This window comes from Sphingopyxis sp. MWB1 (assembly GCF_000763945.1).
Classification (GTDB): domain Bacteria; phylum Pseudomonadota; class Alphaproteobacteria; order Sphingomonadales; family Sphingomonadaceae; genus Sphingopyxis.
This window is the reverse complement of the sequence record NZ_JQFJ01000005.1, coordinates 112,051-224,861: the sequence shown is the minus strand read 5'-3', so window position 1 is coordinate 224,861 and position 112,811 is coordinate 112,051. Positions and strand designations below refer to the sequence as shown.

The 112,811-nt window shown below is 62.9% G+C and carries 100 protein-coding genes, 1 tRNA gene and 1 pseudogene (2 of these 102 only partly in view); 42 read left to right on the top strand and 60 right to left on the bottom strand.

Annotation, left to right across the window (positions count from 1 at the left end; translation table 11 throughout):
- Window positions 1-480: the 5' end (the start) of a Holliday junction branch migration DNA helicase RuvB gene (gene ruvB, locus JV18_RS0114190; protein ID WP_033075589.1), read on the bottom strand. Its footprint begins 552 nt before the window's first position; 480 of the gene's 1,032 nt are visible here — the first part of the coding sequence; it begins with the start codon at window positions 478-480; the stop codon falls past the left edge of the window.
- Between the two features lie 121 nt (window positions 481-601).
- Window positions 602-1,201, bottom strand: a complete 600-nt coding sequence (gene ruvA / locus JV18_RS0114185; RefSeq protein ID WP_033075588.1) for a Holliday junction branch migration protein RuvA — start codon at window positions 1,199-1,201, stop codon at window positions 602-604.
- 226 nt (window positions 1,202-1,427) lie between these two features.
- Between ruvA and JV18_RS0114180 the strand changes: the two genes are divergently transcribed.
- Window positions 1,428-1,913, top strand: coding sequence for a DUF305 domain-containing protein (locus JV18_RS0114180; RefSeq protein WP_033075587.1), 486 nt, complete (start codon window positions 1,428-1,430; stop codon window positions 1,911-1,913).
- Window positions 1,914-1,971: 58 nt separating this feature from the next.
- Here JV18_RS0114180 and ruvC read toward each other — a convergent pair whose 3' ends face one another.
- The 5 genes from ruvC to JV18_RS0114155 all read right to left on the bottom strand — a co-directional run bounded on the left by ruvC (window position 1,972) and on the right by JV18_RS0114155 (window position 4,510).
- The gene (ruvC, locus tag JV18_RS0114175; RefSeq protein ID WP_033075586.1) at window positions 1,972-2,445 is read right to left on the bottom strand and encodes a crossover junction endodeoxyribonuclease RuvC; all 474 of its coding nucleotides are present in this window, start codon (window positions 2,443-2,445) and stop codon (window positions 1,972-1,974) included.
- Window positions 2,446-2,592: 147 nt separating this feature from the next.
- On the bottom strand, window positions 2,593-3,339 hold the full coding sequence (locus tag JV18_RS0114170; RefSeq protein WP_033075585.1) for a YebC/PmpR family DNA-binding transcriptional regulator: 747 nt from the start codon (window positions 3,337-3,339) through the stop codon (window positions 2,593-2,595).
- Window positions 3,340-3,536: 197 nt separating this feature from the next.
- Window positions 3,537-3,854 carry a YbjQ family protein gene (locus JV18_RS0114165; protein WP_033075584.1) on the bottom strand — a complete coding sequence of 106 codons (318 nt, stop codon included), beginning with the start codon at window positions 3,852-3,854 and terminating at the stop codon, window positions 3,537-3,539.
- Window positions 3,855-3,880: 26 nt separating this feature from the next.
- The gene (locus tag JV18_RS0114160; protein ID WP_033075583.1) at window positions 3,881-4,123 is read right to left on the bottom strand and encodes a DUF2312 domain-containing protein; all 243 of its coding nucleotides are present in this window, start codon (window positions 4,121-4,123) and stop codon (window positions 3,881-3,883) included.
- A 66-nt stretch (window positions 4,124-4,189) separates the two neighbouring features.
- Window positions 4,190-4,510, bottom strand: coding sequence for a DUF1244 domain-containing protein (locus JV18_RS0114155; protein WP_235303511.1), 321 nt, complete (start codon window positions 4,508-4,510; stop codon window positions 4,190-4,192).
- Window positions 4,511-4,621: 111 nt separating this feature from the next.
- Here JV18_RS0114155 and pyk point away from each other — a divergent pair, with 111 nt between their 5' ends.
- Complete coding sequence (gene pyk / locus JV18_RS0114150; RefSeq protein WP_033075679.1) at window positions 4,622-6,076, top strand: pyruvate kinase; 1,455 nt, start codon at window positions 4,622-4,624, stop codon at window positions 6,074-6,076.
- A 452-nt stretch (window positions 6,077-6,528) separates the two neighbouring features.
- Window positions 6,529-7,308 carry an arginyltransferase gene (locus tag JV18_RS0114145; protein WP_033075582.1) on the top strand — a complete coding sequence of 260 codons (780 nt, stop codon included), beginning with the start codon at window positions 6,529-6,531 and terminating at the stop codon, window positions 7,306-7,308.
- A 27-nt stretch (window positions 7,309-7,335) separates the two neighbouring features.
- Here the strand turns inward: JV18_RS0114145 and JV18_RS0114140 are convergent, their stop codons facing one another.
- The 8 genes and pseudogenes from JV18_RS0114140 to cysS form a co-directional block, all read right to left on the bottom strand.
- Window positions 7,336-7,944 carry a DNA-3-methyladenine glycosylase I gene (locus JV18_RS0114140; protein WP_033075581.1) on the bottom strand — a complete coding sequence of 203 codons (609 nt, stop codon included), beginning with the start codon at window positions 7,942-7,944 and terminating at the stop codon, window positions 7,336-7,338.
- The gene (locus tag JV18_RS0114135) at window positions 7,941-8,234 is read right to left on the bottom strand and encodes a YciI family protein (RefSeq protein ID WP_033075580.1); all 294 of its coding nucleotides are present in this window, start codon (window positions 8,232-8,234) and stop codon (window positions 7,941-7,943) included. The genes JV18_RS0114140 and JV18_RS0114135 overlap by 4 nt, the downstream gene beginning before the upstream one ends.
- 3 nt (window positions 8,235-8,237) lie before the next feature.
- Window positions 8,238-8,834, bottom strand: a complete 597-nt coding sequence (locus tag JV18_RS0114130; RefSeq protein WP_033075678.1) for a TetR/AcrR family transcriptional regulator — start codon at window positions 8,832-8,834, stop codon at window positions 8,238-8,240.
- Window positions 8,835-8,998: 164 nt separating this feature from the next.
- A complete protein-coding gene (locus tag JV18_RS15460; RefSeq protein WP_160174203.1) occupies window positions 8,999-9,136 on the bottom strand; it encodes a hypothetical protein in 138 nt (45 codons plus the stop codon).
- Window positions 9,137-9,145: 9 nt separating this feature from the next.
- Complete coding sequence (locus JV18_RS0114125) at window positions 9,146-10,408, bottom strand: RNA polymerase sigma factor (protein ID WP_033075579.1); 1,263 nt, start codon at window positions 10,406-10,408, stop codon at window positions 9,146-9,148.
- A 126-nt stretch (window positions 10,409-10,534) separates the two neighbouring features.
- A pseudogene (locus tag JV18_RS0114120) lies at window positions 10,535-10,885 on the bottom strand (YciI family protein); the annotation flags it as partial.
- A gap of 105 nt (window positions 10,886-10,990) precedes the next feature.
- Window positions 10,991-11,935 (bottom strand): D-2-hydroxyacid dehydrogenase, encoded by a 945-nt coding sequence (locus tag JV18_RS0114115; RefSeq protein ID WP_033075578.1) that lies wholly within the window; start codon window positions 11,933-11,935, stop codon window positions 10,991-10,993.
- 108 nt (window positions 11,936-12,043) lie between these two features.
- Window positions 12,044-13,495 (bottom strand): cysteine--tRNA ligase, encoded by a 1,452-nt coding sequence (cysS, locus tag JV18_RS0114110; protein WP_033075676.1) that lies wholly within the window; start codon window positions 13,493-13,495, stop codon window positions 12,044-12,046.
- A 108-nt stretch (window positions 13,496-13,603) separates the two neighbouring features.
- On the opposite strand from cysS, the gene JV18_RS0114105 reads away from it, so the two are divergent.
- The 3 genes from JV18_RS0114105 to grxD are packed head-to-tail and all read left to right on the top strand — an operon-like array spanning window position 13,604 to window position 14,565.
- Window positions 13,604-13,933 (top strand): DUF1476 domain-containing protein, encoded by a 330-nt coding sequence (locus tag JV18_RS0114105; protein ID WP_033075675.1) that lies wholly within the window; start codon window positions 13,604-13,606, stop codon window positions 13,931-13,933.
- 13 nt (window positions 13,934-13,946) lie between these two features.
- Window positions 13,947-14,180 (top strand): BolA/IbaG family iron-sulfur metabolism protein, encoded by a 234-nt coding sequence (locus JV18_RS0114100; protein ID WP_033075577.1) that lies wholly within the window; start codon window positions 13,947-13,949, stop codon window positions 14,178-14,180.
- A gap of 52 nt (window positions 14,181-14,232) precedes the next feature.
- Window positions 14,233-14,565, top strand: a complete 333-nt coding sequence (grxD, locus tag JV18_RS0114095) for a Grx4 family monothiol glutaredoxin (protein ID WP_033075576.1) — start codon at window positions 14,233-14,235, stop codon at window positions 14,563-14,565.
- Between the two features lie 15 nt (window positions 14,566-14,580).
- On the opposite strand, the gene JV18_RS0114090 is transcribed toward grxD, so the two are convergent.
- Window positions 14,581-15,324 carry a metallophosphoesterase family protein gene (locus JV18_RS0114090; protein ID WP_033075575.1) on the bottom strand — a complete coding sequence of 248 codons (744 nt, stop codon included), beginning with the start codon at window positions 15,322-15,324 and terminating at the stop codon, window positions 14,581-14,583.
- A gap of 131 nt (window positions 15,325-15,455) precedes the next feature.
- Between JV18_RS0114090 and JV18_RS0114085 the strand changes: the two genes are divergently transcribed.
- From JV18_RS0114085 to JV18_RS0114035, 11 genes are all read left to right on the top strand, one after another.
- The gene (locus JV18_RS0114085; RefSeq protein WP_033075574.1) at window positions 15,456-16,037 is read left to right on the top strand and encodes a DJ-1/PfpI family protein; all 582 of its coding nucleotides are present in this window, start codon (window positions 15,456-15,458) and stop codon (window positions 16,035-16,037) included.
- Window positions 16,038-16,415: 378 nt separating this feature from the next.
- Window positions 16,416-16,784, top strand: a complete 369-nt coding sequence (locus tag JV18_RS0114080; RefSeq protein WP_033075573.1) for a BlaI/MecI/CopY family transcriptional regulator — start codon at window positions 16,416-16,418, stop codon at window positions 16,782-16,784.
- Complete coding sequence (locus tag JV18_RS0114075) at window positions 16,781-18,610, top strand: M56 family metallopeptidase (RefSeq protein ID WP_033075572.1); 1,830 nt, start codon at window positions 16,781-16,783, stop codon at window positions 18,608-18,610. The genes JV18_RS0114080 and JV18_RS0114075 overlap by 4 nt, the downstream gene beginning before the upstream one ends.
- A gap of 207 nt (window positions 18,611-18,817) precedes the next feature.
- A complete protein-coding gene (locus JV18_RS0114070) occupies window positions 18,818-19,738 on the top strand; it encodes an MBL fold metallo-hydrolase (RefSeq protein WP_033075571.1) in 921 nt (306 codons plus the stop codon).
- The gene (locus JV18_RS0114065; protein WP_033075570.1) at window positions 19,735-20,340 is read left to right on the top strand and encodes a DUF4230 domain-containing protein; all 606 of its coding nucleotides are present in this window, start codon (window positions 19,735-19,737) and stop codon (window positions 20,338-20,340) included. The genes JV18_RS0114070 and JV18_RS0114065 overlap by 4 nt, the downstream gene beginning before the upstream one ends.
- A gap of 104 nt (window positions 20,341-20,444) precedes the next feature.
- Window positions 20,445-21,452, top strand: coding sequence for a quinolinate synthase NadA (gene nadA, locus JV18_RS0114060; protein WP_033075569.1), 1,008 nt, complete (start codon window positions 20,445-20,447; stop codon window positions 21,450-21,452).
- Between the two features lie 834 nt (window positions 21,453-22,286).
- Window positions 22,287-22,550, top strand: a complete 264-nt coding sequence (locus JV18_RS0114055) for a GlsB/YeaQ/YmgE family stress response membrane protein (RefSeq protein ID WP_033075568.1) — start codon at window positions 22,287-22,289, stop codon at window positions 22,548-22,550.
- A 111-nt stretch (window positions 22,551-22,661) separates the two neighbouring features.
- Entirely contained in the window at window positions 22,662-22,934 is a 273-nt protein-coding gene (locus JV18_RS0114050; protein ID WP_033075567.1) for a GlsB/YeaQ/YmgE family stress response membrane protein, read from the top strand.
- Between the two features lie 288 nt (window positions 22,935-23,222).
- On the top strand, window positions 23,223-24,398 hold the full coding sequence (locus JV18_RS0114045) for an efflux RND transporter periplasmic adaptor subunit (RefSeq protein ID WP_052072293.1): 1,176 nt from the start codon (window positions 23,223-23,225) through the stop codon (window positions 24,396-24,398).
- Window positions 24,399-24,435: 37 nt separating this feature from the next.
- Complete coding sequence (locus tag JV18_RS0114040) at window positions 24,436-27,855, top strand: efflux RND transporter permease subunit (protein ID WP_033075566.1); 3,420 nt, start codon at window positions 24,436-24,438, stop codon at window positions 27,853-27,855.
- Between the two features lie 108 nt (window positions 27,856-27,963).
- The gene (locus tag JV18_RS0114035) at window positions 27,964-29,208 is read left to right on the top strand and encodes a DUF445 domain-containing protein (protein ID WP_052072329.1); all 1,245 of its coding nucleotides are present in this window, start codon (window positions 27,964-27,966) and stop codon (window positions 29,206-29,208) included.
- Window positions 29,209-29,271: 63 nt separating this feature from the next.
- Here the strand turns inward: JV18_RS0114035 and JV18_RS0114030 are convergent, their stop codons facing one another.
- The gene (locus JV18_RS0114030) at window positions 29,272-30,063 is read right to left on the bottom strand and encodes an SDR family NAD(P)-dependent oxidoreductase (protein ID WP_200879122.1); all 792 of its coding nucleotides are present in this window, start codon (window positions 30,061-30,063) and stop codon (window positions 29,272-29,274) included.
- A gap of 46 nt (window positions 30,064-30,109) precedes the next feature.
- Here JV18_RS0114030 and pepN point away from each other — a divergent pair, with 46 nt between their 5' ends.
- Complete coding sequence (gene pepN, locus JV18_RS0114025; protein WP_033075565.1) at window positions 30,110-32,704, top strand: aminopeptidase N; 2,595 nt, start codon at window positions 30,110-30,112, stop codon at window positions 32,702-32,704.
- A 43-nt stretch (window positions 32,705-32,747) separates the two neighbouring features.
- On the opposite strand, the gene JV18_RS0114020 is transcribed toward pepN, so the two are convergent.
- From JV18_RS0114020 to JV18_RS0113990, 7 genes are all read right to left on the bottom strand, one after another.
- Window positions 32,748-35,075, bottom strand: a complete 2,328-nt coding sequence (locus JV18_RS0114020) for a TonB-dependent receptor domain-containing protein (RefSeq protein WP_033075671.1) — start codon at window positions 35,073-35,075, stop codon at window positions 32,748-32,750.
- A 157-nt stretch (window positions 35,076-35,232) separates the two neighbouring features.
- Window positions 35,233-35,553: a DMT family transporter gene (locus JV18_RS0114015; protein ID WP_033075670.1), complete on the bottom strand. Its 321-nt coding sequence runs from the start codon at window positions 35,551-35,553 to the stop codon at window positions 35,233-35,235.
- A gap of 152 nt (window positions 35,554-35,705) precedes the next feature.
- On the bottom strand, window positions 35,706-36,632 hold the full coding sequence (locus JV18_RS0114010; RefSeq protein WP_235303509.1) for an alpha/beta fold hydrolase: 927 nt from the start codon (window positions 36,630-36,632) through the stop codon (window positions 35,706-35,708).
- A 91-nt stretch (window positions 36,633-36,723) separates the two neighbouring features.
- Window positions 36,724-37,323: an ABC-type transport auxiliary lipoprotein family protein gene (locus tag JV18_RS0114005; RefSeq protein WP_033075564.1), complete on the bottom strand. Its 600-nt coding sequence runs from the start codon at window positions 37,321-37,323 to the stop codon at window positions 36,724-36,726.
- A gap of 23 nt (window positions 37,324-37,346) precedes the next feature.
- A complete protein-coding gene (locus JV18_RS0114000) occupies window positions 37,347-38,288 on the bottom strand; it encodes an MlaD family protein (protein WP_033075563.1) in 942 nt (313 codons plus the stop codon).
- Window positions 38,288-39,154: an ABC transporter ATP-binding protein gene (locus JV18_RS0113995; protein ID WP_033075668.1), complete on the bottom strand. Its 867-nt coding sequence runs from the start codon at window positions 39,152-39,154 to the stop codon at window positions 38,288-38,290. Before JV18_RS0113995 ends, JV18_RS0114000 begins: the two co-directional genes overlap by 1 nt.
- Entirely contained in the window at window positions 39,154-40,260 is a 1,107-nt protein-coding gene (locus tag JV18_RS0113990) for an ABC transporter permease (protein WP_033075562.1), read from the bottom strand. Before JV18_RS0113990 ends, JV18_RS0113995 begins: the two co-directional genes overlap by 1 nt.
- An 89-nt stretch (window positions 40,261-40,349) precedes the next feature.
- On the opposite strand from JV18_RS0113990, the gene JV18_RS0113985 reads away from it, so the two are divergent.
- Complete coding sequence (locus JV18_RS0113985) at window positions 40,350-41,069, top strand: HAD family hydrolase (protein WP_235303507.1); 720 nt, start codon at window positions 40,350-40,352, stop codon at window positions 41,067-41,069.
- An 88-nt stretch (window positions 41,070-41,157) separates the two neighbouring features.
- Here JV18_RS0113985 and JV18_RS0113980 read toward each other — a convergent pair whose 3' ends face one another.
- The 6 genes from JV18_RS0113980 to lgt are packed head-to-tail and all read right to left on the bottom strand — an operon-like array spanning window position 41,158 to window position 47,175.
- Complete coding sequence (locus JV18_RS0113980) at window positions 41,158-42,483, bottom strand: cystathionine gamma-synthase family protein (RefSeq protein WP_033075561.1); 1,326 nt, start codon at window positions 42,481-42,483, stop codon at window positions 41,158-41,160.
- A gap of 58 nt (window positions 42,484-42,541) precedes the next feature.
- Window positions 42,542-43,948 carry an SLC13 family permease gene (locus tag JV18_RS0113975; RefSeq protein WP_033075560.1) on the bottom strand — a complete coding sequence of 469 codons (1,407 nt, stop codon included), beginning with the start codon at window positions 43,946-43,948 and terminating at the stop codon, window positions 42,542-42,544.
- Window positions 43,945-44,724, bottom strand: a complete 780-nt coding sequence (gene pgeF / locus JV18_RS0113970; protein ID WP_033075559.1) for a peptidoglycan editing factor PgeF — start codon at window positions 44,722-44,724, stop codon at window positions 43,945-43,947. Before pgeF ends, JV18_RS0113975 begins: the two co-directional genes overlap by 4 nt.
- Entirely contained in the window at window positions 44,721-45,239 is a 519-nt protein-coding gene (locus JV18_RS0113965; protein WP_052072291.1) for a GNAT family N-acetyltransferase, read from the bottom strand. The genes pgeF and JV18_RS0113965 overlap by 4 nt, the downstream gene beginning before the upstream one ends.
- Complete coding sequence (locus JV18_RS0113960) at window positions 45,240-46,274, bottom strand: class I SAM-dependent methyltransferase (RefSeq protein ID WP_033075558.1); 1,035 nt, start codon at window positions 46,272-46,274, stop codon at window positions 45,240-45,242. It abuts the gene before it with no gap.
- Window positions 46,275-46,299: 25 nt separating this feature from the next.
- Entirely contained in the window at window positions 46,300-47,175 is an 876-nt protein-coding gene (lgt, locus tag JV18_RS0113955; RefSeq protein ID WP_033075557.1) for a prolipoprotein diacylglyceryl transferase, read from the bottom strand.
- 76 nt (window positions 47,176-47,251) lie between these two features.
- On the opposite strand from lgt, the gene JV18_RS0113950 reads away from it, so the two are divergent.
- From JV18_RS0113950 to JV18_RS0113940, 3 genes are all read left to right on the top strand, one after another.
- Entirely contained in the window at window positions 47,252-48,955 is a 1,704-nt protein-coding gene (locus JV18_RS0113950) for a class I adenylate-forming enzyme family protein (RefSeq protein ID WP_033075556.1), read from the top strand.
- 206 nt (window positions 48,956-49,161) lie between these two features.
- On the top strand, window positions 49,162-50,409 hold the full coding sequence (locus JV18_RS0113945) for an SAM-dependent methyltransferase (protein ID WP_033075555.1): 1,248 nt from the start codon (window positions 49,162-49,164) through the stop codon (window positions 50,407-50,409).
- 149 nt (window positions 50,410-50,558) lie between these two features.
- On the top strand, window positions 50,559-51,182 hold the full coding sequence (locus JV18_RS0113940) for a DJ-1/PfpI family protein (RefSeq protein ID WP_033075554.1): 624 nt from the start codon (window positions 50,559-50,561) through the stop codon (window positions 51,180-51,182).
- A 66-nt stretch (window positions 51,183-51,248) separates the two neighbouring features.
- Here JV18_RS0113940 and JV18_RS0113935 read toward each other — a convergent pair whose 3' ends face one another.
- Both JV18_RS0113935 and JV18_RS0113930 read right to left on the bottom strand, forming a co-directional pair.
- Window positions 51,249-53,318: a S46 family peptidase gene (locus tag JV18_RS0113935; protein ID WP_033075665.1), complete on the bottom strand. Its 2,070-nt coding sequence runs from the start codon at window positions 53,316-53,318 to the stop codon at window positions 51,249-51,251.
- A 124-nt stretch (window positions 53,319-53,442) separates the two neighbouring features.
- Entirely contained in the window at window positions 53,443-54,336 is an 894-nt protein-coding gene (locus JV18_RS0113930; RefSeq protein ID WP_081944881.1) for a glycoside hydrolase family 16 protein, read from the bottom strand.
- Between the two features lie 288 nt (window positions 54,337-54,624).
- On the opposite strand from JV18_RS0113930, the gene JV18_RS0113925 reads away from it, so the two are divergent.
- The 5 genes from JV18_RS0113925 (at window position 54,625) to JV18_RS0113910 (ending at window position 59,706) form a co-directional block, all read left to right on the top strand.
- Entirely contained in the window at window positions 54,625-55,842 is a 1,218-nt protein-coding gene (locus JV18_RS0113925; protein ID WP_033075553.1) for an argininosuccinate synthase, read from the top strand.
- Window positions 55,843-56,150: 308 nt separating this feature from the next.
- On the top strand, window positions 56,151-56,327 hold the full coding sequence (locus JV18_RS15455; RefSeq protein WP_160174202.1) for a hypothetical protein: 177 nt from the start codon (window positions 56,151-56,153) through the stop codon (window positions 56,325-56,327).
- 58 nt (window positions 56,328-56,385) lie between these two features.
- Window positions 56,386-57,396: a threonine aldolase family protein gene (locus JV18_RS0113920; RefSeq protein ID WP_033075552.1), complete on the top strand. Its 1,011-nt coding sequence runs from the start codon at window positions 56,386-56,388 to the stop codon at window positions 57,394-57,396.
- 13 nt (window positions 57,397-57,409) lie between these two features.
- A complete protein-coding gene (locus tag JV18_RS0113915) occupies window positions 57,410-58,369 on the top strand; it encodes a DMT family transporter (RefSeq protein ID WP_033075551.1) in 960 nt (319 codons plus the stop codon).
- 47 nt (window positions 58,370-58,416) lie between these two features.
- On the top strand, window positions 58,417-59,706 hold the full coding sequence (locus JV18_RS0113910) for an alpha/beta hydrolase family protein (protein ID WP_033075550.1): 1,290 nt from the start codon (window positions 58,417-58,419) through the stop codon (window positions 59,704-59,706).
- On the opposite strand, the gene murA is transcribed toward JV18_RS0113910, so the two are convergent.
- The gene (gene murA / locus JV18_RS0113905; protein ID WP_033075549.1) at window positions 59,693-60,976 is read right to left on the bottom strand and encodes a UDP-N-acetylglucosamine 1-carboxyvinyltransferase; all 1,284 of its coding nucleotides are present in this window, start codon (window positions 60,974-60,976) and stop codon (window positions 59,693-59,695) included. The two genes, JV18_RS0113910 and murA, sit on opposite strands and share 14 nt — an antisense overlap.
- A 112-nt stretch (window positions 60,977-61,088) precedes the next feature.
- Between murA and JV18_RS0113900 the strand changes: the two genes are divergently transcribed.
- Window positions 61,089-62,042 (top strand): DMT family transporter, encoded by a 954-nt coding sequence (locus tag JV18_RS0113900; RefSeq protein WP_033075548.1) that lies wholly within the window; start codon window positions 61,089-61,091, stop codon window positions 62,040-62,042.
- Window positions 62,043-62,086: 44 nt separating this feature from the next.
- Here JV18_RS0113900 and clpS read toward each other — a convergent pair whose 3' ends face one another.
- From clpS to JV18_RS0113885, 3 genes are all read right to left on the bottom strand, one after another.
- Entirely contained in the window at window positions 62,087-62,449 is a 363-nt protein-coding gene (clpS, locus tag JV18_RS0113895) for an ATP-dependent Clp protease adapter ClpS (RefSeq protein ID WP_443027807.1), read from the bottom strand.
- A 191-nt stretch (window positions 62,450-62,640) separates the two neighbouring features.
- Window positions 62,641-63,087 carry a phasin family protein gene (locus tag JV18_RS0113890; protein WP_235303500.1) on the bottom strand — a complete coding sequence of 149 codons (447 nt, stop codon included), beginning with the start codon at window positions 63,085-63,087 and terminating at the stop codon, window positions 62,641-62,643.
- A gap of 355 nt (window positions 63,088-63,442) precedes the next feature.
- Window positions 63,443-65,260 (bottom strand): class I poly(R)-hydroxyalkanoic acid synthase, encoded by a 1,818-nt coding sequence (locus tag JV18_RS0113885; protein WP_052072287.1) that lies wholly within the window; start codon window positions 65,258-65,260, stop codon window positions 63,443-63,445.
- Between the two features lie 124 nt (window positions 65,261-65,384).
- On the opposite strand from JV18_RS0113885, the gene JV18_RS0113880 reads away from it, so the two are divergent.
- The 3 genes from JV18_RS0113880 (at window position 65,385) to JV18_RS0113865 (ending at window position 68,822) form a co-directional block, all read left to right on the top strand.
- Entirely contained in the window at window positions 65,385-66,608 is a 1,224-nt protein-coding gene (locus JV18_RS0113880) for an LL-diaminopimelate aminotransferase (RefSeq protein ID WP_033075545.1), read from the top strand.
- Window positions 66,608-67,090, top strand: a complete 483-nt coding sequence (locus JV18_RS0113875) for a DUF2721 domain-containing protein (protein ID WP_033075544.1) — start codon at window positions 66,608-66,610, stop codon at window positions 67,088-67,090. The genes JV18_RS0113880 and JV18_RS0113875 overlap by 1 nt, the downstream gene beginning before the upstream one ends.
- A 409-nt stretch (window positions 67,091-67,499) precedes the next feature.
- Window positions 67,500-68,822: a spinster family MFS transporter gene (locus tag JV18_RS0113865; protein ID WP_081944868.1), complete on the top strand. Its 1,323-nt coding sequence runs from the start codon at window positions 67,500-67,502 to the stop codon at window positions 68,820-68,822.
- Between the two features lie 76 nt (window positions 68,823-68,898).
- Here the strand turns inward: JV18_RS0113865 and JV18_RS0113860 are convergent, their stop codons facing one another.
- Window positions 68,899-69,363, bottom strand: a complete 465-nt coding sequence (locus JV18_RS0113860; RefSeq protein WP_033075542.1) for an Lrp/AsnC family transcriptional regulator — start codon at window positions 69,361-69,363, stop codon at window positions 68,899-68,901.
- Window positions 69,364-69,471: 108 nt separating this feature from the next.
- Here JV18_RS0113860 and JV18_RS0113855 point away from each other — a divergent pair, with 108 nt between their 5' ends.
- Window positions 69,472-70,686, top strand: coding sequence for a methionine gamma-lyase (locus JV18_RS0113855; RefSeq protein WP_033075541.1), 1,215 nt, complete (start codon window positions 69,472-69,474; stop codon window positions 70,684-70,686).
- A gap of 315 nt (window positions 70,687-71,001) precedes the next feature.
- On the opposite strand, the gene JV18_RS0113850 is transcribed toward JV18_RS0113855, so the two are convergent.
- The 3 genes from JV18_RS0113850 to JV18_RS14775 all read right to left on the bottom strand — a co-directional run bounded on the left by JV18_RS0113850 (window position 71,002) and on the right by JV18_RS14775 (window position 76,261).
- Entirely contained in the window at window positions 71,002-74,037 is a 3,036-nt protein-coding gene (locus tag JV18_RS0113850) for a TonB-dependent receptor domain-containing protein (RefSeq protein WP_033075540.1), read from the bottom strand.
- A gap of 314 nt (window positions 74,038-74,351) precedes the next feature.
- On the bottom strand, window positions 74,352-75,098 hold the full coding sequence (locus tag JV18_RS0113845) for a LytR/AlgR family response regulator transcription factor (RefSeq protein ID WP_033075539.1): 747 nt from the start codon (window positions 75,096-75,098) through the stop codon (window positions 74,352-74,354).
- Window positions 75,095-76,261: a sensor histidine kinase gene (locus JV18_RS14775; RefSeq protein WP_052072286.1), complete on the bottom strand. Its 1,167-nt coding sequence runs from the start codon at window positions 76,259-76,261 to the stop codon at window positions 75,095-75,097. Before JV18_RS14775 ends, JV18_RS0113845 begins: the two co-directional genes overlap by 4 nt.
- Window positions 76,262-76,731: 470 nt before the next feature.
- Here JV18_RS14775 and JV18_RS0113835 point away from each other — a divergent pair, with 470 nt between their 5' ends.
- On the top strand, window positions 76,732-78,297 hold the full coding sequence (locus JV18_RS0113835) for a long-chain-fatty-acid--CoA ligase (RefSeq protein WP_033075538.1): 1,566 nt from the start codon (window positions 76,732-76,734) through the stop codon (window positions 78,295-78,297).
- A 74-nt stretch (window positions 78,298-78,371) separates the two neighbouring features.
- Here JV18_RS0113835 and JV18_RS0113830 read toward each other — a convergent pair whose 3' ends face one another.
- The 6 genes from JV18_RS0113830 to JV18_RS0113805 form a co-directional block, all read right to left on the bottom strand.
- The gene (locus tag JV18_RS0113830; protein ID WP_033075537.1) at window positions 78,372-78,968 is read right to left on the bottom strand and encodes a VOC family protein; all 597 of its coding nucleotides are present in this window, start codon (window positions 78,966-78,968) and stop codon (window positions 78,372-78,374) included.
- A gap of 72 nt (window positions 78,969-79,040) precedes the next feature.
- Window positions 79,041-79,688 carry a carboxymuconolactone decarboxylase family protein gene (locus JV18_RS0113825; protein WP_033075536.1) on the bottom strand — a complete coding sequence of 216 codons (648 nt, stop codon included), beginning with the start codon at window positions 79,686-79,688 and terminating at the stop codon, window positions 79,041-79,043.
- A gap of 14 nt (window positions 79,689-79,702) precedes the next feature.
- Window positions 79,703-80,104 carry a nuclear transport factor 2 family protein gene (locus JV18_RS0113820; RefSeq protein ID WP_033075535.1) on the bottom strand — a complete coding sequence of 134 codons (402 nt, stop codon included), beginning with the start codon at window positions 80,102-80,104 and terminating at the stop codon, window positions 79,703-79,705.
- Window positions 80,101-81,393, bottom strand: coding sequence for a spinster family MFS transporter (locus JV18_RS0113815; protein WP_033075534.1), 1,293 nt, complete (start codon window positions 81,391-81,393; stop codon window positions 80,101-80,103). The genes JV18_RS0113820 and JV18_RS0113815 overlap by 4 nt, the downstream gene beginning before the upstream one ends.
- A gap of 189 nt (window positions 81,394-81,582) precedes the next feature.
- Window positions 81,583-82,305 (bottom strand): glutathione S-transferase C-terminal domain-containing protein, encoded by a 723-nt coding sequence (locus JV18_RS0113810; RefSeq protein WP_033075533.1) that lies wholly within the window; start codon window positions 82,303-82,305, stop codon window positions 81,583-81,585.
- Between the two features lie 93 nt (window positions 82,306-82,398).
- A complete protein-coding gene (locus tag JV18_RS0113805) occupies window positions 82,399-84,657 on the bottom strand; it encodes a TonB-dependent receptor (RefSeq protein ID WP_033075532.1) in 2,259 nt (752 codons plus the stop codon).
- Between the two features lie 115 nt (window positions 84,658-84,772).
- On the opposite strand from JV18_RS0113805, the gene JV18_RS0113800 reads away from it, so the two are divergent.
- A complete protein-coding gene (locus tag JV18_RS0113800; RefSeq protein WP_081944863.1) occupies window positions 84,773-85,285 on the top strand; it encodes a DUF3237 domain-containing protein in 513 nt (170 codons plus the stop codon).
- A gap of 24 nt (window positions 85,286-85,309) precedes the next feature.
- On the opposite strand, the gene JV18_RS0113795 is transcribed toward JV18_RS0113800, so the two are convergent.
- Window positions 85,310-86,599 (bottom strand): adenylosuccinate synthase, encoded by a 1,290-nt coding sequence (locus tag JV18_RS0113795; RefSeq protein ID WP_033075531.1) that lies wholly within the window; start codon window positions 86,597-86,599, stop codon window positions 85,310-85,312.
- A 303-nt stretch (window positions 86,600-86,902) separates the two neighbouring features.
- Between JV18_RS0113795 and JV18_RS0113790 the strand changes: the two genes are divergently transcribed.
- Window positions 86,903-87,724, top strand: coding sequence for an alpha/beta hydrolase (locus JV18_RS0113790; RefSeq protein ID WP_443027806.1), 822 nt, complete (start codon window positions 86,903-86,905; stop codon window positions 87,722-87,724).
- Between the two features lie 409 nt (window positions 87,725-88,133).
- Here the strand turns inward: JV18_RS0113790 and JV18_RS0113785 are convergent, their stop codons facing one another.
- From JV18_RS0113785 to JV18_RS0113775, 3 genes are all read right to left on the bottom strand, one after another.
- On the bottom strand, window positions 88,134-89,249 hold the full coding sequence (locus tag JV18_RS0113785) for an ATP phosphoribosyltransferase regulatory subunit (protein WP_033075529.1): 1,116 nt from the start codon (window positions 89,247-89,249) through the stop codon (window positions 88,134-88,136).
- Between the two features lie 163 nt (window positions 89,250-89,412).
- A complete protein-coding gene (gene serA, locus JV18_RS0113780; protein ID WP_033075528.1) occupies window positions 89,413-90,999 on the bottom strand; it encodes a phosphoglycerate dehydrogenase in 1,587 nt (528 codons plus the stop codon).
- Between the two features lie 85 nt (window positions 91,000-91,084).
- Window positions 91,085-92,212, bottom strand: coding sequence for a phosphoserine transaminase (locus JV18_RS0113775; protein WP_033075527.1), 1,128 nt, complete (start codon window positions 92,210-92,212; stop codon window positions 91,085-91,087).
- Between the two features lie 171 nt (window positions 92,213-92,383).
- Between JV18_RS0113775 and JV18_RS0113770 the strand changes: the two genes are divergently transcribed.
- Window positions 92,384-93,085 (top strand): extensin family protein, encoded by a 702-nt coding sequence (locus JV18_RS0113770; RefSeq protein WP_052072282.1) that lies wholly within the window; start codon window positions 92,384-92,386, stop codon window positions 93,083-93,085.
- Between the two features lie 168 nt (window positions 93,086-93,253).
- A complete protein-coding gene (locus JV18_RS0113765; protein WP_033075526.1) occupies window positions 93,254-94,123 on the top strand; it encodes an LOG family protein in 870 nt (289 codons plus the stop codon).
- Window positions 94,124-94,158: 35 nt separating this feature from the next.
- Here the strand turns inward: JV18_RS0113765 and JV18_RS0113760 are convergent, their stop codons facing one another.
- Window positions 94,159-94,596 (bottom strand): c-type cytochrome, encoded by a 438-nt coding sequence (locus JV18_RS0113760; RefSeq protein WP_033075525.1) that lies wholly within the window; start codon window positions 94,594-94,596, stop codon window positions 94,159-94,161.
- Complete coding sequence (locus JV18_RS0113755) at window positions 94,596-95,246, bottom strand: c-type cytochrome (RefSeq protein WP_033075524.1); 651 nt, start codon at window positions 95,244-95,246, stop codon at window positions 94,596-94,598. The genes JV18_RS0113760 and JV18_RS0113755 overlap by 1 nt, the downstream gene beginning before the upstream one ends.
- Before the next feature lie 171 nt (window positions 95,247-95,417).
- Between JV18_RS0113755 and JV18_RS0113750 the strand changes: the two genes are divergently transcribed.
- Entirely contained in the window at window positions 95,418-96,308 is an 891-nt protein-coding gene (locus JV18_RS0113750; protein WP_033075523.1) for a prephenate dehydratase, read from the top strand.
- A 10-nt stretch (window positions 96,309-96,318) separates the two neighbouring features.
- On the opposite strand, the gene JV18_RS0113745 is transcribed toward JV18_RS0113750, so the two are convergent.
- From JV18_RS0113745 to JV18_RS0113715, 7 genes are all read right to left on the bottom strand, one after another.
- Window positions 96,319-97,011, bottom strand: coding sequence for a CDP-alcohol phosphatidyltransferase family protein (locus tag JV18_RS0113745; RefSeq protein ID WP_052072280.1), 693 nt, complete (start codon window positions 97,009-97,011; stop codon window positions 96,319-96,321).
- A 118-nt stretch (window positions 97,012-97,129) separates the two neighbouring features.
- Window positions 97,130-97,651, bottom strand: a complete 522-nt coding sequence (locus JV18_RS0113740; RefSeq protein WP_235303498.1) for a hypothetical protein — start codon at window positions 97,649-97,651, stop codon at window positions 97,130-97,132.
- Window positions 97,648-100,461 carry a DNA polymerase I gene (gene polA / locus JV18_RS0113735; RefSeq protein WP_033075522.1) on the bottom strand — a complete coding sequence of 938 codons (2,814 nt, stop codon included), beginning with the start codon at window positions 100,459-100,461 and terminating at the stop codon, window positions 97,648-97,650. Before polA ends, JV18_RS0113740 begins: the two co-directional genes overlap by 4 nt.
- Window positions 100,462-100,493: 32 nt before the next feature.
- Window positions 100,494-100,952: an AAC(3)-I family aminoglycoside N-acetyltransferase gene (locus JV18_RS0113730; protein ID WP_033075521.1), complete on the bottom strand. Its 459-nt coding sequence runs from the start codon at window positions 100,950-100,952 to the stop codon at window positions 100,494-100,496.
- The gene (purT, locus tag JV18_RS0113725) at window positions 100,952-102,130 is read right to left on the bottom strand and encodes a formate-dependent phosphoribosylglycinamide formyltransferase (protein WP_033075520.1); all 1,179 of its coding nucleotides are present in this window, start codon (window positions 102,128-102,130) and stop codon (window positions 100,952-100,954) included. The genes JV18_RS0113730 and purT overlap by 1 nt, the downstream gene beginning before the upstream one ends.
- Before the next feature lie 110 nt (window positions 102,131-102,240).
- Entirely contained in the window at window positions 102,241-102,726 is a 486-nt protein-coding gene (locus JV18_RS0113720; protein WP_033075519.1) for a GFA family protein, read from the bottom strand.
- A gap of 87 nt (window positions 102,727-102,813) precedes the next feature.
- Window positions 102,814-102,889: transfer RNA gene (locus JV18_RS0113715), tRNA-Thr, on the bottom strand.
- A 496-nt stretch (window positions 102,890-103,385) separates the two neighbouring features.
- On the opposite strand from JV18_RS0113715, the gene JV18_RS14510 reads away from it, so the two are divergent.
- On the top strand, window positions 103,386-110,195 hold the full coding sequence (locus tag JV18_RS14510) for an autotransporter outer membrane beta-barrel domain-containing protein (RefSeq protein ID WP_037504529.1): 6,810 nt from the start codon (window positions 103,386-103,388) through the stop codon (window positions 110,193-110,195).
- A gap of 5 nt (window positions 110,196-110,200) precedes the next feature.
- On the opposite strand, the gene JV18_RS0113705 is transcribed toward JV18_RS14510, so the two are convergent.
- Window positions 110,201-111,073 carry a hypothetical protein gene (locus JV18_RS0113705; protein WP_033075518.1) on the bottom strand — a complete coding sequence of 291 codons (873 nt, stop codon included), beginning with the start codon at window positions 111,071-111,073 and terminating at the stop codon, window positions 110,201-110,203.
- Window positions 111,074-111,134: 61 nt separating this feature from the next.
- On the opposite strand from JV18_RS0113705, the gene JV18_RS0113700 reads away from it, so the two are divergent.
- The 3 genes in view from JV18_RS0113700 to tsaB are tightly spaced (at most 22 nt apart) and all read left to right on the top strand, a layout consistent with a single transcriptional unit that may run on beyond the window.
- On the top strand, window positions 111,135-111,713 hold the full coding sequence (locus JV18_RS0113700; protein WP_033075655.1) for a NifU family protein: 579 nt from the start codon (window positions 111,135-111,137) through the stop codon (window positions 111,711-111,713).
- A gap of 22 nt (window positions 111,714-111,735) precedes the next feature.
- Window positions 111,736-112,329, top strand: a complete 594-nt coding sequence (locus JV18_RS0113695) for a malonic semialdehyde reductase (protein ID WP_033075517.1) — start codon at window positions 111,736-111,738, stop codon at window positions 112,327-112,329.
- 18 nt (window positions 112,330-112,347) lie between these two features.
- Window positions 112,348-112,811: the 5' portion of a tRNA (adenosine(37)-N6)-threonylcarbamoyltransferase complex dimerization subunit type 1 TsaB gene (tsaB, locus tag JV18_RS0113690; RefSeq protein WP_033075516.1), read on the top strand. It continues 154 nt past the right edge of the window; only the first 464 of its 618 coding nucleotides appear in the window; the start codon lies at window positions 112,348-112,350; its stop codon lies beyond the right edge, outside the window.

Here is a 112,811-nt window from a genome sequence, read left to right as displayed (position 1 = left end):
CGTCGTCGCGCCGACGAGGGTGAATTTCGGAAGGTCGATCCGCACGCTGCGCGCCGAGGGGCCTTCGCCGATCATGATGTCGAGCGCGCGATCCTCCATCGCCGGATAGAGAATTTCCTCGACTGCCGGCGACAGGCGGTGGATTTCGTCGATGAAGAGGACGTCGCCATCCTCCAAATTGGTGAGGAGCGCGGCAAGGTCGCCCGCCTTGGCAATCACCGGCCCGCTGGTCGAACGGAAACCGACGCCAAGCTCGCGCGCGACAATTTGGGCCAGCGTCGTCTTGCCCAGCCCCGGTGGCCCAAAGAAAAGCACATGGTCGAGCGCATCGCCGCGCGCCTTCGCCGCCTCGACAAAGATCCGCAGATTTTCACGCGCCGCCGCCTGGCCGACAAATTCGGCGAGCGATTGCGGACGCAGCGCGGCGTCGACATCCTCGGGCGTGCGCTGGGGTGTGGTAAGGGGCGCGGGGTCGGTCATGCTATGCCGTCCTGATGGGGGTGCCGGGGGCAAGGCTGTTGCCGCGCGAAATGCGCCAGAATGCGCCGCCCGTCACCCCGGATCAAGTCCGGGGTGACGGGCGTGGTGACGAGTGGCCTGTTCATTTCGCCGCTTTCTTGAGCGCGAGGCGCACCAGAGCGTCAAGCGTGGCGGCGGCGCCCAGTTCTTCATTGGCGGCCGCGACGGCGGCGCTGGCTTCGGCGGGTTTGAAGCCGAGGCCGCTGAGCGCGGTGACGGCGTCGGCCTGCGGCCCGGCGGCGGGGGTGGCGGCTGCGCCGGTGCCCGCGATGCCGCCGAGCGCGCCGGCCTTGTCCTTCAGTTCATTGCAAATGCGCTGGGCGAGTTTCGGGCCGACGCCATTGGCGCGCGCGACCATCGCGCTGTCGCCGCTGGCGAGCGCGCGTTGCAGATCGGCGATTTCAAGCGCCGAGAGGATAGCGAGCGCGACCTTGGCGCCGACGCCCTGCACGCTGGTGAGCAGGCGGAACCAGTCGCGTTCCTCCGCGCGGGCAAAGCCCAGAAGGCGGAGGAAATCCTCACCCACCAGCATTTCGGTGTGGATGGTCACTTCATTGCCCGCAGCGCCAAGCGTGTCGAGCGTGCGCGCCGATGCCTCGACCAGATAGCCGACGCCGCCAACGTCGATCACCGCATGGCCTGCGCCGCTGCTGTCGAGCCGTCCGGTGAGTTTTGCGATCATGGATGCGGCTTAGCGCGGCAGGAATGAAAAGTGAACAAGGAAGCGGGGGGCGGGGGACGCGGGGGAACGGACGTGCAGTGAGAAATTCCCATGTCAACCTCTCCACACGAGGCCTGCGTGAAAAGAAGGCGGGTCCCCGGTCAAACCCGGAACGACGGGGGGAGATGGTTGCCCAGGTGAACTTTTTCCGGGGCGGAGGGGTTGGCAGGGGAGGAGGAGAAGGCCCATGCGCTATACACGGTTTGCCGCAATGATCGCGACCTCGACGCTGGTGATGCTCGCGCTCATGTATGCCAACAGCTATGCCGCCGATCATCTTTTTTACAGCCAGACGCGAAGCTGGATGGCGCTGGTGATGGGCGCGGCGATGGCCCTCGTCATGCTCGCCTTCATGTGGGACATGTATGAGGGACGCCGGATCAAGCTGGCGATTGTCGCGGGCGCGCTGCTGGTTGGCGCGGGCGCCTTATGGATGGTGCGGAGCCAGACGGCGGTCGATGATGTCGATTATATGAAGGCGATGATCCCCCATCATTCGATCGCCATATTGACGAGCCGCCGCGCGGAGATTCGCGACCCGCGCGTGCGCGAATTGGCCGACGAGATTATCGCGGCGCAGGTCCGCGAGATTGACGAGATGAAGACGCTGATCGCCGAGCTGGAGGCGAATCCGGTGGGACAGGATGCGCCCCGCCTGCCGCCGGGCGAATAGGGCGGCGCGCGCGGGATTGGCGCGGGAGGGTGGTTTCCGTTGCATTGGGCTTGGCGCGTCAGAAGCGCGGGCGGTGGTTGGCGTGACAGATCGCGACCGCGAGAGCATCGGCCGCGTCGGCGCCCGCGACCTTGGTGCCGGGCAGCAGCACGCGCAGCATCGCCTGCACCTGTTCCTTTGCGGCGCCGCCGGTGCCGACAATCGCTTTTTTGACGAGGCGCGGGGCATATTCGGCGACGCTCAGCCCGGCGCGCGCGCAGGCGAGCAGCGCGACGCCGCGCGCATGGGCGAGCTTGAGCGTCGATTGGGGATTATCGTTGACGAAAATTTCCTCGACCGCCGCCTGAACGGGATCATGGTCGGCGATGACGGCGGCGAGCGCGCGGTCGATATGGGCGAGGCGGTCGGGGAGCGGCGCCTTGGCATCGGTTTTGACCTGGCCATTGGCGATATGGCTGATCCGGCTGCCCTCGGCGCGGATCAGGCCCCAGCCGGTGCAGGTGAGCGAGGGGTCGAGGCCGAGGATGATCATCAACGTCCGTTCGTGTCGAGCCCCTCGACGCCGCCAGCGGCGGCGCTCGGGGTGAGCTTCGGCCTTTTGGTCGAAGTCGGAATGCCTGTCGGTCGCGCACCCCATCGGGGTGTCTCGACTTCGCTCGACACGAACGGAATCGCGTGCTTAGCCAAGCTTTTCCATCACCGCATCGGGGATGTCATAATTGCCCCAGACGGTCTGGACGTCATCGTCATCGTCGAGCGTGTCGATGAGCTTGAAGAGGGTTTGCGCGGTCGCTTCGTCGGCGACTTCGCTCTTGATCGTCGGGCGCCAGGCGAGCTTCACGCCTTCGGCTTCGCCGAGCTTGGCCTCCAGCGCCTTGGCGACTTCGTGCAGGCTGTCGACGCTGGTCCAGATGTCATGGCCGTCGTCCGACGATTCGACATCATCGGCGCCCGCATCGAGCGCGGCTTCGAACACGGTGTCGGCGTCGCCCGCATCGACGGGATAGCTGATCAGGCCCAGTCGGTCGAAGCCGTGAGACACGCTGCCCGAGGTGCCGAGGTTGCCGCCATTTTTCGAAAAAGCGGTGCGGACATTGGTCGCGGTGCGATTGCGATTGTCGGTCAGCGCTTCGACGATCAGCGAAACGCCGCCGGGGCCATAGCCTTCGTAGCGGATTTCCTCGTAATTATCGCCTTCGCCGCCGCTCGCCTTGTCGATCGCGCGCTGGATATTATCCTTGGGCATCGACTGCGCCTTGGCCGCATTGACCGCCGCGCGCAGGCGCGCATTGGCGTCGGGGTCGGGCAGGCCCATTTTTGCCGCGACGGTGATTTCGCGGCTGAGCTTGGAAAAGAGGGCGCTGCGCTTTTTATCCTGCGCGCCCTTGCGGTGCATGATGTTCTTGAACTTGCTATGGCCGGCCACGGCCTACCTCCCTTGCTGGGCGTGACTGCAAGGAGCGAAGGTGGCGAGGACCGCCGGGCGCGCGAAGGGCGCGCAAGGGGCCGGACCGGGAAGATGGTTTCGCTTCGTTTGCAATGACGCGTTTGGCTCCCTCTAGCGGCGCTTGCCGCGCGAGACAACCGGGGCTGTGACGGGGAAGGGGAGCGGGAGGCGCTCCCTTAGAGACGGACCGCGGTGCCGCTGGCCGAGACCATCAGCATCGAGCCATTCTGCCCCAGCACCTCATAGTCGATGTCGACACCGATGACCGCGTCGCCGCCCAGCTTTTGCGCCTCTGCCTCCATTTCGGCGAGCGCCTGCTTGCGCGCGCGGGCGAGGACATCCTCATATTTGCCCGACCGGCCCCCGACGATGTCGGTGATGCTGGCGAACAGGTCGCGGAAGATGTTGGCGCCGACGATGACTTCGCCGGTGACAATGCCGAGATAATCGCGGACCGGGCGGCCCTCGACGGCGTTGGTGGTGGTGCTGAACATCTTCCGTCTCCTTGTGCGAAACGCGCTCAGGCGATGCCGAGCGCCGATTTGTAAACGTCCAGGATCGCTTCCATTTCCTTGCGGTCGTGCGGAGGCATTTTGCGAAGGCGGACGATCTGGCGCATGATCTTGGGATCATAGCCCTGTGACTTGGCTTCGAGATAGACGTCGCGAATATCGTCTGCGATGCCCTTTTTCTCTTCTTCCAGACGCTCGATGCGCTCGATGAACAGGCGCAATTGTTCGTCGGACACGGTGGCTTCGCTCATTCTGATACTCCGCTGAATAGGTGGATTGGGTGGCGCGTGAATCGCCGTGCGCCTCACCTAGCGGGGTCAGGGATTCTTGGCCATGCTTTCTTCCATGCGGAGAAGCTGTTCGGGGGTGGCGGGGGTGTGATAGCGGGCTTTCCACTCCGCCGTCGGCATGCCGTGGACGAGGGCGCGGGCGGCTTCCTTGTCCATATTACCCGCCTCGGCGACCCAGTCACCCAGGCAATTGCGGCAAAAACCGGCAAGGCCCATCAGTTCGATATTGGCGGCGTCATGCCGGTGCTGAAGCAGGCGGACGAGGCGGCGAAAGGCTGCCGCAGCGACGGCGTCGTCGAGCTGGTCGAGATCATCTTTTGTCATCGACGGGTCATCGCTGCACGACATCAGGCCTTCTCCTTGGGTTCCGTAGGGGACCGCATAGCTATACGATGGTTGCGCTGGCGCGATCAACGCGCCATGCCGCCATCAGCATCATTTCATATCAGCGGAGCAATTGTGGCCCAGCATTTCACTCCTCGCCAGCGCAAGGTTCGCATTTTGGCGACCCTTGGCCCCGCCAGCGCCTCGCCCGAGCGGATCGCCGAACTGCACCGCGCAGGCGCAGACGCCTTTCGCGTCAATATGAGCCATGGCGACCACGCCGGCCATGCCAAGGTGATCGCCGCCATTCGCGCGCTGGAAAAGGACACGGGGCGGCCGACGACCATCCTTGTCGATCTTCAGGGGCCCAAGCTGCGCGTCGGGGCGTTCAAGGATGGGCCGGTCGAACTGGAAAAGGGCGCCGCCTTCATTCTCGACAGCGACAAGGCGCCCGGCGATGCCACGCGCGTCTGCCTGCCGCATCCTGAAATTTTCGCCGCTCTGGAGGAAGGCACAAGGCTGCTGGTCGATGACGGCAAGCTGGTGCTGCGCGTCAAGGCGGTCAGCGCGGGGCGGATCGAAACCATCGTCGAGGTCGGCGGGAAGATTTCGGACCGCAAGGGGGTGAATGTCCCCGATGTTGTCGTGCCGCTCGCCGCGCTGACCGAAAAGGACCGCAAGGACCTGGCCTTTGCGCTGGAACAGCAGGTCGACTGGATCGCGCTGTCCTTTGTGCAGCGGCCCGAAGATGTCGCCGAGGCGCGGCGGCTGATCGGCGGCCAGGCGGCGCTGCTCGTCAAATTTGAAAAGCCCGCGGGCGTTGCGCGGCTCGACGAGATATTGGAACTCGCCGATGCGGCGATGGTCGCGCGCGGTGATCTGGGGGTCGAGCTTCCCCCCGAAGCGGTGCCGCCGCTGCAAAAGCGCATCGTCGCGACCGCGCGGCGCATGGGCAAGCCGGTGGTGGTCGCGACCCAGATGCTCGAATCGATGATCGTCTCGCCCTCGCCAACGCGCGCCGAAGTGTCCGACGTTGCCACCGCCGTCTATGATGGCGCCGATGCGATCATGCTGTCGGCGGAGACCGCGGCGGGCGCCTGGCCGGTCGAGGCGGTGACAATGATGGACAGCATCGCGCGCTCGGTCGAAAGCGACCCCGATTATCTGCGCCGCCTGCATTTCACCCAGACCGTTCCCGACGCGACGACCGCCGATGCGCTGGCCGAGGCGGCGGGCGGGATCATCCGCACCATCGCCGCCGATGCGATCATCTGCTTCACCGCATCGGGATCGACCGCGCGGCGCGTGGCGCGCGAGCGCCCGGCGGTGCCCCTGCTGGTGCTGACGCCGAAGAAAGAGGCGGCGCGGCGCATGGGGCTTTTGTGGGGCGCCCATGCAGTGCCGACCAAGGATATCGGGAGTTTCGAAGAGATGATCGCCAAGGGCAAGCGCATGGCGCTGCGCCACGGCATCTGCAAGCCGGGGGCCAAGCTGGTGATGACCGCCGGGGTTCCCTTTGGCACGCCGGGATCGACCAATGTGCTGCATGTCGCAACGCTGACCGGCGACGAGTTGAAGGGTTATAGCTGAGGGGGGGCGTGCGGGGGCCTGCTTTCCCGTATATCCATTCGTCATGCTGAACTTGTTTCTGCATCCATGGCGGGACGTTTACGCCTCGGCTGTCCTTTGTCGAAACGGCGGGTGATGGACCTGGTCGCGCGCTGCCGTCGGAAGACGCCCTCTTTGTAGCTTCGTGGCTTTGTGCGAAACATCATCCCCGTGCCGCGATCAGCAAGCGCATGGGGGAGGGGGAAGATGGCTTCCCCATCTTGCCTGGCTATATGGCGGACAGCCATCCAAATCCGATTCAGAACGGCACAAAGTTTAGCGGGCGATTCAGGAAAATTTTGAGCTGATTCAGTTCGGGACGGATAAAAATGGTAAACAGACTTTGCACCATTGACGGGGCGGGCCATAGTCCGGGAAGAGATGCTTCATGGTCCGCGGCGGCGGGCCTTTATCGCCCCGGAGGTTTTGCCCGCGTGTCCGCCCCTTTTCGCTTTCCCCGTTTTTACGTCACCAGCCCGGCGCCCTGCCCCTATCTGCCTGGAAAGACGGAGCGAAAAGTCTTTACCGAATTGGGCGGGCAAAATGCGGTTGAGCTGAATGATGCGCTGGGTCGCATCGGTTTTCGCCGCAGCCAGTCGGTCGCCTATCGCCCGAGCTGCAGCGATTGCACCGCCTGTGTTTCAGTGCGCGTCGCGGCGCGCGATTTCCGCCCCAGCCAGTCGCAGAAGCGCACAATCCGCCGCAACCGCGACCTTATCGCCACCCCCTGCAAGCCGTGGGCGACCGAGGAGCAATATCGCTTGCTGCGCGCCTATATCAGCGCGCGCCATCCCGATGGCGGGATGGCCGATATGGACGAGCAGGATTTCGCCGACATGGTCGAACAGACGCCGGTCGAATCCTATATGATCGAATATCGCGAGCCCGGCGTCGATGGCGAGCCGGGGCGGCTTGTCGGTTGCTGCCTGACCGACCGGCAGGGCGACGGCCTGTCGATGATCTACAGCTTTTTCGATGCCCATCACCCGCGCCGCGAGGGGCTGGGCACCTATATCATCGCCGACCATATCCGCCGCGCGGCGTCGGCGGAGCTGGATTATGTCTATCTCGGCTATTGGGTCGAAGGGTCGGCGCGCATGGCCTATAAGGCGCGCTTTCGCCCGCTGGAAAAGCTTGGCCCCGATGGCTGGGCGCCCTTTGAACCCGCGGCGGTTCCGGCGAGCAGCATCGCGGCGCAGTTCGAGCTGGTGTGACGAAGAGGCTTCCTCCTCCTATTTCCCTTATGACGGCTGGGCCAGCCACGCTTGCCTCTGCGCTTCAGCGTCGGCGCGGGTGACGCAGTCGGCGGCATGGTCGTTGACGAGGCCCATCGCCTGCATGAAGGCATAGGCGGTCGTCGGCCCGACAAAGCGCCAGCCCCTTTTGCGCAGTTCTTTCGACAGCGCGTGCGAAGCGGGGGAGGTGGAGCGGCTTTGCGGCGCGGCCTCTGCCCGGGGTTCGGCATAGCGCCAAAGGAAGGTCGAAAGCGCGCCTTCTTCCTCCACCATTTCGCATGCGCGGCGGGCATTGTTGATCACCGCCTCGATCTTGCCGCGATGGCGGACAATGCCCGCATCGCTGAGCAGCCGTTCGACGTCGCCCTCGCCAAATTCGGCGACTCGGCGGAAGTCGAAACCGGCAAAGGCGGCGCGGAAATTGTCGCGCTTGGCAAGGATGGTCCGCCAGCTCAGCCCCGACTGAAAGCTTTCGAGGCAGAGTTTTTCGAACAGGCGAATGTCGTCGGTGACGGGGAAGCCCCATTCGCGGTCGTGATAGGCGAAAAATTCGGGCGCGGCGGCGCACCAGCGGCAGCGCGGGCGTCCGTCGGGGCCGGGGATGGTCGCGCTCATGCGGCCGCCATCAGATCGGCCAGCCCGTCCTGCGTGCGCCAGACATCCATCTCCTGAATATCGGCGGCGACGACGCCATGGATGACAAAGGGGTCGGCGGCGATGCGCGCTTCAAACGCTTCGCGGCTGTCGGCGCGGCCCAAAATGGCGCCGCCCGATGCAGGGAGCAATTTGCCGACCGCAAGGAAGGCGCCCTCGGCAAAGCCCTGTTCGATCCACTGCTTATGCGCGGCGAGATGATCGGGCGCGGCGGCGCGATTGTCGGCGAAAGTCAGATAGGCAATGAACATCCATCATCCTTTGTCTGCAGGCGGAGAAGAAGGGAGGGCAATGCGCGCATCGAGCCATGCGGTGATGGCGGCAATCTCGCGGTCGATAAAATCCGTGTCGCGAAAGGCGGCGGCGAGCGTCGCCACCCCCTGCGACCAGGCGAGCAGATGCAGCGCGTGCGCGTCTGCCTCTTCGCCCGCGCCCAATGCCTGAAAGCGCGCCGCGAGCCAGTCACGGAACAGGGTGAAAATCGCCGCCGCTTCTTCCCTGGCGGGATGCCCCGCCTTGGCCAGTTCATTGGTCAGCGTGCCGACGGGGCAGCCATAATCCATGATCGCGGCGCGATTGGTGAGGAGGATGCGGATAAAGCAGAGTATCTGCCCGCGCGCGTCGCCCCCTTCGGCTTCCCAGCCCGCCAGCATCGCGCGGGTAGCGTCGGCGCGGCGCGATATGACGGCGTCGAGAATCGCATCCTTGCTTTTGAAATGATGATAGAAATTGCCGCGCGATATGCCGACTCCGCTGGCAATGGCGTGGAAGGAAGTCGCCTCGAAGCCGCCCTGATAGAAAAGGGCATCGGCCTGTTCGACGATCCGCTCGCGCGTCGATGATGATGGCATGACCAACCCTCCCATGTATCCGGGGAGCGGAATTAGGACATTTGTCCTAATCGGTCAAGCGGGCATCGGGAGGATGCGTCTATGGGCGGCGAAGCCCCTAATAACCCAGCGCCAGATCGACCTGCGGCGCCACCGGTTCACCCCGGTGCCAGCGGTCCAGATTTTTAAGGAAAGGTCTCGCCAAGCGCGGCTGTGAGCGCCGCCTGATCGACCACGCCGCCGCGCGCGATGCTGAGCCGCGTCGCGGTCGCTTTAAAAATGACGAGCGGCGGCAGCCGCTGGTCTCGCGAACTGAAGGCCAAGCGTCCGGCTTAGCCACCCTCGTCACAAGCCGCCGCACGCGCGCGAAGGAACGCCTTTTCTCCGGCATTGCGGCTCAATGCCGCCGCTGCTTCAAACTGCGCCTTGGCTTCGGCCAGCCTGCCCGCCCTGAACAGGAAGTCGCCGCGCGCCGCGGGTAAGGGGGCATAATTTTTGAGCAGCGCCACCTCGGCCAGCGCATCGACCATGGTCAATCCGGCTTCGGGGCCGAAGGCCATGCTGTGCGCCACCGCGCGGTTGAGATCGACGATCGGCGACGGCATGATGGTGCGTAGCCGATCGTACAGCGCGGCGATGCGCGGCCAGTCGGTGTCCTCGGCCTTGACGGCGCGGGCGTGACAGGCGGCGAGTGCGGCCTGCAATGCATAAGGGCCCTGGCCCCCAAGAGCTTCAGCCCGGTCCAGGGCGGCGAGGCCGCGACGGATCAACAACCGGTCCCATCGCGCGCGATCCTGTTCGGGCAGGGGCACGAGGCTTCCATCGGCGCGGGTTCGTGCCGTCAGACGCGAAGCCTGAATTTCCATCAGGGCGAGGAGTCCGAAAACCTCGGGCTCTTCGGGAGCAAGCCGGGAAAGGACGCGCCCCAGCCGCTGCGCCTCGGCGCAGAGCGATGGACGCACGGGGTCTTCGCCCGCCGTCGCCGCATAGCCTTCGTTGAAGATCAGGTAGACGACCTCGAGAACCGAGGCGAGGCGGTCCGCCCGGTCGCGGCCGTGCGGCACCTCGAATGCCAGACCGGCGTTGCCGATCGCCCTTTTCGCGCGCACGATCCGCTGCGCGACCGCCGGTTCGCTCGCCAGAAAGGCGCGCGCGATTTCGTCAGTCGTCAGCCCGCCGACCAGCCGCAGGGTCAGCGCCGCGCGCGCATCCGGCGCGATAACGGGATGGCAGGCGGTGAAGATCAGCCCCAGCAGTTCGTCGCCGATGTCATCGTCCATCGCGGCTTCCATGTCGCCAGCCTGCCGCTCGCCTTCGTCCAGCTCGCGGGCTATTTCGGCATGTTTGCGATCGCGCATTTTCGCCCGGCGGAGATCGTCGATCGCGCGGCGCTTCGCCGCCTGCGTCAGCCATGCGCCCGGATTGTGCGGAATGCCCGTCTTCGGCCATTCGGCGAGTGCCACGACCAGTGCGTCCTGCGCCAGCTCTTCGGCGCGATCGACGTCGCGCACCATCCGGGCCAGACTGCCGATCAGCCTCGCTCTTTCGATACGAAAAACCGCTTCGATCGCGCGGTGGGTTTCATCGGCCGCCATGCCTTGCCTTGTCCCGAAAACTCCGGACAAGGCAAGGCCGGAGCGGTCCTGACCCTAGCGCCCCTCCAGCTTGTCGCGAACGCTGCCGTGAATTCGCTCGGCTTCCGGGGTCATGATCTCGTCGAAATCGGACATTTCGTAGACCGGACGGATTTCGATCTCGCTCGGTCCCATCATCGGGTTCGGGCAACGCTTCACCCAGGCGACCGCCTCGTCCATATCCTTGACGTCCCACAGCCAATATCCAGCGACCAGCTCGCGGGTTTCCGCGAACGGGCCGTCGATCACCGTGCGGCCTGGGCCGTCGAACGCGACACGCTTGCCTTGTTTCGAAGGTTTCAGGCCATCACCCGCCAGCAGAATGCCGGCATCGACCAGCTCTTCGTTGAATTTGCCCATCGCTTCGAGCATTTCGCTGGGTGGCATGACGCCCTGTTCGCTGTCTTCGGTCGCTTTTACAAACACCATAACGCGCATCATCAGTCTCCTTGGTTTGCCGCGGCAATCTTTGACCACGTAACCCTGCGACGAACGAGCTTCTTCGGAATCGACACGGCGATCAGATTTTTTGCAGCGCGTTCGTCAATAACCCCGCGCGAGATCGACCTGCGGCGTCACCGGTTCCCCCCGGTGCCAGCGGTCCAGATTTTCAAGGAAGCGCGTGGCCGAACGGATGAACATCTTGTCCTGCGCGCGGCCCGACAGGTGCATGGTGATATGGGCATTGTCGAGGCTCCACAGCGGATCATCCTCGGGCAGCGGTTCGGGCGTGGTGACGTCGAGGAAGGCAGCGCCGATCCGCTGCTGGTCGAGCGCCGCGGTCAGCGCCGCCTGATCGACGACGCTGCCGCGAGCAATATTGATCAGCGTGGCGGTCGGTTTCATCGCCTCCAGCTCGGCGGCGCCGATCATCTGGTCGGTCTCCGGGGTGGCGGGGACGGCCAATATCACCCAGTCGAAATCGCTCAGCCGCGCGCGCCACTGGTCGGGGGTGAGGCTGTTCTTGCCGGGTGAACGGCGCACGACGGTGACATCGACGCCAAAGGAGGCGAGCCGTTCCTCGACCAGCTTGCCGATCGCGCCATAGCCGAGCAGCAGCGCCTTTGACCCGTAAAGCTCGACCTTGCCCGGCGAATCGATCAGCCATTCGCGCCGGTCCTGCGCGCGCACCACTTCGCGATATCCCTTGGCAATGGTGAGCATCCCCATCACCACATATTCCGCGATGGTGATCGCGTTGATCCCCGTGCCATTGGTGACCACCGTGCCGCGTTGCTGCAACAGGTGGAGCGGCATGCCATCGAACCCGGCATAGATGCTGTTCAGCCATTTCAGCTTTGTCGCGGCGGTGATGGCGGCGGCCATGTCCTCCTTGTCATACATGTCGAACCAGCCGATTTCGGCGCGCGGGGCCATCGCCATCGCCTCTTCCTTTGAGGCAAAGAAATGCGGTTCGACCCAATCGGGCAGGCGGCTTTCGACGAGCGGGCGGATCATGGCCGACAGGACGGCGGTGGTTTTGGTCATATAATCTCCCCTCCCGCCTGCGGGAGGGGCCGGGGGCGGGCCTGTCCATGCGCGGCGGGTGGGCCATTCATGCCCACCCCTGACCCCTCCCGCAAGCGGGAGGGGGAGTTAAATTTCCAACCGCCAGTCCCAGCCGAGCGGGTCGCCGTCCATCACCTCGACCCCTTGGGCGGCAAGTTCATCGCGCAGCGCGTCGGATGCGGCGAAGTCCTTGTCGGCGCGGGCCTGTTTGCGGCGCAAGAGAATGGCTTCGATTTCGGCCTCGGTGATGGTCGCCGCCCTCGGGCGGAGGCGCAGGTCGGCGCGTGCGGTTTCGAACAGGGCGAGGCCCAGCACCGCGTCCATTTCGGCGACGAGCGTGCGTTTGGCACCCGCATCGACCTTTTTCATCGCCAGCGCTTCTTCGAGTGCGGTGAGCGCGATCGGGGTGCCGAGGTCGTCGCTGATCGCGGCGTCGAATTTTTCGCGGCAGGGGGCAAGCTTCGGATGCGCGGCATCGCCGGGGGTTTCGTTTTTCAGCCGTTCGGCCGCCATCACCATGCGTTTGAGCCGCGTCAGCGCGGCGCCCAGCCCTTCCCAGCTGAATTCCAGCTCGCTGCGATAATGGGCCTGCAGGCACATCAGGCGATAGGCGAGGGGGTGATAGCCCTTGTCGATCAGCAATTGCAGGCGCAGAAAATCGCCGCTCGATTTCGACATTTTGCCCGATCGTTCGACGAGGAAATTATTGTGCATCCACAGCCGCGCGCCGCTGTCGGCGGAGCAGCTATGCGCCTGATTCTGCGCGATTTCATTCGGGTGGTGAATCTCGCGATGGTCGATGCCGCCGGTATGAATGTCAAAGGGAAAGCCGAGCAGCGCTTCGGACATCACCGAGCATTCGAGATGCCAGCCGGGGGCGCCTTTGCCCCATGGGCTGTCCCATTCCATCTGGCGTTTCTCGCCCGGCGGGGTCTTGCGCCAGATGGCAAAATCGGCGGCGTGGCGCTTGCCGTCGACGGGGTCGATACGGCTTTCGCCCTCCTCCGTGCCTGCTCGCGCCAGCCGCCCATAATCGGCGACGGTCGAGGTGTCGAAATAAAGGCCGCTGTCGAGTTCATAGCAATGCTTGTCGGCAATCGCCTTGGCGAACGCGATCATCTGCGGGACATAGTCGGTGGCGATCGACCAATGCGCTGGCTCGCGGATGTTGAGCGCCTTGATATCGGCCCAATAGGCCTCGGTATAATGGCGCGCGATGTCCCAGATCGACTGGGCCTTTTCCGCCGCAGCCTTTTCCAGCTTGTCCTCGCCCGCATCGGCGTCGTCGGTCAGATGGCCCACATCGGTGATGTTGATGACATGGGTGAGCTTATATCCCTTCGATGACAGCGTGCGCCCCAGAACGTCCGCAAAGACATAGGCGCGCATATTGCCGATATGCGGATAATTATAGACGGTCGGGCCGCAACTGTAGACGCGCGCCTCACCCGGATGGACGGGGGTGAATATTTCAAGCGCGCGCGTCAGGCTGTTGAACAGGCGGAGCGGGGCGCCGGTGGGGGCGGGTGCGTCGGTCATGGGCGTGCCCATGCCTTGCCGCGGGGCGCGCCGTCAACCGAAACGCCGCTTGCGCCTGCCCGCGCCGCCACCTATCTGGATGGGGAACCACATTCCGGCGAGGACAAGATGAACGCTTTTGAAGATCGTGAACGGGCCTTTGAGGCGAAATTCGCACGCGACCAGGATATGCTGTTTCGCATCACCGCCCGCCGCAACCGCCTGCTCGGCGAATGGGCAGCCGAGCGCATGGGGCTGACGCCGGAAGAAACCGACGCCTATGCCAAGGCGGTGGTGCAGGCCGATTTCGAAGAAGCGGGCGATGAGGATGTGATCCGCAAGCTGGTCGGCGATCTGACCGCGGCGAAGGTCGAGATCAGCGACGCCGAAATCCGCGCGATGCTGAACGAAAAGACGGTCGAAGCGCGCCGTCAGTTCATCGAAACGCAGACGGACTGACAGGGCGCCGGTCATGGCAATGCAGGAATCCGATCTGAAGGCGATGATCCTTGCCGCTTTCCCTGATGCCACGGTGACGATCACCGATCTGGCAGGCGATGGCGATCATTATGCGGCGCATGTCGAATGCGAGAGCTTTCGCGGGATGAGCCGCGTCGCGCAGCACAAGGCGGTCTATGCCGCATTGGGCGGGCGCATGGGCGGTGAACTTCACGCCTTGCAATTGACCACCGCCATCCCTTCATAGGGAAGAGACATTCACCTTAGATCATGCGGGAAGGCCCGCACCGGAGACTGACATGACCGATCCCGCCACCCAGGCCCGCATCAAAGAGCTGGTCGAACAGAATAACGTGCTTTTGTTCATGAAGGGCACGCCCCTGTTCCCGCAATGTGGATTTTCATCGCGCGCGGTCGCGATCCTCGAGCGGATCGGCGTCGCTTATGAAAGCGTCGATGTGCTGCAGGACATGGAAATTCGCCAGGGGATCAAGGAATTTTCTGACTGGCCGACCATCCCCCAGCTTTATGTAAAGGGCGAATTTGTCGGCGGCAGCGACATTTTGATGGAAATGTATGAAGCCGGCGAATTGCATAAGATGGTCGAAGGCCTGCCCGCCAGCGCAGGATAATTTAAAGGCGCGCGGTCAGGCATAGCCGGTACGAAGCGCGCGCGCCCAATCGGCGCGGCCCTGCGCTTCGGCGGCGCGCGCCGCCCCCTCCCAATCATAGCGGACCGAAAGTGGCTCTGCTGCCCATTCGCCATCCTTGCCCTCGGCAATGGCATAGCGCGCGTGGGGCGAGCCTGTTTCCGCGCGGTGCGGAAAAGGCTGATCTTCGGCATAGGCGGGCAGGCCGACGCTGCCCGGATTGACGACCAGCCGCCCGTCCGCCAGCCGAGCCATGCGCGGCAAATGGGTGTGACCGCACAGGATCATCCGCGCGGCCTTCGCGCTCTCCACACTGGCGCGCGCGGCGACTTCCTCCGCCGTGGCCGGGCGCATCCCTTGCGGCGTGATGCTTTCCAGAAAAGGCGCAAGGTCGTTTTCCGGCGTGCCATGCACCATCAGCACATCGTGCGCGACGCGTCGCGTCGCGGGCAGCGCGGCGATCCATGCCTTTTGATCGGGCCGCAGCCGCTCCGCCGCGAAAAGGTCCGACGCGCCCATGCGGTCCGGCGCATCCTCCAAAAGCTGCCGTTCATGATTGCCGCGGATCGTCGGCAGGTCGAGCGCCATCAGCCGGTCGGCGGTTTCCACCGGAAACAGCGGGCCAGAGAGAATGTCGCCCAGATTGACGATTGCATCAACCCCGCGCGCCGCCACATCGGCAAGCACAGCATCGAGCGCGGCAATATTGCCATGAATATCGGACAGGATGGCGAGGCGCATGGACGGAGACATAAGCCAGGCGCAGGCGCGAGGATACTTTTATTGGGGAAGGGCGGCAGAGCTACGGAAGCTGTTGGGGATGCGAGGGGATCGGACTAGGCTGGGTAGCAACAGGAAAAAGGAAGGCCATCATGGGGAAAATAGCGATTTTACTGACTGCCGGCTTCGCAGATTGGGAATATGCTTTCATCGCAGGCACAGGCGCTCCATTTTATGGCCTGGATGTACAATTTTTCGGTGTCGCGGCGGGAGAGGTTATATCCCAGGGCGGGTTAACGGTTTCGCTGGCGAACAACCTTGAGGATTTGCGACTTTGGCAGCCCGATGCTGTTGTTGTCGTCGGCGGGACGATCTGGGCCAGTGCGAATGCGCCCGATCTTTCAGCCTTGTTGCCGCCCTTGTACAATGACGGCACGGTGATAGCGGGAATTTGCGGCGGAACGCTTGCCCTTGCCCATTGCAGACTGCTGAACGCTGTGCGCCATACTTCCAATGAGCGCACCTTTCTGGTTGATCATGCGCCTGATTATCAAGGCGCCGACTATTATGTTGAGAGCGCGGGGGCCGTAACGGACCAGCGCCTGATCACCGCACCCGGCACCGCGCCGATAAGCTTCACGGCGGCTATCTTTGCATCGGTGGGCTTGCCGGAAGAACAGATTGAACAGTTTTGCGCCCTTATGGCCGCAGAGCACGGGGCGGCCGCCCAATAACCTGCTGGCCATCGGGGGGCGTTTCCATCCGGGGGGCGGGGCCTTGGGGCCGCTCGCCCCCCGTCTGGCAAGGGTAAGTGAAAGACTTCGATAAAAACGCCACGCCAGGGACCAGACCGACGCCGCGCCATGCGATGATCGAAATCAACGCCATGTACAAAGCTATACAAGGCGCGTGCCAAATCACACCAACGCTGCTTTTCCATGCCGCACGATGGTTAGCCAATTCTTACCGCCGACGGGGCTTGTAAAAAAAGCCGACATAATTTGCGCTTTTTCCCTTCATTCATCTGTGGTTCACGGTTATGACTACATCTGTAGTCGTGCAGTTGAGAGACGATCAGAGGCGTTGAACGGTAAACCTGGGGAGGAATATCCGTGGCGGAACGTGCAAGTGAATCGGAAATGCAGGTGCTGAATGCGCTGTGGGATGAAGCCCCGCAGACGGCGGCGGAACTGACGCAGCGAGTCGGCGCCGCCAATGGCTGGACGCAGGCGACGGTGAAAACCCTGCTGTCCCGTCTGGTGCAAAAAGGCGCGGTGACGGCCGAGGCCGACGGGCGGCGTTATATTTATCGCCCCGCCATCGACCGTGCGGCGGCGATGGGCGAAGAATCGAAACGTTTTGTCGACCGGTTGTTCGGGGGGCGGGTGAGCCCGCTGATCGCGCATCTGGCTGAGCGCGAGGCCTTGTCGGATGCAGACATCGCCGAGATTGAAGCGCTGTTGCGGAAGCTGAAAGCATGAGTGCCGCCCTGGCCTTGGAGGCGTGGGGCGACACGCTGATCAGCACAGGTCTTATCCTCATCGCCATTTTACTGATCCGCAAACCCTTTACCCGCCTGTTCGGTGCGCGGCTCGCCTATGCACTGTGGCTGGTGCCCTTGCTGCGCCTGATCCTGCCACCGTTGCCGCTGGCGCCGCCGGTGGTGGAGCTCTCCCCCATCGCGGAGGAACTGGCCGCTGCCGACTGGGCGGCGATGAAGGCGGATATTCCCACCGATGGCAGCGCCTTTGCCGCCTCGGCGCCCGCGTCTCTGGTCGCCGAGCCGCTGATGCCGCTTGCCGAACTGATGCCCGCGCTGATGCCGATGCTGTTCGGCGCCTGGCTGGTCGGCGCGGCGGCGGTGCTGTTCGCGGCGGTCCGCGCGCATATGCGCTTTCGTGAGACCGTGCTGCGCGAAGCCGTCGAGCTGGAGCCGATCGGATCGGTGCGGCTGGCGATGAGCGATGCGGTCGATGGCCCGGTCGCCTTTGGCCTGATTCAGCGACATGTGGTCGTGCCGCAGAATTTCTTTGGCCGCTATGCTGCCGCTGAACGCGCGCTCGCCATCGATCATGAGCTGGCGCATCATCGCCACGGCGACCTGTGGGCCAATGCCGCCGCGTTGGTCGTGCTGGCCACCCAATGGTTCAATCCCTTTGCCTGGCGGGCGATCCGCGCCTTTCGCTTCGATCAGGAAGCGGCGTGCGATGCGCGTGTGCTGGGGATGGAAGGGCCGGTGGCCGACGGGCTCGCCGAGCGGCGCGAACGGACGGTTCAATATGCCACCGCCATTGCCAAGGCCGCGACCGGGGCGCGGCTGTCGCTGGCAGCGCCGATGGCGATGAACGATAATTTGCAGGAGCGGCTGAGCATGTTGATGGAGGATGAGATTTCGCCCCGGCGTGGGCTGATCGGGCGTGTCCTATTGGGCGGGGTGGCGCTGACGGCGCTGGCGACGACCGCGACGCTGACCCCTTCGGGCGCAATTGCAGCGGACGGACGTGCCAGCGAATGGCAAGCGACCGCCGAAGCCGCAAGCAGTGTGGAACCCCTGGCGGCGGAGATGGAGGCGCTGTCGGCCGAAATGACGGCGCCGGACATGGCCGCAGCCCTTGCCACCGCTGAAACCGCCCGCGCGGCCGGTGAAAAGCTACGCGAGGCGGGGTTCGATGCCGTGCGAGCCGCGGGCGAACAGAGCCGGGTGGCAGCACTGGCCGCAGTCAAGGCCGCGAGGGCAGCGGAGAGGGCGGGCGTGGCGCCGCATAAGGTCCTGAACCTTGACGTGTCCGAAGGGGCGTCGCGGCAGGAGATGATCGCGGCGTTGCGTGAAAAGGGGCTGACGGCGGCCAAGGCAGAGAAGGTGGCCGATGGCCTGGAGGCGAGAAGCAAATATCGCGCCTATGTCCGCATGGCGCATCTTCCCGCCGTTCATGTTCCCAGCCCGCCGGTGCCGCCCGTGCCGCCGGTTCCCGAAGCCCCGCCGGTCCCTCCTGCGGCGTTGGAGGGCCTGTCGCGCAGCGCGATGGTGGTTAGCGGATGCAGCAAGGAGGGCGAAATCACGCTTCGCCAGAAACAGTCGGAAACGGGCAAGGATCGGCGGGTGCATAAGGTGAAGTGCGGCCCCGGTGTGCGTACGATCACCGTTGCCGCGCTGCGCGAAACACGCGACCAGCTTGCGCGGCAAAAGGGCCAGATTTTGGCCCATGGCCTGTCGCACGAAATGCGCGCCGAAATTCAGGCAGATATACAACGGGCCGTCGCTGAGCTAGACCGCGCCATTGCCGAGGCGGAGCGCGAAACGCATTGAAGGAGGCTGGGGAGGCCGAAGCCACTTCGCCAGCGCGCCAGACCCTTAGGGGAGCGAAAGGGGCGCCCCCAGGGGTTTGATGGAAGATGGCTTCGGTCCTCCCCAAACTGGGCGCGCGTCGCGCGATGAGGGTTTTAAAAGAGAAAAGGGCCGGAAAGCGCGGGCTGACCCTTTTTCTTTGCCGGTCGCAATGCCACATGCAAAAGCATGAGTGAGAAAAAGCCCTGGCTCGACACGATCCAAGCCGGCGACTGCGAACAGCATGAGCCGCTGGTCCGCCGCGTGCTCGCGCCCAATCCCTCGCCCTATACGTTCACCGGCACCCAGACATGGATTGTCGGGGCGGGGCGCGACGTCGCGGTGATCGACCCCGGCCCCACAGGATCGGGGCTGAGCATCGGCGACCCGCCCGATGCGCAAGGCGCAGGCCATGTCGAAGCGATCCTGCGTGCGGTCGAGGGGCAGAAAATCACAGCAATATTGTGCACCCACACCCACCGCGACCATAGCCCCGCCGCCGCGCCGCTGAAGGAAGCGACGGGAGCGCCGATCATCGGCTGTGCGCCGCTGGCACTCAGTGACGATGGCCCCCGCGCCGATTCGGCCTTTGACAGCGATTATGCGCCCGACCGCGTGCTGGCCGACGGCGAACAGGTGGCCGGCGACGGCTGGACGCTGGAGGCGGTGGCGACCCCCGGCCATACGTCGAATCATCTTTGTTATGCCCTGCAGGAAAGCGGGGCGCTGTTCACCGGCGATCATGTCATGGCCTGGTCGACCAGCGTCGTCAGTCCGCCCGATGGCGATATGGCCGCCTATATGGCCAGCCTGTCGCGCCTCTATGAGCGCGCCGACCGCATCTATTATCCCGCCCATGGCCCGGCCGTGACCAAGCCGCGCCAATTGGTGCGCGGGATGCTGGGGCACCGCAAGCAGCGCGAGCGGCAAATCTTGCGGGAACTGGAAAAGGGGCCGCGCGTCATCCCCGACATGGTGAAACAAATGTACAAGGGGCTCGACCCACGGCTGACCGGCGCCGCGGGGCGCTCGGTGCTCGCGCATCTCATTGACCTCGAACAGCGCGGCCGGGTGGCTTGCGAGGATGAAGTGTGGAGGCTGGTCGCATGAACAATTCGCTTTTTCGCGTCGCGCTGCTGGCGCTCCTGGGCCTCGCCCTTTTCCTCGGTTGGCGCGCTTGGGACGATTGGCAGCGCGGCTTTGAGCCCGAAACCGTCGTCGCGGCGAGCCTGCAGGGGTTGCAGGAGCAGAATATTCTCGTTCCCTTTACCGCGCGCTATGTCGCGGTGGTGACATCGACCCAGAGCCGGCTGGGGTTGAGCGCCAAGAAAACGCTGATCATGCCCGGGACGGTACGATATGAAGTAGATCTCGCACGGCTGAAGCCCGCCGATGTCGAATGGGATGCGGGAGAGCGGGAATTGACCGTAACTCTGCCTCCGATACGCCTGGCAGGGCCGGAGATCGACATGGAAGCCATCAGCGAATTTCGCGATGGCACAATCCTGCTCAGCCTGACTGACGCCGAAGCGACGCTGGATGCCGTGAACCGCAAGGCGGCGAAAGCCGAACTGATCAAGCAGGCGAAGGGCGACACCCCGATGCGGCTTGCGCGCGGTGCGGCCGAAAATGCCATCGAACAGAGCTTTGCCATGCCGCTCAAGGCCGCAGGGATTGACGCGACGGTGCGTGCGCGTTTCGCGAAACGTTAAGAGCTTTGCGTGAAAATGGCAGGGGCGATCCGCTCCCTCTCCCGATTGCTCCCGCCGCGGGCGGGGTGTAGGAGGGGGCAACTCCTGCACGACAAGGAAGAGACATGACTGCTCCAATCCGCGAAAATCTGTCTGGCGTCGATCTGCGCGCCGAAATCGACCGCCTCCGCAAGGAGCGTAACGCGGTCATTCTGGCGCATTATTATCAAAAGCCGGAGATTCAGGATCTGGCCGACTTCGTCGGCGATTCGCTGGAGCTGTCGCGCAAGGCGGCCGAAACTGACGCCGATGTCATTGCCTTTTGCGGGGTGAAATTCATGGCCGAGACGGCCAAGATATTGTCGCCCGAGAAGATCGTCGTCCTGCCTGATCTCGACGCCGGATGCAGCCTGGAGGACAGTTGCCCTCCCGAACAGTTCAAGCGCTTTCGGGAACAGCATCCTGACCATATCGCACTCACCTATATCAACTGCTCGGCGGCGGTGAAGGCGCTCTCTGACATCATCGTCACCTCGTCGAGCGCCGAGACGATCATCAGCCAGATCCCCGAGGATCAGAAGATCATCTTTGGTCCCGACCGGCATCTTGGCGGTTATATGAACCGCAAATTCGGCCGCGACATGCTTCTCTGGCCGGGCGTGTGCATCGTCCATGAAGCCTTCAGCGAGACCGAGCTTTTAAAGCTGAAGGCGCAGCATCCCCATGCGCCCGTCGCCGCGCACCCCGAATGCCCGCCCTATATCGTCGATCACGCCGATTATGTCGGATCGACGAGCGGCATTTTGCAATTTGCCAAAAGCTTTGAAGGCGACACGCTGATCGTCGCAACCGAGCCCCACATCATCCACCAGATGGAAAAGGCGCTTCCCGAAAAGAATTTCATCGGCGCGCCGGGGGCGGACGGCAACTGCAATTGCAACATCTGCCCCTATATGGCGCTCAACACGATGGAAAAACTCTATCTGGCGCTGCGCGATCTTGAGCCGCGTATCGAGCTGGACGAGGAATTGCGCCTTGCCGCGAAGAAAAGCCTGGACCGGATGCTCGAAATGGCATCGGGCACGGTGGGCAAGGGCGATGTTGGCGATAGGGCGGCGGCGCCCTCGGCCTGATCGGCTTTTTCGGGGCAATTAGGACGCCGGCCTAAGGCGCCCGCGACTCGGCATCTGACGCTGCGGTGAGGGTGCGCAGCCCCGGCCCCCGCCTCCGTGCGTGAATGAAAATGCTGCGCCCTGATCACAAAAATGCTGCGCAGCATTTGGATATTGTTTCTGCCGGACTTATCCACAGCTTCGGGGCATATGAGCGGGGTTTTTGCGCTTTTTCCTTTGGCGTTGGCGCCGGTTCATGAGACTATTAATCCATCGAAAGGCAGATTGTCGAACCTCCAGTGAAAACGCCGGTTGCAAGACCGAAACGGATCAGATGAAGGATTGAAAAGTCGTCATTCGATAAGCTGGTCACGGAACGTGGATATTCCCACGAATGAAGCGAACCCGATCAGTGTGGAAAGATATTTATGACTTTGAACGAAGAAACGCTTCGGCGAGAATTCGAACAAGGGTATGAAGATTTTTCCGGTGCGGCCGGCCCCCTAACGGGGGCCGACCAAACCATAGGCAGCGCCCCCAGGGCGCTTTTTTTATGCGCCACAGTTAGGGCAGCGAGCACAATCGGCCCTCTTTGTGTCGTTGTGTGAGACATTCATAAGCCCGGTCGGGCGAAATCTGTCTCGGATTGAGCCAACCATCCTCCTTTCCGAACGGAATCGCGATCTCGATGGCGCCGATTGGGTGCGACAGGGAAAGAAGTCCCTTCGCGGGCGAGGGAACTTTTTCCTTTGGCTTTCATTCTTTTGACATCGGTGAATCGACGCCTGAGCGCGATGGGGCGTTCAGGCCATTGACGGCGGATTTCCTCCGTCCATAGCTTGGGAAGGAAGCAACATGGGTATCATCATCAGCCTTATCATCGGGGGTATCATCGGCTGGCTCGCCAGCATCGTGATGCGCACCGACGCGCAGCAGGGTATTATCCTCAATGTCATCGTCGGCCTGATCGGCGCGGTTATCGGCAATGTGCTGGGCGGCATGTTCGGGTCGGGCGCAACGCTCAGCCATTTCAGCCCCGTTGGCCTGCTCTGGTCTTTTGTCGGCGCCATTGTTCTGCTGGGGATCGTCAACATGGTGCGCCGCGGCAGCGTGCGGTGATCATCCCCGGTCGCTGATCCGCCATAATACTATGCGATGAGCGGGATTTACGTTAGCATGGCATGTCTGCACATCGGCAGGCATCCATAACGAACGCAAGGGGGTCATCCTATGCTTACTTGGATTATTGCAATTATCATGGGCGGCATCATCGGCTGGCTTGCCAGCATTGTGATGAAAACCGACGCACAACAGGGAATTTTCCTGAATATTATTGTCGGCTGTCTCGGATCTATTCTCGGACGCTTTCTGTTCGGAAGTTTCCTGGGCGGCGGACATTTGCGCGGTGACGCTTTTGACCCGATGACCTTGTTAACTGCCTTTGTTGGCGCGGTAATTCTGCTGGCGATTGTCAATCTGGTTCGCCGCGGCCGGGTGCGCTGACGATATAATCCGACTTATTTTACTCGGATAAGGGGGCGGTCGCCTTTGGCGGCCGCCCTTTTGCGTTTAACGTGTCTTTACCCCTGGTCGGGAATAAAGGTCCGGCGATGCGGGCACCGTCATTGTCATGGCGGTTTTCTGGCTTGCCAGAAGTGATTTAATTGGATAACACACCATCGACCGGAGAAGGAAGCCGATGGGCGGGCGGGCGAAGATCGCCTTTGGTGATGGCGAGCCCCCAAAACGGCGAAATATCCGGCAAGGAATCCAGGGCGGAAAGTGAATTTGATGGACAGCTTGGCGGGCTCTTCGCAGCGTTTTTACGAGGAAGCGGACACTTCTCGCACACGCAGGCGCATGATCATCGGCGCCGCATTGGCGCTCGCAGTGCTCGCGGCCGCCTGGTTCGGCTACCGCGCCTTTCAGGGGGGCGGAGAGGCCGAAGCGGGCGCTGGCGCTGATGCGGCTTCGGTTCCCAGTGTGACCGTCGCTATCCCCGGCCGCACTTCGGTCGAATTTACCATTTCGGCCAATGGCACTATTGCCGCGCGCCGCGAAATGCCGGTCGGCGTGTCGGGCGAAGGCGGACAGGTCGCGCGGGTTCTGGTCGAGCCGGGCCAATGGGTCGGCGCGGGCCAGCCGCTGGCCGTCATCGACCGCGCGGTGCAGACGCAGCAGGCCGAGGCGCTCCAAGCGTCCATCCGGGTTGCGCAGGCCGATGCCAAGCTGGCGCAGGCTGAGTTGGAGCGCGCCGAGGCGCTCGTCTCGCGCGGCTTTATCTCCAAGGCCGATATGGACCGCAAGCGCGCGACCCGCGACGCGGCGCAGGCGCGCGTTCGCGTCGCGCAGGCGCAATATCAGGAAGCGATTGCGCGCAATAACCGGTTGAATATCGTCGCGCCCGCCGCGGGGCTGGTGCTGACCCGCGAAGTCGAGCCGGGCCAGGTCGTGAGCGCCGGTAGCGGCGTCCTGTTCCGCATGGCCAAGGGCGGCGAGATGGAAATGCTCGCGCAGCTGGCCGAAGCCGATTTGCAGCGGGTGAAGGTCGGCACGCGCGCGGTCGTCACCCCGGTGGGCACCGAACTCGAGATTCCGGGGCAGATTTGGCAGGTCGCGCCAATCATCGACCCCAACACGCGCCAGGGCATGGTGCGGATCGCTATTCCTTATAGCGGCGCGCTGCGCCCCGGCGGCTTTGCCGATGCGCGGCTGGTGGCGGGCACCGAACAGGCGCCGCTGCTGCCCGAAAGCGCGGTGCAGAGCGGGCCTGAAGGCAATTATGTGCTGATCGTCGGCAAGGATGACAAGATTGAGCGCCGCCCGGTCAAGGTCGGCACCGTCACCGATGGCGGCGTGTCGATCGCGTCAGGGCTGAACGGCAATGAGAAGGTGGTCGTGCTCGCCGGCGCCTTCCTCAACCCCGGCGACAAGGTGAAGCCGGTCATTCAAAAATCAACGCGATAAGACCGGTCGTCGGTTGGCGCGCAAGGGCAGTTGAACCATGAGTTTTCGCAACATCTCCGCCTGGTGCATCCGCAATCCGGTTCCGCCGATCGTGATGTTTGTGCTGTTGATGCTGGCGGGGATCGTCAGTTTCAACCGCATGGATGTGAATGATCAGCCGGATATCGAATTTCCGGCGGTTCAGGTGATTGTGGTGCAGCCCGGCGCTGCCCCGACCGAGCTCGAGACCCAGGTCACCCAGCGTGTCGAGGCCGCCGTGCGTGGGGTCAGCGGCGTCGATGAAATGTCCTCCTATGTCAGCGAGGGCAACAGCCGCACCTTTGTCCAGTTCGCCATCGGCACGCCGATCGACCGCGCGTATAATGACGTTAATCAGGCGATTTCGCAGATACGCAGCGACTTGCCCGACGGGATATTGGAACCGCAGGTAGTGCGCGTCGATATTGCGGGCGGGCCGATCACCTATTTTGCGGTCGAAACTGCCGACATGACGCTGGAGCAACTTTCCTGGTTTGTCGACAATACGGTCGCCAAGGAATTGCTGTCGATCGACGGGATGAGCCAGGTGCGCCGGTCGGGCGGGGTGAGCCGCGAGATTCGCGTCATCCTGGACCCCGCGCGCATGCAAAGCTATGGCCTGACCGCGAGCGAGGTGAACCTGCAACTGCGCCAGATCAACCTCAACGCCGCAGGCGGGCGCACCGAAATTGCGGGCGCCGAACAGGCGGTGCGCGTGCTGGGCAATGCTCAGAGCGCCTTTGCACTCGGCCAGACGCGCATTTCCATCGGCAATAACCGCACCATTCGCCTGTCGGACGTCGCCACCGTCAGCGACGGGTTCGCCGAACAGCGCAATCTTGCCACCATCGGCGGGCGGCAGGTGCTGTCTTTCTCCATCGAAAAGGCGAAGGGCGCATCGGACGTCACGGTCCATGACGAGGCGATGAAGAAGCTGGAGGAGATCAAGAAGGCCAATCCGAAGATTGATTTCAAGATCCTCTTCACCCGCACCGAATATATCAAGGAACAATATCGCAGCTCGATGCTCGCGATGATGGAAGGCGCGGTGCTGGCGGTGATTGTCGTCTTCCTCTTCCTGCGCGACTGGCGCGCGACCTTGATCAGCGCGCTTGCCATTCCGCTGTCGGCGATTCCGACTTTCTGGTTCATGGACATGATGGGCTTTTCTCTGAACAGCCTGTCCCTGCTGGCGCTCAGCCTAGTTGCAGGGGTGCTGGTCGATGACGCCATCGTCGAGATCGAGAATATCGTCCGACATATGCGAATGGGCAAAAGCGCCTATCAGGCGTCGATCGACGCTGCGGACGAAATCGGCCTTGCCGTCGTTGCGACGACCATGTCGATCGTTGCGGTCTTCCTGCCTGTTGCTCTGATGCCCGGCATTTCGGGACAATTCTTCATCCAGTTCGGCATGACCGTCGTCTTTGCGGTGCTGATGAGCCTTGCGGTCGCGCGGATGATCACGCCGATGATTGCCGCCTATTTCTTGTCGTCGCAGGGCGAACAGGATCATGCGAACGGCCCGTGGATCCATCGTTATGAGCGGCTGCTTGGCTGGACGCTCGACAGCAGCAAACACAAGCGGGTGCGTGCGCGCTATGAAGACTGGCCGACGAAGCTTGGCTATCTGGCGGTGCCGCTGGGGCTGGCGGGGCTTTATATCCTCTATGCAATATATGCCTATTTCCAGCCGGTTCCCGCGGGGCAGGATGGACCGAACCCCGCGCTCTATTTCCTGCTGAAAGTGCCGTTCACGGCCATTGGCGTCTATCTTGCATCTGCGTTGCTCGCGATCCTTATGGGCGCGCTTGCCTGGCTGGTCGGCGTGCGTGGTTTCGCCTTTACCAATTGGGCGAAGTTCATGGTGCAGCGCGCCTGGGCGCGGCTGTTTGACCATCGCGTCTGGATTGTCGGCGCCGGCGTTCTGGCTTTTGCGACCAGCATCCTGTTGTTCGCGACGCTGCCGCAGCAGTTTCAGCCGACGATCAACAGCGATTACAGCCAGATCAAATATGAACTGCCGCCCGGATCGACGCTGGCGCAAAGCGCAAAGGTCGCGCGTGAAATCGGCGAAATCGTCGATAGCGACCCGGTGGTCGATACCGCTTTTTACGATATCGAAGTGACGAGCGGTAATGCGTTCCTGACCTTGAAAAAGGATCGCGAGATTTCAAGCGTCGAGTGGGAACGCAGCGTTCAGCCCAAGCTGGCCGCCATCCCCGATGCGCGCGTAACGTTCCAAAGCCAGTCGGGCGGGTTTTCGGGCCGCGACATCACGCTGGTCGTCGGCGGTGACGATCCAGTGAAGCTGGAGGCCCATGCGCGCCAGATTGTCGCCGAAATGTCAAAGCTCAAGGAATTGCGCGCGCCGCGTGTCGAGGGCGATATTCCGCGCCCCGAAATCGTCATCCATCCGCGCATGGACCTGGCCGCCGACCTTGGCGTGACGACCGCAGCGCTCAGCCAGACGATCCGCATCGCGACGCTGGGCGATATCGACCAGAATGCGGCGAAATTCTCGCTGTCCGACCGGCAGATCCCGATCCGCGTCCTCTTGTCAGAGGATTCGCGGCGCAGCCTCGCGACGATTGAAAATCTGCCCGTTCCCACCTCGCGCGGGACGACGGTGCCGCTGAAATCCATTGCCGAGATCAGTTTTGGCGCCGGGCCGACCGAGCTTCGCCGCTATAATCAGACGCGGCGCATCGTCATCGGCGCCGATCTGGCACCGGGGCTGGTCACCGGCGATGCGCAGGCAAAGATCGACGCGCTGCCCGCCGTGAAAAATATGCCGCAGGGCATTCGCAAGGTGATCCAAGGCGACCAGAAATGGCAGGCGGAGCTGATCAACAATTTCATCATCGCGGTGGTGTCGGGATTGCTGCTCGTCTTTGCGACGCTGGTGCTGCTCTACCATCGGTTCCTGTCGCCGCTGGTCAACATGTCCTCGCTGTTGCTGGCGCCCTTGGGCGGTTTGCTCGGCCTGCTCATCACCGGCATGGAAATTTCGATGCCCGTCTATATCGGCCTGCTCATGCTGCTCGGCATTGTCGCCAAAAACTCGATTCTGCTCGTCGACTTCGCGATTGAGAAAATGGATCAGGGCGTTGGCAAAACTGCGGCGCTGATGGACGCGGGGCGCAAGCGCGCGCAGCCGATTGTCATGACCACGGTCGCCATGGTCGCGGGCATGGTGCCGACCGCGCTGTCACTGTCCGGCGATGGCGCGTGGCGCGCGCCAATGGGCGTCGTCGTGATCGGCGGCCTGATCCTGTCGACCGTGCTGACGCTGGTAATCGTGCCCGCGGGCTTCAGCCTTGCCGACAGTATCGAGAAAAGGCTGGGCCGCTTTTTCTCGCGCAATCTTCTCACCTATAAAAAGGGCGATGGCGCGGAAAACCCCGCTCCCGATGCGCCGCCGCAGCCCGCCGAATGAGCCACAGCAACCGGCGCGCCAAAGGGGGCGCCGGTTGCAACCTTTCGCGCGATCCGCCATTTGATCTCCATGATCGATGAACGGCCCGCCTCGCTGAACGCTCCTTTCATGGCGCGCGGCGTTGCCGTTCCAACGGGCGGGCTGAATATCCGCATCGTTGCAACGGGCCTGCTCATCCTGATGGCGCTCGTCTTTGTCAGCGCCAAATATTATCAGGACATGCACCCCGCCATCGGCTTTGTCCGTGCCTTTGCCGAGGCGGCGATGGTCGGCGGGCTGGCCGACTGGTTCGCGGTGACGGCGTTGTTCCGCCACCCGATGGGACTGCCCATCCCGCACACCGCCATCGTTCCGCGCAACAAGGATCGCATTGCCGACACGCTCGCGCGCTTTCTGCTCACCAATTTCCTGCTGCCGCGCCTGATCGCGCGCAAGATGCAGACGGTCGATGTTGCGGGCGCGGTGGGCAAATTTCTGTCGCAACCCGCCGAAGGGGGCGGGCGGCTGCGGCTCGGCGCGTCGCGCATCTTTGCCGATGCGCTGGGCGCGCTCGACCAGAAACGGCTCGGCGGCATGGTCAAATCGGCGATTGCCGACCGGCTGCGCGAGCTCGATGTCGCGCCGCTTCTGGGGCAGGCGTTGCAGGCCGCGCTCGCCGAGGGGCGGCATCAGCCGTTGCTCGACGCGGCGGTCAAATGGGGGTCAAAGACGCTCGACCTCAATGCCGAGCTGATCCACCAGATGGTGCATGACAACAGCAATGCCATCGTTCGGTTCACCGGGCTCGATGAGACGATTTCGAACCGCATCGTCGCAGGATTGGGCAAGCTACTCGCCGAAATGGCCGAGGATGAAAGCCACCCCCTGCGCCTGCGCGTCGAGGATGGGCTGGCCAAACTGGCGCTCGACCTGCAGCATGACCCGGTGGTGCAGCAAAAGGTTGCGCGGGTGCGCGACGAGCTTTTGGAAAATAGAGCAGTCAAGCGCTGGCTCGACGGCTTGTGGGAACAAGGCCGCACCGCGCTGCTAAAGGCTGCGCGCGATCCCGAAACGATGCTCGCGGGCCGCATCGGCGAGTTGATGACGCAGTTCGGCACGATGCTGGGCGAGGATGCTGCGATCAAACGCACGCTTAACCGCTATGCCCGCCGCGCGGTGGTGGGCGTCGTCGACAGCTATGGCGAAACCGCGCTCAAGCTCGTGTCGGACACGATCCGTGGCTGGGATGCAAAGACGATTACTGACCGGCTTGAAAATGCGGTGGGCGCTGACCTCCAATATATCCGTATCAACGGCACGCTTGTCGGCGGGCTGGTCGGCGTCGCGATCCACACGGTGGATGTGCTGATCTGACCCCTCCCGTTATTGCGAGAAGCATAGCGACGACGCAATCTCCAGCCCGCCGCGCACATTGCCTCAACCGACAGCTCTCACCCCCTCCCGAAAGGTCGGATATCGCAGCCGCCAGCCCAGCAGCCGCTTCGCCTTGCCATTCGCCACCCGCCGGTTCTCGGCATAAAAAGCGCGCGCGGCGGGCGACAGGGCTGCCTCCTCCAGCGATTGCAGCGGCGGCAGTGGTGCCCCCAGCATCGCGCAGCCCCATTCCACCAGCGCATTTTGATGCGCGGGCTCATCATCGGCCAGATTGTAAATCCCCGGTGGACCGGCAAAGGACGCCGTGACCCCGCCCGCTATGTCGGCGACATGAATGCGGCTGAAAACTTGCTCCGGAAGGTCGATGCGATGCGCCCGCCCTTCCCTGATACGATCGAGGATCGAGCGGCCGGGGCCATATATCCCCGGCAGGCGAAACACCCGCATATCGCCGCGCAGCATCGCCCAGGCGGCGTCGGCGGCATTGCGCGCGGCGCGGCGGCCCTGAATCGCGGCGCTTTCATCGACCCACGCGCCGCCGGCATCGCCATAGACGCCGGTGGAAGACAAATAGCCCGTCCAGCGCGCCGGGGCGAGGGCGATGGCCTCGCCATAAAGATCGAGCACCGGGTCGCGCCCCTCGACCGGCGGGACCGAGGAGAGGATATGAGTCGCCGAACGCAGCGCCGCGAGCACCGCCGCCTGATCGTCAAAGCGCATCGTGCCCGCGCGCCTGTCGCGGCTCGTCGCGCTGACCTCCCAGCCGCGCGCATCCAGCCGTTCCGCCACATGGCCCGCGGCATAGCCGAGCCCGAAAATCATCATATGTCCCATCGCACCCCTTATTGCGCGCCTGCCGCGCCGCGCCTAGACCCGATGCATGACTGACGCCTCTTCGACGCCCGCTGCCCCTGTTACCATCCATCGCGGCGACTATCGTTCGCCCGAATGGCTGCTCCCCGATATCGCGCTCGATTTCGCGCTGGGGCTGGAGCAGACACATGTGACCGCCGCCCTGTCGGTCGAGCGCAATGGGGAAGGCCCCGCGCCGCTGCTGTTGCGCGGCGACGGAATCGAGCCGCTGGCGCTGCGCGTCGATGGCGAGACATGGAATGACTGGCGCATGGAGGGCAGCGACCTGCTCGTTGATCTGGGTGACCGCCGCGCCGCGACGGTGGAGATTGAAACGCGCATCGACCCGGCGGCGAACAGCCAGCTCATGGGCCTTTATGCCTCGGGCGGGATGCTCTGCACCCAGTGCGAGGCCGAAGGCTTTCGCCGTATCACCTTCCACCCCGACCGTCCCGATGTGCTCAGCCGCTACAAGGTGCGGATGGAGGGCGACAATGCGGCCTTTCCGATCCTCTTGTCGAACGGCAATTGCGTCGCGGCGGGGGAGGGCGAGGATGGGCGCCACTGGGCGCTGTGGGAAGATCCCTGGCCCAAGCCCAGCTATCTCTTCGCGCTGGTCGCGGGCGATCTGGTCGTCAACCGCGACCATTTCACCACCCTGTCGGGCCGCCGCGTCGAACTGGGCATCTGGGTCCGCAAGGGCGATGAAGACCGCACCCATCATGCCATGACCGCGCTCAAGAACAGCATGAAGTGGGATGAAGAGGTTTATGGCCGCGAATATGATCTTGATCTGTTTAACATCGTCGCGGTCAGCGATTTCAATATGGGGGCGATGGAGAATAAGGGGCTGAACATCTTCAACACCCGCTATATCCTTGCCGATCCCGACACCGCGACCGACATGGATTATGACGGGGTCGAAGGCGTCGTCGCGCATGAATATTTCCACAATTGGTCGGGCAATCGTGTCACCTGCCGCGACTGGTTCCAGTTGAGCCTGAAAGAAGGCTTCACCGTCTATCGCGACCAGAGTTTCTCCGCCGCCATGGGCTCGGCAGCGGTCAAGAGAATCGAGGATGTCCGCCTGCTGCGCGCCGCGCAATTTCCGGAGGATGCGGGGCCGCTCGCCCATCCGATCCGCCCCGACAGCTATCAGGAAATATCCAACTTCTACACCGCCACCATCTATAACAAGGGGGCGGAGATTATCCGCATGATGGCGACTCTGCTAGGGCCGGAAAAATTCCGCCGCGCCACCGATCTTTATTTTGATCGCCACGATGGCGAAGCCGCCACCTGCGAGGATTTTGTCCGCGCGATGGAGGAGGGCGGGGGCATCGACCTGTCGCAATTCCGCCGCTGGTATGAACAGGCGGGCACGCCCCGCCTCCGCATTTCGCTGGTCGAGGAAGCCGGCGAATGGTCGCTCGACATCGCACAAAGCGTGCCGGCGACACCGGGACAGCCGAACAAACAGCCGATGATGATCCCGCTGCGCCTTGCCGCCTTCGCCATGGACGCCGGGGCAGAGGCGATGGCCGACACGCTCGTCATCCTCGCCGAAGCGCAGCAGCGCGTGCCGCTGGGCCGCTTTGCCACGCGGCCTGCGCTTTCGATCAATCGCGGTTTTTCCGCGCCGGTGATCGTCGAATATGATCGCGCGCCGGGCGAGCTTGCCTGGCTCGCGACGAGCGATGATGATCCTTTCGCCCGCTATGAAGCCTTGCAGCAATTGATGCTCGACACGCTGGTCGCTGCGGTCGCAGGCAAGGCGGGGGATCGCGCGCCGGTGATCGACGCGGTGGCGCTGACGCTGGATGGGGCGGAGGCTGATCCGGCTTTCGTCGCCGAGGCGGTCAATCTGCCGAGCGAAGCCTTCATCGGCGACCAGATGGTCACCGTTGATCCCGACGCCATCCGCCGCGAACGGCTGGCGCTGCAGGGCGAATTGGGACGCGCGCTGGATGGCGCGTGGCGCGCGCTATTGGCGAAGCCCGCGCCGCCCGCGACCGACCTCAGCCCCGACGCGAAGGGGCACCGCCGCCTGCGCGGGGTGGCGCTGGCCTATCTGGCGGCGAGGGGAGCCGAAGATGCGCCGCGCATCGCCTTTGACATTTTCTCCGCCGCCGATGGCATGACCGAGCGGCAGGCGGCGCTGGCGGTGCTCGCGCATGGCGACAGCGACGAGCGCGCCCATGCGCTCGATATTTTCTATCAGCGTTACCGCGACAATCCGCTCGTGCTCGACAAATGGTTTCAGGTGCAGGCCTGGGCGCAGCGCCCTGACACGGCGGCGGCGGTCGCCGATCTGGCGGGTCACGCCGATTTCACCCTTGGCAATCCCAATCGCGTGCGCGCGCTCTACGGCGCCTTTGCCTCCAATCAGGCGGCCTTTCACCAGGCCGATGGCGCGGGTTACCGCCTGCTCGCCGATCTGGTGATCGCGCTCGACCCCAAAAATCCGCAGACCGCCGCGCGCATGGTGCCCCCGCTTGGCCGCTGGAAGCGCTTTGACGAGGCACGACAGGCGCTGATGAAGGCTGAACTCGTCCGCATCCTCGCTCAACCGGGCCTCTCGCGCGACGTCACCGAGCAGGCGTCAAAAAGCCTCGCGGGCTGAGACCGGAAAAGGGGGCGGAGCCTTTCGGTCGCCCCCTCATGCCTCAAAATTGATGCCGCATCCCGATGGCCAGGCTGCGCCCGCGAAGCGGCGACTGGTTTTTGACGAAAGAGGTGTGGGCATAGGCCAGCTCATTCATCAAATTGGTGCCGCGCAGGTAAAATTCGACATTTTTCGCCTCGCCCAGATCGAAACGATAGGCAATCGTTGCGTTGAGCATATGATAGCCCGCGGTGCGCGTTTCATAGGAGGCGAAACGGTCCTGCGCGAAGCTATGATAATATTCGATGTCGGACGACAGCGGCCCTTCGGCATAGTTTAGGCGCGCGCCCAGCCGGCCCGGCGGAATACGAGGCAGATTATCGTCATCGCTCTTCAGCTTGGCATCGACATAATCGCCAAAGATGGTGAGGCGGGTGGTCGGGTCCAGATGATAGCTGATCTGGCCATCAACCCCCTGAAATCGGGCATCGGCCGCGACATAGAGAAGATAATTGGCGGGAACCCCTGTTTCGGTGTCGGTCTCGATCAGCTCAGCGAAAATATACTCGTCGATATCCTGGTGGAAAAGCCCGATTTCAAATTCCAGCGGCCCCCCGCTCTTGCGAAGCGTGAGGTCGACCGACTTGGTCGTTTCCATCACATCGGTGCGCTTTTCGGGAAAGGTTGAGGATGCACGCCGCGTCTGCGACAGGCCGACCTCATAGCTGTTGGTCGCCAGATTATTGCCATAGGCGTAAAGCTCGCGGACATTGGGCGCGCGCTCGGTCCGGGCAAGCGAAAGGGCTGCTGAATAGCCATTGCCAATATTCCAGGTGGCGCCGAGCGATGCCGAAAAGGGCTTATGCTTCGCATCCGGATTGTTGCGATGATAGGCGGCGATGGCATTGGCTTTCATCACATTGCGCCAATCCGCCCCATAGAGCCGCTCGTAAATCGCGGTGATGGCCGCTTCGGCGTGCGGCGCGACGGTGAAATAATGTTCGGGCGTGGGCAGGGTGATTTCCCGCCAATCCTTGCGCGCGGCGAGCTCGATTTCGACCGGCCCGAACGCCCGCCGTTCGCTCAGGAATATCCCGATATTCTCCGTCACATGGTAAAAGGGCGGAATGACATTGTTGTACAGCCCCGACGAATTGGTCGAACCGGGTTTCTGGTGCAGATTGTTGACGTTGAGGCCGCTGAATGTCCCATCGGTATATTGCATGCCAAAGGTGCCGGTGAAGCCCAACAGCGGCTTGTGCGTCAGTTCAATGCGGCCATCCCAGACCTTGTTGGTATAACGGCTGAACAGCGCGGGGCCGTCAATCTCGTCATGGCGGTAATCGGTATAGGAACCGCGCAGCCGGAGATGCGAAAAACCGGGCAAGAGATCGGCGAAATCGCCGCGCAGATCGATGCGGTCGCTCTTGAGCTTGATCGAGGCGGTATGGTCGTCGGAGGAGCCGAAGGGATCGTCATATTGATCATGCGCCGCGCAATGCAGGTCGCGGCCATGGGTGTGACAGACGGCGTTGCGATGCGAATGGCCGGGAAGCCCATATTCGCTGTTCTGCCGCGTATAGGCAGCGCCGATATAGCCGCGCGATGTGACCAGCGAGGCACCGGCGCTATACGTGCTACCCTCCGCAAATGAGTCCTGCAGCCTGTCGCTGCCATAGCCATTGGGGACGTCATAATCATCCGCCACATGATATGCGCCTTCGACATGGACGGCGAACATGCCCGTCCCCGCGGTCACCCGCCCGGCGAGGGCCTGTTCCCTGGCGCCGGTGCCATAGCGCGCCTCGGCTGCGCCGCTCAGCCCGCCTTCGGGAATGACCTTGGGCACTTTGCTGTCGATCAGATTGACCACACCATTCACGGCGTTGCCGCCATAGCGCACCGCCGCCGGGCCGCGCTGAATCTCGATGGCGTCGAGCAGCAGCGGATCTGTGGTGATGGCATGGTCCGGCGAGACCGAGGATGCGTCGAACAAATTGGCGCCGTCGGTCAATATTTCGATGCGCGGCATGGTCTGGCCACGGATCACGGGGCGCGAGGCGCCGCCGCCGAAATTGTCGAGATGAACGCCCGGCAGCCCCGCAAGCGTTTCGCCGAGCCCGCCCTGGCGGCGGTGAACCAACTCGTCGCCGGTCAGCAATTGTACGGGCAAGGGGGATAATGTGTCCGACGCCAGCGATTGGCCGGTCACGACAATGTCATGGGCGCGGGGCGTGCGGGCCTTTGCTTTGCCATCGACATTGTCGGCGACATCCTCTGCGACTTCACTGGTCGCGGCGGATGCGGGCGCCGCCGCAGCGATGCTGCCGATAACCGATGCACTTGCCAAAAGCGCAGTAGCGCTCCGGCGAAAATTTTCCTTGGACATGAATGCGATGCTCCCTGATGAATCGCGCGGCATTTACGTAATGTAATATCATAACGTCAACAGAAAATGCATCGATCACGCCGGGGCGCCGCCTCCCTTGGGCCATTGGCGAGGGAGGGGGGAGCAGAGACGGGAAGGCGTTTGAGGGATCAGCTGCCTATTGGGCGGCGAACAGCTTGGTTCCGACGACGCCAATGACGATCAGCGTCATAAAGGCCGCCTGAACCAAACTGACCTTTTCGCCAAAAAGGATGGTGCCGCCGATGATCACCCCGACCGCGCCCAGGCCGGTCCAGATCGCATAGGCAGTGCCGGCGGAAATCTCGCGCATCGCAAAGGCGAGCAGCGCCATATTGAGGAAGCTGAGCGTGATGGGCACCATCGACGCCTGCCAGGTGCCGACGGTCGCGGCCCATTTCAGGCTGAGTGCCCAGATGATTTCGGTGACAACGGCGATGGCGAGAATAATCCACCCCATGAGCATATCCTTTCGGTCGGCGGGCTCGTGGGAGATTGCCGGCCGGAAACCCGAAAGAGGCCGTGCGCGCGCCAGATAGGGATGGTCTGCCGCTTTGACAAGGGAGGAGGGGGCGGTAAAGGGCGGCCAGAATTGACGAGGACGCCGCGGGGTCAGCCTCTCACAAAGCGCAGCATATCGGCATTCAGGCGCTCGCCATGGGTGAGGGGAAGGCCATGCGGTGCGCCTTCATAGATGGTGAGCGCGCCATTGGGTAGCAAGGCGGCGGTCGCCTGTGCAGTCAGCGGCAAGGGGGCCGAGGCATCGCGGTCGCCGTGGATGAGCAGAGTCGGCACGCCGATCCGCCTTACATCAGCGCGAAAATCGGTGCGGGCATTGGCCTCGGCAAGTTCGGCGGCGGCGAGCAGCGAGGTCATCAACATCATCTGCTGCCCCCATGTCTTCATTTCGGCGGACGTATCCGGGGTGAAGAAAGGCGGGGTGTTTTTGGCAACCCAAGCGGGAAAGTCGCGCCGCAGCGGGGCGTTGAGCGCGGCCAGCAGCGCCGGGTCGATCCCGGCGACATTGTCCGGCCCCTTCATCAAAAAGGGCGTAATGGTGCTGATTAGGGCCACTCGCGATACCCCATGTCCGCCGTGACGCGCGAAATAGCGGGCAACCTCGGTCCCTCCCATCGAATGCGCAATCAGGGTGACGTCCGACAAGCCGCGTGCGGCGATCACCGCCGCCAGATCGTCGGCAAGGCTCTCATGGTCATAGCCGCGCCCCGGATCGGCCGAGCGGCCATGGCCGCGCCGGTCATAGGCGACGGCGCGGTAGCCGTTTTGCGCCGCCGCGAGCATTTGATATTGCCAGAAATCGGACGGTAAGGCCCAGCCCGAAAGAAAGAGCAGCGGCTTTCCCGCGCCCCAGTCGCGCACGAACAGCGCCGTGCCATCGCGACCCGCGACAAAAGCGCTGCCCGACCCTCCGCACTCAGAAAGCGAAGGCGCCGGGCGTCCCAGCAACGGCGCCGCCATGGCCGCGGCGCCGACAAGGCCCCCCGTCACGGCCCCCGAGAAAAAATTGCGTCGATCCATGGCCCGCCTCCCCTTGTGGAGGCTGGCCTAGCGAGCGGCGCGCGCGCTGGCGATTATGCCGCAGGTAATGAAGTGACCGCGCGAAGCCCGCCTATTTATCCACCCAGGCGGCGACTTCGCCCGCCACGCGATTGGCCGCGCGGGTCAGCGCTTCGCCCACCGGCTTGGCTTCGGTCGCGGTGCCAATGGGTTCGCGCGCTTCGAAACGCTGCTGCGTCACCGTCTTCCCTTCGGCGGAAACGAGCATCGCCTGATAGACGACGATGGCCTGCTGGCTGCGCGCGTCGACCCCGAAATCGAGCAATTGCCCGGCAAGCTGATCCCCCGGCGCTGCCAGATATTGCCCTTCGTCAAGGACGACACGGCTGGAGCGCGCGGCGATGGTTTCAGAGAGCAGCCGCTGGAAAAGTCGCTGCGGTGCCTCGACCCATTGCGCGTCCTTTACATAAGCGATGCTGGCGCCATCTTGTTGCACTGGCACGCGCTGGGTCCGCAATTTCTGCGGCGCGGTGGGGGTCAGGATGGTCAGCGGCGTTCGCGAACTGGTCGAGCGCAGCTCGCCAGTCGCCGGGGCCGCATCGGGTTCCAGGGTAAGCAGGAAGGGCGGGGGCTTTCCGCCAAGGCTTACGCACGCCGAAAGCGCGAGCGCGCTGGCGGCGCCAAAGGTCAGGATGGACAGGCGGCGGGTCATGGCAGACATCCTCATCTGAAGGCTCATGGTTTATAGTCGGGCAGCTTCGCGCCACCGATCACGGCGCCCGCCCCCTGCTGGTCGAGCTTGTCAGTGAGGCTCGACAGCGAGGAAGAGGTGCGACGCAAATCGCGGATCAGCGCATTGGCTTCGGGAATCGTCGTCTGGCTGAAGGTCTGCAGGCCGGGGCGCGCATCGGCGATGGTCGCTTCCAGTGTTTTCATCGACTGGTTGGCCGAAGCGAGCGTGTTGCGCAGATTTTCCATCGCCGGGTCGATATTGCGATCGACCGTGCCCTGCGTTGCCGCGGCCAGATTGCCGATCTGTTCGGCGGCATGGCCCGTTTGCTGGATGGCGATGCGCGTGTCGGCGAGCGTCTTTTCGATCGCCGGGCCGTTGCGCGCCATGATCGCCGTCGTCTGTTCGACATTTTTCAGGATCGAAGCAAAGCTTGCCTGATTTTCATCATCGACCAGTTCGGCAAGCCGTTCGGTCAAGGTCGACAGCCGCTGGAGAAGCTGCGGCGCGGTGTTGAGCAATTCGCCAAGGCCGCCGACGCGATTGGGGATCACCGGCTTGCCCGCTGGTCCCTTGTCGGCGATGGGGGGCGCGCCCTTGACCGCGCCGTCGAGCGAGATTTGCGACACGCCGGTAAAGCCGACGCCTTCCAGCGCGGCGGTCGTGCCCTGCAAAATGGGGACTTGTTCATCGACCTCGATACGAACGCGAACAAATTGCGGATCGTCGCGCCACAGTTCAATTTCGCGCACCTGGCCCACGGGAACGCCGGAAAATTGCACTTGCGCGCCTTTGTTCAGGCCATCGACGGCCTGTTTGAAGAAGATGTCATATTGGCGCTTTGCGCCGCCGCTATCATTCGCCATCCACACGATGAACACGGCGAGCGCCGCCATGAAGAAGAGGACGAAGACCCCGACAACGATATTGTTAGAGCGCGTTTCCATCAGTTTTTCCTATCCTGACGCCCTTGCGTCAGATTGCCGCCCGCCGCGGCGCGTCCGCGCGGGCCATTGAAATATTCCTGTATCCAGGGATGCTCGGTCGCCAGCAGTTCGGGTATCGTCCCCACTGCGATGACCTTCTTTTCCGCCAGCACCGCGACCCGGTCGCAGGTGGCGTAAAGCGAATCCAGATCATGGGTGATCAGGAAGACGGTCAGCCCCATTGTGTCAGCCAGTTCACGGATCAGGGCGTCGAACTTTGCCGCACCAATCGGGTCCAGCCCCGCTGTAGGCTCGTCGAGAAAAAGCAGCGCGGGGTCGAGCGCCAGCGCACGCGCAAGGCCTGCGCGCTTGACCATGCCGCCCGACAATTCGGCCGGATATTTGGGACCGGCATCGGGAGGAAGACCGACCATCGCCACTTTGTAGGCGGCGATTTCGTCGAGCAGCTTTTCATCGAGCCGCGGATAATATTCGCGCAGCGGAACCTGGATATTTTCCGCGACGCTGAGCGTGGAAAACAGTGCGCCCCCCTGAAACATCACGCCCCAGCGGCGGCGCAGGTCGCGCGATTCCTCTTCATTGGAGATGGTGTCGAGCGTTTTGCCATAAACTTCAATCTCGCCTGACGTCGGCGTTTGCAGCCCGATGATCGAGCGCATCAGCACCGATTTGCCGGTGCCGGACCCGCCCACGACGCCCAATATCTCGCCCGAACGCACGTCAAGATCCAGCCCCTCATGGACGACGGCGTCGCCGAACTGGTTGCATAGATTGCGGATACGGATGGCTATCTCGAAATGGTCGGGACGCACGGCATCGGCCGCGGCCTGCTCCTGTTCCAGCAATTCCTGTTCTTCTTCGCTCATCAGTTCCAACCGATCGACGAAAAGAAAACAGCGAACATCGCATCGAGCACGATGACCAGGAAAATGGCGGCGACCACGGCAGAGGTAGTGCGGCTGCCGACTTCTTCGGCATTCTGGCGCACCTGCATGCCTTCATAACAGCCGGTGACGCCGATCAATATGCCGAACACCGGCGCCTTGATCAGCATGATCCACACATCGGTCATCGGGATGATTTCCCGCAATCGCTGTATATAGGTGAGCGGCGGAATTTCGAGGCCGACCCAGCAAAAGGCGCCGCCGCCGATCACCGCGCAAATGCTGGCGTAAAAACCAAGCAGCGGCATGGTGATGGTCGATGCCGCCACGCGCGGCAGGACAATGGCTTCCATCGGCGAAACCCCGATGGTCCGCATCGCGTCCACCTCTTCGGTCAATTTCATTGTGCCGATCTGCGCGGCAAAGGCGCTGCCCGATCGGCCCGCGACCATGATCGCAGTCATCAGCAGCCCCAGTTCACGAATCGAGGCGCGGCCGACGAGGTTGATCGTGAACACTTCCAGCCCGAACTGGCGCAGCTGAACCGCGCCCTGCTGCGCGATAACGATGCCGATCAAAAAGCTCATCAGTCCGATAATCGGCAGGGCATCGACGCCAACGGCCTGAAACCGGGTGACAATGGCGTTCCAGCGCAGACGGCGGCGCGCGCGAATCTGGTGAAAAAGCGCGACGACCATCGCGCCAAAGAAATCGACAATGCCGACCAGTTCGTTCCAGATCGCGACGCTGGCGCTGCCCACCTGTTCCAGCATCCGATAGAGCATCGGGCGCTGGTCGGGACGGACGCGAAATTCGCTGGTGTCGGTCGCCAGCGCGTCGAGCAATTGCTGCGCCGCGGGGCTGGCGCCGCTGATCTCGGCGCCCTGCGCGCGGGCGGTCCGGGTGACGATCCACGCGCCGACCGTGTCGATCCGGTCGATGGCCGACAGGTCGAGCCGGGTGATGGAGCCGAGCGCGTCGAGCCGGTCGGGCACATCGCCCAGCCGCGCGAGCGTCAGCCGGCCCGTAAAACGGACCTCTGCGCCGCCGGGTCCCTCGTCATAGTCAAAGTCTGCACGTGCTACCATGATAGCGCCGACCTTGGAGGATTTGGCGTGGAACGGCAAGTTAATCCGCCCGCTTGGCGTGGCGCGCCGGGATGCCTATGAACAGGCTTATGAATAAGCCGTCGCCCTCGCTCGCGCCCGATTATATGCACCGCGTCGCCCTTTATGACATGGACCGGACGATCACTCGCTCGGGCACCTATAGCGGCTTTCTGATTCATGTCGCGCGACGGCGCCAGCAATGGCGGCTCCTCCTGCTGCCGCTCGTCGGGCTGGCGGGGCTGGCCTATATGCTGCGGATCCTCACCCGCTCGCAATTGAAGGCGATCAACCTTCGACTGCTTGTCGGCAAACGCTTCAGCCGCAGCGAGATTGTGCCGCTTGCTGAAAGCTATGCCGATCATGTTGTGGCCAAGGGGCTGCACCCCGCCGCGCTCGAACAAATCGCCGCCGACCGCGCGGCGGGCTATCGGCTGCTGCTCGCGACTGCATCCTTTCACCTTTATGTCGATGCCATTGCGCGGCGGCTGGGGATTGACGATGTGCTCGCCACCCGGCTCGACGAACCCGATGGCGCCGATCACATCCATGCGCGATTGTCGGGCGACAATTGCTATGGCGAGGCGAAATTTGCGCGGATCAGCGAATGGATGGAAGGCAATGCGATCACCCGCGATGCCGCCCATATCCGCGCCTATTCCGACCATGTTTCGGATCATCCGATGCTCCATTTCGCCGATGAGGCGGTGGCGACCACCCCGTCACGCAAATTGCGCCTGCTCGCGCCCAAAATGGGCTGGCAGGTCGTGGACTGGCGGGCGCGGAAATAGGAGCGCCATCGAGGGCCCTTTGGGCGCAGGATCGAATGGCGGTTTCGGCGACGCAATAAAGGGCCGCACTTGGTCGCCGCCAGTGCGCCTAAACCGCCGCCAGCGCCTGGTCGAAATCGGCGATCAGATCATCGGCATTTTCGATGCCGATGGAGATGCGCACCAGATTGTCGGTGATGCCCAGTGCTTTCTTGCGTTCATCGGGAACCGACAAATGCGTCATCGCTGCCGGATGGCTCGCCAGCGTCTCGGTCCCGCCGAGGCTCACCGCCAGCTTCGCGATTTTGAGCGCGTCGAGAAAGCGGAAGCTTTCCTCCTCGCCGCCCTTGATGAACAGCGAAAAGGTTGACCCCGCGCCGGTGCAATGGCGCCGGAAAATATCCTTTTGCGGGCCGTCATCAAGAAAGCCGAGATAGCCCAGCCCGTCGACCTTGGGGTGGTTTTTCAGAAAAGCGCAGACCTTTTCGGCATTTTCGCCCGCGCGGCTCATCCGCAGTTCGACCGTTTCCAGCGACCGCAGCAGCATCCAGGCGGTGTTGGGGTCACAGATGGTCCCGATGGTGTTGCGCATCATGCGAATGGGGCCGAGCCAATGCTTTGACCCCAGCACACCGCCCGCGACCAGATCGCTGTGTCCGCCCGCATATTTGGTCAGGCTGTAAAGCACGATGTCGGCGCCATGGGCGAGCGGCTTGGACCAGAGCGGCCCCAGAAACGTATTGTCGATGGCGATGGGCGGGCGGTCATCGGCGGCAAAGGCGGCGTTCACTGCGGCGCGCATCGCCTGCACATCGACCAGCGCATTGGTCGGATTGGCGGGGCTTTCCAGATATACCATCGCCACCTTTCCGCCCTGGCTCGCCGCCATCTCCTTGGCACGGATCAGAATATCGTCCATTTCCTCGCGCGAGGCTTCGGCGGGAAAGTCGACATAGGTGGCTCCAAAGCGCGACAGAATGCGCGCGATCAGCGTCTCGGTCGCGGCATACAGCGGCCCCGAATGCACGATCACATCATTCATGCTGACATGGGCGAGCAGCAGGGTGGCGATGGCCGACATGCCGCTCGAAAAAACCAGCGCATCCTCTGCTTGTTCCCAGACGCCGAGGCGCGCCTCCAAAATCTCCTGATTGGGTCCGTTAAAGCGCGAATAAACCAGGCCTTCGGCGCCGCCGGGGCGCTTGCCGGTGATGCCTTCAAAATGGCGCTTGCCCGCGGCTGCGCTTTCAAAGGCAAAGGTGGAGGTCAGAAAGATCGGCGGCTTCAGCGATCCTTCGGACAGCATGGGGTCATAGCCATAACCCATCATCAGCGTCGAGGGCGACAGGGCGCGGCCGCCGATTTCGGTCACATCCTCCTTGGGCTTGCGCCGCGCGGGCGTGCCGGTGAGTTCATTATTGTCGATGCTGGCCATGGGCTTCCTTGCGCGTTGAGATTGTTTCAACTGAAACTAGCGAATATGCTGCGTCTCGTCATCCCAACATCGCGATGATCCAGATGGTTCCGACGAGCAGCGGCACGCCCAATATATCGAGCGCAAGCCCAGCCTTCAGCATGCGGGGCAGGGCGATATGCTCGGTCGCCCAGGCAATGGCGTTGGGACCGGTGCCCGACGGCAGCATAAAGCCCCAGCTTGCTGCCATGGCGACGGGTAGGGCGAGCAAGATCGGATCGGCCCCGGTCGCGGCGATCAGTGCGGCGAGCACCGGCATGATGCCACTCGCGGTCGCGACATTGCTCGCAAATTCGGTGATCAGGATCGTCAAGCCGACGATGATCGCGGCGAGCAAAAGCGTCGGCATCGACCCCAGCGGCGCGAGCACGCTGCCCAGCCAGGCGGCCAGCCCGCTTTCGGTAATCGCCGCCGCCAGCGCAAGACCCCCGCCGAACAGCATGATCACCCCCCAAGGGGCACGGTCAGCCTCTTTCCAGATCAGCAGCGGACGCCCCGTGCCGTCGGGAAGGGTGAAGAGCAACAGGCTCCCCGCCACGGCAATCGTACCATCGGTGAGCGCGCCCGCCGGGACGAGCGGCTCAATCAGTCGCTGCAGCATCCACAGGCCGACGACCAGAACAACAATCGGCACGACGCGCCGTTCGGCGGTCGTCCAGATCGCCTGATGTCCCAGCGCGCTGGACGCCGCCTTTCCATCGAAAGGATGCTCGCTCAGCCGCTGTACCCGTGCGAGGATGAGCATTGCAGCGGGTACGGCAAGGACCACAACGGGCACGCCATACAGCGCCCAGGTCGCAAAGCCGATGCGAAGGTCGAGCGCGCGCTCGATCAGCCCCGCGGCGATGGCGTTGGTCGGGCTGCCGACCAAGGTGCCGAGGCCGCCGATCGAGGCTGAAAAAGCAATGCCCATCATCACCGCGCCAGCAAAACCGCGCGTATCCGCTGCCTCTATCCCTCCGGCGCGCAGCACGGCGAGCGCGATGGGCACCATGATCAGCGTGGTCGAAGTGTTGGAAATCAGCATCGATAAAATCGCGGTCGCGGCCATGAAGGCGAACAGCAGCCCTGTCGGCGTCGGCGGGGCAAGCTTGAGCAGCGCGAGCGCGAGGCGCCGGTGCAGCCCCACCCGCTCGATAGCAAGCGCCAGAAAGGCGCCTCCCAGAATCAGAAAGAGAATCGGGTCATAATATTGACTGGCAATGTCCTTCGCCGACATCACCCCGGCAAAGGGCACGATCAGGAACGGCAGCAGCGCGGTTACGGTCAGCGGCAGCGCCTCGGTCATCCACCAGATCGCCATCAGGATGGTGAGCGCCGCGATCCGCCACGCGGGCAGCGTCATGCCTTCGGGTGCGGGCAGGAGAAGCATCAGAAGAAAGACGAACGCGCCGCCGATCAGTCCGAAAAACCGCGTGCGTGTCATCCGCCCTGTTTCCCTCCCACGCCGATCACCGATAGTTGGCGGCCATAGCTGTTTTCCTGCCTGTGGCATGCCCGGCGATAGCTATAATATGTCTCTGCCTCGGCGTAGGTATCCGCGCCGTCGATGGCAACCGTTGCCACGCCTGCACGCGCAAGCCGCGCGGCGACATAGGCGGCAATGTCGAACATGGCATGACCCGCGCGCGCGCCGGCAGCGAAGAAATGCTCATTCCCCGGATCGTCCGCGACGAAACGCTGCACAAAGGCATCGTCAACCTCATAGGAGGCGCGGCCAATGCAGGGGCCGATGGCGGCGGCGATATGCTCGCGCCGCGCCCCCAGCGTCTCCATCGCGTCCAATGTGCTGTCGGTCACCCCGGCAAGCGCGCCCTTCCACCCCGCATGGGCGGCGCCGACGACCCCGGCCGCGCGGTCGGAAAACAGCACGGGAACGCAATCGGCGGTCAAAATGCCGAGCAGTAGTCCCGGTGCGCGCGTCGCCATCGCATCGGCTTCGGGCCGCGCCGACAGGTTGCTGCTTTCATCCAGAATGACACAGCGATTGCCATGCACCTGATACAGCCCCGCCAGCGCCGCGCCCGGCAACAGGCTGTCCGCCACGCGGCGGCGGTTTTCGGCGATCAGCGCCGGATCATCATCCGACCCTAGCCCGCAGTTGAGCGAGGCCAGCTCTCCATCTGAAACGCCGCCCTGCCGTCCGAAAAATCCGTGCGGAATCCCCGCGAGCGGCGCGGCGGTGGTGAAGGGCGGGGTCACAGGTCGAGCCTCCAGATGCGATCCTCGTCAATATGATTGCCGACGCGAAAAGCGTTGCGCCCGACATCGGTAAAACCAAAGCGACGGTAAAAGGCCTGCGCGCGCGGATTGTCGCTGAACACCGACAGATAAAGGATCGAGGCGCGTGCCCGCGCCCAGTCGATGCCCCATTGCATCAGCGCAGCGGCAACCCCGGTGCCCTTGGCCTCGGGCGCGACATAAAGCTGGTGCAATTCGGTTGCGCCTTCATGTGGCTGGCCTTCAGGCAGGTCAAAGTCGATCGGCCCCATCTTGATATAGCCCTGAATGGCGCCATCCTCGCCGCGCACCAGCGCAATATCCATCGCCGAATCGGCGATTTGCGCGCGCACCCGTTCGGGCGGGTTCCAGCCCGCCAGAAAGGCCGCCAGATCGGCGGGGTCGTAAAGATGCGCGAAAGTGTGGGTAAAGCTCGCCTCAGCAAAGCGGGAAATATCGTCGGCATCGTCAAGGGTGGCAAGCGTTATCGGGGGCATTCAGTCTTTCCTGTCAGGGGGAAAGCCCGCAGGCGCGGGCCAGTCGGGGGCGGTGAGGGCGAGCGCCTTGAACAGGCGCCCCATGGCATTGGCGCCGGTCAGCCGGTCGCGCTGCCCCGCCAATTCGTCGGCGCGGTCCGGCGCGGCGGCGGACAGGCTGACGAGCCGGGCGTCGATGCCCATGGCGCGCAGCCACTCGCCTTGCTCCACCGGGCCAAAGGGACGGGCGCCTGCCGCGCGCGCGACCTCGGCCAGCGGGGTGAAATCGACATGGGCGGTCAGGTCCACTTCGCCCGGATCGGCAAAGGGATCGGCAAAGCGATGCGCCTTCACCGCCTGCAAACTGTCGCCCGCCGCCGGGCCGCTATAGCCATAGTCGATGGCCAGCATCGCGCCGCCCTGCCGCGCAAGGCGAAAGGCGCATCGCTGCATGATCGCCGCCGACACGGGTGCGGTCTCGACGATGGTGCCCGGCGCACTGGCGCGCAGCGGCGCGGGGATGGCGTCGTCGGCGGACACCTCGCCTGCGACCGGGACAAGGCTCTCGCCTTGCCGCTCGACCATGCGCTCACGCCAGCCCTCTTCGGTGGCGACATATTGATGAATGGGCAGCGCGTCGAAAAATTCATTGGCGACGATGATCAGCGGCGCATCATCAGGCAGGCTATCCACCTCATCATGGTGACGCGCACCCGGAACCCGCGCCAATTGTGCCGCGCGCAGCGCCGGGCTGGTTTCGACCAGTTGCACCCCCAGCGGCTTGGCGCCAAAGCGCGCCATGACGCGCAGCGCATCGGCGGCGAGCGTCCCCCGGCCGGGGCCCAGCTCGACATAATAAAAGGGCGGCTTTCCCGCGCGGCTCCACAGGTCTGCGATCCAGATGCCGATCATCTCGCCGAACATCTGGCTGATTTCGGGCGCGGTGGTGAAGTCACCGGCGGCGCCCAGCGGGTCGCGGGTCGCATAATAATAGGCATTGGCCGCCGCCATATAATCGGCGACGGTCCGCTTTCGCGCCGCTGCAATCTCCTCCATCAGCCGCGCCGCCGAGGGCGGGGCGTCAGGCAATGCTGTCGGGCCCCGCAATCGGCTCGACGCGCTGGCGGCGTCCCTTGGCGGTGGCGACCAGCCACACGCCGATGATCAGCATCGGAAGGGTCAGCGTCTGGCCCATGGTCAGCCCCCAAGACAGCGTGCCCAATTGTGCATCGGGTTCGCGCACAAATTCGACCGCAAAACGGCTGAGGCCATAGATAATGGCCGCCATCCCGACGAGGAATCCGGGCTTGTAGCGGGCATCGGTGCGCCAGAAGAAAAAGGCGAGGATCGCCATCATCAGCAATCCTTCCAGCCCCGCTTCATACAGCTGGCTGGGGTGGCGCGGGTCCATCGTGCCACTGCCGGGAAAGATGATCGCCCATGGCACATCGGTCGCGCGGCCCCACAGCTCGCCATTGACGAAATTGGCCAGGCGGCCGAGGAAGAGGCCAAAGGGCACGGCGCAGGCGATATAATCGCAAAAGCGCAGGAAGTTCAGCCCTTCCTTCTTCGTCACATACCAGATGGCGACCAGCACGCCGATCACCCCGCCATGCAGCGACATGCCCCCGTCCCACAGGCGGAAAATCCCGAGCGGGTCCTGCAGATAAGCGCCGAGATTATAGAAAAGCACATAGCCGAGCCGTCCGCCGATGATGATGCCCAGCATGGCGTAAAAGATCATGTCGTCGGCGTGGCGGCGCGCCATCGGGGCGCCGGGCTGCGCGATCAGCTTCAACAGATACCAATAGCCGAGGAAGATGCCCGCGAGATAGGCGAGGGCGTACCAGCGGATGGGGAATCCAAAGATGCTGAACGCAATTTCGCTATTCTCTCCCATCAAATCATGGAAGTTCACATATTGTGTTGCTTCGGCTAGTAGCAAAAGAAAATTCATTTAGTCTCGGACCTTCCCCATGAGAGGTCTTCCCCATAAGGGGTAAGGCAAGAGAGACCAAGAGGAGAGATACAAGATGCCATCAGCGCTCGATCTGCGTCTGGAAGCCGCCTATAATGTGATCACCGGCCCGGGCGGGCCGATCCAGGTTGGAACCATCGAACGCTTTGGGCGCGAACTGCCCTTCATCACCAACGCGCCGACGAATCTGGTCGATTACGTCGCCTATTTTTGTGCGCAGCATGGCGATGCGACTTTCCTCGTCGAGGGCGAGGAACGCTTGAGTTTCAAACAAGTATATGCCGCCGCCCGGCAGGTCGCCGCGGGCCTTGTCGAAGGCCATGGCGTCGCGCGCGGCGACCGCGTCGCCCTCGCGATGCGCAACGCCAATGCCTGGTGCGTCGCCTATATCGGCATATTGATGGCGGGCGGCTGCGCGACCCTGCTCAACGGTTGGTGGCAGGGCGGCGAACTCGCCGCGGGCATTACCGACAGCGAGGCAAAGCTGGTGATCGCCGACCCGCAGCGCGCGGCGCGACTCGAGGAAGTGTCCCACGGTGCCAAGGTCATCACGCTCGACATCGCCAAGCCGATCAGCGAAGCCATCGCACCCATCACGTCGGGGGGCAGCGCGGACACGCAATTGCCTGCGCTCAACGGCGATGATCTTGCCACCATCCTCTTCACCTCGGGGTCGACGGGCCAGTCCAAGGGCGCCTATTCGCGCCACCGCTCGGTGGTGCAGGCGATCTTCAACTATGTGACGCAAACCGCGAGCATGGTGCATCTTTTGACGCAGGACGGGCTGATGTCCGACATCCAGCCCGCGACCCTGGTCTGCACCCCGCTGTTCCACGTCACCGCCGAAATTCCGGTGTTCATGCAAAGCATCGCGCTGGGCCGCAAATTGGTGCTGATGCCCAAATGGAATGCCGAAGAGGCGATGCGGCTGATTCAGGATGAACAGGTCAATTATTTCGTCGGCGTCCCCTTGATGAGCTATGAAATGCTCGTCCATCCGAACCGGTCGAAATATGATCTGTCGACGTGTAAAAGCTATGCCGCCGGGGGGGCGCCGCGTCCGCCCGAACATGTAAAGCGCCTTGCCGAAGGGATGGACGGGGGCAAGCCGCTGCTTGGCTATGGCCTCACCGAAACCAATGCGGTGGGCTGCGGCAACCTCAATGAAAATTATCTCGAAAAGCCGCTCTCGACCGGCCCGGCTTCCAAGCCGCTCGTCGATCTGGCGATCCTCGACGATCAGGGCGAACCGCTCGCCCAGGGGCAGGTTGGCGAAGTCTGCATCCGCTCGATCGCCAATTTCGAAGGCTATTGGAATAATGAGGCGGCGACCAAGGCGGCCTTTTTCGACAATGGCTATTTCCGCACCGGTGACCTCGGCTATCTCGACGAGGATGGCTATTTGTTCATCGTCGACCGCAAGAAAGACATCATCATCCGCGGCGGCGAAAATATCAGCTGCCAGGAAGTCGAAGCGGCGATTTACGAACATCCCGAGGCCAGCGAATGCGCGGTTTTCGGCCTGCCTGACGAGCGGCTGGGCGAAGTCGTCGGAGCGGTCGTGTGGATGGCGCCGGGCAGCAAGGTCGATGCCGAGGGCTTGAGCGAATTTCTGAAGGAGCGGCTTGCCCCCTATAAGGTGCCCTGTCGCATCTGGATGGCGAGCGATGCCCTGCCCAAATTGGGCAGCGAGAAAATCGACAAGGTCAGCCTGCGCAACCAATATCGCGAGGAATATGCCGCCGAAGTCGCGGCATAGTTTATCCACCACCGTCATTGCAAGGCCCCGGACAACTCCGGGGCCAAAGCAATCTCCAGCTTCGCCCGGCCGCGATGATGGCGTCCCTCGCGCCAGGACCATGTGTGCGCAAAAGCCAATAGCGATGATAAGGGGGCAGACCGGGGCGCTCAGCAATGTTATGCCCCGTCGGACCAGAATATCCGAAGAGACGAAAGGCTCCCCCTATGTCGATCCTTCACCCCTTTCTCTCGCGCGTCATTAAACAGGGTCAGTTCACGATCATCGGGCCGGACGGCACGCGTGAAATTTATGGCACGCCCGCTGACGGCTTTCCCGATGTGACCGTGCGTTTCACCAGCGCAAAGGGCATGCGCCGCATCATCCTCGACCCGCGCGTGGGCGCCGCCGAAGCCTTTATGGACGGTGAGATGGTGATCGAACAGGGCGACATCATGGAGCTGATCGCGCTGCTTCGGTCCAACACCCCCTGGGATCGCGGCGCAAAGCTCAAGGATCGCGGGCCGGTGGGGCAGGCGGCGGACTGGGTCAAGACACGGCTCAATTCGGTCAACCGCCGCCGCCGCTCGCGCGCCAATGTCGCGCATCATTATGATATCGGCAACGATCTCTACCGCCTCTTCCTTGACAGCGACATGCAATATAGCTGCGCCTATTGGCCGCGCCCCGACATGACGCTGGAGCAGGCACAGATCGCCAAGAAAGCGCATATCGCCGCCAAGCTCGCACTGGCGCCCGGGCAGCGCATTCTCGACATCGGCTGCGGCTGGGGCGGTATGGCGATCAGCCTCGCCAAGCTCGCCGATGTGCGCGTCCATGGCATCACCCTGTCGCAGGAACAGCTTGCGCTGGCACAGGAGCGCGCCGCCGCCGAAGGGCTGATCGACCGCGTCACCTTCGAACTGGTCGATTACCGCGACCTTGCCGAGCGCGAGCCGGGCGGCTTCGACCGCATTGTCTCGGTCGGCATGTTCGAACATGTCGGCGCGCGCAATTTCGATACCTTCTTCCGCTGCGCCGCCAATCTGCTGAAGGCCGAAGGGGTGATGCTGCTTCACACTATCGGCCGTTTCGGGCGCCCCGGCTCGACCGACGCCTTCACCCGCAAATATATTTTCCCCGGCGGCTATATCCCCGCGCTCAGCGAGACGGTCGCCGCGAGCGAGAAAAGCCGCCTGATCGTCACCGATGTCGAAACGCTGCGTCTCCATTATGCGCTGACGCTGCGCCAATGGTATGCCCGCACGCTTGCCCACCGCGAGGAGATTGTCGCGATGATGGACGAGCGTTTTTATCGCATGTGGACCTTTTACCTCGCCGGCGCGACCGCCGCCTTCGAAAGCGGCGGCATGGGCAATTATCAGATCCAGTTCGCCCGCAGCCGCCACGCCCTCCCGCTCACCCGCGACTATATGGCCGAAACCGAGGCCAGATATCTCGCTCTGCTGAGCTGAAGCGTTCGTCGCCCCGGGCCTGACCCGGGGCCCGCCTTTCTTTCCCTCGCCATCGCCCATGTGCCGCCCCCAGCAGGCGCTAAATCCTCCGTGCATCGCACCCCCTTCTCTCCTAAAGCTGCCCCTCCACCCGCCCACAGGAGGCCATCATGCAGATTGCGGTTTTGACATTTGAAGGGTTCAACGAACTGGACAGCTTCATCGCCGCCGCGATCCTCAATCGCATGAAGGCAAAGGGTTGGGCCGCCCATATCACCGCGCCCGCCGCGCAAGTGACGTCGATGAACGGCGTCACGGTCGCGGCGCAAAAGCCGCTGGAATTTGCGGGCGAGGCTGATGCCGTGCTGATCGGCAGCGGCATTTACACGCGCGACATCGCTGCCGACGCCGCGCTGCTGGACCGCATCCGGCTCGACCCCGCGCGCCAGATCATCGGCGCGCAATGTTCGGGCACCTTGCTGCTGGCAAAGCTCGGCCTGATCGGCACGCTCCCCGCCTGCACCGACCTCACGACCAAGCCCTGGGTGATCGAGGCGGGGGTGACGGTGATCGACGCGCCCTTCGTCGCGCACGGCAATGTCGCGACCGCGGGCGGCTGCCTCGCCTCGCAATATCTGGCAAGCTGGATGATCGCGCGCGGCGCCTCGCTGGCGGACGCTGAGGGCGCCATGCACTATGTCGCGCCCGTCGGGGAAAAGCAGGATTATATCGCCCGCGCCATGGCCGCGATCACGCCCTTTCTGGGCGATGCAAAGCGCGAGCAGGCGGCCTGACCCAAAATAGGGCGGCGCAGGAGCCAAGCCCCGGCGCCGCCCTTATTGCCTATCCGCAGGCTTCGCCTAGCGCGTGCGGCTTCCCGCCTTCAATTCCGCCGACAGTGCGGGCGCGGGCCAGATGATGTCGAGCGCCTGCTGGATCGCCGCCGTCGAAACCGCGACGGTGCGATTGAGCGTGCCGTCATAGCCGAAATTGCCGCCCAGCGAATGGATATTGCCGTCAAAGGCCGTGCCGATGACGCTGCCATCGCGGGCGATCACGGGCGATCCCGAATTGCCGCCGATGATGTCGTTGGTGGTGACGAAATCATAGACGGTGTTCATGGCGATGCGTTCCTTGGCTTTCACAAAGCCCTCGGCGAGCTTGTAGGGAAGCTGCCCCGTCGCGCGCTCATAAGTGCCGCCCATCACCGTCATCGGCGGAACCGGCTTGCCGCGCTCGGTCCACCCCTTCACCTGCCCATAGGAAAGGCGCAGGGTAAAGGTCGCGTCGGGATAGAGGCTGTCGCCATAGGCGGCAAAGCGCGCCTGCGCGAGCCGGGCCTGCGCCGCCGTGACGGGCGCGTCATAATCGCGGTCAAACTCCGCCTTGATCGCGCGCGAACGCGGGTCGAGCTTGGCAAAGAAACGGATCATCGGATCGTCCGACGCCGCAATCGCCGCCGCGCCGCCTTCCCACAATTGCTTGCGATAGGCCGGATCGGCCAGCTTCCTTCCCTCGACCAGCCTTTTGGCGAGCGCCTCGGGGCTTTCCTTGCCCAGCAGCGCTTTCATATCCGCATTGTCGGTGCCCAGATATTCGCGCGCCTTGCTCGCCCAGAAGCTCACCCCCAACTCTTCGAGCCAGTCATAGGTGGGAACCACATCGGTCAGCCTTTTTTCGGTGAGCGGCAGCGCCGAATCGGTGAAGCCGGGCAGGCGCTCGCTGTTCGGCTTTTCGCGTTCGGCCGCCGCGCGCACCAGCGTCTGGGCATAGCCCGCCAGCGTCGAGAACATCGCCGGGCCGCTCTGCAGGAACGTCGCGTCGAGATGGCTATTGCGCCGCGCCGCAACCGCCGCGTCAATCTCGCTCCACGGATCGCCAATCGCCTCATTGCCCTTCACCCGCGCGCGCAGATCGGCCTCTTCGGCGGCCAGCTTGGCGGTGAAAGCGGGGTCATTGAGCGCGCGAAACTGGCCCGACCGCGCCTTGAAGCTGTTTTCCATGCCGAACAACGTATCGCCGCCCTCGCGCGCCTTTTCGGGACTTTCCTCCATTTTGGAGAGCAGCCGCCCGCGATATTCGGACAGCAGCATCAGGGTGAGCGGCAGCCGCTCGGTGCGTTCAAAGCTGCGCTGCGCTTCGGTCAGCAGCCGCTGGGTCGAACCGGGGTTGCCGACGACAAAGGTGATTTCGCCTTCCTTGGGCGCGCGCGGATTCCATTTCAAATGGGTCGGCGTCTTCACCGGCTTGCCATCTTCATAGGCGCGCAGGAAAGCCGCATCCATCGCATAGCGGGGGAAGTTGAAATTGTCGGGGTCGCCGCCAAAGAAGGCCGCTTGAAATTCGGGCGCCCAGGCGATGCGGACATCGCTATATTTGCGATATTGATACAATTTATACTGGCCGCCGCCGAACAGGGTGACGACCTGACAGCGCGTCTTGTCGCGGTCGGGGCATCCCGCCGCTTCCAGTTCGGCGATGCGGGCATCGCGCGCCTTGACCAGCGCCTCGCCGGTCAGATTGCCGATCGCCTTGCCGATATCGCCAGTGACATCGCGGATGGAGGTGACGACTTCGGCCTGCTGGCCGGGGCATTTCAATTCGCGCGCCCGGTCAGCGGCGTTGAAGCCGCCCGCGACCAGATCATTGCCCTCGCTCGACAGATTTTGCAGGCATCCGACAACGCAATGATGATTGGTCAGGATCAGCCCGTCGGGCGAGACAAAGGACGCTGAACAACCGCCGGTCAGCCGCACCGACGACGCGCGGGTGCGGTCGAGCCATTGCTGGTCGGGCGCCCAGCCATAGGCCGCCCTGATCGCCTCGGTCGGAACCGCGTCAAAGGTCCACATGCCCTCTTCGGCGGCGGCGGGCGCAGCAAAGGCGGCGGCAAGGGCGAGGGCGGTGCCGCCAAGAGCGGTCCCGGTCATAATGGAAGCAAGGCGCATGGAAGGGTCCCCTGGTCATGTAATGCTATATCCAAGGTCCTAGCCCGCCGCGCTGATGCCGCCAACCCCCCTGTGACGGGCGCCGCTTCTCCTTCGACAAAGCATGTCACGGCATGTCGGCGACCTTGCCGGACGCGTCATTGGCTACGGGACGATAAACGCGCACATGGTCGATTTCGAAGCGCGCGGGAAAGAATGCGTCGCTGCCCTCGGCCTCGGCAATCGTCGGCCGGATGGCGAGGCTCAGGATCAGATAATGGGGATAGTCGAACGGCCATTGGGCAATGCCCGTCCCCGCATTTTCATAACGGTGATAGACTTCGCCATCGACGGCAAATTCGATCGCCTGCGGCGTCCAGCTTAGCTGATAATTGTGAAAAGCATCGCAGGCGTCCGCCAGGGGAAAGCGCCCGCCGCTGCCGCCCTTGCCCTCGGTCGAAAGATTGTGGAGCGTGCCGAGCACGGCGCGCCCGCTTTGGTCAAATTCCATCAGGTCGATCGACCCGCCTTCGGGCCATGGCTTCTCCGCGCCCAGCGTCCAGATGGCGGGCCACAGGCCCAGACCGCAGGGCAATTTGGCGCGCACCTCGAAAAAGCCATAGGTAAATTCGCCCTTGCCTACGCTCGATAGCCGCGCTGAGCTATAGGCCTGTCCACCATGGTCGGGGCGGTCCGACAGGCTTTCGCGCCGCGCGGTGATGATCAGCCGTCCATCCTCGACCCGCGCATTCTCGGGCCGGTCGGCGGCATAATATTGTAGCTCGCCGCCGAACCAGCCTTGCTTGTTGGCAAAAGTGTCAAAGGACCATTTGCCCGCATCGGGCGCGCCGTCGCGGTTGAACTCGTCGCTCCAGATCAATTCATATCCGGGCTTGTCATATCCCCGCTGGGGCGGTGCATCGTTCGCCGAAGTTTCGGCGGCCGATTCGGGGGCGGGGGCAGGGACTGCTGCCGGGATCGCTGCCGGAGCGATAGCGCTCGCCGAACTCGCCGCGCTCATCAAGCTGGCAAGGGCCGCGCCTGCAAAAATGGTCGTGACCCTGCCACGCCGCGATGAACTCTTCCGCATATCGCCTCTCTCCTCCCGTATTGGTATTATATTGATAATATAGATATATCTATCTGGTCATTCGGCAAGCGAAAAGAGAAGGAGGAGCGCGCGCGCGAAACCGTCCCGCCACCGGCTACGGGCGGGCCGCCGCGCGCCGCACACGGGCGATTGCTTAGCGCGCGCGGGGCTGGTAGGCGCGCCGCGTCTATTCGAGTTTATCAGCCAAGGGTTGCAGCCATGTCCGATTCCATCAAGCGCGTCGTCCTCGCCTATTCGGGCGGTCTCGACACCAGCGTCATTTTGAAATGGCTGCAGGTCACCTATGGTTGTGAAGTCGTGACCTTCACCGCCGATCTGGGGCAGGGCGAGGAGCTCGAACCCGCGCGCGCCAAGGCCGAGCTGATGGGGATCAAGCCCGAGCATATTTATATCGACGATCTGCGCGAGGAATTTGTCCGCGATTTCGTCTTTCCGATGATGCGCGCCAATGCGCGTTATGAGGGCGATTATCTGCTGGGCACCTCGATCGCCCGCCCGCTGATCTCGAAGCGGCTTGTCGAAATTGCTCAGGAGACCGGCGCCGATGCGGTCGCGCATGGCGCGACGGGCAAGGGTAACGACCAGGTGCGCTTTGAACTTTCGGCCTATGCGCTCAACCCCGATATCAAGGTGATTGCGCCGTGGCGCGACTGGGATCTGACGAGCCGCACCGCGCTCATCGCCTGGGCCGAAAAGCATCAGATTCCGGTGCCCAAGGACAAGCGCGGCGAAAGCCCCTTCTCGACCGACGCGAACCTCCTCCACACCTCGTCAGAGGGCAAGGTGCTCGAGGATCCGTGGGAAGAAACCCCCGACTATGTCTATTCGCGCACGGTGAACCCGGAGGATGCGCCCGACACGCCCGAATATATCACCATCGACTTTGAACGCGGCGACGGCGTCGCGCTGAATGGCGAGGCGATGTCGCCCGCGACCCTGCTCGCGGCGCTCAACGATCTGGGCCGCAAGCACGGCATTGGCCGCCTCGATCTCGTCGAAAACCGCTTCGTCGGCATGAAATCGCGCGGCATGTATGAAACGCCGGGCGGCGAAATCTATGCCCGCGCGCATCGCGGCATGGAAAGCATCACGCTCGATCGCGGCGCGGCGCATCTCAAGGATGAGCTGATGCCCAAATATGCCGAGCTTATCTATAATGGCTTCTGGTATTCGCCCGAACGCGAGATGCTGCAGGCCGCTATCGACCATAGCCAGGACAAGGTAACCGGCACGGTGCGGCTCAAGCTCTACAAGGGCAATGCCGATGTGGTCGGCCGCAAATCGCCGCACAGCCTTTACAGCGAACGCCATGTCACCTTCGAAGATGACGCGGGCGCCTACGATCAGAAAGACGCGGCGGGCTTCATCAAGTTGAACGCGCTGCGCCTGAAATTGCTCGCCAAACGCGACCGTTAAGGGCAGTCGGGCGCGACAGCCAGGCAGCGAAAGGGCGGCGCGGGACAGGCTCCCGGCGCCGCTCCCGTCAACCTTACGCCCTCCCCGGCGCAGGGGTGACGTCTGAGAATTGGCCTAATTATCTGATAAATATATAATATATTCCAAAGTGTTGGCCGCTCCCCATCTACGCTCCGCGGCACTTTCGATAACTTCCACTCGCTCCGCACCTCCGCCGCACCGGATCATTCCGCCACTCACATTATCGCCGATTTTATGGCATCCTGCGTGCAGAAAGACGCCGCCGGTGGGGGCTGCGAAGGTGACATATGGAGCATTCGGATGACAAGGGCGCGCAGGGCTGGGAACGGCGCTGGGTCCTGATACCGCGCATGGGGCTGCGTTTGACCGAATATGGGACCGAACGGCAATGGCTGTGGCCGGGCCGTTATCTCGCGCATTGGTCGCGCTCGATGGGCAAATGGGTCTACCGTCGTATGCGCTAAGCCGAGCGGCTCTAATCCCGATGGCGTCGCTGCGCGGGCTGCGCTAAAGGGCGGCACCATGTCTGCCTCCCGCTTCTTCTCCGACAATGCCGCCCCCGTCCATCCCGCGGTGATGGAGGCGATGGCGGCGGCCAATCGGGTCGATACCGCTTATGATGGCGATGCCTTGAGCGGGGCGCTCGATGCGGCTTTCTCCGACCTGTTCGAAACCGAGTGCGAGGCGCTGTGGATCGCCACCGGAACCGCCGCGAACAGCGTCATTCTCGCCCATTTCACCCGCCCCTGGCAGGGCATATTCTGCCACCAGGAAGCGCATATCGAGGTTGATGAATGCGGCGCCCCCGGCTTTTACGCGGGCGGCGCCAAGCTGATGACGCTTCCCGGCGATGGCGCAAAAATCGACCTTGCCGCGCTTGAGAGCGCGCTCGCGGGCATTCGCCGCGATGTGCATCAGGTCCAGCCCGCCGCGATCAGCATCACCAACGCCACCGAATATGGGCTGGCGTGGCGCCCTGACGAGGTCGCGGCGGTCGGCGATGTGGCGCGCGCCCATGGGCTAAAACTCCATATGGACGGCGCGCGCTTTGCCAATGCGCTCGCCTTTCTCGACTGCGCCCCCGCCGATGCCACTTGGCGCGCGGGCGTCGATGCGCTCTCCTTCGGCTTCACCAAAAATGGCGCGATGATGGCCGAAGCGATGGTCTTTTTTGGCGGCAGCGGCGGGGCGGGCCTGCGCGAACTTAAAAAACGCGGCGGCCATTTGCTCAGCAAGGGGCGCTTTGTCGCAGCGCAGATCCACGCGATGCTTCGCGATGATCTGTGGCGCGCCAATGCGCGCGCCGCCAATGCGGGCGCTGCTGCGCTGGCGGGGGCCTGCGGCGAACGCCTGCTCTATCCGGTCGAGGCCAATGAGCTGTTCGTCCGCCTCTCGGCGGAAGAAGCAGCGCGGCTACGCGCGGCCGGCTTTGATTTTTACGACTGGGGCGAAGGCGCCGCGCGCCTCGTCGTCAGCTGGGATCAGGATGCTGCGGCGGTCGCCGCCTTTGCCGGGGCGATAGCGGCGCTATGACAATAGGGACGCCATGAGCCACTCCTCCCCGACGCTGCTCAGCCCAAGGGTCTTTTTCCCTTTTCTGTTCGTTACCCTCATCTGGGGGTCGACCTGGATCGTCATCAAGGGCCAGCTCGGCACCGTGCCGCCAAGCTGGTCGGTCGCCTATCGCTTTGGCGTGGCGGCCATCGCCATGTTCGCCTTTGCCGCGCTGCGCCGCGAAAAACTGATGCCCGGCCCCGCCGCGCTGCTGTTCGCGGCGATGGTGGGTTTCGCGCAATTCGCGCTGAATTTCAACTTCGTCTACCGCGCCGAGGAACATATCGCCTCGGGACTTGTCGCCGTGCTGTTCGCGCTGCTCATCGTCCCCAATACGCTGCTCAGCCGTATTTTCCTGAAATCAAGGCTGGAACCGCGCTTTCTGATCGGCGCGGGCATCGCTATCACCGGGGTGGCGATGATGATCATCCACGAATATCGCGTCGCTACTCTCGGCCCCGAAGCAGTGGCGATGGGCACCGGCCTGACCCTGATGGGCGTGCTCATGGCCTCGACCGCCAATGTGATGCAGGGGACGGAGTTCGCCCGCGCGCAATCAATGGTGGTGATGATTGCCTGGGCGATGCTGTTCGGCGCGCTGGGCGATGGCCTCTTCGCCTGGATCACTCAGGGGCCGCCCGTGATCGAATGGACCCCCGTCTATATCGGCGGCGTCTTCTATCTGGGCGTGGTGGCGAGCGCGATGACCTTCCCGCTCTATTTCGGCGTGATCCGCGCGGTAGGCCCGGGACAGGCCGCCTGGTCGAGCGTGATGATCCCGATCATCGCCATGGGCATATCGACACTGTTCGAAGGCTATCGCTGGGCGCCTCTCTCGATCGCGGGGGGTGCCGTCGCCCTGACCGGACTGGTAATCGCCGTCGCCCGGCGCCCCGAACGCCCATCGGTGACGGGCAATATGGTCGCTTTGCCGGTTGATACTGACGGTTGATCGAAAGCCATTCAAACTGCCGGGCATGGGGGGATTAGATTCTCTCCATGATACGCGCATTTCTTGCTTTCGCCGTTGCGGCGACGCTCACCCCGTCCGCCGCCGCCCGCCCTGACGCCGTCCAGCCCTTTTGCGAGGCAGGGGCCTATCGCAGCGCCGAGGGCAATTTTGTCGCGCTGGCGCGGTCCCCCACCCATCCCGACCGCGGGCTTCGCTATCTGTTTCGCGATGGTCGCCGCGGTTGGGCAAGCGATGCCGATGCGCCCTTTGATTGCACCCCCGATGGCGTGCGCATAGGCAAGGGCGATGGGACGCAAGCATGGGCGCGTGTTGCTTTTCGCGAAACGTCTGCAACCTTCGATAGCGCGGGCAGCAAGCTCAACGGTGTGTTGATCGAACCGCCGGGCGCCGACCCACGCCGACCGCTGGTGGTGATGGTTCATGGCTCAGAGCGTAGCTCACCCATCGGCGGCATCTATGGCTATGCGATGGCCGCACAGGGGCTGTCGGTCTTTGTCTATGACAAGCGCGGGACGGGTGCATCCGAGGGGGAATATACCCAGAATTTCGAGTTGCTCGCCAATGACGCCGCGGCGGCGCTGGAGCAGGCGCGCGCGATGCTGCCTGGACATTCAGGACGCGCAGGCTTCTTCGGTGGCAGTCAAGGTGGCTGGGTTGCACCGCTCGCGGCGACCTTGACGCCGGCCGATTTCGTTGCGGTTGGCTTCGGCCTCGTTGCTTCACCCATTGAGGAGGATCGCGAGCAGATGGTTTCGGAGGTGCGGGCGGCGGGTCTCGGTGCCGACGCCGAAAAGCTCGTGAACAATCTGTCGGCAGCCACGGCGAAGCTGCTGCTGTCCAACTTCAAGGAAGGTTATGAAGAACTTGATACTGCGCGGGCTGCGCTCGCCAAAAAGCCATGGGCAGAACGCATACAAGGCGAACATAGCGGGGCAATATTGCGCATGCCCAATGAAGAGCTGCGCCGGATCGGACGCCCGCGTTTCGACAATCTGGAACTGATCTGGGATTATGATGCGGTGGCGGCGCTTCGCAAGCTGCGCACGCCGCTGCTTTGGGTGCTCGCGGGTGAAGATCGGGAGGCGCCGATCGAAACGACTCGCGCTGCGCTCGCCGATTTGCAGGCCGCAGGGCAGCCCATCGACGTCTATCTATTTCCCGGCACCGACCATGGCATGATCGAGTTCACCACCGGCCCGGATGGCGAACGCCGCTATACGCGCATCGCCGACGGTTATCTGACCCTGCTGGGCGACTGGATAAAGGGCGGGGCGAACGGAAGTTACGCCCGCGCTCAAAAGCTCAACCCGCGCTGATCCGCTCGATATCGGCGCCGACGGCCTGCAGCTTTTCCTCCAGCCGCTCATAGCCGCGGTCGAGGTGATAGACGCGGTTGACCTGCGTTTCGCCTTCGGCGGCGAGTCCCGCGATGATCAGGCTCATCGACGCGCGCAGGTCTGTCGCCATCACCGGCGCGCCCACCAGGCTGTCGACCCCGCGCACGACGGCGGTGCGGCCCTTGACCTGAATGTCGCAGCCCATGCGCGCGAGTTCGGGCACATGCATATAGCGGTTTTCAAAGATGGTTTCGGTGAACAGCGACGCGCCCTTGCCCAGCGTCGCCATCGCCATGAACTGCGCCTGCATATCGGTGGCAAAGCCCGGATAGGGCGCGGTGGACAGGGTGATGGGTTCGGCGCGGCCCGACATGGCGACGCGCAGGCCCGTCTTGGTCGGCTCGACCGTCGCGCCGGCCTCGCGCAAGCCGGCGAGCGTTGCCTCCATTTCGCTTGCCTTGGCGCCGACCAGTTCGACATCACCCTGGGTGATGACGGCGGCGCAGGCATAGCTGCCCGCCTCGATCCGGTCGGCCATGACGCGATAGGTGGCGCCGTGCAGCCGGTCGACGCCTTCGATGGTCAGCGTTTCGGTGCCAATGCCGTCAATCTGCGCGCCCATGGCGGCAAGGCAGTTGCACAGGTCGACGATTTCAGGCTCGCGCGCGGCATTTTCGAGCACGCAGGTGCCCTTGGCGAGCACCGCCGCCATCACGGCATTTTCGGTGGCGCCGACCGAAACGACCGGGAAGGTGAATTTGCCCCCCGCCAGCCGCCCGCCGGGCGCGCTTGCCTTCACATAGCCCGATGCCAGTTCAATCTCCGCTCCAAAGGCTTCGAGCGCCTTCAGATGCAGGTCGATGGGGCGGTTGCCGATGGCGCAGCCGCCGGGAAGGCTGACCGTCGCCTCGCCCGCGCGCGCGAGCAGCGGGCCGAGGACGAGGATCGACGCGCGCATCTTGCGAACAATGTCATAAGGCGCGACCGTTGAGGTCAGCGTCGTCGCGCGCGCGGTCATCACCCGCCCGAAATCTTCGGGGCGCGACCCCTCGATCGTGGTCGAGCAACCAAGCTGGTTGAGCAAATGGCCAAAGCCGTCAACATCGGCGAGGCGCGGCAGATTGCGCAGCGTCAACGGCTCATCAGTGAGCAGCGCGCAGGGGAGCAGGGTGAGGGCGGCGTTTTTGGCACCGGAGATGGGGATGCGGCCCGACAGGCGCTGGCCGCCGCGAATGACGATTTGATCCATGGACTGTCTTTAGCCGATGCGCGCGCGCGCGCAAGCGATGCTGCGGACGGAAGGCAGGAAAGAGGGGCTGAATAGGGTTGCAACCCCGGCAGGGCAGGGACAGAGAGGCGGCATGTCGAGCCTGCGTCCTCTCGCCGCCGCGCTTTGGTCGCGGGCCTATATCCTGCTGGCGATGACCGCCCTGTTCTGGGCAGGAAATTCGATCGTCGGGCGCGCCGCACGCGATCTGGTGCCCCCCGTCGCCTTGTCTTTCTGGCGCTGGACCTTTGCCCTTCTCCTCCTGTTGCCGCTGGCCTGGCCGCACCTCAAGCGCGACTGGCCGGTGCTGCGGCGCCATTGGCCGGTCATGCTCGCGCTGGGCATGATGGGCATCGGGGCCTTTAATACCCTCCTCTATACCGGGTTGCAGGATACGACCGCGATCAATGCGATGCTGATCCAGGCGGGCCAGCCGCCGCTGATCTTGCTCGTCGGCGTGCTGGCGATGAAGGACCGCACCCATGCCGCGCAAATCGCCGGCGTGTTGGTGTCGCTGATCGGGGTGCTGGTGGTGATAGCGCGCGGCGACCTCGCCAGCCTGCTCGCGCTGCGTCTGAACGGCGGCGATGCCATTATCGCCGTCGCGGTGGTGATATGGGCCTGCTATTCGGTGCTGCTCCGCCGCCGCCCGCCGGTGCACCCGCTGAGTTTTCTCGCCGCCTCGATGATGATCGGCCTTGCCGTCATTGCACCTTTTTACGCAGCGGAGCTATCGAGCGGGCGGGCGATCGTGCCGGGTTGGCGAAGCGGGATGGCCATTGCCTATGTTTCGATCTTTCCTTCGTTCCTCGCCTATCTATTCTTCAATCGCGGGGTCGAGCTGATCGGATCGACCGCGACCGGCCATTTCATGAACATGATGCCGCTGATGGGCGCGGGGCTGGCAATGCTGTTTCTGGGCGAGCGATTGCATCTGTTTCATATCGCCGGGCTGGCGCTGGTCGTCGGCGGGCTGCTCATTGCCACGCGCGCCGCGCCCGCGCCCGGCATTGCAGCAGAAGGCGCGCGGCCCCCCGGCGGAGCGTGAGGCTGGTCAGTCAAGCCGTGGAAACCCGCGCGCCAGCGGGTGCGTCAGGCCTTTTCCAGCGTGCATTGCAGCGGGTGCTGATGCTGCCGCGCCGCGTCCATCACCTGATTGACCTTGGTTTCGGCCACTTCATAGCTGAACACGCCGCACACGCCGACGCCCTGCTGATGCACGTGCAGCATCACCTGCGTCGCCTGTTCGATATCCATGTTGAAAAAACGCTGCAGCACCATGACGACAAATTCCATGGGGGTATAATCGTCGTTGAGCAGCAGCACCTTGTACATCGACGGTTTCTTCGCCTTGGTACGGGGACGCGTCGCAAGGCCGACACCGGGATTGCCCGGCGCGTCATCATCCTTGTCCGCCATGGCGCGGATGAATGAGGGAAAGGTGACTGGAAACATCATGGCCAAGAATATCGCAAGCCGTCTTTGATGTGCAAGGGGGAGGGGCGGTTAATTTGTTCCGCCTCCAAAATGGACCCCCGCCATAGAAAAGCCGCCCGCTTCCACGATGGGAGGCGGGCGGCCATTTCCTTTGACGCGGGCGATTGGGAGGGGAGAGCCGCCCGCGTCAAAAAGGAGAGGAGAAAGGCTTAGGCCGTTTTCATCTTTGACGTGATCACCGAAACGCGGTTCGAGATCGGCGCAAAGCTGTCGTTGCTCATCTTCACGAACAATTCGCTCGTCTTCGAAGCCTGAGCCACCGCATTGTCGAATGCCTTCTTGCTGTTTTCCGCATAAAGCTGGAAAAATTCGGTCGGCGACTTGACGCTGGTGTAGCTTTTCAGCGCGGCGGTCGTTTCTTCAAAGCTCTTGCGCGCGAAGGTCACGCCTTCCTGGCCCAGAACTTCCATATTCTTGGCTGCCACCTTGCCGGCTTCGACCAGCGCTTCGACATTGGCCTTGTTGAATTCAAGGGCTTCTTCGGCAAGCTTGGTCGATTTCGCCATGGCTTCCTTGGCGCGCTCGTTGAATTCGGCGGTCAGCGCTTCGGCGCGGTTCTTGGCTTCTTCGGTGAAATTTTTGACGCTGTCGTTCATGGTCATACTTCCTTTGCTGGCGGCGGTTTTGGCCGCTGCCGGGGGGGCATTTTTCTTCTGTGCCGGGCTTTTCGGTCCCTTTTCGACAGGGCCAGGCTTCACGGCTTTTTTCGATGCGGCATCAGATTTCGTCTTTGCCGTCTTTTTTGGAGGCGAAGCCGGGCTGGCCCCGGCGGAGCGATCGAGCGCGGCCGCTTCAAACGCTTTTTCCGCACTGTCCATCTTGGTAGCCATCGGAACAACTCCTCTATGTTGCAGTGCACAATATAGAAGTCGCGGGAAGTTTTCAAGGGGAATTTTGTGCACTGCACAAAAAATCGGGATCCGCGTCGAAAATGGTTATAACCGGCGGATGTTACCGCTGCTTGACATAGCGGCCGGGGGCATCCTCAATCGCCTTTTTCTTCCCCTTGCCGGGGATGCGTGCGCCCTTCACCGGGACCATCGTGTCGGATTGTCCGCGAAGCCATTCGATCCAGTGCGGCCACCAGCTCCCCTTGGTTTCCTTTGCGCTGGCCAGAAACTCGTCGAGTGTGGCCGCCTCATTATCGCCGGTCCAATATTGATATTTGTTCGCGGCGGGGGGATTGACCACGCCGGCAATATGCCCCGATCCCGCGAGCAGAAAATGGCGCGGCCCCGACAAATTGTCCATCAGCCGCCAGACGCTGGCGAGCGGGGCGATGTGATCCTCTTTCCCCGCCTGAATATAGGCAGGCGTACGGATTTGGCGCAGATCAATCGGGGTGCCGCATACCGACAGGCTGCCAGGGCTCACCATGCGATTGTCGCGATACAGGTCGGTCAGATATTGCTGGTGCCAGCGCGCGGGCAAATTGGTGACATCGCCATTCCAGTACAGCAGGTCGAAAGACGGATAATCATTGCCCAGCAGGTAATTGTTGACGACATAATTCCAGATCAGGTCGCGCGCGCGCAGGCTGTTAAAGGTCGCCGCCATATAGCGCCCGTCGAGATAGCCCTGCGCCGACAATTGCTGGAGCAGCGCCAGATAGGCATCGTCGACGAATAGTTTCAGCTCCCCCGCTTTTTCAAAATCCACCTGTGCGGTGAAAAAGGTCGCCGATTGGACTTTGTCCGCTTCGTCTTTGGCGGCAAGCATGGCGAGGGTCGCAGCCAGCGTCGTGCCCGCGACGCAATAGCCGATGCAATGCACGGCGGGGACGTCCAGCAGGTCACGCACCGTGTCGATGGCATCGACTTGCGCGGCGACATAATCGTCCCACACGACATCGGCCATCGTTTCGTCGGCGGATTTCCATGAAACCATGAACACCGACACGCCCTGTTCGAGCGCCCATTTGACGAAGCTTTTCGCCGGATTGAGGTCGAGGATATAGAAACGGTTGATCCACGGCGGAAAGATGATCAGCGGCGCCGCCAGCACCTCATCGGTCACAGGCTGATAATGGATCAGCTGATAAAGGTCGGTTTCGTGGACTACCTTGCCGGGGGTGGTGGCGATATTGACGCCGACTTCAAAGGCATCGGGATCGACATGGCTCAGCTGCCCGCGTGCCAGATCGCCGAGCATATGGCTCAGACCTTTCAGCAGGCTTTCGCCTCGCGTTTCCACCGCGCGGCGGATCACTTCGGGATTGGTCAGCGCCAAATTGGTCGGCGACAGCGCGTCGGCGATGTTGCGCGCGGCAAATTCGAGGCGGGCGCGGGCAGCCTCGTCCAGCCCTTCGACCCGCTGCGTGCTTTGGAGTAGCTGATCGGTCATCATACCGTAAGTTTGACGGATCATCGCAAAGACCGGATTTTGCGTCCAGTCGGGGTCTGCGAAGCGCTTGTCGCGCGGCGGCGCGGCGATGCCTTCTTGCGAAGCTGCTTGCGGAGCAAAAAGGGGCTGGGCGGTCGCAAGCGATGACCAGAAGGCAAGGCCCTGTTCCCACATTTTGGCGTTCTGTTCGGCCCAAAGCTGGGTGACGGGATTCTGGAGCCAGGTTGACGGATCGAGGGCGGGCAACCTTTCCGCCGCTTTCCCTGCCTGTTCTGCGGTGGCGGCGAGATGGTCGATCATCATCCGCTGCGCGCGAGTCATCACCTCAGCCCAATGGTCGAGATCGTCCGGCGAAGGGAAATAGGCGGCGGCGGTCAGCAGGTCGGTATCGCTTTCCTGTCCTGCATCTTGCCGTGTGTTATCCATTTCCGTTCTCGCTGGTCAGAGTCGATATTATGCCTATAACAATCTCGCGGACGGCTGGCGAACTTTCCGGTACGCGAGCCCCCTTTAACGAAGATTCAACGAAAAGGAGTTGTTCTAGTTTCCCATGTCAGACGATGAATTCTATCGCATCAAGCGCCTGCCGCCCTATGTCATCGCCGAAGTGAATGCGATGCGAGCGGCGGCGCGCGCGGCGGGAGAGGACATTATCGACCTGGGGATGGGCAACCCCGACCTGCCGCCGCCCCAGCATGTCATCGACAAATTGTGCGAAGTCGCGGCCAAGCCCGACGCCCATGGCTATTCACAGTCAAAGGGCATTCCGGGGCTGCGCCGCGCGCAGGCCAATTATTATGCCCGCCGCTTCAATGTCGAACTCGACCCCGAAAGCGAAGTGGTGGTGACCATGGGGTCAAAGGAAGGGCTGGCGAGCCTCGCCACCGCGATCACCGGCCCCGGCGATGTCGTGCTGGCGCCGAACCCCAGCTATCCCATTCACACCTTTGGCTTCATCATCGCGGGCGCCACGATCCGCAGCGTGCCGACGACTCCCGACGAGGCCTATTGGCGCGCGCTCGATCGCGCCATGGCCTTCACCGTCCCGCGTCCGTCGATCCTCGTCGTCAATTACCCGTCGAACCCGACGGCCGAGGCCGTCGATCTCGCCTTCTACGAACGGCTGGTGGCCTGGGCGAAGGAAAACAAGGTCTGGGTCCTCTCGGACCTTGCCTATTCCGAGCTTTATTATGACGGCAATCCGACGCCTTCGATCCTGCAGGTGCCCGGCGCAAAGGATGTCGCCATCGAATTTACCTCCATGTCGAAAACCTATTCGATGGCGGGGTGGCGCATGGGCTTTGCGGTCGGCAACAAAAGACTGATCGCGGCGATGACGCGGGTGAAATCCTATCTCGACTATGGCGCTTTCACCCCGATTCAGGCTGCCGCCTGCGCCGCGCTCAACGGGCCGCAGGACATTGTCGAGCGCAACCGCGAACTTTATCAGAAGCGGCGCGATGTCATGGTCGAAAGCTTTGGCCGTGCCGGATGGGACATTCCCAGCCCGCCCGCGTCGATGTTCGCCTGGGCGCCCTTGCCGCCCGCGCTCAAGGATATGGGCAGCCTTGAATTTTCCAAGCAATTGCTCACCCATGCCAAGGTCGCGGTCGCGCCCGGCGTGGGCTATGGCGAGGATGGCGAGGGTTTCGTCCGCATCGCCATGGTGGAAAATGAGCAGCGCATTCGTCAGGCCGCGCGCAACATCAAGAAATTCCTGTCGATGCACGGCATCAACGCGGGTTCCGCATCGGCGGCGGGCGGCCGGGGATAATGTCGCTCGACGCGAGCGCGATTGCGCAGACGATCCAGCTGTCGGTCACGCCGGTTTTCCTGCTGGTGGCGACCGGCAGCCTCCTCAATGTGCTTACGGGCCGGTTGTCGCGGGTCGTCGACCGCTCGCGCGTGTTGATGGACCGCTGGGCGGAGACCGAGGGCGCCGAGCATGAAAAGGTGGTCGCCGAATTGCGCTGGGCCGACCGGCGCATGGATGTGATCAACAATTCGATCGGCACCGCGGTCGCCTGCGGCATCGTCGTCTGTGTGCTCGTCGCGCTGCTTTTCACGCAGGCCTTTACCGGCCTCAATCTCGCGGTCGCCGCCTCCTGGGCCTTTGCGCTCGCCATGCTCCTGCTGCTTGTCTCGCTCATCCTCTTCCTTGTCGAGGTCCGCATGGCCATCCGCGCCATCCACGTCCCGATGGAGTTAATGGAAGTGGAAGAAATGGGCTGGCAACGCCGCCAACGCCGCCGCTGACGTAGCTGAGGGGATTTCCTTGCCTGCCGTTGATTCCCCGGAGACAGGGCAAGGCGCGCGGCAAAGCTTTCTATCACGGTATAGCCTGCGAAAAATGGCAGGCCGCTCCTTCTGGTCCTTTGAGGGCCCAGAGGAGCAGGTCTCTGGGCCTGGGCCGCTGGTGGTCACCTTCGAGCTGGAGAATCGCAGCTCGTCTGCCAGGAAAGGCAGGAAGGGCGCGCGGCCTGACAGCACTGGCAAAGCCGGTGATCAGGACAAGACAGGGGCCGTAAACCGCGCATAGGAAAAAAAATCTCCTGACGCTGTACGCCGCCAGCCGTAGCGGCAATTGCAACTCCCTTATCCCTATGCGCGGGGCGGGCGTTGACACCGCGCGCCGCGCTTGCTCCCATGGGCTTGGGAGAAAAAGATGAACGATAAATACGCCCCCATAGAGGGCATAAGGTCGCCGACCGAAAATGATGTTTCCGCCAGCACCCGCACGATGCTGTGGATCCTGTTGATCGTCTATATTTTCAATTTCCTTGACCGCCAAATCGTCAACATATTGGCTGAACCGATCAAAGCCGATCTTAACCTCAGCGATACACAGCTGGGTTTGCTGGCCGGCCCGGCTTTTGCGGTTTTTTATGCGTTGCTGGGCATTCCCATCGCCCGCTATGCCGACAGGGAAGGGACGAACCGCGTCCGGCTGATCGCGTTGGCTCTCGCCATCTGGTCGGCGATGACGGCCGTTTGCGGCCTTGCTCAGAATTTCGTGCAATTGCTGTTTGCGCGCATCGGTGTCGGTGTTGGCGAAGCGGGTTGCACCCCGGCGGCGCATTCGCTGATCAGCGACAGCGTTCCGGCAGAAAAACGGTCCTCGGCCATCGCTTTTTATGGCATGGGCGTGCCCATCGGATCGCTGCTCGGCCTAATCATCGGCGGGATCGTCAATGATCTTTATGGGTGGCGCATCGCTTTGATGCTTGTCGGCGCACCGGGCCTGTTGCTTGCGCTGATCCTGCTCCTTGTGCTGCGCGACCCGCGCTTGAGTCGTCCACAGGAAATTGCCAAGGCGGCGGCGGACGCCGCCCCTGCGCAGCTTTCGACGCGGGAGGCCATGGGAGAGATCCTTGGTTCGCGTGCTTTCGTGTATATTCTGATTGCTGCGTCCGTCACCGCTTTTCTAAGCTATGGCAAGGCGCTCTGGACGGTCAGCTTCTTCATCCGCAGTCACGGTTTTTCGACGACCGAGGCCGGGCTGTCGATGGCGGTGGTGCTGGGGCTGGCGGGGGTTGCTGGAACCTGGTTGGGGGGGAAGTCCGCCGACCTGTTGGGCAAGCGGGATAAAAAGCATATTCTCACCCTGCCTGCTTATGGCATGGCAATTGCGGCGCCCTTGCTCTTCCTCGGCTATTATATGGAGGAATGGTGGGTCGCGGTAGCGTTGCTGATCGTGCCGACGGTGCTCAACACCGCTTATTATGGTCCCACCTATGCTTGTGTGCAGGGACTGGTGCGTCCGCAGGGACGAGCCGTCGCGGCGTCGATCATGTTATTCGGCCAAAATCTGATCGGCCTCGGCTTTGGCCCCTTCCTGTTCGGTGTGCTGTCCGATCTGCTGGCGCCAACCTATGGGCAGGAAAGCGTCCGCTATGTTCTTTATGGCGCGGCGTGGCTGGGGCTGATCCCGGCTTTCTTCTTCTGGCGCGCCAGCCTGCGGCTCAAGGATGAATTGAAAAGCGGCTAGGTCAGCCTGCTTTCCGATGCGGCGGCTCTTCCCTTTCGGGCCGCTGTTCATCGCCCGTACGCTCCGCCGCTGATATTCAGGGGCGGGGCGTCAAGGGCAGGGAATGTCCCTGTTTGACCACGCCATAGGCCAGGCTGGTGTCGATCGAGGCGATACCCTCGATGGCGTGCAGTTTTTCGCGCACAAAATGCTCATAGCCGTCGAGATCGCGCGCCACGACGCGGAGCAGATAGTCGATCTCCCCCGTCATCAGGAAGCAATCGATAATCTCGTCAATCGCCCCGATTGCGGATTCAAATCCCTGCACCGTGACCTTGTCGTGGCGGCTGAGTTTGATTCCGACAAAGACAGTGATAGGAAAGCCCAGCGCCTTTTGATCGACCAGCGCCGTATAACCCGTGATCACCCCCGCTTCCTCCAGCAAGCGAACACGCCGCAAACAGGGGGAGGGTGAGAGATTGACCTGTGCGGCGAGATCCTGGTTGCTCAGCCGACCATCGCGCATCAATGTGCCGATAATCTGATAATCCTTGCTGTCCACGGTATCTCCCTGGCAGTATCTTCTACAAATTCTGCCATCTATGGCATATATCGGCAGCACCTGCCAACATGCTTCTGCTAATCTGACGGTATTTGGGAGGAGCTCTTCATGCCGTCGATACCGCTTTCGGGTTTTGCCAGCCGCGCCATTCATGCCGGCTATGATGCGACCGCTCACGAAGGGGCGCTTGTTCCTCCGCTCCACCTGTCCTCCACCTTCACCTTTGAAACGGCAGAGGCGGGGGCCGAGATTTTCGCGGGTGAACGGCCGGGCTATTTTTACAGCCGCATTGCCAATCCGACGCTCGACCTGCTCGAAACGCGCATGGCTACGCTGGAAGGTGCCGAAGCGGCGGTCGCGACCGCATCGGGCATGGGGGCGATTGCGGGTGTGCTCTGGACCTTTCTGAAGCCGGGTGACGAGGTGATCGTCGACAAGACGCTCTATGGCTGCACCTTTGCCTTCATGCGTCACGGCCTCGCGCGTTTCGGGATAAAGATCACCCATGTCGATATGACCGATCCCGACAATCTGCGCGCTGCAATCGGCAAGGATACGCGCATCGTCTATTTCGAAACGCCCGCCAATCCCAATATGCGCCTCGTCGATATCGGCGCCATTTCGGCGATCGCGCATGACCATGGCGCGCGCACGGTGGTCGACAATACTTATGCGACCCCGGTGCTAACCCAGCCGATCATGCTAGGGGCGGATATCGTCGTCCATTCGGCGACCAAATATCTGGGCGGCCATGGCGATCTGGTGGGCGGTATCGCGCTGGGACGCGCGGAGGATATGCAGCAGGTGCGGCTCGTCGGGATCAAGGATATGACCGGCGCGATCATGGCGCCGTTCAACGCGATGCTGGTGCTGCGCGGCCTGAAGACACTAAAGCTGCGCATGGCCGAGCATAGCCGGTCGGCCGGTTTGGTGGCAGAAGCGCTGGCCGCGCATCCGGCGGTGGCAGCGGTCCATTACCCGGGGCTGGCGAGCTTTGCTCAGCATGATTTGGCGCGGCGGCAGATGCCGGGCTTTGGCGGCATGATCGCCTTTGAACTGCACGGCGGCTATGCGGCCGGGGTGGCAATGATGAACCGGTTGCAGCTGGTACAGCGCGCGGTATCGCTGGGCGATGCCGAAAGCCTGATCCAGCATCCCGCCAGCATGACCCATTCAACCTATAGCGAAGAGGAGCGCCGCGAACATGGCATCGCCAACGGGCTTGTTCGCCTGTCGGTCGGGCTGGAGGAAGTGGAGGATATCCTCGCCGATCTGATGCAGGCGCTGGAACAGGTCGCCGCCCCGGTTACCGCCCATGCCTGAAAAAGGGCGGGGCGGTCCCGCGGAACCGCCCCTGCTGCCGGCTCAGGGACGAACCGACCGCGGGTCGATGCTGCGGCCTGCGACAATATGGCGGTCGCGGGTCGCGTTGAGGGGCGGGCGCCTATCGGGGTGCATCCACCTCTTCATCGACAAGATGAAAATGGCTCAGGAGCTGCGGCTTTGCAGCCTCCCTGCGACCAAGGCCGGCGGGGGTCGACCAATCGACGAACAACGACGGCGGCGCGATACAATTTAATCGGGCAAAAAAGGGGGCGGTAAATACCGCCCCCTTCCTTGCCCGGTGCTGGCCAGTGATCAGAGGCTGACCTTGGCGCCGATGCGGAAATAGCGGCCCATGATGTTGGGACCGGCCCATGCCGGATTATACCCATAGAGATGATAGGCTGCGTTCGGGTCGAACGGCGGCTTGGTATCCAGCAGGTTCAGGATATTGGCATAGATGGTGAAGCGGTCGCCGATCTTTTGGGTGGCCGTCAGATCCACATTCCAGATGGATTTGGAACGGCAGGCAAAGGGCGTCCCGTCGGGATAGGCAATGGCGCCGGCATCGACAGCGCTTTCGCAATCACCCGGCACCGCGTCGAAATCGACCTGAGCCACATCATATCCGCTGGTATAATAGGCGGTGGCGCTGATCGTCGTGCCGCCAAAGGCCAGCGTGTTCTGCCAGCTTCCGCGCCATTGCGGCGAGCCGGAGCAGGAGGTGACGTTGCAAGGGCTCAGCGTGCCTTCATATTTTTGCGGATCCTGCGCCTTGCCGGTGACGGGATCGACCAGCGTCAGGTGATTTTTGTCGAGATAGGACGCCTCGAATGAGGTGGTGAACCGTACATCGTCGGTCAGGTCGAAACGGGCGTTGACGCCAAAGTCGATCCCCTGAACCAGCTGCCGGTTGGCATTGGCATAGGAGGCCTGGATCGTCCCGATATGCGGCAGGGCATTGGGATTCGCCTGATCGGGTGCCCCGGGGGTGACGATGATACCCGGAATATTCACCACGCCATTATTCTTGTAATAGGCGGCGAGTACCGGACCGATATCGCTGACCCCGACAATCTGGTCGCGAACCTTGATCCGCCACAGATCGACGGTGAAGCTGACATTGGGCAGCGGTTCGAAAATGGCGCCCAGCGTTATATTCTGCGATCGTTCGGGCGAGAGTTCGGGGTTGCCGACGCTCGTCAGACCGACCGAGAAGGGGCTGGAGGCATAGGCATTATTGCCATGCGCCGCGCAGAATTCGGCATAGGTGGTGCAGAAGGTGCCGCCGCCCTGCGACACAAAGCCCGTCGTCGGCAGGCCGAAGGCTTCGTTGAAGCTCGGAATACGGAAGCCCTTGGACCAGGTGCCGCGCAGCGCGATCTGCGGGATCGGCGTCACCTTCACCCCGACCTTGGGCGAGAAATTGCTCTGACCCGTCGAATAGCTGTCATAGCGGCCTGAGAAATTCATCTCCAGCTGGTCAAAGACCGGCGCACTGATTTCCCCGAAGGTGGAGAAAACATTGCGGCTACCCGCCGTGCCTACCGCATTGATGACATAATAGCGATCATAGGGATGCGCATCATTCTGCGGGTTGGCGCTGGGGGCGTCGATCGATTCCTGGCGATAGGCAACGCCGAGCGCTGCCTCCAGCGGACCGCCCGGCAGTTCGGCGAACGAACGAGTGACGTTCGCGGTCGCCTGCCAGAGGTTCGAGACCGAGTGGGTCACATTGGTCGGCATGATATAATCCCAGACGTCGTCCGGTGTGGCATCGGGATTGGCGAAGTTGAACGTGCCGCGCGCGACAACATCCATGATCCGCTGCGGAATTGCATAGCCGTTCTGCGTGCGGGTCAGCGCCACATTCGATGCGGTGAACTCTGCCGAATAGCGCCAGTCGTCGCCGAACGAACCGGTCAACCCGATGGCCCCGCGCAGCGAACGCGTCGATGTTTCGTCGGTGGTCGGCCGGTCGGGCGCAAAGAAGAGCTGCGCCGTGCGCCCCGAAGCTGCATAGGGATTATAGGGATTGAGCACGCCATTGGCCGCGGTGCAGCCGGTGTCTACGCCGTTCAGCGTGCCCTTGCCGGTGGGGCAGACATAGACGGGCGCGATGACATTATAGACGACGGCGCCGCTGCGGGGCGAGGTTGGTCGATCGGTCCAGCCGCGCGGCGCGGAGGAGGCGAAGGTCCGCGTCTTGTAATAATTGCCCATCGCATAAAGCTGGTGATCATCGCCGATATTGGCGGTGAAGCGCCCCGAAAAGCCGAAGCGTTCGATTTCGGGCTGCAGCATCGCATATTCGCCAACCGCATTTTGCGTGCACACGCGGCCGTCGGCAGGCGCGGTGACCGCCTTGGCGATCTGGTCGGGGGTCAGCTGCACCATATCCCAGGGCCCGCAGCCGCGTGCGGCGTTCAGAAAGGCGAAGCGCCCATTGCCAATCGCACCGCCGGCATCATCAACGGGGCGAACCATGGTGATGCCGGGTATCGCCCTCAGCCCGTTGAAATAGCCATTGGGGCTAACACCATTGGGATTGAGGTTGCGAAGGCAATTGACGCTGTCACCCTTGCAATAGCGGCTCCAGTCGGCGGTGTTGAAGGGATAGCCGCGATCGCGCGCCCACAGCGCGTCCTGATATTGATATTCGCCGCTGATATAGAAATTGAATCCCTGGTCGGAGAGGCTGCCATAGCCATAGGTCAGCTCGGCCTGGCGTTCGCCCGCGTCGCCGCGCTGCGACAGACCGGCGGACACATGGCCGTGCAGCCCCTGAATTTCCTTTTTGGTGATCACGTTGATCACCCCGGCGACAGCGTCGGCGCCATAGGTGGATGAGGCGCCATCGCGCAAAATCTCGATCCGCTCGATAATCGCATTGGGAATGGTGTTGAGGTCTACGAAATTGCGCTGGCCGTCGTCGGCCAGCGGATAGGAGGCCATGCGGAGCCCGTCAAAAATGCTCAGCGTCGACTGCACTGTCAGACCGCGCAGCGATACCGCATTGGCACCGGCGGCAAAATTATGCCCGGCATTCCAGCCCTGGGTGATCGTTCCTGCATTGCCCGCCGACACGCGCTGCAAGGCTTCCGCGGCGCTGTTGAGCCCGCGCTCCTGCATCGCCGTTGCCGAGAGCACGGTGACGGGGGAGGGGGTCTCGGCATTGGTGCGGCGGAAGAGCGAGCCGGTGACGACGATCTCGTCACTGCTGGCCGCGTTTGCGCCGCCATCGAGGTCAGATGCGTCCACGGCCTCCTGTGCGAGCGCGGGAGAGGCGGCAACCCACAGGGCCGCAGTGCCGCCCAAAAGCTGCGCGAGCAATGTCGTTCGATTTTTCATTATCATCCCTTTTTTCCTTTTCCTCTGGGTCCGCCCCCGGCCCCTGTCCCGCAGGAGTGCGTAAAAGGCCGGGAGCGGGGCGGATTGGCGAGGTCGTTGGGGTGCCGCGCTTTGCCGCCAGCCTTCTCTGCGCCAATTTGCCGCGAGCGGGACGGCGAAGGGACGAAGGAGGAATCCTCCGCTTTCAAACGGTGAAAGGCGCTCATGGCGCGACGAAAATGTCAGGGCACACGTCAGCGCGCATGGGGCAGCATCCCCTTGGCGAGTCGGCGCAAGGGTCCCAGCAAACCGATCGTCGGAGAAAGGGTGAGCGCTTAACTCAGGTTGAGCTGGGCCAGTACCTGTTTGACATAAGACGGTCCCACCTGAATCACGATACCGTCGCGCAGGATCAGGTTGAGATTGCCGCGTCCGGGGCGTTCGATTTCCTGAACGAGCGACAGCCGGACGAAGCTGGACCGGTGCACGCGGAACAATTGCGCGGGATCAAGCTGTTCTTCGAGCATGTTCATCTGCGCGCGGTGTAGATAGCTGCGCGTGGCGGTATGCAGCATGACATAGTCGCGCGCGGCTTCGATCCATTCGATTGCGCTGATGCTGAGCCGCACCTGCCCGCCGCGCACCGCGACCCAGATTTCGTCGATATAGGGGGATGGCTCGCGCGCGGGCGCGGCGCTGTCCCCGGCGCTGCGGCTTAACCGGACGCGCCGCTGCGCGCGGGTGACGGCAGCGCGCAGCCGGTCGAACCGGACCGGCTTCAGCAGATAATCGGTCGCATCCACTGCAAAGGCGTCGGGCGCAAAATGCTCAAAGGCCGTGACGAAGATAATCTCGGGCCGATTGTCGATATCCAGATCGGCGGCGAGCGCCATGCCGCTGCCCCCCGGCATCTGAATGTCGAGGAACACCAGATCGGGCGCCAGCGCGGCGATGCGTTCCATCGCCTCGCTCGCCGAATGGGCGCTGCCGACAATCTCGACCTCTTCCAGCGTGCCGAGCAGATCGGTCAGGCGGTCGATGGCCAATTGCTCATCATCGACAAGGAGGACGCGCAGCTTCATGGCAGCGGCGACAAAAGGCGATGGGGAAGGCGAATGGTGGAGGAAAAGCCGCTTGCGTGACGGTTCGTCTCCAGTCGCCCGCGCTCGCCATATAGCGCTTGGAGCCGCTCGCTGATGTTTCGCAGGCCAATGCCGGTGCCCCGGCGCGACGGAGTGCCGGACCGGCCGTCATCCTCGACCATAAGCCAAAGTTCGTCGTCCTCACGCCGCGCCTCGATGCGAATGGTCACGCGCGCGCTTCGCTCGGCCACGCCATGTTTGACGGCATTTTCCACCAGCGGCTGCAGGATGAAATGCGGTACCTCGCAATCGCGCAGGGCGGGGGGACAGACAATGTCGATGGCCAGCCGGTCGCCGACGCGGATTTGCTCAATCGCGAGATAGGCGGAAATCGTCTCCAGTTCCTGTTCCAGCGTCTGGCCCACATTTTCGGATTCGAGCGTGACGCGCAGAAAATCCGACAGCCGCGACAACATCTCTTCGGCCTGCCCGTTGCGCTGGGTGATGACCAGCGATGAGATGGAGTTCAGTGTGTTGAACAGGAAATGCGGATTGAGCTGGTAACGCAGCGCCGCGAGCCGCGCCACCGTGGCGGCGTGGCGCGCCTCTGCGGCGGCAATCCGTGTCTGCTGCAACTCGCGGTCGCGCATGCGGTGCAGCGCACTCTGCTCCAGCGTCCAGAAGGTCATGGCGATGAGCGAGAATTGCAGCGCAAAGGCCGCGAAATTATCGGCAAACCGCGCGCTGTAAGGAAAAGGAGTCCAGGAGGAGAGATTGCCTATGGCGCTCACCAGGTCAAACACCCCAATATCGACGAAGCTTTGAAGTGCGCTGATCGCGATGGTAGCGGCTGCAACTTGCAACATGGCCCGCCGCCTCGGTCTGCCAATGATCCGCGCAATCCCGGCGAGTAGCAAGATAGAAAGCAGAAAACCGCTCAGCCCCGACAGCATATATCCGGCCAGGCCGAGCGGGGAGACGTCGCTGGTCAGCAGAATATAGGGAGCGGTATAAAGGACAACCCATATGACCCAGATCGCACCGATCAGATAGAGCGTCGAACGCCTTTCGCGAAAGAGCGAAGGAATGAAGAAACCCTTCTTCTCATCTCGCGGCAAACCCCCGCTATCGAGGGGTATATCGGAAAGGGACGTGTCGCCCATGTCGCCTCCTGTTCGCCATATCCGGCGCAAAAGGGCAAGCGTCATTTGTCGGGCTTTCGCCCCCGGGCGGCCCGACGGCGGTAACCGCCGCAGCATTGGAAATGCGGCCAGTGCATGTCCGGTCTTTTCCGCATGGTCATATGTAGCGCCAGTGAAGCCATAGCCTCGCAGCCGCGCCGCCTTTCTGATCATTCTCCCGTCCTCCGAAGGCTAGCCCTTCCCGCGCAGGGAATGATGCACCCATGGCATCCTGTTCAGGCTAGCGGCCGGCTGCGCGAATGGGGTATGGAATCGGACTAAGCCCGCCCCTGATGCGACGAAGTTGACGGATCAACGCCAGCGTTTCTCCAAGTTTCCTTTCAAATTTGATCTAGCCAAACAATTAATTAGTATTCTATCTATTTTGCATCTCAAGCGAGTCCACAGGCAAGGGAGCGCGCATCGAGACGCGCGGAAGAAAGGGAGAGGCGATGATCGATCTGGAGGCAATCCACACGCTGGCGGATATTCCCGCCGCACAGGCGCGGGTGCAGGGCGACGCCATTGCCATCAGCTATGGCGCGCGCGAAACCAGCTTTGCCGCACTGGACTGCCGCTCGAACCAGATTGCCCATGCGCTGATCGCCGCAGCGGTCAAGCCCGGCGACCGGATTTCGGTACTCAGCAAAAATCACGATGGCTGGTATCCGCTATTTTTCGGGACGGCGCGTGCGCGCGCCTGTCTGGCGCCCATCAACTGCCGCCTCGCCGGGCCCGAGATCGCTTTCATATTGGAGGATGCGGCACCGAGAATCCTGTTCGTGGGAGAGGATTTTTTCGAAGAGGCCCTGGCGGCGATCGCGAAGATGAACGCCCCGCCGCAGCTCGTCGCGCTTTATGGCGCGCACCCCGCCTTCACGCCGCTGGACGAATGGATCGGCGATGCAAGCGGGACTGCGCCACCCGACAAACCCCAACCGGGCGACGATGTGTTGCAGCTTTATACCAGCGGCACCACCGGGCGGCCCAAGGGGGTGGTGCTTGGCAATCACAATTATCGCCGCTTCCTCGAAATGGCGAGCGAGGTTGATGGCTTTGCCTATAATCAGGGCGAGACGGTGATGATCGTCATGCCGCTGTTTCATGTCGCGGGAACCAATGTCGGTTTTTCCGGGCTGGCGCAGGGTGCGCGGCTGGTGCTGATCAAGGATTTTGTCGCCGCCGACGCGATTGAGACGATGCGGCGTGAAAAAGTGGCGCACGCCTTTCTGGCGCCTGCGATGATCCAGATGATGCTGCAGCAGCCCGAAGCAGTGGCGGAGCCCTACCCGGCACTGCGCTCGATCGCCTATGGAGCTTCGCCCATTGCCGAGGATGTGCTGCGCCGCGCGCGCGCGACCTTTGGCTGCGGCTTTGTGCAATTTTACGGCATGACCGAATCAACGGGCGGCGGGACCTATCTTTCACCCTCGGCGCACGACCTGCCGGGCAAGCTTACGTCGTGCGGCCGGGCATGGCCGGGGACCGAACTGGCCATTCTGGGACGCGACGATCAGCCGCTAGGCGACGGCGAAATCGGCGAAATCGCCATTCGCGGCGATATTGTGATGAAATATTATTGGAAGCGCGAGGCGGCAACGCGCGAGACGCTGGCGGGTGGATGGCTCCACACCGGCGACGTCGGTTACCGGGACGCCGACGGATTTTATTTCGTTCACGACCGCATCAAGGACATGATCGTGTCGGGCGGCGAAAATGTCTATCCGGCGGAAGTCGAAAGCGCGATCATGGGCTGCCCCGGCGTCGCCGACGTCGCCGTCGTGGGCGTTCCGGACGCGAAATGGGGCGAAGCGGTCAAGGCGCTGATCGTCCCGGCGCAAGAGGGCGCGCCCGATCCCGCCGCCGTGATGGCCTGGGCGCGCGAACGCATCGCCGCCTATAAGGTACCCAAGAGCGTGACCTTTATCGAGGCGTTGCCCCGTAACCCCTCGGGCAAGGTACTGCGCCGCGAATTACGTGCGCCCTATTGGGAAGGCCGCGGCCGCGCGGTGGGCTGAGGCGCTTCTTCCCCCCCCCAAAAAAAAAAGGCCCGGCGTGGGGCCGGGCAGTTTATCCTTGCAGGAAAAGCGGATCAGGCCGTCGCTACCGCCGCGCGCCGCGTAACCAGACCCTCACGCTTCGTGCCATCGGCCTGCACCGGATCGTGCGCGACATCGCTGTCGTCAAATTCGCGGGTCCAGGCGGCAAACTCCAGGCACACGCCATCGGGATCGAAGAAATAGACCGAACGCACATAGACATCGTCGTTCATTTCGGGCGAGTTCTGGGTCGGCGAATTGTCATGGTTCAGGATCGGGGTGACCGCGATGCCCTTGTCGACCAGCCGCTGATGATATTCCTCGAAATGTTCAGCGGGGACATTGATCGCGATATGGTTCATCGACCCATGGGCCGAAGTGAAATTGCCCTGCGTCGGGAGCGCCGCGGGCGCGGCGATGCCCGGTGCGGCCTCGGGCGCTTCGGCGAACCAGAAAAAGGCGATGCTGTCGCCATTGCCGACATCAAAGAAGAAATGCTGACCGCGCCCGCCGGGCAGGTCGAGCGTTTTGATCAGCGGCATTCCCAATATGTCGCGATAAAATTCGACGGTGCGCGCCATATCCTTGCACACCAGCGCGAGGTGATTGACCCCGCAAAATTCAAATTCGCTGTTGGTCGCGGCCATCATCCATCTCCTCAAATATTCTGTTTATTCAGCAATTCTGCCAGATTTTGCCCATACCGTCAACTTTATTGACGATTAATCGGCGGCTGGGCGCGGTGCACTCAGGAAGTCGGCGGCGTCAAAGCCTTCGGGCGCGGCAACTTCGACGATCGGATCTTCGCGCGCATCATATTCCATCCTTAGCGCGCGCGTGATCACGGCATGCATGTCGTAAAGACAGGTGATGTAGGTGAATTCGAAAATCTGCTCATCGTCCCAAAAGCCTTTGAGCTTGTCGAATATTTCCAGCGGCACACGGCCCCCACCTGCGGTTAGGCAGTCGGCATAGGCGAGCACCGCGCGTTCCTGCTCGTCATAGCAGTCGGCGACCGTCCAATGAGCGATGGCGGCGATTTTCTCTTCGCTGACGCCCAGGCCGCGCAGCGACTTGCAATGCTGGGAAAAGACGAACTGGCTGCCCTTGACCCATCCAGCGCGCGTCTGTCCGAGTTCGCGCAGCACCGGGTCGATCCGGCGCGCCGGGTGGCGATAGACGGCAAAGCCATCGACGGCATGTTTGAAAATATCGGGCGCGAGCGCGAAAACGGTCCACCAGTCGCCGGGTGTGCCCGTGGCCGTGCCGGGCTCGGTCACCGGATCGCGGTCGCCGAACAGCCGGTCATAATAGCGAAGCACGGTTTCGTCGGTGACTTCCGAACGGGGAACCTGGCGCAATACGGGCATGGAATAGTCTCCGTTTAAGCCGGTGAGGCCGCGGCGAATTTGCGAAATTCAGCAACATGCGCGGAATCGAAATATTCGTCGAGGCGGACGATCCGGTCATTTTCGACGCGGCAGATCACCGCACAGGGCAGGCGCACCGCGCCATCATCATGGGTGCGGCGTCCGGTCAGCACATGCTGCTGGACAAAGCCGCCGGGAAAGAAGGCCAGTTGCCGGTCGGCATAGCGGCGATCCTTGATCCGCGCGACCATCCCGGCCAGCGTCACCGACGTCTGCTCAACCGTGACAATCCTTTCGTCACTATTATGCCAGATCTCGGCATCGGGTGCGAAACAGGCGCGCATGGTGTCGATATCGCCTGCCTCAATGGCATCGAACAGACGCGCGGCCAGCGCTCTCATGGCGGTTTCGGTCATTCGGCAAAGTCCCCATCCAGATGGCGCGTCATCGCCCATTGCGCGATCCCCGCGGCCACGGCGAAAGGCATCAGCGCCATCAGCGCCCAGCGCAGACTGTCATCACCATATGCGGGCTTCAGCGCGTCGCTGACCATTCCGGCGAACAGCGGCCCCAGTCCCAGTCCGACGATGTTGAACATCAGCATCAGCACCGCCGCCGCGGTGGCACGCGAACGCGGCGCGGTGAGGTTCTGCACCAGCGCCAGCGCGGGAGCGATATAGGCGGTGCAGGCGACCATGGGGATCAACAGCAGGGCGAGCGACCATTGCCAGCTATCGACCAGCAGCGCGGCAATAAAGGTTGGCACCAGTACCGCGGTCGCCAGCGCGGGAATGGCGCCATAGGCTCGCGGCGAACGCCGGGCGATCCGGCTGACCAGCCAGCCGCCGCCCAATATGCCAATGCCAAAGGTGATGCCCGCCGCGGGCGCGAACCAGCTCGCCATGGCGTCGAGGGGCATTCCCTGCACCCGCATCAGAAAGGCGGGAATCCAGTTGAGCATCCCATAGCTGACAAAGGCAGCAAGCCCGCTGCTGATCATCACCATGCGCAGCGAGGGGCGGCGGGCGAACATGGCAAGCGTCTGGCCGATCGGTACGGCGGCATCGCTGGCCGACGCGCCCCGGTCCATCTGCCCGCGTGCCGGTTCGCGCACCAGCCAGATGAGCAGCGGCGCGACGATAATGCCGACCAGTCCGATCACCACAAAGGCGCCGCGCCAGCCGATATTCGCCGCAGCCCAGCCGCCGAAAGCGGCGCCGACGAACACGCCAAAAGAGCCATTGAGCGTGAACAGGCCGATGGCGAAGGGCCGGCGGTCGGCGGGATAATAATCAGCAATGACCGAGAGCGAGGGCGCAGTGCCCCCCGATTCCCCGGCGCCCACGCCAAAGCGCATTAGTGCCAGTTGCCAGAAGTTCGACACCAGGCCGCAGGCGGCGGTAAAACCGCTCCATACGATACAGGCGATACCGATCAGCCTGATCCGGTTCCAGCGGTCGGCGATCATCGCGACCGGAATGCCCATGGCGGCATAGAACAGCGCAAAGGACAGGCCGGTAAGCAGGCCGAACTGCGTGTCGCTGAACTGCATTTCGGCGCGGATCGGTTCGACCAGCACCGACAAGAGCTGACGGTCGACGAAATTGATCGTCCCGACAAGGAACAGCATGGCAAGCGCCAGATTTCGGCGCGTAGTGAGCCCTGCGGGGGCGCCCGCTTCATCCCAGGCAGCGGCGTTCGGCATGTCTCTTCCCACCTATTTTGTTCTGATCAAAAATACTTAGATATTTAAGTTTATCTGTCAATATCGTTTACGAAGCGAGGGCGCGGTGGGACAGGTGGCACGCGATGGTGGTGACGGGCGCGGGTGCAGGGGGTTATGTGGCCGGATCGCGCGGCAAGGGAGAAGGCGTCCGACCCCGGCGATGGCCGTTTATGCACCGCTCTGCCGGGTCGGTGCCTTCCACATATTCTGGCCGAACAGATTGGACCATTGTTCCTCGTTCAGCACCGGGCGCGCGCTGGACAAATTGGCGCTGTTCCCGACATTGGTGCCCGCCTGCACGGCGGGCCGCTCGCCTACCCGATCGAACCAGCGGCGGAGCGCCGGATAATCATCGAGGCAGAGGCCGATCGCCTGCACGGCGCGCGCCCAAGGCCAGGTGGCGATATCGGCAATCGAATATTCTTCGGCCAGAAAGGACGCTTCGGCCAAGCGGCGATCAAGCACATGGAGCAGGCGGATCGTCTCGTTGCGATAGCGGGTGACGGGATAATCCTGCCCTTCGGGCGCATAGCGAATGAAATGATGCGCCTGTCCCTGCATCGGGCCAAAACTGGCCATCTGCCACATCAGCCATTGCTGCGCCATTGACCGGCGGCGCGGATCGACGGGAAGCAGTTCGCCGCTCTTTTCGGCCAGATACAGAAGGATCGCGCCCGATTCAAAGATGGACAGCGGCAAGCCGCCGCCGATTGGCGCATGGTCGACAATCGCGGGCAGGCGGCCATTGGGATTGATGCGGCGATACTCGGCCGTCAGATGATCGCCCTTCAGCACATCCATTGAGAGGAGGCGGTGTGCCAGCCCGATCTCCTCAAGCATGATCGACACCTTGTGACCATTGGGGGTGGGTGTGAAATAGACGTCGATCACCCTCCGATCCCCTGTCCTGATAGGCGATATGGCTGGGACGTGGCCGGTGCAGCCGACCGATAACAGCGGCCACGTCCCCTGACAGGTAAAGGTTCAGAATTTGAACCCTGCCTCCAGTGCGATATTGCGCGTCGGTTCCAGATAGAGGATCGCGCGCGAGACCTCGGTGATTGGCCAGGGCAGGTTGAAAGCGCTGCCCACCGTCTTTTCATTGGTCAGATTCTTGCCGACCAGCGCCAGATGCCAGCGGTCATCCTGATCGGCCACCTGCACGCGCAGATCGAACTTCACATAGCCGCGCTGCACCCCGAAATCGGGGCTCTGATTGTCCGAGTTGAAATATTTGCTGCGTCCCGCTGCAATGCCGGTGATGTCGAGCTTGAGATCGCTCGACAGGTCGAAACGCGCATGGGCGGTCACATTGCCGGTGAATTTCGACGAATAGGCGAGCGGATAGCCCGCCAGATTATTATTGGCGATGCTGGTCGGATCGTTCGGGTCGCAGCTTCCGTCGGCCACTTGGGTCGCCAAGCAGGCCGCGCCCGGATAATCATCATATTTGATATCCGAATAGGCGCCCGATGCGCTGATGTCGAAATTGGGCGACAGATAAAGGGCGAGCGAGCCCTCCAGCCCCTTCGACGTCGCGCTCGCGGCATTGCCGGTCAGATAGCTCGATGTCTGGGGTCGATAGACCGACACCTGCAGATCCTTGAACTGGGTGTGATAAGCTGACAGATTGGCGACCAGCTTGCCATCGAACAGCGTCGATTTGATTCCGGCCTCGAAATTCTCCGATTTTTCGGGTTCAAAGGCGAAGGTGGCGTTGGTCGTCCCCAAAGTGTTGCTGACGAAACCGCCCGATTTCGATCCGCGTCCCCAGGTGGCATAGACCATCACCCGCGGTGCGACATCATATTGCAGCGTGACCGAAGGATCGACATTGCCTTCGCTCAGCGAGCCGTCCGCCGAGGAAATGGGACGCAGCGCAAAGGGACCATAAATGAGCCGCGAGGCAAAATCGGCTTTCTTCTTGGTATGGGTGTAGCGCAGGCTGCCGATGGCGCGGAAGGCGTCGGTGACATTCAGCGTGCCCTGGCCAAAGACCGACCAGCTTTCGGCCTTTTGATTGAAGCGGCTGTCGATCCGGCCAAGATAGGGATTGCCGAACAGATTTTTGATGTCGAAACCCTGCTGCATGTCCAGCCGATAGGTCGACCGGTCATAATAGACCCCGGCAATAAATTCGAAGGTCTCGCCCACGGGTGAGAGGATACGCAATTCCTGGGAGAATTGGTCAAAACGTTCGGGATAGCTGTTGTAGACCGAATTATTGGTGACCGCGCCCCCCCCGCCGGGGATGGTCTGGTCAAAGCCGTTGATGATATTGGCGTCGAACCAGCTGTAGCCAGTCACCGAGGTCAGCGTATAGTCGCCGAGCGCGACATTGCCGACGCCGGAAAGCATGACCGACTCGGTGGCGGTGCCTTCCTGCCCCAGTGGCGACTGTTCCAGATAGCGGGTTTCGCCCGGATGCTGTCCGCCGGTCAGCGGGTTGGACACCGTGATGCCGCCGACCACATCGCGGTTCGCATATTCGGCCTTCACCGTATAATCGAAATCATTCGACGGTTCCCAGCGCAGCGTCAGGCGAGCAAGCTGCTGCTTGATTTCGGGATCGTCATGGCCGGTGGCAAGATTGCGGATATAGCCGTCCTGCTTCACCAATTTATAGGCAAGGCGCGCGCCCAGCGTGTCGCTGATCGGGCCGGACACATGGCCTGAGATATCGATGCCTTCATGGTCGAAATTATACAGGGCGGTAAAGGCGCCTTCGGGGGTTGCGGTCGGTCCCGCAGACACGACGCTGACCGCGCCCGCTGCGGTATTTTTGCCGAACAGCGCGCCCTGCGGCCCGCGCAGCACCTCGACCCGTTCAAGATCGAAAAAAGGCGCCTGCGCCTGTCGCGAACGCCCCGCATAAACGCCATCGACATAAAGGGAGACGGACTGGTCAAAAGCAAAATTAGCCGGCGGCGACCCAAAACCGCGAATATAGATGACATCATTGCCCGCGGTGGACTGGACAAAGACGTTCGGCGCGTAATTCATGACCGATTTTATGTCACTGGCATTGAAGTCGGAGAGCTTTTCGCCGCTCATCACTTCCATCGAAATGGGGACGTCCTGCAGATTTTGTTCGCGCTTTTGCGCGGTGACGACAATTTCGGCATTGGTGGCGCTGCGCGCTGCGGGTGCCTGGTCTTCGGCCTCTTGCGCAATCGCTGGTGCTGTGCCCGTCATCGCGATGAGTGCGGCGCCCGATGCGAGAATCTGTGTGCGAACCTTCATCCATCCCTCCCCTGTCTGACGGTGCCCCAAAATCCCATAAGACCCGTCAATTTGATTGACCCTTAGCATACTAATTGTTTTATCCTTGTCCATAGCATTGCGAAGGAGAACGAAAATGACGTCAAACCACCGTGCCCCTGAACCCACCAAACTGCCGTTGAATCACCGTTATTTATGCACGGCGGAGTTTGAAGTGGGGGGCGGGCTGATCGGCATTGGTGCTGCGCCTTTTGGCGACATGCGGATGGGATATGTCACCGGCGGCCGTTTTTTCGGCCCCCGAGTCGCGGGGCGCATCCTGCCGGGCGGTGGCAATTGGTCGCGCGGCGGACGGCTGGGCGACGATGTTGCGGTGGGGACGTTCGATGCGCGCGCCGTGTGGGAGGCCGATGACGGGGCGCTTGTCTATGTCACCTATGGCGGACGTACCCGCATTCCCGATGCGGTGCGCGAAAAATTCGCCGATCCCGCCCAGCCGCCGGTCGATGCGGGCGATTATTATCTGCGCATTGCGCCGCTGTTCGAAACCGCGAGCGAGCGCCACGGCTGGCTGAATGGCGTGCTCGCCGTCGGGGTGGGTGAGCGCACGTCATTCGGCGTGCGCCACCATATTTACGAAATCCTCTGAACCGCGCGGGTCGGACGCTGTCTGTCAGTCGCTGAACGGGTCGCGGATCAGGATCGTATCGTCGCGTTCGGGGCTGGTCGAAACGAGCGCGATGGGCGTTTCGATCAGTTCCTGGACGCGCTGAATATATTTGATCGCCTGGGCGGGCAGATCGGCATAGCTGCGCGCGCCGGCGGTCGATTCCTTCCAGCCTTCCATTTCCTCGTAAATCGGCTCCACCGCAGCCTGATCGGCGGCGTGGGCGGGGAAATAGTCAAGGATCTTGCCGCGCAGCCGATAGCCGGTGCAGATGCGGATGGTGTCGAAACCGTCGAGCACGTCGAGCTTGGTGAGCGCGATGCCGGTGACGCCCGACACGGCGCAGCTTTGGCGCACGAGCACGGCGTCGAACCAGCCGCAACGGCGCTTGCGCCCGGTGACGGTGCCAAATTCATGGCCCCGCTCGCCCAGCTTTTGGCCGGTATCGTCATCAAGCTCGGTGGGGAAAGGGCCGCTGCCGACGCGGGTCGTATAGGCCTTGGCAATGCCCAGCACGAAGCCGACCGACGAAGGCCCAAGCCCCGAACCCGATGCGGCGGTGCCGCTGACGGTGTTCGAACTGGTGACGAAGGGGTAGGTGCCGTGGTCGATGTCGAGCAGTACGCCCTGTGCGCCCTCGAACAAGATGCGCGCGCCCGCCTTGCGGACCTTCTTGAGCCGCTTCCACACCGGCTGTGCATATTCGAGCACGAAGTCGGCGATCTCGCGCAGTTCGGCGACGAGCGCGTCGCGGTCGATCGGCGGCTCGCCGAAACCGGCGCGCAGCGCATCATGGTGCGCGGTCAGCCGGTCGAGCTGCGGTTCGAGATGGTCGAGATGCGCGAGGTCGCACACGCGGATCGCGCGGCGGCCGACCTTGTCTTCATAGGCGGGGCCGATACCGCGGCCCGTCGTGCCGATCTTGCCCGCGCCCGCGGCGGTTTCGCGCAGGCCGTCAAGGTCGCGGTGAAAGGGCAGGATCAGCGCGCAATTGTCGGCAATGGCGAAATTTTCGGGGTTAATTTTCACCCCTTGGCCGCGCAGCTTGGCGATTTCGTCGCGCAAGGCCCAGGGATCGAGGACGACGCCATTGCCGATGATCGACAGCGTGCCCGTGACAATGCCCGAGGGCAGCAGCGACAATTTGTAAACCTGTTCGCCGACGACCAGCGTATGGCCGGCATTATGGCCGCCCTGAAAACGGACGACGGCGTCGGCGCGGCTGGCGAGCCAGTCGACGATCTTTCCCTTGCCCTCGTCGCCCCATTGCGACCCGATGACGGTAACATTTGCCATGATGCTGTCCTGCTGAAACGGGTTTTGGACCCGGCGCGGCCTTAGCCTATTTGGCCGCAGAGGCAAGGGCGCCTGACATGAAAATGCGACATTTGGCGCGCAGCTATCCGGTTTGGGAGGATTGTTTTTCGCGCATTGCTGTTCGCGCGAACCCAAATTTTCGGGGAAGGAAAATTCATGCGCAGCCCGCGCCCTTATGTCGGCTTTGTCGCCCTCATGGCCTTTGCTGTCACCAATATTGCAGCGCCGGTTCCCTCTGCCGACGCGCGCGAACGGCTGCGCGACCGCCTGCGTGACCGCATCATGGAACGCATGGGGGCCGACACGGCGCCGAAGGCACCGGGGAGCGAGACAATCGCCTATGGCGCCGACCCGCTCCAGACCCTCGACATCTGGCGCGCCCGCGATGCGAACGGCCCGGCGCCGCTGATCATCTTTGTCCACGGCGGCGGTTGGAAGCGCGGCGACAAGGATAATGCGACGGGCCGGTTCAAGGCGGTGCATTATCCGGGCCAAGGCTATGCCTTTGCGTCGATCAACTATCGCCTTGTCCCGGCAGCGACCGTCGAGCAGCAGGCGGCGGACGTGGCGGGCGCGGTGCGCGCGCTCGTCGACAGGGCGGCGGTGCTGGATATCGACCGGCGGCGCATCGTGCTGATGGGGCATAGCGCGGGCGCCCATCTGGTCGCGCTCGTCGCCACTGACGAGCGCTATCTCAAAGGCGCAGGGCTGTCGTTCGCGGATATCGCGGGGGTAATCCCCATCGACGGGGCCGCCTATGACGTCCGTGCCCAGATGAACGACGGGCCGCCGATCATGCGGCAGACCTTTGTGCAGGCTTTCGGAACCGATCCGGTGCGGCAGAAGGCCTTGTCGCCGACGGTGCAGGCGGCTGCGCCGAATGCCCCTGCCTTCCTGCTTCTTTACGTTCAGCGGCCCGATGGGGTGCGGCAGGCGAAAGCCCTGGGGACCGCGCTGGAAAAAAGCGGATCGCGCGTCGAGCATGGCAGCTTTCCCGGCGAAGGGTTGAAGGGGCATGCCGAGATCAACCGCCGCCTGGGTGACCCGGCCTATGCCGCAACAGCGCGGGTCGATGCATGGCTGAAACGGCTATTTGCCCGATAGGGCGTTATTTAGCGTTGAAAAGAGACGCTTTTATCGAACGGGCCGTTTCAAAGTTCAGTAAAGTTCAGCCCTGTGCAATTTTAGGCGGTCGTCTTCGCTTTGGCCTGTCTCGGCAGATCGGTCCGCGATGCTGTGTCCACATATTGAAAGAGCCGGGGTGAAGGCTGGCATGGCCGGAGGCTGTAGGACAGCATTATCGGGGCGGGCGGCATCGGGCTGATTGTGCGGCCTTTGGGATAGGTTGCGCGTGGGGGGATGGGGCGGTGCATGGCGGTGGTGGCCATGGATCCCGGATCAAGTCCGGGATGACGATGGGGGGCGGGACGAGCGGGAGGACAGGGGCTTTCTCCGGCGGGCCTGTGTCTTTCGCGGCCTTCCGGTCTTTGCTGCCCCGCAGCTTTGACCCTGCTTACGCTTCGACGGGGCCGTCGGGGCCGAGGGTGTAGGCGCAGCCGAGCCGTTCGGCGTCGTCGGTATCGGTCAGCGCCGCGACGGTGTGCCAGCCGTCGGCGCGCAGGCTTGCCGCGAGGTCGGCGTCGTGGCCGAGCGGCAGGAAGATGCGGCGTTCGCTTGGGGCCTCCATGCCCAGCCCGGCTTCGATCAGCGGGTCGGGATAGAGGGAAAAGCCGGTCGCGGGTTCTTCCTGATCTTCGCCCACGGGAATGGCATAGGCGCCGCCGCGCCCGATGGCGTCGCCAAAACCCGGCGCAAAAATCGAAAAGCCGAACCAGCTTTGATAGGCAAAGCCATGGCGTTCGGTGGGGTCGAGGGTCAGATTGGCCCGGCCCTGAATCGCGGCGGCGATTTTTTCCAGTGCTTCGATCCGGCTGGCGAGCACCCCGGCGGTGTCAAACGCGCGCAGTTCGGCAATGGCAGCGTCAAAGGGGCCGGCGGCGTGGAGAAGCGGCAGATAGGCCTCTGCGCCCAGCCGCATCAGTGCGCCGGCATCCTTGGCATCGAGCGCATCGCGCAGCGCCTGCCGGTCGGCCGGCGCCGGAAGCGGCCCGTCGGCGAGCAGGTCGACGACATCGGGCAAGGTGAAATCGAGCGTGATCGCCTTGATTCCCGCGGCTTCCAGCGCCTCCAGCGCGACGATGACAATTTCATGCGCGGCGGCGACGCTGTCGCTGCCGATCAATTCCGCGCCGACCTGAAGCATTTCGCGCGCGGGGCGAAGCTGGCTTGCGCGCAGCTTCACCACCTGTCCCGCATAGCAGAGGCGCAAGGGGCGGGCGGCGGCGGCGAGCAACGAGGTGGCAATGCGCCCGACCTGCCGCGTGATGTCGGGGCGCAACGCGAGCGTGCGCTGCGACACGGGATCGGTGAAGCGGAGCAGGTCGCGCGCGGCGCGCTCGTTATTGCCGCCCAGCGTTTCGCGAAATTCGGCGAGGGGCGGGGCGACGCGGCCATAGCCATGCGCGCGCATCGCATCGACCAGCGCGCGGGTGACGCGCGAGGTGGCCTCGGCCTGTTCGGGCAGGCGGTCGCGGAGGCCTTCGGGCAGCAGGGCAGGGGCCTTGATCATCTGTTGGGCCTTAGGATGGTCGCGAGGCGAGTTCAACAAATCTCCCCTCCCGCTTGCGGGAGGGGCAGGGGGTGGGCATGCGGCGATGCGATGCCCACCCCGCTGCGACTAGGGCGCCAGCGCCCAAGTCTCGCTGCCCCTCCCGCAAGCGGGAGGGGAGGGCTTAAAACTTCAGGCCCTTGACCGTTTTCACGCCCGGAAGCTGGCAAAGTTGCCACAGAAGGGGTTCGGGCATGGGCGAATCGAGGCTGAGAAGCAGCACGGCCTCGCCGCCCGCGGCGCGGCGGCCAAGGTGGAAGGTGCCGATGTTGAGCCCGGCATCGCCGAGCGCCGCGCCGATCCGTCCGATAAAGCCCGGCGCATCCTCGTTGACGATATAGAGCATGTCGCCATCAAGATCGGCCTCAACCTTGATGCCGAACATTTCGACGAGCCGCGGGTCGCCATTGCTGAACAATGTGCCCGCAACCGAACGGTCACCGGCTTCGGTTGCGACGGTGACGCGGACGAGCGTGTGATAGTCGCCGTCGCGGTCGTGGCGCACTTCGCGCACGTCGAGCCCGCGTTCGCGCGCGAGGTGCGGGGCGTTGACCATGTTCACGCTGTCCGAATAGCGGCGCATCAGGCCGGTGAGGACGGCGGCGGTGATCGGCTTGAGATTCAGTTCAGCGGCGGCGCCCTCGACCTCGACCGAGATGGTGGTCAGATTGTCGTGCGCGAGCTGGCCGACGAGGCTGCCGAGCTTTTCGGCAAGGCTCATATAGGGGCGCAGCTTCGGTGCTTCCTCGGCCGAGAGGCTGGGGACGTTGAGCGCGTTGGTGATGCCGCCGGTGAGCAGATAGTCCGAAATCTGTTCGGCAACCTGAATGGCAACATTGACCTGCGCTTCGTCGGTCGAGGCGCCGAGATGCGGCGTGCAGATGAAGTTGGGCGCGCCGAACAGCGGATGGTCCGCCGGGGGCGGCTCAACCGCAAAAACGTCGAGCGCGGCGCCTGCGACATGGCCGCTTTCGAGCGCGTCCTTGAGCGCTTCCTCGTCGATCAGCCCGCCGCGCGCGCAGTTGATGATGCGCACGCCCTTCTTGGTCTTGGCGAGATTTTCGCGCGACAGGACGTTGCGCGTCTGGTCGGTCAGCGGCGTGTGGAGCGTGATGAAGTCGGCGCGTGCGAGCAGCGTTTCGAGGTCAACCTTTTCGACGCCCAGCTCGACCGCCCGTTCGGGGGTGAGGAAGGGGTCGAAGGCGACGACCTTCATGCGAAGGCCGAGCGCGCGTTCGGCGACGATGCTGCCGATATTGCCGCAGCCGATCAGGCCCAGCGTCTTTTGCGTGAGCTCGACGCCCATGAAGCTGTTCTTCGGCCATTTGCCCGCCTGCGTCCCCGCATTGGCGTCGGGGATCTGGCGCGCGAGGGCGAACATCATCGCGACCGCATGTTCAGCGGTGGTGATGCTGTTGCCAAAGGGGGTGTTCATCACGACGACGCCCTTGGCCGAGGCGGCGGGGATGTCGACATTGTCGACGCCGATGCCGGCGCGGCCGACGACCTTCAGGTTCGTCGCGGCGGCGAGGACGTCGGCGGTGACTTTCGTGGCCGAACGGATGGCGAGGCCGTCATAATCGCCGATCATCGCGATCAGCTCGTCCTTGGTCTTGCCGGTGATTTCGTCGACCTGGATGCCGCGCTCCTTGAAAATCTGCGCGGCCTTGGGATCCATCTTGTCGCTGATGAGAACTTTGGGAGTAGTCATATCTTGTCTCCGTCATCCCGGCGAACGCCGGGATCGTTGGGAATGGGGATGATCGCTGGCGGTCCCGGCTTTCGCCGGGACAATATTATGCGGTGAGCGAAGCGTAAGCCCAGTCGAGCCAGGGGCCGAGCGCTTCGATATCGGCGGTGTCGACGGTCGCGCCGCACCAGATGCGCAGGCCCGGAGGCGCGTCGCGATAGCCCGCAATGTCAAAGGCCGCGCCTTCGGCTTCGAGCAGGCCTGCGAACTTCTTGATGAAGCCTTCATCGGCACCCGCGACCGACAGGCAGACCGAAGTCTTCGAGCGGATCGCTGGATCAGCGGCGAGGTGGCTGAGCCAGTCGCGTTCCGCGACGATCTTGTCGAGCGCGGCGGCGTTCGCATCGCTGCGCGCCTTCAGCCCTTCGAGACCGCCGACCGATTTCGCCCATTCGAGGGCGAAAATCGCGTCCTCGACCGCGAGCATCGAGGGGGTATTGATCGTTTCGCCCTTGAATACGCCCTCGACCAGCTTGCCGCCCTTGGTGAGGCGGAAAACCTTGGGGAGCGGCCAGGCCGGGGTGTGGCTTTCGAGCCGTTCGACCGCGCGCGGGCCGAGGATCAGGACGCCGTGGCCGCCTTCGCCGCCGAGCACTTTCTGCCAGCTGAAGGTTGCAACGTCGATCTTGTCCCACGGCAGGTCGTAAGCGAACACCGCGCTGGTCGCGTCGGCGAAGGAGAGGCCTTCGCGGTCGTCGGCGATCCAGTCGCCGTTCGGAACGCGGACGCCCGAGGTGGTGCCGTTCCAGGTGAAGAGCACGTCGTTCGACCAGTCGACCTGAGAAAGGTCGGGAAGCTGGCCATAATCGGCGCGCAGGACCGTCGGATCGAGCTTGAGCTGCTTGGCGGCATCGGTGACCCAACCTTCACCGAAGCTTTCCCATGCGAGCGTCGTCACGGGACGCGCACCCAGCATCGTCCACATCGCCATTTCAAAGGCGCCGGTGTCCGATCCGGGCACGATGCCGATGCGGTGCGTGTCGGGAAGCTGGAGCAGCTCGCGCATCAGGTCGATGCAAAGGCCAAGGCGCGACTTGCCAATCTTCGCGCGATGCGAACGGCCCAGTGCGTCGGTCGAAAGTTTTTCGGGGGTCCATCCCGGCGGCTTGGCGCAGGGACCGGAAGAAAAAGTGGGGCGCGCAGGGCGCACCTGCGGCGTCGTTACGTCAGTCATTATAGTCTCTCCTTGCAGAGAGCTCGCGCGGCGTTGGGACCGCGTGGCCCGGCGCCGCGTTGGCGGATCGAACGGGGGCTGTCAAATAAATTGCGGCTTGAATAGGAAATTATCCTGCGCGCCCCGTCGGGTTTAGAGCTTGTTAACCATGGCGTCGATATTTTGACGCCCATGGCGATTCCGACTTTCCTCAAGCCCCGGATGCTGCTGGCCGCAGGTGCTGCCCTCGCGCTGTCGGGCTGTTTTGGCGTTCCCGATGTGCTGAAACGCGGGGATGGCGGCGAGAAGGTTTCCTCGCGCCCGGCGCGGCCATCTTCCAGCGATGCGCCCTCCTTTAACAGTTCCTCGGCGCGGCAATGCGCGGTCGATTTGCAGCAGGCGGGCGTACGTTTCACCCCCTTGCCCGACCAGCAGCATGGCGGAGGATGCAGTTCGATCGATTCGGTGAAGCTGCTCGACATCGGGACGCCGGTGTCGGGGCTGGGGCCGATGACCTGCCCGCTCGCGCGCAATTTTGCGGCTTGGGCGCAACATGCAGTGCGCCCCGCCGCGCGCAAATTTTTCGGCAGCGAAGTGGTCAAGATCGAAACCTTCGGCACCTATAGCTGCCGCAATATCTATGGCGGCCGTTCGGGGCGCCTGTCGCAGCATGCCTATTCCAATGCCGTCGATGTCGCGGGCTTTGTCCTCGCCGACGGGCGCCGCATCATGCTGAAAAGCGGATGGAATGGCGACCGCTCGTCGCAGGATTTCCTGCGCGCGCTGCACAAGTCGGCTTGTCGTCGCTTTGGCACCGTGCTGGGGCCGGAATATAATGCGGCGCATCATGATCATTTTCATTTCGACATGAGCGGCAATGGATATTGCCGATAGGCCCAATATCCGCCCGTCCTTGCGAGCATAGCGAAGCAATCTCCTGCTCTTGGTCTGGGAAGCCGTACTGGAGATGGCCGCGGCGCCTGCGACGCCTCGCCATGACGGGGGTGATGACTGCGAGAGCCTGACTTGGCAAGCGGCGCGGCGCAGGCTAGCTCAGGCCAAATGACAACAGAGAAACAACCCCATCGTTCGCGCTTTCACAAAGCCAAGGACGACGCCGAATTCGCCCAGCAGGCGACAACCACTCCCCAAACCGCAAGTCCCGCCTATCGGCTGGCCTTTCAGGACACCGATTTTCTGCTGCGCGAGGATTTGCGCCCGGTGCGTTTTCAGCTGGAGTTGCTGAAGCCCGAATTATTGCTCGACGAGGCGGGAATCGAATCGACGCTGGTCATCTATGGTTCGGCACGCATTCCCGAACCCGCTGCTGCTGAAGGGCTGGAAGCGGCGGCGACCGACGACACGGCGCGCAATATCGCGCGCCGGTTGAAGGCGAAAGCCAAATATTATGACGAGGCGCGCGCGCTGGCGCGGCTGGCGAGCCAGGTGCCGTGCGATGAAAATGGCTGTCGCCAGTTTGTCGTCTGTTCGGGCGGCGGACCGTCGATCATGGAAGCGGCGAACCGCGGCGCGACCGACGAGGGACGCGATTCGATCGGGCTTAACATCGTGCTGCCGCATGAACAGGCGCCCAATCGCTATGTCACCCCCGACCTCAGCTTTCAATTTCACTATTTCGCGCTGAGGAAAATGCATTTCCTGCTGCGCGCGCGCGCAGTGGCGGTCTTCCCCGGCGGGTTCGGGACTTTCGATGAAATGTTCGAACTGCTGACGCTGATCCAGACCGGCAAGATCAAGCCGATCCCCATCGTATTGTTCGGCAAGGAATTCTGGCACCGCGTCGTCAATTTCGATGCGCTGGTGGAAGAGGGGGTGATCAGCGCCCGCGACCTTGATCTCTTTACCTTTGTCGAGACCGCGGACGAGGCGTGGGATATTATCCAAGCCTTTTACGCACGGCTGGAGGAATAGAGGAGGGAAGGGGCGGCGCCTGTCCGCCCCTTTTCCTATTGTGCCTCTTCTTTCAGATAAAGAATCACCGCGTGCCGGTCAGCGGGCTCGATGATCCCGGCAAAGGCCATGCGCGTGCCGGGCATCGCCTTCATCGGCGCTTCGAGATAGGCGTCGAGCGAGGCTTCGTCCCACAGGCCGCCCCTGGCCTTCATCGCGCCCGAATAGGAAAAGCCGGGATGCGATCCCACGGGCCGCCCGACGACGCCGTGAAGATTGGGGCCGATGCCGTTGCTGCCGCCCTTTTCCACCGTGTGACAGGCGACGCAGCGGCGAAAGACCTGCGCGCCCATGGCGGCGGTCGGCTGAATGGCGGGTTCGGCGGGCGCAGCTTCGCCGGGCGCGCCATCGGGCGCCGACGGCGGTGGCGGTTCAGCCTTGCCGCATCCCGCCAGCGCAAGGAGGCCCGCCAGAAAGACGGGCGTGCGCTGCATTATTGCTTGGTTTCAGCAGCCGCCGGAGCCGCTGCATCGGCGGCGGGAGCGGCGGCCGTTTCCCCTTCCCCTTCGCTCGCGGGGGCATCGGCGGCGGGCGCTTCGCCTTCTGCACCCGGGGGCGGGAGTTCCACCGGCGCGGGCAGCGGCAGGTTCGAGCCCATATTGTTCATGTAAACAATCAGATTGGCGCGATCTTCGGGGCTCGACAGGCCGGCGAAGGACATTTTGGTGCCGGGGGCATATTTACGCGGGCTTTTCAGCCATTCGTCCATCGAAGCGAAATCCCAGTTTCCAGGGACCGACTTCAGCGCGTCCGAATAGGCAAAGCCCGGAACATGGCCATGCGCCTTGCCCAGCGCGCCATAGAGATTGGGGCCGATGCCATTGGCGCCGCCCGCCTCGATCGTGTGGCATGCGGCGCATTTGGCAAAGACGGTCTCGCCCTTGGCGGGATCGGCAGCGGCCAGCAGATTGGCGAGCGGCACAGCGCTTTCGGCTTCACCGCCGGCATCGGCGTCTTCAAGCGGAAAGCCGGGCTTTTCCGGCGCATGGCTTGCAAAGAGCATCCCCGACCCGATCGACAGGCCCAGCGCGCAAACACCGGCGAACAAAACCCATCCGGCAATAGTATTGTTGCGATTGTCCATGCTCTTAGCAGCCCCGTTTCGCTGGCGCCCGCGATGGGTGCGCCTTTGTGATTTGGAGGTTCCCTTACTGGCGCAAGGCGGAGGGCGCAAGGGGATGAAATAGCAGGCTGGCCCAGTTGCGCGTCCCTTAAGCCAAGGCTATGCGCCGCGCTTCGAATGGGAAAGGCAGTTATGGGCAGCTATTCGGCTTCGGCGCAGCATCTGGTTGATCAAATGAAAAAGGCGGCGCTGGCGGAGCCTGCGCGCGGGCTGGCCTTTCAGGGGGCGCCGGGAGCGAACAGCGATCTGGCCGCGCGTGAATTTGATTCGAACGCGCTGCCCATGCCCTGCTATGCCTTTGAGGATGCGATTGATGCGGTGCGCGACGGGCGCGTCGACCGCGCGATCATTCCGATCGAGAACAGCCTGCATGGCCGCGTCGCTGATATTCATTTCTTGCTGCCCGAATCGGGGCTGTCGATTGTCGGCGAGCATTTTCTGCGTATCCGCCACGGACTGATGAGCCGCAATCTGGGTCCCATTACCCGCGCGATGAGCCATGAACAGGCGCTGGGACAATGCCGCCACTGGCTGCGCGCCAACAATATCTCCCCCGTCGCACACAGCGATACGGCGGGAGCGGCGGCATGGGTCGCCGACAGCGACGAGGTCGGGCTGGCGGCGGTCGCCCCGCCCCATGCGGCGGAGCTGTACGGGCTGACCCTGCACGAAGCGGGGATCGAGGATGCCGACCATAATATGACGCGCTTTGTCGTGCTGGCGCGCGAACCGCGCAGCGTCTTGCCCGCCGATATGCCCTTGATGACCACCTTTATCTTCGAGGTGAAGAATATTCCGGCGGCGCTGTACAAGGCGCTGGGCGGCTTTGCGACCAATGGCGTCAATATGACCAAGCTGGAAAGCTATCAGGTCGGGGGCAGTTTTGCCGCGACAAAATTCTATGCCGATATTGTCGGCGCCCCCGGCGATGAAGCGGTTGACCGCGCGCTGGAGGAACTGGCGTTCCAGACCAAGTCGCTGACCCTGCTCGGCACCTATCCGCAGGCGCGCGTTCGGGGCTAGCGTCAGAATTCTAGGCGCGGCTGCGGTCGCGGCGGTGAAGCACCCGCGCGGTCGCGACGCTTTGCACGACGAACAAGGTAACAAGCAGTGCGGCCATGCCCAGACCGAACAGGTCAAAGGGGGTGAAGTTGATGCGCCCGACATCGCCCGCGCCGACGACAGGCATCAGCGCGGTCATCGCGATCAGCATCAGGCGCAGTTCGGTCGGGCCGCCCGCCATATAGGAGAGGCGAAATTCCCCCATCACCTTGGCGCTGAGGAAGGTGTGGATGGCGAGCAGCAGATAGGCGACGACGCAGATGAGCGCGACGTCGAAACGCATATAGGGGCTCAGCCCGATACCGCCGACCATCAGGAAAATCGCCAGACCATCGACACTGTGGTCGACGAAATAGCCATAGGAGGGCCGCTCGATCCGGCGCCAGCGCGCGAGGCTGCCGTCGAGCGAATCGCCGAACCAGTTGACGACATAGCCCGCGACGCACAGCGCCAGCCATGCCGGAGCGAGCCAGCTCAGCAAATAGCCCGCCGCGACCATGGCGGCGCCCACAAAGCCGAGGGTGGTGAGGTGGTCGGGGGTAATCCAGCGGGGCAGGCGCGCGCAGAGAAAATCGAGAAAGCGGCGTTCGCCGCGCGCCAATATATTCTGTTGAATGCGTACCGGTGCCTGCACCGGCTCGCTACCCTTGAAATCGCCGCCCATATTGGTCCTTCATTTGCCCCGTCACATCCGCGTCAGGCAGATGTCATATCTTTGCCATAACGAAGCCAACGCATATCGAACAGCAAAGATGCGTTCGCAGGGCGGCGGCGCAAAGCCCCTATTCGCGCCAGGGGCCGATCTCGCCGACTTCGCCGATGCTGCGATAGAGGGTTTTGCCGTCGACCCAGGCAACTTCCCACATGGGCGCGGGGCGTGCCCATTCGCCGATGATGAAAAGCGGCAGGCGATGCTCGGCGGCAAAGGCGAGATCGTCGCGCGTCGGGCCGGGCAGGATGGCCTCCGCCTTTTGGCGCAGGCGAACGATGGCCAGGGTTCCGGGCGGCGGGGCGGGAAGGGCCTGCCGCGTCGGAAAGCCGGTGCTGAGCGCAATGGTCGGATAACCGCCCTTGTCGCGCGCGAGCAGCAATATCTTGTCGGCATTGCCCAAGGGGCCGCTGACCGGACGGCCCGCCACCTTGCGCCCGGCAATCGCCGCAAATTCGCGTATATCGCTGTCGGCGACCGGCGGCGGGGCGGGGGCTTCGCTCGCGGCCGGCGCTGGCGGCGGGGACGGCGGCGACGTTTCTGCCGCGCCATGGGCCGGCGACAAGAGCAGGGCTGTCGCGAGGCTGGCGATCAATGCGCTTCGCCCCAGCTTGGCCCGGTGCCGATCTCGACGTCGAGCGGCACCGACAGGTCGAGCAGCGGCTGGCCTGCGTTCATCATCACACCGCGGATGACATCGCTCGCCGCTGCTATCTTTTCCTCGGGCGCTTCGAACACCAGTTCGTCATGCACTTGCAGCAGCATTTTGACTTCGCCCAGCCCTGCCGCGGCCAGCGCGCCCGGCATGCGCGCCATCGCGCGCTTGATCAGATCGGCGCTTGTCCCCTGAATGGGGGCGTTGATCGCGGCACGTTCGCTGCCCTGCCGTTCGGTCTGGTTTGGCGATTTGATGCGTGGGAACCAGGTTTTCCGCCCGAAAAGCGTTTCCGTATAGCCACGCTCGCGCACCCGCTCGAGCGTTTCGGTGATATAGTTGGAAATGCCGGGGAAGCGTTCGAAATAGCGGCTGATCAGCGCCTGCGCCTCGTCCGGGGTGACTTCCAGCCGTCCGGCCAGCCCCCAGCGCGAAATGCCATAAAGGATGGAGAAATTGACCGTCTTTGCCTTGGCGCGGGTGTCGCGATTGACCTCCCCGAACAATTCGATCGCGGTGGCGGCGTGAATATCCTCGCCCTTGGCAAAGGCGGCCTTGAGTTCGGGCACATCGGCCATATGCGCGGCGAGGCGCAGTTCGATCTGGCTATAGTCGGCGGCGAGCAGCATATGGCCGGGCGCGGCGATGAAGGCATCGCGGATCTGCCGCCCGACTTCGCTGCGTATGGGGATATTCTGCAAATTGGGGTCGGTCGAGGAGAGGCGACCGGTTTGCGCGCCGACGAGGCTGTAGCTGGTGTGGACGCGGCCCGTCTTGGCATTGATCTGTTGCTGCAGCGCGTCGGTATAGGTGGATTTGAGCTTGGCGAGCTGGCGCCATTCGAGCACCTTGCGCGCGATGGGGACGCCATCGCGTTCGAGGCGCTCCAGCTCATTCTGGTCGGTCGACCAGACGCCCGACTTGCCCTTGCGGCCGCCCTTCAGCCCCATTTTGTCAAACAATATCTCGCCCAACTGCTTGGGACTGCCGATGGTGAAGGGCTGGCCCGCCTCGGCATGGATGTCCGCTTCGATCCGCTGCATCTCGCCCGCGAAATCGGCGGACAATTTGGCGAGATAGTCGCGGTTGACCATGATGCCCGCGCGCTCCATCGTCTCGACCAGCGCGGCGAGCGGGCGGTCGACCATCTCGTAAATGCGCGTTCCGCCTTCGAGCGGCAGGCGCAATTTGAGGAGGCGCCACAGGCGCAGCGCAACATCGGCATCCTCGGCGGCATATTCGGTGGCGCGGGGCAGGGGGACTTCGGCAAAGCTGATCTGCGATTTGCCGGTGCCGCACACATCCTTGAAGGACAGGCAGACATGGTCGAGGTGCAACTTTGCAAGCTCGTCGAGCCCATGACCATGTTTCCCGGCGTCGAGCGCAAAGCTCATCAGCAGGCTGTCGTCATAGGGGGCGATGGTCAGGCCATGCTGCGCCAGCACACCGATATCATATTTGAGATTATGGCCGACCTTCAGCACCGCATCATCGGCAAAGAGTGCGCCCAGCCGCGCGATGGCGTCGGTCATGGCAATTTGTTCGGGGCGTTCGGCAAACATGTCGGTGCCGCCATGGCCGAGCGGGATATAGCAGGCGCGCCCCGGCGCGGTCGCAAGGCTGACGCCGACCAGCTCGCCGGTCACGCTGTCGAGGCTGGCGGTTTCGGTGTCGATTGCCACGACATGCGCCGCGCGCGCTTCGGCAATCCAGCGGTCGAGCGCATCGAGGCTGGTGACGCATTCATAGGCCGCGCGGTCGATGGCGGGCATCGGCGGCAGGCTGGGCGTGGAGGGGGCCGCATCCAGTGCAGCGGCGGCGGCTTTTGCGTCGCGCGGCAGGGTAGCGGGGCCGCCCGGCGCGACGCCGCTGTCGAGCTTGGCCGACAGCGAACGAAAGCCATGTTCGTCGAGAAATGCCTTGAGCGGAGCAGGCGGAATGGCCGCCAGCTTGAGCGCGTCGAGCGGATCGGGCAGCGGGCAGTCGCGCTTCAGGTCGACGAGGATGCGCGACAGGCGCGCCATTTCGGCATGTTCGATCAGATTGTCGCGCAGCTTTGACTTTTTCATCGTCTCGGCGCCCGCCAGCACCTTTTCAAGATCGCCATATTCGACGATCAATTTGGTCGCGGTCTTGGGGCCGACGCCGCGCACGCCGGGGACATTGTCGACACTGTCGCCCATCAGCGCCAATATGTCGCCGACCAGTTCGGGGCCGACGCCGAATTTTTCATGGACGGCTTCCACCCCCATGCGCACGCTCTTCATCGTGTCGAGCATATCGACCTGCGGGCCGCCCTCCGGCTCGCGGACCAGCTGCATCAGATCCTTGTCCGATGAAACGATGGTGACGTCCCATCCGGCGGCGACCGCTGCCTCGGTATAGCTGGCGATCAGATCGTCCGCTTCAAAACCTTCGGTCTCGATACAGGGCAGCGAAAAGGCGCGGGTCGCATCGCGGATCAGCGGGAATTGGGGGACCAGATCTTCGGGGGGGTCGGGCCGGTTCGCCTTATATTGATCGTAAATTTCGTTGCGAAACGACTGGCTCGAATGATCGAGGATGACGGCGAGATGGGTGGGGCCATCGGCGTCGTGCAAATCCTTCGCCAGCTTCCAGAGCATGGTCGTATAGCCATAGACCGCGCCGACGGGCACGCCGTTCGGGTTGGTGAGCGGCGGCAGGCGGTGATAGGCGCGGAAGATGTAGCTGGAGCCATCGACCAGATAGAGGTGATTCTTGTCGGACATGGCGGGGGTGTAGCAGGGGGAGGGCAAGCGGCCTAGCCGCGCGGCAGCGGCGGGAGGTCGAAATGCATCACATCCTCGCGCACCCCCAATTTGGTGTAGAGAGCGACGGCGGGGTCATCGACATAATCGGCCTGAACAAACACCGCCCACGCGCCGGTTTCGGCGGCGATTTTCTGAAGTTCTTCGATCAGCGCGGTCGCAACGCCGCGGCGGCGAAAAGCGGCATCGACCGCAAGGTCATAGAGATAGATTTCGCTGCGCGCGGCTTCCAGCTTGGGTAGATCATAGGCGGTGAGGCCGCCGATGATGCGTCCCCCCTGTTCGGCGACCAGGATGATCGTTCCTTCGCGCGCAAGCTGCGCGGCGAGCCACTCGTCATCGGGCCGGTCGGCGCGATAGGTTTCGCGGTCGGCAAAAGCATCGCCATATAGCGCGTTGAGCGCGCGAACATCGGCGATGTCGCCGGGGCTGAGGCGGCGGACCTGCGGCATCAGCGATAATCGATCCGCAGCCTGGCTGCGGCATCGACCGCGGCGGTGCGGGCGTCGTCGGTGGTGCCGCCCGCAACCTTTGCCAGTGTCACGCCCATGCGGCGCCAGGGACGGGTGACCGGCTTTCCGAACAGGCGCGCGTCAAGCGCGGTGGCGACGTTGGGCGGGGTCAGAGCATCGGCAAGGCCCGTGATGGCGAAATCCTCGGCATCGCGGTCGGCGAGCAAGACTGCGCTGGCGCTGGGGTCGGAAACGACGATATCGGGGATCGGCAGGCCGAGAATGGCGCGGGCGTGAAGATCGAATTCGGACAGCGATTGCGAAATCAGCGTCACCATCCCCGTGTCATGTGGACGCGGGCTGAGTTCGGAAAAGATGACATCATCGCCTTTTACGAAAAATTCGACCCCGAAAATGCCATGGCCGCCCAGCGCATCGACGATTTTTTCCGCCATCTGCTGCGCGCTGGCGCGGGCCGCGGGCGACATGTCGGCGGGTTGCCAGCTTTCGCGATAGTCCCCGCGTTCCTGCCGGTGGCCGATGGGCGGGCAGAAGGTCACGCCGCCCTTGTGCCGGACGGTCAGTAGGGTGATCTCATAGTCGAAATCGACAAAAGCTTCGGCAATGACGCGCAGACGATCGCCGCGCATCCCGGCGGCGGCATAGTCCCAGGCGGCGTCGATGCCGCCCGCATCGCGCACGGTGCTCTGCCCCTTGCCCGATGAGGACATGACGGGTTTGACCACCAGCGGGAAACCGATGCGCTCTGCAGCGGCGGCGAGTTCATCGCGGCTGGTTGCATATTCGAAGCAGGAGGTGGCAAGGTCCAGCTCGCTTGCCGCAAGATCGCGGATCGCGTCGCGGTTCATCGTCAGCTGCGCGGCACGGGCGGAGGGGACGACATGATAGCCCTCCGCTTCGACTTCCGCCAATATTTCGGTGCGGATCGCCTCCACCTCGGGAACGATATGGTCGGGCTGATGCTTAGCGATGGCAGCACGGAGCGCATGGCCGTCGAGCATCGAAAAGACTTCGAATTCATCGGCGACCTGCATCGCGGGCGCGGCAGCATAGCTGTCGCAGGCGATCACGCGGCAGCCCAGCCTTTTGGCCGAAATGGTAAATTCGCGCCCCAGCTCCCCCGACCCGAGTAACAGGATGGTGGCGGTGGGGGTCATGGCAAGGCTCCGTAACGCGGGAAAGGCATAGGGCGCCGAAAGATTCGGCGCTTCGCTTGTCTTATAATCATTTTCTGCTGCAGGGCATCGCCCGGGATGCTGTCCTGACGTTAGCGTGGCCAGCTTTCGGTGTCATGGTCAGGATGCTGATGATTGCTCGCGCGGATCGCATCGACCAGATCCGGCATCGTCTGCTCGGTTGACCCTTCTTCCGGCAAGGCAGGAAGCGTGTCGAACCAGTGCAGCCGTCCTTCCACCCCGAACTGCATGCGCGGAGGGAATTTTCCGGGCTCGTCGAGCGACCCGGTGGTGACGCTGAGATGGCGGCTTTCGCGATAGTCATAATAGAGCGGGGTGCCGCAATCGCGGCAAAAGCCGCGTTCGACCTGATCCGAACTGTTGAAGGTCGCGGGCTTCCCCCGCGTCCACTGGAAAGCGTCGCGCGGAATGCCGATCAGCGCGGCGAAAAAATTGCCCGCAGCTTTCTGGCACATGCGGCAATGACAGATGTGCGAGGTGTCGAGCACGGCAGCGGCGCGATACCGCACCGCGCCGCACTGGCACCCGCCTGAGACCTTGGTTTCGATCCGTTCCATGAAGGGGAGGCTAGCAGTGGCCCCGCTGGGGCGCAATTGATTGCGCGTCGCTGGATGCTTCGTTTCGCCAAGGCAAATAGTCGGAGATGGTGCCGGCTGTCAGACTCGAACTGACGACCTACCGCTTACAAGGCGGTTGCTCTACCAACTGAGCTAAGCCGGCGCTGGCGCTTCCCCTAATCGCATTGGATGCGAATGGGAATATCAACTTTGGCCGAGAAAGTGAAAAGAGCGGTTCGCGAGACTGTGACCCAGCGTTCAAAAAGCGTCGCGGCGGGCGGCGGCGGTTAGGACGGGATTGAGTTCATTGCCTGTGACGCAGTCAAGCTGAATGAGGGGTAACCGTTCCGATTTCGAAACTGTAAGTAAAATTTTATGAATGCCAAGGCAGGCTTCTGCATTATTGATAGTGTTGCGGAAAAATCTTTGCAATCAACTGCTGAAACGCAATGAAGGGCCTGTTAACCATTTATACTCAACTCGAAAATGTATAATATTATGGTTAAATATAAATTACAGTATTTTTGATTATTAGCTGTTGAGCATGAATGATTAGGGTTGTAACTTTGTTTCAGGTGGGGGGTTGTTTGATATCCTTGGAGTCGAAACCCATGCCCGTTTCCCGGATCAGCCGTCTATTTTGCTCCTGCGCGACCATTGTGTCGGTGCCTTTTTTCTTTTCATCTGCTGCCCAGGCGCAGGTTTATGACATCGTCATCGACGAGGATAAGACCGAAACCGTACAGCTGACCAAGCCAGGCCTGACGGTGCATGTCGTACCCAATGTGACCATCAATGAGCCGTCGGGGGCAGGGATCAACGGCGGGAGCGGCAACACATGGGAAATCACCAATGATGGCACGATCTACGGTTATGCAAATGGCATTGTTCTCGATGGGCCTAACAGTGTCGTCGTAAATAATGGTGAAATTTCTTCACGGTTTTCGACCATTAAGACTTCATCCTCGCTGACTTTGGTCAATTCGGAAACGGGCGTAATCAACAGCGAGTTCTGGTCCGCAATCGAAGTGGGCGCGACCGGTCTGGCCGATATTACCAACGCTGGCGTCATTTCCGGCGGTTACGTGATCGTCTTGCAGAATGTTGCCGGCAGTCAGGGTCACCGCATTGTCAACAGCGGCCAGATCGGCCGTGTTGACGATGCGATTCAGATTGTGGGCGGCCCAACCAGCGGCACGGGCAAAAATCTCATCCATAATCTGGACGGCGGGCTTGTTTATACCACAAGCTCGCACGTCGGGGCCATTCATTTGCTGCGCGGCACTACCCAAATCGTCAACGAGGCGGGCGCGACGATCCGAGGCGTGTCGGCAGCCATTTTCAATCAAGATCTTATTACCATATCGGATGTCGAAAATTCCGGCTTGATAGAGGCGAGCGATGGCGTCGCCACCTTTATATATGGCGGTGGCCGGGTCGATAATTATGCGGGCGGCGTCATCGAAGGGCTGGGCGGCCTGTCCTTTGTTCGGCCGAGAGATGGTCTGGCGACCCTCGTCAATGCTGGGAGGATCACCGGTCATGGAACCAGCTTTGAAGGGGGTAATACGCGCTTTAGGGCCGGGATCGGGGCTGGCCTTTACATCGGGGCGGGGCTCAATGCTGTGGGACGGATGACCGAGATCACCAACGAAGCCACGGGCATTATCGAAGGGGGTGTTTACGGCATTTATTCCGGATCAGCGGTGGACTCTGGCGAAGCGCCCTATCTGATCCTTGATAACAAGGGGGTTATTCAAGGCGGCACCGGTATCTGGATAAGTGACAATTGGGCGCGCATGGTCAATTCCGGCACCATCACCGGGACCGACGGCGTGGCGATCCGGTTCGACAGAAATCGCGATGATGGATGGGGCACTCCCCGTAACCACCTCACGCTCCTCACCGGATCGGTAATCAACGGCGCCGTATATGGATCGGATGGCCTGGACGACATGCTCATTCTGGAGGGTGTCGGCAGCGAAGACCTCTCCAAATTCATCAATTTCGGCCATTTTTTCATCGAAGACTTTATCGAAAGCGGCGCCAACTGGACGCTGTCGGGTTCGGCGCATTTTGCGGAATCGGTCCAGATTTTTGAAGGGCGAGTGGATCTTACGGGGCATATGAGCTCGCCCTGGTTTCATATTTTCGCGTGGGGAACACTGGCGGGGACGGGTACGGTGACGGCCCCGGCTGTGCGTTTGGAAGGCACGCTGTCGCCTGGTTCTGCTGGGGGCGTGGGAACTTTGACGCTGGATGCCGATCTGGAGATGGCTGCGAGTGCGGTTTTGGACTTCCAGCTTGGCGAAGCCAATGTCGTGGGCGGCGACCATAATGATTTTATCCAAGTTAGTGGAAATTTGACGCTCGACGGGACGTTGAACGTGACCCCGACCAATGGCTCGACGCTGGACGGCGGCATCTACCGGCTGATCGAATATGGCGGTGCGCTGACCAACAATGGCCTGGCGCTGGGCGACGTGCCGGTGGGCAGCGATCTGACCGTGCAAACCGCCATCGCGGGTCAGGTGAATCTGATCAACATGGCGGGCCTGGACCTCAGCTTCTGGGACGGCGCTGTGGGACCCAAGTTTGACGGCGTGGTGAATGGCGGTGACGGCATCTGGCAGGCGGCAAGCGGCAATGATAACTGGACCGAGCCGACCGGTTTGCTGAACGGCGGTTTCCTCGATCGTTCTTTCGCGGTGTTTGCGGGCACGGCCGGAAATGTCACGGTCGATGCCAGCCTGGGGCCGATTACCGTGACCGGCATGCAGTTTGCGGCCAATGGCTATCATGTTGCAGGCGATGCCATCAACCTGGCCGAAGGCGATGTGCTGGTGCGGGTAGGGGATGGCAGCCGGCGCGGCCTTGCCTATTTCGCAGAAATAGCGGCGCCGCTGACGGGCGCGGGCCGACTGGTCAAGGCGGATTATGGCGCTTTGATCCTGAGCGGTGTGAACAGCTACACCGGTGGCACCGCGATCAACGACGGCATTTTGCAGGTCGCAAGCGACCAGAATCTGGGCGATGCGGCGGGTGAGCTCAGTTTTGACGGGGGCATTCTTTATACAACCGCGGGTTTTGAAACGACGCGGTCGGTCGATCTGGCGGGCGCGGGCACCTTCCGCACCGAAGGCGGTACCGAGCTGGCGCTGCAAGGCGCGATTACCGGCGCGGGCAGCCTGCGCAAGGAAGGAGCGGGCAAACTGCTTCTGGCCGGCGACAACAGCTATTCGGGCGGCACGACGATCAGTGAAGGCGAGCTTCAGCTTGGCGATGGCGGGACGCGCGGTTCGGTCACCGGCGATATCGTCAACAATGCCACGCTGCGCATCGACCGCGCCGACGAGCTGTTGCTGGACGGCATGATCAGCGGCAGCGGCGCGCTTGTGCAGCAAGGGGCGGGCACGACCATATTGGCGCGGGACAACAGCTATGCGGGCGGCACGACCATCAGCATGGGCGCCCTGCAGCTTGGCAATGGCGGCACCAGCGGCTGGGTTGCTGGCGATATCGCCAATGACGGCAGGCTGATCTTTAACCGCTCCGACAATTTCATGACCTTTGGCAATCTGATCTCGGGCACAGGCGCCGTGGAACAGGCGGGTAGCGGGACGCTGATCCTGACCGCGGCGAATAATTATACGGGCGCGACGAATGTCACCGCGGGAACGATGTTTATCAATGGCGATCAGAGCGGCGCGACGGGCGTAACGACGGTGGCCGCGGGCGGCACGCTGGGCGGCACAGGGATCGTCGGCGGCGATCTGGTGGTGGCCGATGGCGGCACGCTGTCGCCGGGCGTCAACGGATCGGGAACGCTGACGGTCAATGGCAATATGGCGCTGGCTGAAACAGCGAAGCTAGATTTCGACTTTGGCCTCCCCAATGCCCCCGGCGATGCGCTCAACGATGTGGTGGATATTGCTGGCGACCTGACCCTCGACGGCACCATTGATATCCGCGTCACGCCGGGGGGCGGTTTTGGCCTGGGCCTTTATCGCATCGCCAATTATGGCGGGGCGCTGACCGACAATGGGCTCGAAATTGGGGCCATTCCGACCGACCATAATATCTTTGTGCAAACATCGGTTGCCGGCGAGGTCAATCTGATCAACGCCGGAACCGCCAACCTCAGCTTTTGGGACGGCGATGCCGGCCCCAAATTCGACGGCGTCGTCAATGGCGGCGATGGTGTCTGGCAAAATAGTCTGGGCAATGACAATTGGACCGAAGGGACGGGCGCGGTGAATGCGTCCTTTGCGGACGATACATTCGCTATCTTCGCGGGCGATGCGGGCAATGTCACCATCGACAACAGCCTGGGCGCGGTGAGCGTTGCGGGCATGCAGTTTGCCACCAGCGGCTATGTCATCACCGGCGATGCGCTGACCCTTGGAGCGCCCGAAACGGTGGTGCGCGTAGGGGATGGTAGCCGCGCAGGCGCGGAATATCTCGCCACCATCGACAGCGAGGTCATCGGCACCGGACAGCTTGTCAAAGCCGACGGCGGAACGCTCGTGCTGACCGGCGACAACAGCTACAGCGGCGGCACCGCCATCAACGGCGGCGTTGTGCGCGTGGCGAGCAATGCCAATCTGGGCGATCTGGCGGGCGGATTAAGCTTTGACGGCGGGACGTTGCAGACGACGGCGGACATGCAATCGGACCGCGCCATCGACCTTGCTGGAACGGGCGGTTTCCGCACCGATGCAGGCACTACGCTGACGCTGGGTGGCAGCATGGGCGGCGCGGGCGGCTTTACCAAAAGTGGTGACGGCACACTGGTGCTGGCGGGCAGCGGTTCCTATGCGGGGGCCTCGCAGGTGAATGCGGGCAGCCTGTTCGTAAACGGCGACTATAGCGGCGCAAATGGTGCGATGACGGTTGCCACGGGAGCCTCCCTTGGCGGTGCCGGAATTATCGGCGGCGATGTCATCATGGGCGATGGGTCCACGCTGACCCCCGGCCAGAACGGCGCAGGCACGCTGACAATCGCAGGCGGCCTGACGTTGTCGAACAGCACAAGGCTGGCCTTTGACCTGGGCGAAGCCAATGCGGTGGGCGGGGCGTTCAACGATCTGATCGAGGTCGGCGGCGATTTGACGCTCAACGGAACGCTGGATGTCACCGTTCCGGTGGGCGGCGCCTTTGACGTGGGCATTTATCGCCTGATCAACTATGGCGGAACGCTCATTGATCAGGGCTTGGGGCTGGGGACGTTGCCCCCTGATGCCGATGTCGCGGTGCAAACGGCGATCCGCGGCCAGGTCAATCTTGTCAGCCGCGGCGACCTGACGCTCAGCTTTTGGGACGGTGCTGCCGGGCCCAAGGATGACGGTGTCATCAATGGCGGCGACGGTGTCTGGCAAAACAGCCTGGGCAACGACAATTGGACCGATGCCGACGGCGCGGTGAATGCGCCCTTCGCCGATGAAAGCTTTGCTGTGTTTTCCGGGGAAGCCGGAACGGTCACCGTCGATAACAGTCTGGGCCAGGTCAGCGTCGCGGGCATGCAGTTCGCCACCGATGGCTATACGATCCTGGGCGATGATATTGTGCTTGCAGGCGCGGAGGCGATTATTCGTGTCGGCGATGGCGATGCTCGCAGGGCTGGCCCGACAGCCACGATCGACGCGGTGCTGACGGGCGGAGCGCGTCTGGTCAAAACCGACATCGGCACGCTGGTTCTGACGGGGGCCAACAGCTATGCTGGCGGCACGGCCATCAATGGGGGCACGATCCGCATTTCCGACGACAATAATCTGGGTGCGGCGACCGGCCTCGTTTCTTTTGACGGCGGCAGGCTGGAAACCACGCAGGACATCAGCAGCGCGCGCAATTTCGATTTCGCGGGTGCAGGCGTCGTCGACACGGCAGCGGACAGTGTTTTCACGCATGACGGTTTGTTCAGCGGAACCGGATCCTTCACCAAGACGGGCGCAGGCACAATGGTGCTGACCGGTGTGAGCGATGCGTTCGGCGGGGCGGCCACTGTGTCGGCGGGCACGCTGGCGGTCATGGGAAGCCTTGGCGGCACGATGAACCTGCAGCGGGGCGCCCGCCTCGAAGGCACCGGCTCGGTTGGCGCGCTGACCAACAACGGCATCGTCGCGCCGGGTCGGGGCGGTTTTGGAACGCTGACGGTCAATGGTGACTATACGGCTTCCGTCGGTGCGCTGGAAATGGACGTTGTCCTGGGTGATGATAACTCCCAGACAGACCGCCTGGTGATCACCGGTAATGTGTCGGGTACGACCTTTATCGATGTCACAAATGTTGGTGGACGCGGCGCTGCCACCGTTGAAGGCATCAAGCTTATCGACGTTGGCGGCCTCAGCGCGGCGGGAAGCTTTGTTCTCAACGGCGATTATGTCATCGAAGGTCGCCCCACGATAGTCGCCGGCGCCTATGGCTACAGCCTCTATCGGGGGGGTGTTTCGACGCCCGACGATGGCGACTGGTATCTGCGCGCCGGTTCGGGTGGCATTATGCCGCCGATCTCGCCCTATCAGCCGGGTGTGCCCGTCTATGAAACCTATGTGGCAACGCTTCAGACGCTTAACCGCCCATCGACGCTGCAACAGCGCGTCGGCAACCGGCAATGGTCGGGCTTCACCCAGGGCGGTGTCGGCATGTGGGGCCGGATGGACAGCAATCGCCGCCGTCCGCAGGCGGCCTTTTCGGCAACCGGAGCGGATCTGGATATCAACGACTGGTCGCTTCAAGCGGGGCTCGACGCGGCGCTGATCGACATCAGCGCGGGAACGCTGATCGCCGGTGTCCAGGGCCGCTATGGCAAGACGTCGGCGCAGACCAGCACGGAAAAGCTGGGTCATGGTTCGATCGACATGCAAGGCTATGGCGTCGGCGCGACGCTGACCTGGTATGACAGCACCGGATTTTACGCCGATGCCCAAGCCCAGTTCGGATGGTATCGCAGCGATCTTGAATCGTCGATACTGGGCCGCCTCGTCGACAATAATGACGGGACGGGCGAAGCTTTCAGCCTGGAGCTTGGCAAGCGGGCCCCGATCGGCGGGGGCATGAGCGTCACGCCGCAGATGCAGATGGTCTATTCCAACGTGCGTTTCGATGCTTTCACTGACCCCTATCAGGCGTCGGTTGCAGCGAGCAAGGGCGACAGCCTGGAAAGCCGCTGGGGCATCAGCCTCGACCATCAGGCAAGCTGGGGCGCGGCGGAAAATAAGCAGAGCAGCCACCTCTATGGCCTTGTCAACCTCAGCTATGAATGGCTCGACGGCAGCGTCGTGGACGTTTCCGGCGCTTCCATCGAGCGCCGCCACGATCGTCTGTGGGGCTCGCTTGGCCTTGGCGGCAGCTATGCCTTCGGCGGTGGCCGCTATATGCTCTACACCGAAATTTCGGCGCAGACGGCGCTGAAGAATTTCGGTGACAGCCATCGGCTGAATGGCACCGCCGGTTTCAGAATGAAATTCTGAACGGTTTACACGATCCCGAAAGTCCATCCCTCGGTCCGCGCGATAGCATCGCTTAGCGGACTGGGGGACCAATAAGCGGGGTCGCTGGCTATGGCGCGCAGCCAGGCGGCCGACAGCAGGGCGTCGCTGTCATGATCGCGCACCGGGCCGGAAAGTCCGACCGGCGGTGATCCCAGGGCGGCGAGCGCCGTGTCCAGCGCCCTGCCGTCGCGTATCTTGCTTCGTCCAGCGCGGGCTCCTGCCGCCCGCGCGGCAAGGCTGGTGTAGATTTCGACCAGCAAAGGCCCTTTTGCGGGCACCGGGTCGAGCGGCCAGAAGGGCGTATGGGGATGCAGCCGGTGGAGAAGACGCATGCCGGTCAGGCTTGCCTTGCCGACCTGCGCTGCGCCCACCAAATTGAAATTGCTGACGCTTGCGGCCTGACGCGTTGCGCGCTGATGCTGCTCGACGATGCGCAATCGCCCGGCGCCGGGGGTGAATAAATCGCCGACCTCGCCGCGCGCATGGCGGAAATGGCGCCGCGCTTCGGGGTGGGAGAGAAAGCCTGTCGCCTCGAAATGCGGATCATTCCGGCTAAGCGCTTCGACCAGCGACCATAATTCCTGCATATCAGTGGGACTGTCGGCCCATTCGGGGAAATAGGCATCCCTATCCCAAAAGGCGAAGGCTGCCGAAAAATCAAAGCCGATCAGCATGTCGGCGTCGCTTTCCGCAATCTGCCGAAGCCAGTCCAGCGCTTCGGCGCGCGTCCAGACATGACCAGGGCGCAGCAGCGTGGGCGCCGCCCTGTCGCTCGCGAGGGCGATGGAGATCCCCGGTTGACGCGCGCCGCGGGCGCCTGACCAGTCGATGGCTGCAAAATGACGAAAGCTCCGCATCCTTGCCCCTTACGCCCGCGCTGTGCTTGCACAAAGCGCCCTTCGGCCCCACATGCGCCTCATGCTGATCGAAACCGAATCGACCCCGAACCCCGCGACGGTCAAATTTCTGCCCGGTCGCCCCGTGATGGAAAGCGGCACGCGCGACTTTGCCAGCCCCGAAGAAGCCGAGGCATCGCCGCTTGCGACTGCGCTTTTCACTTTGGGCGACGTCACCGGCGTTTTCTTTGGCCGCGACTTCATCTCGGTGACCATTGCACCGGGCGCTGAATGGAATGATGTGAAACCCGATGTTCTGGGCATCGTCATGGACCATTTTCTGGCCGATCTGCCGTTGTTCCATCCCGCGAGTGCGGCGGGTATCGCCGTTCCCGTGGAAGAGGAGGGCGGGTTTGCCGATGATCCCGCGGACGCCGATATTATCGCACAGATCAAGGAGTTGATCGAAACCCGCGTCCGGCCCGCCGTTGCCAATGATGGCGGCGACATTGTCTATCGCGGGTTTGACAAGGGCAATGTCTATCTGAAAATGCAGGGCGCTTGCGCGGGATGCCCGTCATCGACCGCCACCTTGAAGCACGGTATTGAATCGCTCCTTAAACATTATGTTCCCGAAGTGACGGCGGTTCACGCTGTCTGACCAATCCGCAGGAGACTTGGCCATGAGCGAGCCACTTTCGGACCGCGCCCTCGACCAGTTGTTTCGCACCGCGCGTACCTATAATGGCTATCTCGACAAGCCGGTCAGCGAGGCGCAGCTGCATCAGATCTGGGATCTGATGAAATATGGCCCGACAAGCGCGAACAGCCTGCCAGCGCGCATCATCTGGTGCGTATCCGATGAAGCGAAGAAAAAGCTGGCCGATCTTTCGATGCCCAGCAATGGCGCCAAGATATTGAAGGCGCCCGTCACCGCGATCATTGCGATGGATATCGAGTTTTACGAGCATCTGCCTGAATTATTTCCGCACGACGATGCGCGAAGCTGGTTTGCAGGCAAGGATGCGCTGGCGGAGGCCACGGCCTTTCGCAACAGCAGCCTGCAGGGTGCCTATTTCATCATGGCGGCGCGGGCGCTGGGTCTCGACACCGGGCCCATGTCGGGCTTTGACAATGAGGCGGTCGACAAGGCGCTTTTCGCAGGCGAGCCGAAATGGAAAAGCAATTTCATTTCGACCTTGGGCTATGGCGACCCCGCAACGATTTTTGATCGCAGCCCGCGTCCCGCGTTCGACCGCTTCAATCGTATCGACTGACGTACGGGCGGTCTTTTGATGCGGCAACTGGTCATCGATTCGGCAAGTGAGGCTTGTTCGGTGGCGCTGTTCGACGAGGGCGCGCTGGTCGATCATCGCCATGCGATTATCGGGCGCGGCCATGCCGAAAAGCTGCTGCCCTTTATCGCCGAACTTGAAGGCGGCGGCCGGGCCGGCGCCATTTTTGTCGGGTGCGGGCCGGGGAGTTTTGCCGGGGTGCGGATCGGGGTCGCCGCCGCGCGCGCGCTCGGCTTTGGTTGGGACGTGCCGGTGCGCGGTTTCTCGACGCTGGCCCTGGTGGCCGCGGCCCACCGGGAAGAGGTGCAGGCCGGGAACGGCGCGCTGGTGGTGATGGAGGGCGGCCATGGCCAATGGTTCGTCCAGCCTTTCGATGACCAGTTGGCGCCGCGGGGGCAAATGCGCTCGCTCTTGCCCGATGTCGCGATCGGTCATGAAGATGCGCTGGTAATCGGCAATCGGGC

What these genes read in the sequence shown, in the direction of transcription:
- ruvA (WP_033075588.1), bottom strand. Translation starts at nt 1,201, where the DNA reads ATGATCGCAAAACTCACCGGACGGCTCGACAGCAGCGGCGCAGGCCAT.
- JV18_RS0114180 (WP_033075587.1), top strand. Translation starts at nt 1,428, where the DNA reads ATGCGCTATACACGGTTTGCCGCAATGATCGCGACCTCGACGCTGGTG.
- ruvC (WP_033075586.1), bottom strand. Translation starts at nt 2,445, where the DNA reads ATGATCATCCTCGGCCTCGACCCCTCGCTCACCTGCACCGGCTGGGGC.
- JV18_RS0114165 (WP_033075584.1), bottom strand. Translation starts at nt 3,854, where the DNA reads ATGTTCAGCACCACCACCAACGCCGTCGAGGGCCGCCCGGTCCGCGAT.
- JV18_RS0114160 (WP_033075583.1), bottom strand. Translation starts at nt 4,123, where the DNA reads ATGAGCGAAGCCACCGTGTCCGACGAACAATTGCGCCTGTTCATCGAG.
- JV18_RS0114155 (WP_235303511.1), bottom strand. Translation starts at nt 4,510, where the DNA reads ATGTCGTGCAGCGATGACCCGTCGATGACAAAAGATGATCTCGACCAG.
- JV18_RS0114140 (WP_033075581.1), bottom strand. Translation starts at nt 7,944, where the DNA reads ATGAGCGCGACCATCCCCGGCCCCGACGGACGCCCGCGCTGCCGCTGG.
- JV18_RS0114135 (WP_033075580.1), bottom strand. Translation starts at nt 8,234, where the DNA reads ATGTTCATTGCCTATCTGACTTTCGCCGACAATCGCGCCGCCGCGCCC.
- JV18_RS0114130 (WP_033075678.1), bottom strand. Translation starts at nt 8,834, where the DNA reads ATGCCATCATCATCGACGCGCGAGCGGATCGTCGAACAGGCCGATGCC.
- JV18_RS0114125 (WP_033075579.1), bottom strand. Translation starts at nt 10,408, where the DNA reads ATGGCGGCCGATGAAACCCACCGCGCGATCGAAGCGGTTTTTCGTATC.
- JV18_RS0114115 (WP_033075578.1), bottom strand. Translation starts at nt 11,935, where the DNA reads ATGACCAAAACCACCGCCGTCCTGTCGGCCATGATCCGCCCGCTCGTC.
- cysS (WP_033075676.1), bottom strand. Translation starts at nt 13,495, where the DNA reads ATGACCGACGCACCCGCCCCCACCGGCGCCCCGCTCCGCCTGTTCAAC.
- JV18_RS0114105 (WP_033075675.1), top strand. Translation starts at nt 13,604, where the DNA reads ATGAACGCTTTTGAAGATCGTGAACGGGCCTTTGAGGCGAAATTCGCA.
- JV18_RS0114100 (WP_033075577.1), top strand. Translation starts at nt 13,947, where the DNA reads ATGGCAATGCAGGAATCCGATCTGAAGGCGATGATCCTTGCCGCTTTC.
- grxD (WP_033075576.1), top strand. Translation starts at nt 14,233, where the DNA reads ATGACCGATCCCGCCACCCAGGCCCGCATCAAAGAGCTGGTCGAACAG.
- JV18_RS0114090 (WP_033075575.1), bottom strand. Translation starts at nt 15,324, where the DNA reads ATGCGCCTCGCCATCCTGTCCGATATTCATGGCAATATTGCCGCGCTC.
- JV18_RS0114085 (WP_033075574.1), top strand. Translation starts at nt 15,456, where the DNA reads ATGGGGAAAATAGCGATTTTACTGACTGCCGGCTTCGCAGATTGGGAA.
- JV18_RS0114075 (WP_033075572.1), top strand. Translation starts at nt 16,781, where the DNA reads ATGAGTGCCGCCCTGGCCTTGGAGGCGTGGGGCGACACGCTGATCAGC.
- JV18_RS0114070 (WP_033075571.1), top strand. Translation starts at nt 18,818, where the DNA reads ATGAGTGAGAAAAAGCCCTGGCTCGACACGATCCAAGCCGGCGACTGC.
- JV18_RS0114065 (WP_033075570.1), top strand. Translation starts at nt 19,735, where the DNA reads ATGAACAATTCGCTTTTTCGCGTCGCGCTGCTGGCGCTCCTGGGCCTC.
- nadA (WP_033075569.1), top strand. Translation starts at nt 20,445, where the DNA reads ATGACTGCTCCAATCCGCGAAAATCTGTCTGGCGTCGATCTGCGCGCC.
- JV18_RS0114055 (WP_033075568.1), top strand. Translation starts at nt 22,287, where the DNA reads ATGGGTATCATCATCAGCCTTATCATCGGGGGTATCATCGGCTGGCTC.
- JV18_RS0114050 (WP_033075567.1), top strand. Translation starts at nt 22,662, where the DNA reads ATGCTTACTTGGATTATTGCAATTATCATGGGCGGCATCATCGGCTGG.
- JV18_RS0114045 (WP_052072293.1), top strand. Translation starts at nt 23,223, where the DNA reads ATGGACAGCTTGGCGGGCTCTTCGCAGCGTTTTTACGAGGAAGCGGAC.
- JV18_RS0114040 (WP_033075566.1), top strand. Translation starts at nt 24,436, where the DNA reads ATGAGTTTTCGCAACATCTCCGCCTGGTGCATCCGCAATCCGGTTCCG.
- JV18_RS0114035 (WP_052072329.1), top strand. Translation starts at nt 27,964, where the DNA reads ATGGCGCGCGGCGTTGCCGTTCCAACGGGCGGGCTGAATATCCGCATC.
- JV18_RS0114030 (WP_200879122.1), bottom strand. Translation starts at nt 30,063, where the DNA reads ATGGGACATATGATGATTTTCGGGCTCGGCTATGCCGCGGGCCATGTG.
- pepN (WP_033075565.1), top strand. Translation starts at nt 30,110, where the DNA reads ATGACTGACGCCTCTTCGACGCCCGCTGCCCCTGTTACCATCCATCGC.
- JV18_RS0114020 (WP_033075671.1), bottom strand. Translation starts at nt 35,075, where the DNA reads ATGTCCAAGGAAAATTTTCGCCGGAGCGCTACTGCGCTTTTGGCAAGT.
- JV18_RS0114015 (WP_033075670.1), bottom strand. Translation starts at nt 35,553, where the DNA reads ATGGGGTGGATTATTCTCGCCATCGCCGTTGTCACCGAAATCATCTGG.
- JV18_RS0114010 (WP_235303509.1), bottom strand. Translation starts at nt 36,632, where the DNA reads ATGGATCGACGCAATTTTTTCTCGGGGGCCGTGACGGGGGGCCTTGTC.
- JV18_RS0114005 (WP_033075564.1), bottom strand. Translation starts at nt 37,323, where the DNA reads ATGACCCGCCGCCTGTCCATCCTGACCTTTGGCGCCGCCAGCGCGCTC.
- JV18_RS0114000 (WP_033075563.1), bottom strand. Translation starts at nt 38,288, where the DNA reads ATGGAAACGCGCTCTAACAATATCGTTGTCGGGGTCTTCGTCCTCTTC.
- JV18_RS0113995 (WP_033075668.1), bottom strand. Translation starts at nt 39,154, where the DNA reads ATGAGCGAAGAAGAACAGGAATTGCTGGAACAGGAGCAGGCCGCGGCC.
- JV18_RS0113990 (WP_033075562.1), bottom strand. Translation starts at nt 40,260, where the DNA reads ATGGTAGCACGTGCAGACTTTGACTATGACGAGGGACCCGGCGGCGCA.
- JV18_RS0113985 (WP_235303507.1), top strand. Translation starts at nt 40,350, where the DNA reads ATGAATAAGCCGTCGCCCTCGCTCGCGCCCGATTATATGCACCGCGTC.
- JV18_RS0113980 (WP_033075561.1), bottom strand. Translation starts at nt 42,483, where the DNA reads ATGGCCAGCATCGACAATAATGAACTCACCGGCACGCCCGCGCGGCGC.
- JV18_RS0113975 (WP_033075560.1), bottom strand. Translation starts at nt 43,948, where the DNA reads ATGACACGCACGCGGTTTTTCGGACTGATCGGCGGCGCGTTCGTCTTT.
- JV18_RS0113965 (WP_052072291.1), bottom strand. Translation starts at nt 45,239, where the DNA reads ATGCCCCCGATAACGCTTGCCACCCTTGACGATGCCGACGATATTTCC.
- JV18_RS0113960 (WP_033075558.1), bottom strand. Translation starts at nt 46,274, where the DNA reads ATGGAGGAGATTGCAGCGGCGCGAAAGCGGACCGTCGCCGATTATATG.
- lgt (WP_033075557.1), bottom strand. Translation starts at nt 47,175, where the DNA reads ATGAATTTTCTTTTGCTACTAGCCGAAGCAACACAATATGTGAACTTC.
- JV18_RS0113950 (WP_033075556.1), top strand. Translation starts at nt 47,252, where the DNA reads ATGCCATCAGCGCTCGATCTGCGTCTGGAAGCCGCCTATAATGTGATC.
- JV18_RS0113945 (WP_033075555.1), top strand. Translation starts at nt 49,162, where the DNA reads ATGTCGATCCTTCACCCCTTTCTCTCGCGCGTCATTAAACAGGGTCAG.
- JV18_RS0113940 (WP_033075554.1), top strand. Translation starts at nt 50,559, where the DNA reads ATGCAGATTGCGGTTTTGACATTTGAAGGGTTCAACGAACTGGACAGC.
- JV18_RS0113935 (WP_033075665.1), bottom strand. Translation starts at nt 53,318, where the DNA reads ATGACCGGGACCGCTCTTGGCGGCACCGCCCTCGCCCTTGCCGCCGCC.
- JV18_RS0113930 (WP_081944881.1), bottom strand. Translation starts at nt 54,336, where the DNA reads ATGAGCGCGGCGAGTTCGGCGAGCGCTATCGCTCCGGCAGCGATCCCG.
- JV18_RS0113925 (WP_033075553.1), top strand. Translation starts at nt 54,625, where the DNA reads ATGTCCGATTCCATCAAGCGCGTCGTCCTCGCCTATTCGGGCGGTCTC.
- JV18_RS15455 (WP_160174202.1), top strand. Translation starts at nt 56,151, where the DNA reads ATGGAGCATTCGGATGACAAGGGCGCGCAGGGCTGGGAACGGCGCTGG.
- JV18_RS0113920 (WP_033075552.1), top strand. Translation starts at nt 56,386, where the DNA reads ATGTCTGCCTCCCGCTTCTTCTCCGACAATGCCGCCCCCGTCCATCCC.
- JV18_RS0113915 (WP_033075551.1), top strand. Translation starts at nt 57,410, where the DNA reads ATGAGCCACTCCTCCCCGACGCTGCTCAGCCCAAGGGTCTTTTTCCCT.
- JV18_RS0113910 (WP_033075550.1), top strand. Translation starts at nt 58,417, where the DNA reads ATGATACGCGCATTTCTTGCTTTCGCCGTTGCGGCGACGCTCACCCCG.
- murA (WP_033075549.1), bottom strand. Translation starts at nt 60,976, where the DNA reads ATGGATCAAATCGTCATTCGCGGCGGCCAGCGCCTGTCGGGCCGCATC.
- JV18_RS0113900 (WP_033075548.1), top strand. Translation starts at nt 61,089, where the DNA reads ATGTCGAGCCTGCGTCCTCTCGCCGCCGCGCTTTGGTCGCGGGCCTAT.
- clpS (WP_443027807.1), bottom strand. Translation starts at nt 62,449, where the DNA reads ATGTTTCCAGTCACCTTTCCCTCATTCATCCGCGCCATGGCGGACAAG.
- JV18_RS0113890 (WP_235303500.1), bottom strand. Translation starts at nt 63,087, where the DNA reads ATGAACGACAGCGTCAAAAATTTCACCGAAGAAGCCAAGAACCGCGCC.
- JV18_RS0113885 (WP_052072287.1), bottom strand. Translation starts at nt 65,260, where the DNA reads ATGGATAACACACGGCAAGATGCAGGACAGGAAAGCGATACCGACCTG.
- JV18_RS0113880 (WP_033075545.1), top strand. Translation starts at nt 65,385, where the DNA reads ATGTCAGACGATGAATTCTATCGCATCAAGCGCCTGCCGCCCTATGTC.
- JV18_RS0113875 (WP_033075544.1), top strand. Translation starts at nt 66,608, where the DNA reads ATGTCGCTCGACGCGAGCGCGATTGCGCAGACGATCCAGCTGTCGGTC.
- JV18_RS0113865 (WP_081944868.1), top strand. Translation starts at nt 67,500, where the DNA reads ATGAACGATAAATACGCCCCCATAGAGGGCATAAGGTCGCCGACCGAA.
- JV18_RS0113855 (WP_033075541.1), top strand. Translation starts at nt 69,472, where the DNA reads ATGCCGTCGATACCGCTTTCGGGTTTTGCCAGCCGCGCCATTCATGCC.
- JV18_RS0113850 (WP_033075540.1), bottom strand. Translation starts at nt 74,037, where the DNA reads ATGAAAAATCGAACGACATTGCTCGCGCAGCTTTTGGGCGGCACTGCG.
- JV18_RS0113845 (WP_033075539.1), bottom strand. Translation starts at nt 75,098, where the DNA reads ATGAAGCTGCGCGTCCTCCTTGTCGATGATGAGCAATTGGCCATCGAC.
- JV18_RS14775 (WP_052072286.1), bottom strand. Translation starts at nt 76,261, where the DNA reads ATGGGCGACACGTCCCTTTCCGATATACCCCTCGATAGCGGGGGTTTG.
- JV18_RS0113835 (WP_033075538.1), top strand. Translation starts at nt 76,732, where the DNA reads ATGATCGATCTGGAGGCAATCCACACGCTGGCGGATATTCCCGCCGCA.
- JV18_RS0113830 (WP_033075537.1), bottom strand. Translation starts at nt 78,968, where the DNA reads ATGATGGCCGCGACCAACAGCGAATTTGAATTTTGCGGGGTCAATCAC.
- JV18_RS0113825 (WP_033075536.1), bottom strand. Translation starts at nt 79,688, where the DNA reads ATGCCCGTATTGCGCCAGGTTCCCCGTTCGGAAGTCACCGACGAAACC.
- JV18_RS0113820 (WP_033075535.1), bottom strand. Translation starts at nt 80,104, where the DNA reads ATGACCGAAACCGCCATGAGAGCGCTGGCCGCGCGTCTGTTCGATGCC.
- JV18_RS0113815 (WP_033075534.1), bottom strand. Translation starts at nt 81,393, where the DNA reads ATGCCGAACGCCGCTGCCTGGGATGAAGCGGGCGCCCCCGCAGGGCTC.
- JV18_RS0113805 (WP_033075532.1), bottom strand. Translation starts at nt 84,657, where the DNA reads ATGAAGGTTCGCACACAGATTCTCGCATCGGGCGCCGCACTCATCGCG.
- JV18_RS0113800 (WP_081944863.1), top strand. Translation starts at nt 84,773, where the DNA reads ATGACGTCAAACCACCGTGCCCCTGAACCCACCAAACTGCCGTTGAAT.
- JV18_RS0113795 (WP_033075531.1), bottom strand. Translation starts at nt 86,599, where the DNA reads ATGGCAAATGTTACCGTCATCGGGTCGCAATGGGGCGACGAGGGCAAG.
- JV18_RS0113790 (WP_443027806.1), top strand. Translation starts at nt 86,903, where the DNA reads ATGGAACGCATGGGGGCCGACACGGCGCCGAAGGCACCGGGGAGCGAG.
- JV18_RS0113785 (WP_033075529.1), bottom strand. Translation starts at nt 89,249, where the DNA reads ATGATCAAGGCCCCTGCCCTGCTGCCCGAAGGCCTCCGCGACCGCCTG.
- serA (WP_033075528.1), bottom strand. Translation starts at nt 90,999, where the DNA reads ATGACTACTCCCAAAGTTCTCATCAGCGACAAGATGGATCCCAAGGCC.
- JV18_RS0113775 (WP_033075527.1), bottom strand. Translation starts at nt 92,212, where the DNA reads ATGACTGACGTAACGACGCCGCAGGTGCGCCCTGCGCGCCCCACTTTT.
- JV18_RS0113770 (WP_052072282.1), top strand. Translation starts at nt 92,384, where the DNA reads ATGGCGATTCCGACTTTCCTCAAGCCCCGGATGCTGCTGGCCGCAGGT.
- JV18_RS0113765 (WP_033075526.1), top strand. Translation starts at nt 93,254, where the DNA reads ATGACAACAGAGAAACAACCCCATCGTTCGCGCTTTCACAAAGCCAAG.
- JV18_RS0113760 (WP_033075525.1), bottom strand. Translation starts at nt 94,596, where the DNA reads ATGCAGCGCACGCCCGTCTTTCTGGCGGGCCTCCTTGCGCTGGCGGGA.
- JV18_RS0113755 (WP_033075524.1), bottom strand. Translation starts at nt 95,246, where the DNA reads ATGGACAATCGCAACAATACTATTGCCGGATGGGTTTTGTTCGCCGGT.
- JV18_RS0113750 (WP_033075523.1), top strand. Translation starts at nt 95,418, where the DNA reads ATGGGCAGCTATTCGGCTTCGGCGCAGCATCTGGTTGATCAAATGAAA.
- JV18_RS0113745 (WP_052072280.1), bottom strand. Translation starts at nt 97,011, where the DNA reads ATGGGCGGCGATTTCAAGGGTAGCGAGCCGGTGCAGGCACCGGTACGC.
- polA (WP_033075522.1), bottom strand. Translation starts at nt 100,461, where the DNA reads ATGTCCGACAAGAATCACCTCTATCTGGTCGATGGCTCCAGCTACATC.
- JV18_RS0113730 (WP_033075521.1), bottom strand. Translation starts at nt 100,952, where the DNA reads ATGCCGCAGGTCCGCCGCCTCAGCCCCGGCGACATCGCCGATGTTCGC.
- purT (WP_033075520.1), bottom strand. Translation starts at nt 102,130, where the DNA reads ATGACCCCCACCGCCACCATCCTGTTACTCGGGTCGGGGGAGCTGGGG.
- JV18_RS0113720 (WP_033075519.1), bottom strand. Translation starts at nt 102,726, where the DNA reads ATGGAACGGATCGAAACCAAGGTCTCAGGCGGGTGCCAGTGCGGCGCG.
- JV18_RS0113705 (WP_033075518.1), bottom strand. Translation starts at nt 111,073, where the DNA reads ATGCGGAGCTTTCGTCATTTTGCAGCCATCGACTGGTCAGGCGCCCGC.
- JV18_RS0113700 (WP_033075655.1), top strand. Translation starts at nt 111,135, where the DNA reads ATGCTGATCGAAACCGAATCGACCCCGAACCCCGCGACGGTCAAATTT.
- JV18_RS0113695 (WP_033075517.1), top strand. Translation starts at nt 111,736, where the DNA reads ATGAGCGAGCCACTTTCGGACCGCGCCCTCGACCAGTTGTTTCGCACC.